We start from the raw sequence: 110,128 nt of genomic DNA, 5'->3' as shown, positions 1-110,128 counted from the left end.
GATCCCCTGGTTGCAAAAAGGTGCTGCCGCTGGGTTCGCCAAGAAGCTGGCCGTCTGCTCCATAAAAAGCTCACAGGGCTTAGGGTGATGAGCTCCCACCCATTGCCACTGCTTGCAAGGGGGGAGACGCACCGAGGCCATGGAGCCAATACAATGGGGAGGAGGAAAAGGGTTGTTGAGCAGGCAGATGCCCGAGTACGTCAAGATCGAGTATCGGATCGACAAAAATGGGCAGGTAACGGAGACCGTGCTAAACGGCAACGGCTCCAGTTGTACGCTAGCGACTGCGGAGCTGGAAGCAGCCCTTGGAACGGTGCAAAAACGAGAGCTGCTGCCTGAGTTTCATCAGCCGGCAGAAACTGAGATAGAATCACGGGTTTCTTTGCAACAAACCTGCTGAGTCCCACCTCTACCTGCTCATTTTCTCTTCTTGCCCCTCTTGCCGGCGTTGGCAGCCCGCGCCGCCTCAACTGCTCCTTGGAACAGCCAAACGGCTAGGGGAGCGGCCACGATCAAGATGATGCTAGTGGGGCCAACGCCAAAGTCCGGCTCACCAGAAGCCAACTCGAAGATTGAGCCCACAGCGGCAATGGCGCTGACGCAGGAAACCGCTAGGAGCAGGTAGCTTTTGACAGGGGTAGTCATGGGGAACCCGTCTGGAGACTACAGTTAGGGGCTAGGGCCTGTCCAGCCTAAGAGCAAGCCGGCTAGACTTCTCTTCGCAAAAAAGCCCCCTCATCCTTGAGAGGGCTAGCTTTTTTTCTATACTACTACGGGTAGGGCTCCGCCCCAGCAGGCCGAAGTCGGGGTTGCTAGCCTACAGCTCGATTTACCCCTTGACAATGATCTTGCCAACCATTCCCGCTCCCCGATGGGGCGTGCAGTAGTAGGTATACTCGCCCGGTGGGACATCGACAAAGGCCGTCTCGACCACTTGGCTGGGAGCAGTGAGCAGGGCCTTGTGGGAGAGCTTGGCTGCCAGGGCCGCATCGCCACCGGGTACTTTGTCGAAAACAATGTTGTGGGGATAGACCTTGTTGTTGACCCACCGAACAGTATCCCCTTGCTGGATAGTGAGGACAGGGGGATCGTAAATGAGCTGGGCCTTATCGGAGCCCATTTTGACCGTGTAGGTTTCAGCAGCAGCAGGGTTGGACAAAAACGCCCCTGCAGCCATCCCGAGCACAAGGGTGAGGAGAACAAGCTGTAGACGCTTTGCCAGGTTAAAAACAAACAACATGGATCCCTCTCAAAACGTAACAGCACCTACTCTTCTGCTGCTTGGCCACCGCTTTCCAAGCTGTGAAGCGTGCCTGGTCATGCAGGAGGAGTGACAGCTCTATCTTAACCCAACTTTAGGCATCTTTAAGCATGGAAAGCATCTTTTTTGCCAGAACCAGAATCAGTTAAACTACGCGGTGGGACATCCCGGGTCTGCTCGCTGACGGCTCTTGCGAAAGCTCCCCGTTAAAGCGAGAAGCCCGTGCTGCACCTACCTACAGGATCAGTGCCGGGAGTATGTCGCGTGTAGGGCGGCCGTGCTTCTTCTCTCAGGTTGCCCCTGCGTTCACGGCCAGCTTCCAAGAGGCTTCTGGCAAAATCTGGACCTGCCCCATTAGCACTGCCCTAAGCTTAGGCAGACTCCTCAGGCTGGAGGTGCGCTACTAGCAGAGGTGAAGGTTCTTCCCAACGGCTTTGTAGCAGCTCTTTGGCTTGAGAGGGATCCGCCGCCTCCCCTAGATACCCACCACCTATACCTAGACTGGTATTGTAGGTTTTTAGGGCCAGAGGTGGGCAATTTCCCGAAGCCTAACCTCGTTCAGGAAAGCAATGCTAAAGTGCCGCTTGCGCAGCAGGCTATTTGAGGTAAATTGGCGGATTCGCAGGACTTCCTCAACAACGGACTGAATAGTGATAGCTTTTGTCAGATTGAGTTGGATCGAATGCTGTTTAACTGATTTCGAGAGTTAAGGCCTATCTCTAGAAGAAAGCCAAAACGGTTTTTTTGGCAGCATACGGACCAGCCGCTGAGATCCCTAGGGCTCTAGAGTAGGCTGGCTGTCCTCAAGGGGCCATTGGGTTAAAAGTTCTTTCCTGGGAAGGTCTTCCCAGCTTGAGCGCTTGAGTAAGCAATCCTTGCTGTAGGTAGGAGGCGCACTAGCCCAAGTTAGCTTAACATGGTTTCAGAGGTGGGCCAGGCGTTACCTTACGTAACCGCAGCTAACTGACCCAGCCTCTAGAGATTGGCTCCTCTTTCCTTGCACTGCAGGCAAAAAGACAATGGTAGGCATCTTCAGGCGCTTTTTCGGCTCTCGTGGTCGAGCAGCTTCCCAAAGCTTATCAGAAACGGTTTCCCAGCCGGCCAAAAAGAAAGACAACACCTTCTTTCTCAACCCGGATGAGGCCAAGACCCTTGGCAACATCGAATACATGCGCACTCCTAGGATTGTGAAGCACACCTTTAAAGACTTTGGCTCTGGCGGCAAGATAGAGGTGGTGGAGGAGGTGTCTTCCTTGAGCAAGGTTAAGTTGACTGAAGAAAAAAGCAAAGCTCCTGAACCTGTTGCCGAACAGGGCTCCCCCACCTCCAACAGCGGCAGCGGAGTGGCCTCACGCCGCGGAGGAGGATCTGACCTAGATAGGTTCCGCGAGATGGCTCGCAGCTTACGGAAAAAGTAGGCTAGCCGCGAGTGGACTAGCGCCCAGATTCAACCCATCAATCAGCACCGAAGGGAAAGACAATGGCAATCAAGCGAGGCACCCTGGTAAGAGCCATCCGTGAGAAGCTGCAGGGCAGCTTGGAAGCCCAAGCCAGTGATCCCATGATCCCCAACTACGTCTTTGACACGGCTGGAGAAGTGGTGGAAATTAAGGGAGACTACATCCAGATTAAGTTTGGAGCTGTTCCCACCCCTCCGATCTGGCTGCGGGTTGATCAGGTCGAGGAAATTGCCGGTTAGGTTGCTCCCTGCCGGAAGAAAGAGGGAGGCAATGGTATCTCTTGCTCCGCCCAGCCGCGAGCAACTTTTGCGACGGCGGCAACTTCTGCGCCAAGAGCGGCGTCGCCGTTTTTGGCAGGGATCCTGGCGCTTGGCCAGTTCCACAGCTCTCCTGCTACTGCTGGTGCAAAGCCTGCAGCAGCCCTACTGGCAAATTCGTCGACCAGAGCAGATTCAGGTCAGCGGTAACCACTGGGTGGATCCCGACTGGATCCGGGGGCAATTGCCTCTGACCTATCCGATAAACATCTGGCAGGTGCAGCCAGCAGCGTTGGAAAAAGCCTTGCTGGGATCCCCGGCTTCCCCTTTCCAGAGCGTCCAGGTGCGGCGGCGGTTGCTGCCAGTGGGAGTTGTTGTCCAGGTGCAGGAACGGCAGCTGATTGCCCGTGCTCGCCGAGGCGACCAAACGGGTTGGGTGGATCGAGAGGGCAACTGGCTGCCCCCGGATCCCTACCGTTTCCTTGAGTCCTTGCCTAAGTTCGAGGTGCTGAGCTGGGAGAGCCACCCACCCGAGCAATGGGCGCCACTGCTCGAAGCCCTGCAACTGTCTGAAGTTCCAATCAGGGCAGTGGATTGGCACGCCGGCGGAGGGATTACCCTACACACTGAGCTGGGCAATGTCTATCTGGGGCCGCTTTCTGACCGCCTGCCCTTGCAAATTCAAATCCTCAACCAAATGCGGGATCTGGGCCGCTACTGCGAGTGTACGCCCGAGGAAATTCTCCAGATTGATCTAAGCAGCCCCAGCGTGCCCACCTTGCAGCTTACCCCCGCCGCCATGCAGAGGCGCCAGAAGGATCTGGAGCAACGCTAGACTATTCCCTTGGCTAAAGCCAACTCCATCCCGCAGGTGTGAAGGTAGCTCTGTCCCTGGCCTTGGCTGCCTGCGCTGGGGGGCTAGCTTGCAGACCAGGGTCAGAGTTTGCTGCATAGTAGTAGTGTAGTCGTCTTACGTTGGAGGGCGGCTAGATCCTGGGGCTGCCGTGCCGCGTTTTTTTCTGATGAAGACAAGGCCAGCGGTGGAGGTTAGCCAGTTGTGGGTCGCCTACCCTGGTTGCCCACTGGTTCTGCAAGGGGTGGATCTCAGAGTTGAAGTTGGCCAGCGGGTGGGGGTTATCGGCCCCAATGGTGCCGGCAAAACTACCCTGTTCCTTGCTCTTGCGGGTCTCTTGCCCCTCCGCGCTGGGCAGATTACGTTGTTTGGGGAGCCGCTGCAACCTGGCCAATTTCGGCCTGAGGTGGGGCTAGTGTTTCAGGATCCCGATGACCAACTGTTTGCCGCCTCTGTGGCGGAGGATGTGGCCTTTGGACCGCGCAATCTCGGTTGGCCTGAAGCGGAGATTATCGCCGCCGTACAGTCAGCCCTGCAGAGGACTGGCACCCTGCATCTAGCCAATCGCCCACCCCACCGCCTCTCCAGTGGCGAAAAGCGTCTGATTGCCATCGCTGGGATCCTGGCGATGCAGCCCCAGTTGGTGCTCTACGACGAGCCGACCGCTAACCTGGATCTGCGGGCGCGACGGCAGCTAATCGCCTTTTTCCAGCAAGTAGGTCACACCTTTCTGCTGGCCTCCCACGATCTGGAGCTGATCCTTGAGGTGTGCGATTGGGTGATCCTTTTGGATCAAGGCCGCGTCTGGGCTCAGGGATCCCCCAGGCAGCTGCTAAGCCAAGCCGGCCTCTTGGAAGCGCATAGTTTGGAGGTGCCCCCTTCGCTGCGCTGTCAGGGAAAGAGTGGCTAAGCTGGTGACTCTGAAGAGAAGGAGTGTCAAGAACTGTTTGTTAACAGTTAACAACAGTCGTGCTTTCTTAATAAAAGCTATCACTCCAATTAAGAATATTGATTTTTATTCGGGATGATTGGGGATATCATTCTGCTTAGGTTGGAGATCCTCGCTCTGAGCTATCTCAGCTGAATTCTCTGTATGATTTCAGCAAGGGATAGGTTGAGCTCAGAGTTGATAGCTTTGCCTTGCTGCGCGATGGCTCCCTTGAAATCCCGATGACTCCTAGTGGCTCGTCCCAACCTAGTCCGAGGTCTGTTGCTAAGCAGGTCTTTCTTGGGCAAAAAGGGGGGAGGAAGCGTCTAGGTCAGTCAGGGTTGGTTTTCCTGAAGGGATCACCAGGTGAGGCAGAGACAGAAGGATCTTCACTTGAGGTCAACGAAGTAGCCAGATCCTAGCAGCCAGCCAATCGGCAAGACAGTAGCTGCTAGGTTGAACTTCACGGTGCTTAGGAACTAGGCGTTCAAAGGGGTGGAGAGTTGATATGCCTATTGCAGTTGGAATGATTGAAACGCGGGGGTTTCCAGCAGTAGTAGAAGCAGCCGACGCCATGGTGAAGGCGGCGCGTGTCACGCTGGTGGGCTACGAAAAAATTGGCAGCGGGCGTGTCACTGTGATCGTGCGGGGTGACGTCTCCGAGGTGCAGGCCTCGGTAGCTGCCGGTTTGGAATCTGCCAAGCGGGTAAGCGGTGGCGAGGTTCTCTCCCACCACATCATTGCTCGGCCGCATGAAAACCTGGAGTACGTGCTGCCCATTCGCTACACCGAAGCGGTGGAGCAGTTTCGCACCTAGCGCAGAAGCTGGTAAACCCATCTCAGCGTAAGGAGTCCCTATGGCCATCGCAGTTGGAATGATTGAAACGCTGGGTTTCCCAGCAGTAGTGGAAGCGGCCGATGCCATGGTGAAGGCAGCGCGCGTCACCTTGGTGGGCTACGAGAAAATTAGCAGTGGGCGCGTCACCGTGATCGTGCGGGGCGATGTCTCTGAGGTGCAGGCCTCGGTAGCTGCCGGCATCGAAGCCGTGAAGCGGGTCAACGGCGGCCAGCTGCTCTCCTGGCACATCATTGCCCGTCCCCACGAAAACCTGGAGTACGTGTTGCCCATTCGCTACACCGAGGACGTGGCCCAGTTCCGCGAAGGGGTCAATGCCATTCGTCCCTTCACGCGTCCCTAGATGCGTATTGCGATTGTACGGGGTACCGTCACCAGCACCCAGAAGGATCCCAGCCTGACGGGCGTGAAGTTCCTGGTGGTGCAGTATGTCGATCTCGAAGGCCGGCCGCAGCCAGACTATGCTGTGGCTGCTGATCCAGTGGGAGCCGGCGCCGAGGAATGGGTGCTGGTCAGCCAAGGTAGCGCGGCTCGCCAACCGCGGGGAAACGAAACCCGCCCTCTGGATGCTGTGGTGATGGCCATTATTGACACCGTTAGCATTGACGGTCGCTCCGTCTACAACAAGCGCGAGCAACGCTAGCTGGGATCCTTCCCTTTCCTCTTTGATTGGGTCTAGAGGCTCACGGTTATGCCTGCTCAAACCTACGCTGCGCCGCCAACGCCCTGGTCACGTCGCTTGGCGGAGCCTACCATTCATCCCTCTGCTTACGTCCACTCCTTTTCCAATCTCATCGGGGATGTGCGCGTCGGCGCTCAGGTGCTCATCGCCCCTGGAACTTCCATCCGCGCCGATGAAGGATCCCCCTTCTACATTGGCGACGGCTCCAATATCCAGGATGGGGTGGTGATCCACGGCCTGGAGCAAGGGCGGGTCATTGGGGAAGATGGCCAGCCCTACTCGGTGTGGATTGGCAAGAACACCTCCATTGCCCACATGGCCTTGATCCACGGGCCAGCCTATATAGGCAACAACTGCTTCATCGGCTTCCGCTCCACCGTGTTCAATGCGCGGGTGGGAGATGGCTGCATCATCATGTTGCACTGCCTCATCCAGGATGTGGAGATCCCGCCGGGCAAATATGTGCGCTCCGGCTCCATCATCACCAACCAAGCTGAGGCTGACCGGCTACCGGATGTCCAAGATAGCGATGCCAAGTTTGCTCAGCACGTTATCGGCATTAACCAAGCCCTGCTGGAGGGCTACCACTGCAGCGAGAACCTCGTCTGTATTGCTCCTATTCGCAACGAGCTGATGCAAGCCCGCGCTTCTGGTTCTTCCTCCTCTCTTGCCAATGGGCACAACGGCAGCGGATCCCTTCTAAGTCCAGAGGTGGTGGAGCAGGTGCGCGCCCTCTTGGCCCAAGGCTACCGGGTGGGCCTGGAATACGCTGATCCCCGCCGCTTCCGCGTCTCCTCTTGGCAGAGCGAAGGCCCAATCCTCGGCACCCACGAGGCCGAGGTGGTGCAATCGCTGGAAGCTCTTCTAGCAGCCCACCGCGGGGAGTATGTGCGCCTGTTGGGGATCGATCCCAAAGCCAAGCGGCGGGTGCTGGAGCAGATTATCCAAACCCCAGAAGGTCCCGCAACCCCCTCGGGATCCTCTGGCCGCCTTTCGGTGGCTATGCCAGGCTCCAGCAGGGGGGAATGGCGTCTGGAGGAGGAGATCCAAAGCCTGGTGGCCCAAGGGTACCGCGTTGGCCTGGAAGTGGCCGATGCTCGCCGCTACCGCACTTCTTCGTGGCAGACCTTGGGTACTTTCAGCGGCTCGGTCCAGGAGATCCTAACGGCTGTGCGGGCAGCCCTAGCCGAGCACGCGGGAGAGTACGTGCGCCTGTTGGGGATCGATCCCAAAGCCAAGCGGCGGGTGCTGGAGAAGGTGATTCAGACCCCCAAAGGTCAGGTGGGCAGCAGTCCGGCGGAGGCGGGCGCGGCGATAAGCACGACTTCTGCTTCCGGGGCAGGGGACAGCAGCAGCCCGGATTTGGAGCTGCAGGAAGAGGTGCACCGGTTACTGGCCCAGGGCTACCGCATCGGCTACGAATATGCCGACGAGCGCCGCTTCAAAACTTCCTCTTGGCAGAGCGGGCCGGTCCTTCGCGCTAGCCGTGGGCCAGAGGTGTTGGCCGAGCTGAGGGCGGCGCTGGCAGAGCACCAGGGCCACTACGTGCGCCTGCTGGGGATCGATCCCAAAGGGAAAAAGCGGGTCTATGAGCGCCTCATCCAGACCCCCAGTGGCAAGCCGCCCACTTCTGCGCCAGCAGCTCAAGGAGCGCCGGTGGCTGCAGTTTCCCCTCCCTCCACCCCTAGGCGACTTAGCAGCGAGGTGGTGTCGCAAGTCCAGCAACTACTTAGCCAGGGCTACCGCATCGGCACTGAACACGCTGACAAGCGCCGCTTTCGCACCTCCTCTTGGCAAAGCTGTAGCCCCATTGAAGCCACGCAATTGGACCAAGTGGTAGCAGCCTTGGAGGCCTGCCTAGAGGAACATCGCGGCGAGTACGTGCGCCTGCTGGGCATTGACCCCAAATCTAAGCGGCGGGTGCTGGAGCAGATTATCCAAACCCCTTGAGGAGTTCCGGGTTGGTTTCCAGCCAGCCCCCTAGCGATGAGAAGCACCTTGGCTTCCACTCTGCCCACCTCCCTCAGGTCCCAAGCCTGGCTCGCGCAGAGCGGTAAAGCCCACTACGTTGTCAGTGGTGAGGTAGACATAGAGGAGGAGGCAAGCATCGGCCCAGGGGTGCTGCTGCGCGCCAATCCCGGCTGCCGTATCCACATCGGGCGGGGCGTCTGTATTGGCGCGGGATCTATCCTGCACGCCTGTGGGGGATCCCTGGTTGTGGAGGCGGGGGCTACTTTGGGAAGGGGGGTGCTGGTGATTGGGCAAGGCACCATCAGCGAAAATGCCTGCATTGGCTCGGAAGCCACGCTGCTCAACTGTTCAATACTCCGCCAGGCAGTCATTCCTCCCGGCTCGCTACTTGGGGATCCCACCTGGCGAAGCGAGGAAGAGGCGACTGGAGTAACCCAGACAGAGCCAGAAGAGGCAGAGAGGGTGCAAGAGTTGCCCGCAGCCCCCGCCCAAGGAGTGTCTGAGGCCAAGACCCCTCCTCCTTCTCCTAAGGCAGAGGTAACCCCTCAGGAGCAAGCAGCGGCGGAGCCAGCGCAAGAACAAAAGGGGGCAGGCAAGCTCAACGGGATCCCAGGCCGTGCCGAGCTGGAGCGGCTGTTGGGCAAGATCTACCCTCACCGTCAGGTTCTCTCCTCGCGGGATGGGCGGTTCTGAGAGCTACCCTGGCATCGAGGAAGTAGAGTGCCATGTCCACCTCTCTGGGCCTTATTCAGACGCGCAGCTTCCCCGTCATTGTCCGCGTTGCCGACGCCATGACCAAGTCGGCCGGCGTGACTCTCATTGGCTTTGAGAAGATCTCCGGCGGCTACTGCACGGCAATTGTGCGGGGGAACATCGCCGATGTGCGCATTGCCATCGAAGAGGGGATTGAAGTGGCTCGCCAGTTTAACCAGGAGGAGATCTCCAGTCTGGTGATCCCAAGGCCCCTGCCCAACCTAGAGGTGGTGCTGCCTATTAGCAGCAAGCTGTCTCAACTGGCCCAAAGTCGGGGCTACAGCCGCCTCAGCAACCTAGCCGTGGGCCTGCTGGAGACCCGCGGCTTCCCCGCCATGGTGGGGGCTGCTGACACAATGCTGAAGACAGCCGATGTGCAGCTAGCCGCCTACGAGACCATTGGCGACGGCTTGTGTACGGTCATCATTCGCGGCACGGTCTCCAACGTGGCCATTGCCATCGATGCGGGCATGTACGAGGCAGAGCGCATTGGCGAGCTAAACGCCGTGGCCGTGATCCCACGCCCCCTCGACGAACTGGAGCAGGCCCTGCCGGTGGCCAGTTGTTTTGTTGCCCAGCCGGTTACCTTGCCCGTGGCGATCCCTCAAGCTCAGAAAGAAGAGGTACAGCGCAGCGAGAGGGCGGGAGAGCGGATCCCAGTCTATTTGGAGCCGCCAGGCACTCCCTAGGCTCACCGCTAGACAGCAAGCCAAGCAGGAAAAAAAATGCTAGGCTACTGGAAGACCTGGGTCCGTGCGGCTCGGACGCCCAAACCGTGTCAGGATCGGAAGATAGCAGCACTACGGGATGCTCTGAGCAGGCGCGTCAACCCAGGTCGCCCTTTTCCCGCAGCTGGGTTCCACGGGCACTAGCAGGGCACACCCTATGGCTGAAAAAGACAATCCCCTTGCCAACTTGGCTCAAAAAGCCTTTTACTTCGGCATGGGTCTGGCGGCGCTAGTTGCCGACAATGTCCCCAAGGTGGCTGGGAATGCCAGAGACCGCCTGCTGGAGCTGCGCAAGCAGGTACAGGTTCTAGTAGATGAATTGGTAGAGCTGGGGGCAATGAGGGCCGAGGAGGCGCGAGCCTACATGGACGCTATTGCCGCCACTGTCAACCGCAAGGAAGAGGGAAAGGCTGCCGGTGGCCCCCGCAGAATCACCATTGAAGATATGGGCGAGGCAGAGGCAGAAGGGAGCACTGCCATTGAGCTGTCAGAGGCAGCTCGACTGCGCCAGCGGATTGCTGAGCTGCAGGCAGAATTGGAGCGGATCAAGAAAGAGGCCGGTAAAGCCTAGCTTGGCAGAGTATACAGGTTGCACTGCAAAGGCCAGCTTGAGCTCTAAGTAACGCGTCCTGGAGGACTCGAACCCCCGACATCCGGTTTTGGAGACCGACGTTCTACCAGCTGAACTAAGGACGCACTAGAGACTAGCTCTCTATCTAGCCTAGCAAGTTTCCCTGTAGCTTTAAAGGGCCTCCTCCTGGAGATCTTCCTTGGCTTTGATGCGCGTGGCTTTGCCTACTCGCTTCCTCAGGTAGAAGAGCTTGGCGCGGCGCACTTTGCCCCGCCGTAGCACCTGAATGGACTCGATGCGCGGCGAGTGAACTGGGAAGACGCGCTCCACGCCAATACCCTGGAAAACCTTGCGCACGGTGATGGTGCGGTTGAGACCCGCATGGCGCATGGCAATGACCGTGCCTTCAAAAGTTTGCACTCGCTCTTTGCCACCTTCTTGAATGCGTACCCCCACCCGCACCTGATCCCCAACGTGGATCTCAGGTAGGTCCGGCTTCAGGTATTCCGCCTCCACAAGGCGGAGGATGGCCTCGGGGTTGATGCGAGCGTTCATGGCTTTCCCGCGCTCTCAGCGGCTAACTATCGTAGCAATCCCCCTGCTTTTTGTACAGGTCTCGAAGGGCCGGACGACCCCGGAGCTCAAGACTGCGTTGGCGCCCCTCTCTTTGCTAGATAGGCTAGATTGTAGGCTCTTGTGAGAGGCGGGAGACGCCGTGAAGCCCCAGACAGGATCCCTGCCCCCTGCCAAATCTGCAGACCAACCCCTGCTCCAGCCCGAACCCCCTAGGAAAGGGTGGCCTACTGGCTGGATTCTCTTGGGTCTGCTGCTGGCCAGCGTGGGAGGGGGTGGTATTTTGGTTCAGCGGTACCTCCAGCAGCAGAGGGTACAGCGCCTACAAAGGTTGACGGTGCCCGTCGAGGTAGTGGATCTAGTCCAACGGCTGCGGGTAAGCGGCCAGGTGCAGCCCATTCGTCAGGTAAATGTCGGTCCTCGAGAGGCGGGCCGTTTGGCGGAGCTATTGGTGGATCAGGGAGATGAGGTGGTGGCAGGGCAGGTGCTAGCCCGGATGGACTACGGCGATCTAACTAGCGGCATTCGCCAAGCCCAAGCCCGCATCCAAGAGCTACAGGCCCGCCTGGCGGAATTGCAAGCCGGCGAGCGACCCCAGGTCATCGCAGCAGCCCAGGCCAGGGTGGATGCGGCGCAGGCGCAGGTGAGTTTGGCCCAAAAGGAGCTGGAACGGATTCAGGCGCTGGTGCAGGAGGGGGCTGTAGCCCGCAGCGAGCTGGATCAACGCCTAGCTCGCTTGGAACAAGCGCAAGCGGACTTGCAAGCTGCCCAACAAGAGCTGGAGCGATTGCAGTCAGGTAGCCGCCCAGAAACGCTGCGGCAGATCCAAGCCCAGATTGCCCAGGCCCAAGCCGAGCTAGCCCAGCGGCAATCTCGCCTAGCTGAGGCCGAGATCCGGGCGCCCTTTTCCGGTGTGGTGGTGCAGCGCTTTGCCGAGGTGGGATCCTTTGTAACTCCCACAACCGCAGCTTCCGACGCCACTGCTGCTTCCTCCAGCTCCATCCTGGCGCTGGCCCAGGGGATCGAGGTGCGAGCGGAGGTGCCGGAGGCACAAATTGCCCAGGTGCGGGTGGGACAGCCGGTGGAGATCCGATCCCTGGCCTATCCGGATCGAGTGGTACGGGGACGGGTGAAGCGGATTGCCCCTGCCACGGTGGTGGTGCGGGAGGTCACCGTCTTTCGGGTCGCGATCGAGCCGGAGCAGGAGGCAGACTTTTTGCGCATTGGCATGAACGTCTCGGTGGATTTTCTCGGGGAGCAGCAACCCCAAGCCCTCACGGTGCCCTCGGTGGCCATCCTGCGGGAGGGGGGCCAAGAGGGGGTAATCCTGTTGGATCCGCAAACCCAGCGGCCTGTCTATCGGCCAGTAGAAACGGGCCTCACCCAGGGAGGGATCACCCAGATCCTCTCCGGCCTGCAGGCGGGGGATCGGGTCTTTACGGCGCTGCCGCCAGGAGTAACCCTGCAGAGTTTGCTTCCACAAGAGCGCCGTCCTAGCCGAAGTGGGAGAGTTAGGCCGCACCCATGAGCTTTCTGGTTGCAGCCAAAATGGCCTGGCAAATGGTGCGACGGCACCGCTTGCGCACAGGCTTGAGCATGCTGGGGATCCTCATCGGCAACGCGGCAGTGGTAGCCATTGCTGGCTTTGGCCATGCTGCCCAGGAGCTGGCTGTGGATCAGTTTCGGGCTTTGGGCACCAATTTGCTCATCGTCTTTTCTTCCAGCTTGGGCCTGGCGGACGCCAGCAACACCCGTCCCATCACCCTCGACGATCTGCGGGCAATTGCTGCGGAAGTGCCCGCCGTATCGGCAGCCGTCCCCAGTCTTGTTGTCAATGTGCGCGCCGTGCGGGGCGGGGTGGATCGCCGCTATGAGGTCATAGGCACCTGGCCGGAGTATTTGTCGGTGCTGAATTTAGAGGTCGAGGAGGGCCGCTTCCTCTTGCCAGCGGACATTGAGGAGCAGCGCCCGGTGGTAGTGCTGGGCAGTGAGGCCGCCCGCGAGCTGTTCGGCTTGGATCCCGCCGCCGCTATTGGAGAGACGCTGCTGCTCAACAACTTGCCCTTTGAGGTAGTCGGCATTTTGCGCCCCAAGCCAACAGTGTTTGGCAACAACGATGCCCGCCTGTTTCTGCCGGTAGACGTGGTGGCCAACCGCTTTGTTGGACGGCGCTCTCCCTATGGCCTGGAGTTGACGGCCATCTTTGTCTCAGCCCGCTCCGAGGCAGATTTGCCGGCTGCTGAGTTCCAGATCCGCAACCTGTTGCGCCAGCGGCACCAACTGATAGGAGAAGATGACTTCGTCATCCGCAACCAGAAAGTGTTGCTGGATGGGGCAGCCAGGATTTTAACTCTACTGCGGGTACTGCTGAGCGGCACAGCGGCGCTCTCGCTGCTGGTGGGTGGGGTGGGGATCATGAACGTGATGTTGATCTCGGTGGCAGAACGCACCCCTGAGATTGGCTTGCGCAAGGCAATTGGGGCCGACAGCCGGCAAATTTTGCAGCAGTTTGCAGCCGAGGCTATCCTGATTGCCGTCAGCGGGGGAGTGGCCGGGATCCTCCTCAGCAGCGGCCTCCTGGTGGCAGTGCGAATGTTTACCCCCTTGGCCACGACTGTCGATCCCGTGGCAGTGGTCATATCTTTTTCCCTCTCGACGGGGGTTGGACTGGTCTTTGGCATTTTCCCCGCCCGCAAAGCGGCGCAACTGGATCCCATTGAGGCCCTGAGAGCCTGAGATCCACCGTCCGTGGGATAGTAGGTGTGAGGTGACCACTGTTCGCTAAGGAGCTTTCCCTTGGTCAAAGAGCGAGTAGAGGTAATTGTCCCAGCCACTACCGCCAACCTGGGGCCAGGGTTTGATTGCATGGGTGCAGCCCTGCAGCTCTACAACCACTTCCAGTTTCGCGAGATCCCTGCTGGACTCAGCATTCACTATCTCAGCATTCACTATCGTGGCAGCGATCCTATCAGCCAGGGCAAGGACAACTTGGTGTATCGCGCCTTCTGCCGGGCCTTTGAGCTGCTGGACAAGCCTGTGCCGGGAGTGGAAATTGAGATTACCCTCAACGTGCCCCTGGCGCGAGGGCTGGGCAGTTCTGCCACTGCTATTGTCGGCGGCCTGCTGGGAGCCAATGCCATCGGATCTCTTAACCTAGCCCCCGAGACCCTCCTCCAGTTGGCCATTGCCCTCGAAGGTCACCCCGACAACGTGGTGCCCGCCCTTCAAGGCGGCTGTCAGCTCTGTGTGCAGGGACAGCAAGGGCAGTGGGTGTTCTGCCCAGTGGAGTGGCACGAGCGCATTGGGATCGTGGCAGCGGTGCCTAGCTTCAAGCTCTCCACTCAGGCAGCCCGCGAGATCCTGCCCAAGTCCGTCAGCTTGGCCGATGCCGTTTTTTCCAGCAGCCATCTGGGGCTGCTCATCCGCAGCTTGCAGTTGGGGCGGGTGGACTGGCTGAGGGTGGCTTTGCAGGATCGGCTGCACCAACCGGCCCGCATGGAGTTGATCCCTGGTTTCAAGGCAGTCCAGGCGGCAGCCCTGGCTGCAGGAGCCTACGGAGTGGTGATCAGCGGGGCTGGGCCTACCCTCCTGGCGTTCTGTGCGCCTGAGGAGCGAGAAGGGGTAGGAGCGGCCATGGTCAGCGCCTGGGCCCAGCTAGGTATCGAGGCAGAAGCGAAACCCCTGAGTTTGGATTGGCAGGGGGGAAGAGTAATCATCCACTCTAGAGATGAGGAGCTATCTGAGAGATAAACGTCGTCCCTGGTGCCCCACACCGCTAGTCCAAGCAGAGCGGGCAAGGGTAGGGCGGACAGCAGAGCTGTCTTCTTGCAAGAGCAAGCTGGAGGCCTTCTTGGGTTAGCAGGACGGAGTCCGTAAGTCGCGCTTCATGTTGGGCTAGGGAGGAGTTAAAGAGGCAAGCGCTCTGTTTGCCCCGATTTTCCAGATTTGCTCTTTGTTGGCTAGGGAGGCAAGCAGCTTGCTCGGCAGGTAGAGAGTCTATCAGCGCCAGCTAGTAGTCATCAGGCAGTTGCTCCAGCAACAAGGGGGAAGCCAGGCTTAGGGTCAAATTCAGTTGAGGATAAGACGGGGCTACAGGTAAGATACATGGGGATAAACCCCAAGGGGAAGCTCTAGACTGACAGAACAAGGAAGGTGGCTGCGCTGAGGATTGGGTAAGTAAGGTAAAACAGAGAAAAAAAGTTGCCAGGGGAGTCATTGTACCAGCTATGGTTTCGTAGCTATTGGAGCTAGCGATCTGGAGGTTTTAGCTTGAAGCCTTCTGAAGCAGGTAGTCGCTGTTTGCTGAGCTTTGTGGGGAAGCGTAACATCTTATCCTAAGTTGTGACGGAGCTGAAATGTCGGTTCTGGGGAGCGCTTGTTTTCCCTAGAATGGGATCGCTAGCCTGGTTCACTCTTGCAGTTTAGCCCTTACCCTAGGCGATGGACGATGCCATGACTCCTGAGATGATACGTCAATTTTGGTCTTTGGTCAGCGAGATCGGCAGACCGGATTGGCTGAATCAGCGTGACGATGACTTGGTCAATCTCCTCCTGAATGCCTGTCAGAAAAGATATGCCCTCAGCACGGTCGATCCCTCAGTTCTCAACCGTTACATTACTCTCCGCCTGCCTCTAATCCGCGAAATTCTTGTGGACTAAAGCAAGGTAGGAAACTTTTTTCTTGTCATGGCGATTGCACGGATTACTTTGCTCGTCTACGGGGTGCTGCTTTTGGTAGGCGGAGTAGTCGGTTATAGAAGAGGCAAAAGTCTCAAGTCTTTAGTTGGAGGTTTGGTGGGAGCGGTTCTCAGCGGAGCTAGCTATGTCCTCCTGGGAGCGGATCCCCGTTGGGGCCTAGGCTTGGGCTTAGGGACGGCGGCGCTGGGATCCCTTCTTTTTGCCTTGCGCTACCGCAAAACTGGCAAATTTCTGCCCGCTGGTCTGATGTTGGCCGTGAGCTTGACGGCTGTTCTTCTCTTGAGCTTAAGTTTCGTTGAGGTTCTCCCCAGTCCTAGGGGGTGAGGATTCTTCCACAGCTTGTAGCTAGAGGAGCTTCCTACCACAAGGCGGTCTATCCCTGTCGCGGCAGCGGCGCGGAGTGTTTGCCAGGGAGCCTGCGCTGCCTTTTTTGGGCAGGTTTGGGCTGCCGGGCGTCCTTGCTCTAAGCTGAGAGCTCAGCGAGGAGCGACGCGATAGAAGCGAGTGGTGGTCGCCCATTCGCGGGCAGGGATCTTCTCGACGAGGATGGCGCGGGCGATGGCGTCGCCTAGTCTGGATCCCTCCACCTGCACACGGGCAAAGGATCCACCCTCTTCAAAAGCGACGATCTCCTGGAAGTTGAGCGGCCGGGGGGAGGCCACCGCCAACACTTGGGCTTGGCCAAAGGGCGGGGCAATGGTCAGGCGGTAGCTGGCGCCAGGGGGTGGGAAGGTGCGCACTTCGCCGGCCCGCAGAAACTCCTCTCCACCTGAGAAGGGATTGGGCAAAATAAGGTGAGTGCGTCCATCGGCTTGGATGCTAAACAGGTAGACGTAGGCGTCACGGTTGGTACTGAGAGTCAGGCGAATCGGCTCGCCAGGCCGGTAGATGGGGTTAGAGCCGCGCCGATCCAGCTCCAAGGTCACCTGCAAGTCGGAAGGCAGAGGGTTGACGAGGATGGAGCGGGCCCCGGTTTCTAGGCGAGTGTCAGCTAGTTGTAGCCTTTGCAGCGAGGGGTAGATGCCCAGCGTTTTGGGAAAAACAGCGGCGGTGGGCGCCACCGACAGCCCCAAAGCCAGCGGCAGGAAGAGCAGTTTGGCGTTCATGGTTCGACCTGACATTCAGTGGCTATGTTCAGCCTAGGAAGGGGCAGAGTTTTACTGGAGCGGGCTTCGCGCAATCTCAGATCTCCTGCTGAGGCAGTTTCCCCTGCTGCAGATGGCAGGCCCAGGGGGAAAAGCGCTGAACCGCTTCTCACATTTGGGTGGGAAAACTGGGAGATCCCAGCTAGAAAGGGCTAAGCTGCAGATCAGGGATCAACCTTGCCTATGGCCAGCGACAGTTACCAAGAAGGCATCGCAGCGGTTCAGGCGGGCGATTTTCCGGCTGCCATTCAAGCATTTCGCCGGGCAGTTGCCGAGGATCCTACCCACACAGAGGCTCGCTACAAGCTGGCCTGGGTGCTGGGTGTGAGTGGCTATCTGGATCCAGCCCTGGCCGAACTGGAGGCGGTGGTGGCGGCGGATCCCGGCCACGCTGCAGCCCACTACAACCGGGGGGCCCTGCTGTTGCAAAAGGCCCAACTGGAAGCAGAGGTCGAGGGCCAGATCGATCTTGAGGTGCTGCGGCGGGCGGAAGAAGCTTTTCAAACGGTGATGCGCTTGGATCCTACAGATCAACGGGCCTACGCCTTTCTCACCTTGGTCAGGCGGGCGATCCGCAACTACCATAGCCGCAGGGATGAGGAGGCCAGGATCCCCTAGCTTGGCTGTCGCCCGCACCCCAGTTGCAGCTTCTCTACCAACTAGCGACGGACGCCAATGTGGAAAACCAGGTCACCGCAGGCCCAAGCCTACGGCTCGAAGGGCGTAAGCGGCTTCGGCCTGGGGGAGACCTAAGAATTAAGTGGAGGAATCTCCAGGTCAGACGAGAATGCGGCCGAGGTACGCAATTGCGGGGCCTCGGAAGCTTGGGAGCTTGATCCCTGGCTAACCTTGGAGATATCCACCATCGAGACCAACCCTTGCAGGGTGGCAGGGATGGAGCGAGGATCCATAAAAATGACCTTCGAGCTGGGGCTGCTGCCCACTTTGAGGCCCATATCGATGTAGCTTTGGGCCATCAGGTATTGCAAGGCGTTGGCTGCCTCGGGGTGTTCTTGCAAGGCAGCGGCAATGGTTTTGATGGCCTCAGCTGTACCCTCGGCCAATAGCAGCCGCTGTCGCTTTTCGGCTTCTGCCCGCAGGAGTTGAGCCTTGGCAGCCCCTGCCGCCTGGTTGATGCTGGCCTGCTGTTCCCCCTCTGACCTGAGGATGGCGGCCCGCTTCTCCCGCTCGGCAGCCATTTGCTTTTCCATCGAGTCCTGCACGGTTTTGGAGGGTTGAATATCCCTGACTTCCACGCGGGTGATCTTGATCCCCCAGGGATCCGTGGCCTCGTCCAGTTCGGCTAGAAGGCGGGCGTTGATCTCAGCGCGCGAGGAAAAGGTCTGATCCAGGTCCATGCGGCCAATCTCAGCCCGCAGCGCCGTCAGCACCAAGTTCACCAAAGCTCGCTGCACATCCTCTACCGCATAGCGAGCCTTGATCATGTCCGTGATGCGCCAGTAAACCACTGCGTCGGCCATTAGTGAAACGTTATCGCTGGTGATGCACTGCTGCGGTGGCACGTCCAGTACCTTCTCGCGGATAGTTTCCTGGAACACAATCCTGTCGATGGGGGGAAAGATGACGTGCAAGCCGGGTGTTAGCTTGCGGTGAAACCTACCCAGACGTTCTACCAGTGCCTCATAGCCCTGGCTAATGATCTTGACAGAGCTGAACAGGTAGCCGATAAAGATGAGGGCAATGGCGGCTGGGATGACCGGCATACGACTCTTCTCCTGACAGAGAGTTCAGCCCCTATTCTAGACGGTTGCTGGAACTGATCCCTTCACCTCGATACGCCTGGAGGCTATCTAGTAGAAAGCCTGCGAGAGGATCCCTTCTTATGAAACTAAACAGCAAGAACCTAGAAGTTGGCTTAAACAAAATTTACGATGTCATTATTGCTGGCGGTGGCGCGGGGGGGTTGTCGGCAGCCATTTACTTGGCCCGCTACGGCTTGAGCTGCTTGGTGGTGGAAAAGGGCAGGGGCCGCTCTTTTTGGATGCAGGACTTGCGCAACTATTTGGGCCTGCCGCCAAACACGCCAGGACGAGAGCTGTTGCGACAAGGAAGGGAGCACGCTCTTAGCTTGGGGGTGGACTATCTAGGGGGCTATGTGGAAGATGTTACAGACGAGGGGGAGCTTTTTGCTGTCAAGGTCAAGGTGGGGAAAGTCAACAGTGTCTACCCTATTTTTCGCAGCAAGTATTTGATTGCGGCAACAGGTATTATTGATTATCTGCCTCAATTGGCTGATATGCAGAATGTTTACGAATATGCAGGCTACTCGCTACATGTCTGCATGATCTGCGACGGTTATGAAATGCGGGATCAGAAAGCAGTATTGATTGTCAATTCAGAAGATCGGATTAATACAGCTTTTGTCCTCAACTGGTTTACGCCTTACATCTCGGTGTTAACCCACGGCTTGTGCTCGGTCGGTCCCGAGATGCGCAAAAAGCTGGCAGATCATGGTTACCCTCTCTACGAAGCTCCCATTCTTCGCTTTCTTGGAGAAAACCACCAGCTGCAAGGAGTAGAGCTGGAGGACGGCACCTACATCGAGGCTACTACTGGCCTGGTAGCCATGGGCGCCAAATACCACAACGACTATTTGAAAGGGATCCCCGGCTTGACATGGCAAGGGGAGAACCTGCTCACCGATGAGTGGTGCCGCACTTCCCACCCGCGCCTGTTTGCGGTAGGAGATTTGAAGCAGGGCCTCAACCAGGTGGCGATTGCCGTGGCTGATGGAGCGCTGGCCGCCACGGCCATCTGGCGGGACATCCGCCGATCCTCACCTCCCCGTAAGTGGGAAGAGCGCCTGCACTCAATTTAGGTTCATCCTACTTGCTGCAGGGAGTGGTGATAGTCTTTTGCTCTGTAGTTGTTGTGAAAACCTTGGCAACTCCATGCATTTTCTGAAGGCGGTGATCTTTTTTTTGGCTTTCCTCTTGGTGGGTCTATATTACTGTGCTGCGGGAGCCCGCCCTCTTTTCAACCTCAACCTCACCTTGACCCTAGGATACAGTCCCGTTCTCCCAATTGAGAGTGTTCGCATTCTGCAAGGCAGCCATCCGCAAGAACTACTCATTTATCTATCGGCTCCCTCTGCTGCTTGGGTCTATCAAGAGCGGCTGAACGGGCATTATCTAATCGACATTCCCTATGCTGTAATCACTCATTCCACAAGGGTTGAGGTTGCCAAGGAACTGCCCTATCAACTCAACTGGGGCAACCAGGACCAGCACACTGGGCGTCTGTTGATTACACCCGCGCCTGCTTATGTACAGGTGTTTCTACAGCATGGCTGGGTTCCAGATCCTAGCTTTCTCGACCCAGCGGAAAATAGCCAGCCCTTGCAACTGCCTTTGGAAGAAGTGCTGGGGCCTTTGTTGGAGGTGCCGGCCCGTTCTGCCTTCCTCACGATTGACGATGGGCCTTGGCCTCAGTCCACCCCTCGCCTTTTAGAGGTTTTGGATCAGCTACAGATTCCGGCCACCTTCTTTCTTATCGGCACCCATGTTTCCCAATTTCCAGAGTTGGCCCAGTCCATTCAAGCTCACCACCACACAATAGCCAACCATACCTTTACCCATGATTATCAACGTCTCTACAGCAGCAACGAGATATTTTATGCCGAGGTGGAGCAGACAACCCAGCTGATGAAGAGGCTGGGCTTGGATCCTCAGCTGATTGTTCGGCCACCGGGGGGCTTTCGCCTAGATCCAGCTTTACGCCATTCTTTGGAACAGGCGAGGTATCGGGTTGTCTACTGGAACATTAGCCCTGAAGATGCCTATGCCGGCCAAACACCAGCCCAGCTAGTGGAGCGGGTTCGCGCTCAGTTGCAGGCGCTCAGGAACTCGGAACAGCCGCTAGTTTTGCTGCTTCATGACCGCTGGCCTCATACCGCCGAGGCCCTGCCAGGTATCGTGGCTGCCGTTGAGGAGGCAGGCTATCGCTTTTTGCCCTGGCCGACTTCTAAGAATGCTGCCTGATATTCTGGATGACGATTGAATCCAAAGGAGCAGTCAGTTTTTGGTGGAGGAGGGGGAAGCATGCGCAAGCTTATAGTAGGGGGAGCGGCCTTGGCTTTGGCCCTGCCAGTCGCCTCAGCTTCCGCCTATTCCCAGCCGCTGCTGCCGCTATTGCCTGCTGCCTCTGCAGGCAGTACTGCTCGCGAGGGAGTTGTAGCCCTGTTTCGTCAGTCCATCTGGTGGGATTTTATCCGCGGCAATCGTGGGGAAAACCTGCGCTTGTTTCCTGCTCAGTTGCTCTCCTCCTCGCAGCAGGGAGTGGTGGCCGTGTTTGAGATCCAGCGGCAGCCGACGGTGGAGCCCGTAGTGCGCGTGCTCAGCTTTGACCATCAAGGAGGGTACGATTTTCGTCTGCTCCACATGGCTGAGCCCATCCCAGGTCGGCTAATCGAGGCTCAGCTGCGCACTGACATCACACCCACTCCCCAGCCCAAGTTGGTGCTCCTCACTGAGCGCGGGGGAATCAGCCTGCTGCGGTCGGTTCTGATCTTAGAACACCGAGCAGAGGGGCTTGTGCCGCTGCTGAGCGTAACAGATTTGAACAACGCCAGCCTGCGGGTCAGTCCCCAGGGGATCCTAATCCTCTCCAGTGCCCCGGGAGCTAGCCGCGACTTGCGGGCTACGCTCTACCAGTGGGAGGGAGATGGCTTTGTCCGCCGCGATCTCTAGCCTCCCCGCCTTTTAAACCGCTCTAGGGCCACAGGTGTCCATGACCAGGGAGCTGTTGAGCCCGCCAACAGGCCCCTAGGCTGGGGGCTTGGCCCACCTGCCAAAGAAACAGGCTCTCTGCTCCCAGGGGATGGATGCTCCAGGGATCCAGGCCAGCCCCAAACCACCCGTAGGGATCGACAGGGGCGGGCTGGCCGGAATTGGCTTGGTCAAAGCGGCGCACCTCAAAGTGGAGATGGGGCCCGCTGGCACAGCCGCTTTCCCCTGACAGGCCAATCACCTCCCCAGCTACCACCCTCTGCCCCTCGTGTACCCGGATTTGGCTGAGGTGGGCGTAGAGGGTTTCTAGGCGGATCCCGCCCGGGGATTCTCCTTCGTGCAGGATGCGCACCCGCAGCCCTCTGACTGGACGGCCTAGGCTGGGGCAGAAAAACTCTGGTTCCGGGCGCGCTACAGTAACTCGTCCAGGGGCGGCGGCCAGGATGGGGGTGCCTACCGGCATGGCCCAGTCGTAGCCGGCGTGGCCATCGCTTTTGCCACAGGGGTGCTGGGGACTGGGAGTCCAAACCTGGCCCTGGCCGCTGACAAATCGGCCATTGCCGTCTCCTTCGCCCAAAGGCAGGTCGTGGTCGAAGAGGTTGGTGACCGGGAAGTCACCGATAAAGGGTTTGTGCAAAAGCGGCCACTGGGGCGGCGGCGGATCCCCTTGGACTTGACGATAGCTCTCTAGTTGCCGCCGGTAGCTCTCCAGCTGCTGAAGCTGAGCGGGGTCCTGCAACTGCTGCCGCAAAAGATCCACCAAGCGCAGGGCCTGAGCCCAGTCCCGGCGCTCCACAGCCCGGCTCAACTGGGCGTAGACTCCCCTCAGGACTTCCTGGGATACGGAGGAAGGGGGCCTCTGGGGAAAGCCAGGCAGAATGTTTACGAATTGATACAATAGGCAGCAAAGTATCAGTAGGCATACCTTGAGCAGACCAGGCGGTTTGGCTCGGGTGCCGCTTTCCTTTTTGCCACCCGCTTTTCTCCTCAGCCCCTGCCCAAGCTGTGGGAAAGCGCAGTGGCTCTGACCAACCACCCCGCGGGAGCTTCTCATGCGTTGGCTGTTATCCTCTGGTGTTCTGGTTAGCTTGCCTTTCCAGTTTTCTAACAGGCGAGGTGTTCTCCTTTGGTCTGGGTCAATCTGGCAGTGGTTGGAAGCTTTGGCGCTAGGCTTGCACATTCTCTCCTTGCTCTTCGGCCTAGTGGGCCTACTTTGGGTAGTACCGCATCCCGAGTGGGTGGCCAGTTTGCCTCCCATTGGCCTACAGGCCTTCTCTTGGAGCATGGGCAACGGCGGCGTTGCCTACATGGTGTTTGGGGCGCTGGCAGCAGTTCTAATGGGATCCCGCCTCCTGGGGGTGCGACGCCTGCTGATGTTCTTGATCCCAGCGGTGGGCATCTCCCTAGCTAGCGAGCTGCTGGGCACCAGCACTGGGATCCCCTTTGGTGACTACGGCTACCTCAGCGGCTTGGGCTACAAGATTGCCGGCTTGGTTCCCTTTACAATCCCTCTGTCCTGGTTCTATGTGGGGTTATCGGCCTACCTGTTGGCGCGGGTGGCTCTGCAAGCGGGGCGCCACTGGCTGATCCACGTTGAAGCCATTCTGTTGGGAGCGCTCTTGCTCACTGCCTGGGACTTTGTGCTGGATCCGGCCATGACCCGCGGCTTGATCCCCTTCTGGACCTGGTTTCAGCCAGGGCCATTCTTTGGCATGCCGCTGCAAAACTTCGGCGGCTGGATGCTGACAGGGACTGCCTTTATGACCGTGGCCAACCTCCTCTGGGGGAAAGATCAGCCTGTCCTTAACCGCCGTCAGTTGCTGGGGCCGCTGCTGCTCTATGGGGCCAATTTTGCCTTTGCCCTACTGGTAAGCCTGGGATCTGGCATTGTCGCGCCGGCAGGGTTGGGCCTACTCCTGGGACTGGGGCCAGCCCTGGGGTTGTGGTGGAGTGCGCCGCCAGCTCTTCCCTCTCCTTCCGAGGGAGCAGCAAGCGGGAGGATTGTCGGTGGGCGGGGGTGAAGTAGGCAGCTTAGTCGAATTTTCGCAGGGATCCCGGCCCCGTCTTCTTCGGGCTGCCCTGCCACAGACCAATCACCAGGCAGACCACCCCCAGGTTGATGGCCACATCGGCCACGTTAAACACGGGGAAGCCAATCCAGACGAAATTGAAAAAATCCACCACGTAGCCGTTGAGAAAGCGGTCGATGCCGTTCCCCACCGCTCCCGCCCAGATGAGGCCATAGCCCACCTGCTCCCAAAGGTTGAGGCTGCTGCTGCGCAGGGCCAGGAGCGCCAGGGCTATTGCCACCCCTAGCGAGACCCACTTGAGAAACTCCGCCGAATCGGCAAACAGACTCCAGGCAGCACCGGTGTTTTCCACGTAGGTGAGGTGGAACACCCCTGGCCATAGCTGGATCTCCGGGACCGGCAGCAGCCGCTCCACCGCCCAGCGCTTGCTCAGCTGATCCAAGGTCGTCCCCAGGATCCCGACCAGCCAAAAGCCTTTGTTCTTCATGCTGCTTGCGCTCCCCGGCGGTTTGCTGGCCCAGATAGGTACCTTTCCCCTCGGCTGAAGAGTTGCAGAGCCTGCTGGGAGATCCAAGCGGCGAAAACAAAAGCGCCTGGCTGGGCCAGCCGGACAGGGATCCCAATGGCTACCGCCCCCGTTGCTCTAGAGATCGGCGCAGTTCGCTAGCCATCTGCAGAAACTCCCGGGGGCTACCCGCCTTGCCGTAGGAGGCGCGATCTTGAACCTTCTTGCCACTGCCCTGGCGGGTGTGGGTGCTGAGCAGAGAGCTGGCCATCTCCAGGAACTTGGCGGGGTTTCCCTCGCTGCTGCCCCGCATCACAAAGGTTTGTCCAGCACGAGTTACTGCCATGGCTACCTTGACTCTCAGAAAAGAAATACTCGTTCACATCTTCCCACAAGGGATCCCCAGTCGGCCAGGCCCGGTGCTCTCTGAGCCTCGTTAGAGATAGCCACGGCTTCTAAGACTTTGCATAACCAGCTCAATGCATTCGGGGATGCTCTGTTCGGCAGTTTTGCAGACCACCTCTGGGCATTCCGGCGGCTCGTAGGGATCGTCAATGCCGGTAAAGTTCCGAATGAGGCCTGCTCGCGCCTGGCGATAGAGACCCTTGACATCGCGCTGTTCGCACACCTCTAGGGGGGCATCCACAAAGACTTCGATAAAGTTGCCGATCTGCTGCCGCACCTCCTGCCGCGTTGCCCGATAGGGAGAAATGGCCGAGACCAGCACGATCACGCCGTGGCGAGTCAGCATCTTAGCCACAAAGCCAATGCGGCGGACGTTCTCGTCCCGGTCTTCTTTGCTGAAGCCCAGCCCTTTGGTGAGGTGTTGCCGCATTAGGTCGCCGTCAAGCACTTCCACCGGCAAACCCAGAGCTTGCAACTGCTGGGCCACGCCGCAGCTAAGGGTGGTTTTGCCCGCCCCACTTAGCCCTGTAAACCAGACTGTTACCCCCCGCCGCCCCATGGGTAGGCATTCCTCGTCCTTGGGCTTCGCTAGAATAGCATCCCCAGGGCAGAGTGATACACTCGAGACGCTGTCTCCATTTTTCCCCTGCCGAGCATGTCCCCGCCAGGCTTTTCTCCCCCTGACACTCTCCCAAGCCCTGCAACCGCTGCCGAGCTGTTTGAGCGGCATGTGATGTCCACCTATGCTCGCTATCCCCTGACCCTAGTGCGCGGGGAAGGCTGCCGGGTCTGGGACGAAGAGGGGCGGGAGTACCTGGATTTTGTAGCGGGCATTGCCACCTGCACGCTGGGCCATGCCCATCCTGCCTGGATCCAGGCGCTGACGCAGCAGGCGCAGCAGTTGCACCACGTCTCCAACCTCTACTACAACCGCCCCCAGGCGCAACTGGCCCAGTGGCTGACCCAGCACTCCTGTGCCGACAAGGTGTTTTTCTGTAACTCGGGGGCAGAGGCCGTTGAAGGTGCCATCAAGTTGGCCCGCAAGTATGCCCACACGGTGCGCGGGATCGAGGATCCCATCCTCCTCACCGCCCATGGCAGTTTCCACGGCCGCACCCTGGCTGCCCTCACGGCCACCGGCCAGCCGAAATACCAAAAAGACTTTGCGCCGCTAGTGCCTGGCTTCGACTACGTCCCCTACAACGATATCGAGGGCACAGCGGCAGTGCTGGAGCGCTGGGGCGAGCGGGTGTGTGCCGTGCTGCTGGAGCCGCTGCAGGGGGAGGGGGGGGTTGTCCCTGGGGATCCCGCCTACTTTCAGTGGCTGCGCCGGGTTTGCAGCGAGCGGGGCATCCTGCTGATGTTGGACGAGGTGCAGGTAGGGATGGGCCGCACCGGCAGGCTCTGGGGCTACTGCAACCTGGGGGTGGAGCCGGACGTGTTTACTCTGGCCAAAGGCCTGGCCGGCGGGATCCCCATTGGTGCCCTGTTGGCAAAGGACTTTTGCGCTGTGTTCCAGCCAGGGGATCACGCCAGCACCTTTGGCGGCAACCCCTTGGCTTGTGCGGTGGGTCTAGCGGTCTGCCACACCCTGATGGCGGAGAGCCTGGTTTGGAATGCTCAGCAGACGGGCAGCTATCTGCGCCAGGGTTTGTCTTGCTTGGCAGAGCAGTTCCCACAGCTTGTTCAAGAGGTACGCGGCTGGGGCCTGATCCAGGGGCTGGTGCTACGGATCCCGGCGGCTGAGGTGGTCAGGGCTGCCATGGAGCAAGGGCTGTTGCTGGTGCCAGCAGGATCCCAGGTGGTGCGCTTTGTGCCCCCTTTGATCGTCACTCCTGCGGAAATTGACGAGGCGCTGGCGCGGTTGGAATCGGCTCTGCAGGAGCTGGCTGGTGGCCAGTCCGTTGGCGATTCCTAAAAAGCCTAGCCTTGCCAGAGCTGCCGCAGAAACCCCTGGAGCCGCTGGCGCGCAGAGGGCTCATGGGGGCCAGGATCTCTAGCCTGCTCCAGCAGGGGCAGGATCTCCTCGGCGTAGGCTGGAACAAAACCGGCAGCAGGCCAGAGCAAGTCCGGCGTGGCCCGCAGCTTCCAAACTTGGGATCCCTCCCTAAGCAGCAGGGGTCGCACCCAGAGCAGGGCTCGAGATCCCGCCTCAAGACGGTGGAGAGAAGCCTGAATCAGCTCCCCATAGAGAGTGGCCTGCGGCCCTGGCAGGGCTAGGATGGGGCGGGGCAAGGTGGGGACACTCCCTTCTTCCCCCCTTCCAGCAGGCAGAGGACGTTCCTCAATGGAGGGATCCCCACCAAAGCTGCAGCGGGCAGGCAAACAGGGCCACAGGGTCATGGGATGGCTGGCTTTTGCCTAATAAGAACAACCACCACCTGATCTTAAGAGATGCCTTCTCAGATCCAGGGATTGCCCACGGTGCTAGCCTTGCAGGCAAGGCATAAACTCCTTGCAACCGGATCCCGCCATGATGCACACCTTTATCCCGCCCCACCGATTTTTCCCCTACCTGACCTGGACAGAGATCCAGGCCATGCCCAACAAAGAGAATGTGGTGATCATCCAGCCAGTAGCCTCGATCGAGCAGCATGGGCCCCATTTGCCCCTGGTGGTGGATGCCTGCATCGGCACGGCAATCATCGGGCGAGCCATGGAAAAACTGGAGCCGGAGATCCCGGCTTACGTTCTGCCCACCCAGTGCTATGGCAAGGCCAACGAGCACTGGCATTTCCCGGGCACCATCACCCTCTCGGCCCAGACCCTGATGGCTTTGCTCACCGAAGTAGCCGAAAGCATTTACCGGGCTGGATTTCGCAAGCTGGTGTTCCTCAACTCCCACGGCGGCCAACCTGAGGTGCTGCAGATTGTGGCCCGCGACCTACACCAGAAGTACGAAGATTTCCTTCTTTTCCCCATCTCCGTCTGGCGCGTTCCCCACCAAGGGCAGGAGCTGATGACAGAAAAAGAACGGGAATTGGGCATCCACGCTGGCGACGGCGAGACCAGCATGCTGATGTACCTGTTGCCCGAGACGGTGCGCACCGACCGCCTAGTCTGCGAGTACCCCCAAGATTTGCCGGAAGACAGTCTGCTCAGCCTGGAAGGGCGAATCTCTTTTGCTTGGACAACTCGCGATCTCAGCCAGAGCGGCGTTCTGGGGGATGCCACCGCTGCCACGCCCGAGAAAGGCAAACTTTTGGTGGAGTCCATGGCCGATGGCTGGGTGCAGCTAATCCGGGATCTGTACAAGTTCCGACAGCCCCAGGCTTGGCGCAAAGCCCCGCTGGCCGGCCCAGACTTCTGAGGCTTCTGGCCGTCCCTAGCCTGCCTCTTCGCGAGGACGGGTGATAGGCTTGAGGGAAAGTTCCCCCACCCCCTGAGGGAAGAGCAATGGTTCTTGCCTCAAAGCCGGCTACCCCTTCCATCCTCGAGCGGCACGACGCCACCTGGCAGGACTACTTGACCATTTGCAACCATCCCACCCTGGACTGGCAGAAGATTTCTTTTTACCAGGGCTGGTTGTGGGTCAGCATGGGCAAGGAAGGGCCAGAGCACGCCTCCGTCAGCGATTTGATGACGGCAATCTTTTTCGCCTGGGCCTTTCTGCACCCGGACGTGCCGCTGCAGTCCTACGGTCGCTGCCTGATTGAGTACCCAGAAACCCACGCCTGCGCCCCCGACCTAGTGCTCTACAAGGGAGAAAACATCCCCAGATACCAAGCCGGCGAGCCGCGGCGGATTGACTTGCGTTTCCAAAGGTCTCCCGACCTGGTGGGCGAAATTGCCGACACCACCCTCAGCCTTGACCTAGACGAGCAAAAGCAGCTCTACGCCAGCCTGGGCATTCCTGAGTACTGGGTCATCGATGTCAAAGGGCGGCGTGTTTTTGCTTTTGCCCTGGCCGAGGATGGACGCTACCGGGCCATTGCCCAGTCGCAGGTGCTAGCGGGCCTGCCGATAGCCCTGCTTGAGCAGACTCTGGAACGCTTGGCCAACGAAACCAACACGGCGGCCGCCAACTGGCTTCTCCAACAGCTCCAACGCCAGGCTTAAAGCCATCAGGGCTCTCCTCTAGTCCTTGATTCACCGTTCGCGTAAGCGGGACGGAGTCCGTACAATCGGCCACTTTGCGGCATAACCAACCTCCTGCCTTGACGTAGATTGGCTGAGCTAGTAGGCTTGCAAGTACATCTTTTCTGGTAGGCACCTAGGCTAAAGTTGGCTCCTTCTTTAGCCTGTGTGCCCTCTAAGGGCAAGGAGCAACTACCGTCAGCTCGAGGGGAAGTGACGCCTGTGGAGATCCCTCTGGCGGGGTAGTAGGTGTTGAGCCTGCTACTAGCTATGGGTCGTGGAAGTAGGAAGAAAGCATCAACCGCGAGCAAAAGTCCGCTTTTGCCCGAGGTTGTATGAGTCTTTCAGAGCGGCGTTTGGCCCAGCTTGATGATGAGATGGTGGCTTTTGTCCACTGTGATCCAGCCCTGCTGGCGGAAACGGTTCAAAAGACGGGTGATGGTGACGCGGGTAGTGCCGATGGCATTGGCCAAGTCTTGGTGCGTAAGGCGCACCTGCAGGCGTACTCCTGTCGCAATGGGGGATCCCAACTCCACTGCCAACAGGGAGAGCAACTGACGCAGCCGATCCTCCACCCGCCGCCGCCCGGCCAGAGCCAGCAGTGCTTCGGTTTGGCGCAGTCGCCGCACCAACTGCTTGAGCAGCCCCTGGCTTAGGGTTTCTGAGGCTTCCACCTCGGCTGCCGACAGCCGCAGCACGTCAACTGCCGTCAACGCCTTAGCTTGGTAGGGATCCAACTTTGTCAGCGGGGATCCCAGCGGCATGGAGGGAACGGCAAAGCCCAAAATGGCCTCACTCCCGTTGGCATGGACAGTACTCAACTGCACTATGCCTCGGCAGACAATCACCCACTCTTCGGGCGGCAGAGGAATGATTTGGCGAGGGCTGTAGGAAGATAGGCTGCGGCCTCGGTAGAGGTCTTCTAGGAGCTGACGCTCCCGTTTGACATACTGGCTGGGCGTCGTTTCAGGCGTCATGAGCTAGCTCTGCTGGGGCAAACTTGGGTTCCAGCGGGCGGCCTTTCCCCTGTTGAGGGGGAACAAGAGTCAGCCTTGGGACCAAGGATTCGTGTTCTCGACTACACCATATCGCTTGCCTTTCCCGCTGAAGTAAAGAGGAGGTTATGCTTGGGTTAAGTCTTGCCCTCGGCTCAGAAGCGGACAAAGCTGGGTGCAACCGCCATCCGGTAGGATAAAAACAGCTAAGCTCAAGCTTCAGGAGACCTGCCGTGGCGCTGATGGTTCGCGTGATTACTCCTGACCGCATTGTTTGGGATGCCCCTGCCGAGGAGGTGATCCTCCCTGCCACCTCAGGCCAGCTGGGTATCCTGACCAATCACGCTCCCCTGTTGACAGCCATCGGCAACGGCGTGATGCGGGTCAAGGCCGGTGGCAAGTGGTCGGCCATTGCCGTGATGGGTGGCTTTGCAGAAGTGGAAAACAACGAGGTAACGGTTCTAGTCAACCGGGCCGAGCGAGGAGAACAAGTCGACAAGGCTGCAGCTCAAGCTCTTTTGGAGAAGGCCAACCAAGTTTTGAACACTAGCAGTGACAAGCAAGAGCGCCTGCAGGCTCAGTTGGATCAGCAACGGGCCAGGGCTTTACTCCAAGCTGCCGAAATGGGTTCCAAAAGCTAGGGGATACCTCTTGGTTAAGGTGAGGCTAGCTACCCGTAGGTTAGCGGAGTAGGATCCTCAAGACTCTTCCGCCCACGTGCATCCCCAGAAGCCTCCTCTGTTTTCTGATCCTCCCGAGGATTCTCACCAGCTTCTCCCGATCTCAGCCATTGGCGAGGCGGGGCTACTGCAGGTGGTGCAACGCTACTGTCCTGAGCAGGTGGTAGGGGATGATGCCGCAGTGTTGGCTGTTCCCCAAGGACAGTTGGTGGTAACCACCGATGTCTTGGTAGAGGGAGTTCACTTTAGCAACTTGACCACCCCGCCCCATGCCGTGGGCTGGCGCGCGGCAACTGCCAATTTGTCGGACTTGGCGGCGATGGGATCCCGTCCCCACTCGTTGCTCGTAGGCCTGGGCCTGCCGCCCTCCACACCAGTGGCCTGGGTGGAGGAGCTCTACCAGGGAATACAGGCTTGCTGCGCCCCCTGGGGATGCCAAGTGGTGGGAGGGGATCTGTGCCGCTCGCCCCAGCGGTTTGTGGCCATTACGGCGCTGGGATCGGTGCAGCCAGGGCGGGCCATTGAGCGCAAGCGGGCGCAGCCGGGCGATTGGCTCATCGTAACTGGGCCCCATGGGGATGCGCGGGCTGGCCTGGAGCTCTTGCTTCACCCTGAGCAGGGATCTACAGCCCCGACAGCCGAGCAGCAGTTAATTAGGGCCCACCAATACCCCCACCCGCGGCTGGATCTGTTACCTCTGTTGGCAGCGATCCCTGACCCTATGCGCCTTGCCGGCATGGACACCAGCGATGGCCTAGCCGATGCCCTGGTGCAGGTGTGTCAGGCTAGCGGGGTGGCAGCGAGGATCGAGGCGGAGCGGATCCCGATTTCAGAGGCTTTGCAGCAGGTCTTTCCGGCCCAGGCCCTAGAGTGGGCCCTCTACGGCGGGGAAGACTTTCAGCTACTCCTTAGCGCCGAGCCTTCCATAGCCCAGTACCTCTTGGAAAAGCTGCCAGGGGCAGCCTGGATTGGCGAAGTCACTGGCTGGGATCCGCAGGGGACGGTGCGGCTAGACAACGGCCAGATCCTCAGCCGACAGCAGGCCTTCCAGCATTTTTGAGCGGCTCAAAAGTGCAAGTGTCGGCTGACGCGCACCAAGGGACCCAGCCCTAGCCGCTTGGGACTGAGGGCCTGCATCTCAAACACGGCCAAAATATGGTGCACCGGCAGCTCTGGCTGGTGGGAATTTGCCCCCATCGCGATTACCAACCCGCAGCAGCCCCCCGTATCGCGGCAACGCCGCTCCCAGCGCCTGCGAGCCCTTGAGTGCACGGGGTCGTCTTTGGGAAATTCGCCAAACAAGTGCAGGTCGCGGTTACCCGTCTGGACAATTTCTAGCTCGTAGCGATGGCCATCGAAGGGATCCACTCCCGTATTGAAACAAACCCCTTGGGGGCCCCCCTCGCCGCGCAGGTTTTCAATCAGTTGCTTGGCCTTGGAGCGAGAGGTGCGCACAATCACCACCGGCAGCCCCTCCCCCTTCTGCACCAGTTTGCTCTGAGGGAGAGGATGCACTTGCCCTGCACGGCGCAACACCTCCACTGTGGCCCAAGGCAGCAGTCCCAGGCCAAGCTGCGCTCCCTCAGGCAACAGATCCTCTCGGAGCAGAGCTTGGGTGGGTTTCTCTTCCTCTAATGCCAGCAGCTCTGCCGCCAACTCAGGCAGGGTGCGCACCTGCACCGACAGGGCTTCCCCTTGGGGATTGGGAACGCAATACTGCCCCTGACAAGGTTGAAAGCCCTTTTCCAGCTTGCGGCGGTACTGCTTCAAGAAGCAATGCAAGGCCTCCAAGGCCACGGCCAAGGTTGCTGCCTCCTCTTCCTGTAAAACACCGCGCAAGCCCTCCAGCGGGTGGATGGTGCCGAAGTTCGGCTCGATTTCTTCGGGATCCAACTCTGCCAAGTCCAAGTTTGGCCAGTCTTCCAGTTCGGGATGGCGGGGTTGAAAAGTCAGGTAGAGACAGTCCTGCCTCAGGAAGACTTCCTCCATCTCAGCAGGGTCCGCTTGCCTAGCCTGCTGGCGAAACTGTTTGAGGGAGGGCAGGGAGCGGTAAAAAATCACCCCATACTCCATTCCTGCCCGTCCCATGATTGAGACGTAGAGAGTTTCGACGTCCCACTGATGCAGCTCGATGGCTAGAATGTGGTGATCCTCAAGGTACTCCCAGGGGGCATCCTGCCAGAGGGTAAAGGCTTTGCTAGCCAAGAGTTCTGCGTAGTTTTCTGGCAAAGGTGGGGGGATCTGCTCCTGAGCCTCGGCAAAGCTTTGTAGGATCTCATCGATGAGCGGTAGCTCCGGCTGGTATTCCACTTTGATGTCCAGCTCGTGCAGAATGCCGTGCAGGAAAAACCGCACCTCCCGGTTGCGCACGACGATTTTCTGGGGACGGGCTGGCAAGCCCGCATTGGGCCGCTCCATGGCCGCGATCAAGGCCCGCACCATTGGCTCCATGCCAGAGCCAGCAGGCACCACCTCCATAGCTCGCACCACACCCTGAACGCCGTCCACCCAGAGAATGCATTCCCCCTCGCCGGGAGAAGGCTGGGAGCCAGCAACTGGCGAGCTTGGCAGGCTGTGGCGATCCCCTTCCCACACGGAAGGAATCTGGGGCAGCTTTTGCAGTCGACGAACCGTAGCGGCTGGCAGACGCGACATAGACATCCCGAGACCACAGAAACCACCCAAAGGCCTAGCAGATGCCTTGGGTAGGGATCCCTCTCTCCTCAGCCAAGTTGAGAGTGGGGATCCCCCTCCAGCCACTCTAACCGAGCCCGGAGAAGCTGGATCCCCGCTAGGGACAATGGCCAAGCAAACCCGAGTGAAGAGCTGATGGTCAGATTCGAACTGACGACCGCTCGATTACAAGTCGAGTGCTCTACCAACTGAGCTACATCAGCCCATTCTACCTGGATTATACTAGCACCTCCCTTGCAAGTTGTCCCCGCCTGCCAGTTTGTTGCTAGGGGGCAGCAGGCAGGGGATTGAGCTGACAGCCGAGAGAGGCAAGGAAGCTACTGCCGATCCTCTGCTGGCTGTGGAATGGGAGCTAGGTAAATAGCCAAAGCTCCGGCCAGAAAGCCCAAGATATTGCGCACCACTGGCAGCCAATCTCGGGTGCGAGCAACCACTGGGCCAAGGCCAAAGGCCCCAAACAAAATGAACCACAAGGGAGAGATGAGCAAAGCCCAGCGCCAGTTAAACACCTCCTCTCCCTGGCGGGGTTTGCCGGCAAACCCAAAGACAATCCCACCCAAGATAGAGGTAATCAACGTCAGGATCCACTGCTCCTGCGGCAGCCCGGGCACTACCCGGCAACCGCCTTGGCGAAAACAGCGATCCAGAACCTCAACGGCCTCTAGAATGGCGCGGTGGGCGCCATGTTCCTGCACATAGAACTGGTTGCCAAAGCGAGACTGCAGCTCGATCCAAAAGGTGCGCGGCAAGATCTCCCGCACCGCATCCCCCACGTTGAAGGCCAGCAGGTTGCCCCCCCGGGGATCCGCCACCATCAAAACGCTGCGCTCGTTTAGGCCCCAGTACTCCTTCACCTGGCGGCCCGGGGTTTGGTCAAACTGGGTCAACACCCGCAGCTTCCAGCCAGTTTCTTCCTCCAGCCGGCTCAGGTGCTCGGCCAGTTCGGCTTCCTCCTTGCTGCTCAACTGATCCGCCAAGTCCAAAACCGGAACAGGCGGCTGAGGCAACTCCATCGGCACTGCTGGCAGGGCAGGCTGCGCCCACAGGGGAGATCCCCCGCCCAGCCAAATCCATAGCCCTAGGCAAAGACTCACTCCAAAGCAAAGTACCCTTTGCCACTGGATGCTCATGCTGCTCCCTCTTTAAAGACCAAATCCTGAAAACTGATGTTAAGAAGTGTTTCAAGTTCTTACAGATCCATCATGCCCTGGAAGCCAACATTTGGCCAGAGGGAGTTCTTTCTGGGTTTTCCAGGTAGCTGCGGGAAGGGTTGGCAGCAGAGTCTTTTCTGGTCAATTGCCCATCGAGAGGGCATACTGGTGGCAACAATTTTGGATGCCGGGGGCGTGCATGATGAAGTTCAGACGCTGGTTGGGTCTCTGCTGGGCCGGCCTGATGGCGCTACTCCTCACGGCCTGCGGCCAGGGATCCACTCCCTACGACAGCATTGTGATCAACTTTGTTAACACGGCTACTCCTAGTGAGATCGCTGCTCTTGCCAAGGAGTACAACTTGACGCTGCGACCCAGCAGCAACAGTGCCTTTGCCCGCCAAGAGGTTATTTACCTAGCCACTGGGGAGGCGACTCATCCCAGGGCCACCCGGCGGCTGCTCCAGCGGCTTCAGCGGGAAGCCCTCGTTGAGTATGCCCACCCCAACTACCAATTCCAGGCCGCTTTCGTGCCCAACGATCCCCTTTACTCCCAGCAGTGGAACCTACGGGCCATCCGCATGCCCGAAGCCTGGGAGATTTCCCAAGGGGAAGGGGTGACGGTGGCAGTCGTGGACACGGGGGTGACGCGGGTGCCGGATCTGGCCCAGACCGAATTTGTGAAGGGCTACGACTTCGTGGATGACGATGAGGATCCCACCGACCTCAACGGCCACGGCACCCATGTGGCTGGCACCCTTGCCCAGTCCACCAACAACGCCCTGGGCGTGGCAGGTGTTGCCTTCAAGGCCAAGATCATGCCCGTGCGGGTGCTGGATGCCAACGGCTTTGGATCCCTGTCGGACGTGGTGGAAGGGATCCGCTATGCCGTCGACCATGGCGCTACCGTCATCAACCTCAGCTTGGGCAGTCGCGCCTCAGCTCGCTTGATGGAAGAGGCGGTAGCTTACGCCCACAGTAAAGGAGTGACCGTCGTTGCAGCTGCTGGCAACGAAAACTCCAGCCAGGTAAGCTACCCAGCCCGCTATCCCCATGTCATCGCCGTCTCAGCCACGGGGCCTGATGGCACCAAAGCTCCCTACTCCAACTATGGGGTGGGCGTGGATATTGCTGCTCCTGGTGGGGCCAAGACGCCCGAGCACCCGGAGTACGGCATCCTGCAGCAGACCATCAACCGCCGCAACCCCGACGAGCCGGTCTTCGCCTACTTCCAAGGCACCAGCATGGCTGCCCCCCACGTGGCTGGCGTGGCGGCGCTGATCCAGGCTCAGGGCATCAAGGATCCGGACAAGGTGGAGGCCATCCTCAAGATGTCAGCTGCCCCAGTACCTGGCGACAAACAGAACTTCTACGGCGCCGGTCTGCTGGACGCAGCCAGAGCCTTGGCCCGAGCCAGGGGTCAGCAGGAGGAAAACCCCTTGGTGCTGTGGCTGAAGGACTTCCTAAAGTACCTAAACGACAACGGCTACCTCAACCCTCGCTTCTGGTTTGATGGGGGCGCAATTGCCCTGGTGCCCAAGCTGCTGATGGTTGTAGGTGGCTACATCCTCCTGGTGCTCATTCGCTGGTGGCTGGCTCCCAAGCCCGTACCGGTGACAGTGCCCCTGTTGGCTGGAATCCTCCTGGGCAGCGCTGGCCTCTTCCCCCTGCAAGGGTTGGCCATTGTGGGTTTCCCCCGCTGGCCCTTGCAACTGCTGGGCAGCTCCCTGCCAGAGCTAGGCACCGCCTTAGCCCAGACCCATGCCCTAGATCCCTTGTTTGCCAGTGTGTTGATCCCTGGCCTGTTGATGGTGCTCCTCCTAGGTCATCGGCGCTGGCGCTGGGCAGTCATCGGCCTCTGCCTGGGGGTGGCTTCCCATCTGCTCCTGTCGGGATCCCTGTTCTATGAGGGGGTACTATGGCTTGGATCCTCTGCTTGGTTGGGGCGCTCCTTCTTGCTCCTCAATGGCTTGCTCTGCCTGGGCCTGGCCTACTTGGGAGCACAAGCCATCTTGGATTTGCAGCCCAGCAGCACCGTCCTAGCTCTGAGGAAGTGATGCAAGAATTTAGGGGTACCATTGAGTTTCTCGACATTGAGGGGGGGGTGTGGGTGCTGACGCTCCCTTCAGGTCAGCACTACGCCCTCTTCCGCGCCCCCAAAGAGCTCCTGCAGGAGGGATTGCAGGTTACCATTCAGGGGCAGGTGAGGGAAGATTGGGTAACAACAGCGCAGGTGGGCCCAGTCTTGGAGGTAAAAAGCTTCCGGAAGCAGCCCTGGCCAACTGAACCTCTGGGAGGACCCTAGTACCCCCTGCCAGCCATCCCCAGGCCGGCAGTTACTCCGAGCTTGGGATTTGACTGAGAACTGCTTGCAGAGAGCGGACATCGCAGCAGTACACCTGGTGCGGGCGGGCATACCCTTTGAGCTCCACCACCTGCTGGGAGAAGCAAGTGGCTGACTGACCTAGTTGTCGGGTCAAGTAGGCGTAGGTGCTCTGGCTGATGGCCAGGTCAGTGTTGAGGGTGCGGGTGGCGCTTTCGAGGCGAAAGGCCAGGTTGACGGTGTCGCCCAGAGCCGTGTACTCCTGGCGAGTGGTGTTGCCTACCTGGCGCACGATGGCTGGGCCAGTGTTGACGCCTGCTCCCAGGCGCAGGGGAGAGGGCAGGGGAAACTCGCTATTCAGTTGTTCGGTCATCTGGAACAGCTTCACCAGGGCCTGCAGAACTGACTTCACGTCAAGCTCGATCTCCGCCTGGTCGGCTGGCAAGGGATCCGCATGGGGTGTATGGAACCAGACGGCCATGATGGCGTCGCCAATGTACTTATCAACGCTGCCTCCCTGTTGCTGGATGATGTCGCCGCCGCGCCGGAACCAGTCGCCCATCACCTGGGAAAGCAGCCGCTCGTCCAGTTGTTGGGTCAGTTGTCCGTAACCGCGTACGTCAACCACGGCCACTGAGATGAGCCAGCGGGTCTGCAGCACCAGGGTGTCCGAGGGCCTGCCGGCAGAGCCGGGCTCTGGGCTAGTCAGGGATCCGCTGTGAAACTCAAGCTGGGATTGGCCAAGAGTAAGGCGATCCCCGTCTTGCAGCAGCGTGGGAATGCTGATGCGGCGATTGTTAACAAACGAGCCGTTGCGGCTGCCCAGATCGATGAGATAGATGCTGTTGTCATCCAAGTACTGCAGCAGGGCGTGCTGGCGGGAGACACTGGGATCGTTGAGGACAATGGCGTTGCCCTCATCGCGGCCCAGTGTCCAAGCTGTGGCTCCAGCAAGAACGTACTTCCTCTGGCTGCCGTCCGGCTCTCTAAGAATCAGGTAGGGAGCAGCGGCAGGTTCGCCTGGGACGCTCATGGTAGGAGAGGAGATAAGGCAACCCCACTCTAATACGATACCCCTCTCCCCTGCATTTGAACCGCAGCTAGGCTGGGCTTGGCGGGCATCAGGCCAACTAATATCATGTTGTGTAGATATGTTAAGGCCCTATGGCGAATCCTTCCCATCCCATTCCTGCTGAGCAGCAGCCTCTGCGGCAATATGCGGAGCTAAGGGAAGCTTTTCTTTTTCGCTGGCCAACACTGGCCTGGCTCCCCTACTTACGGCGGCTCCTGGGCGTGTGGGGAGCGGTTGCGGTGGGAATTTTGCCACTGGTGTGGGGCAGCTTTGTCGGGGATTGGGGCCACTTCACCTTGGCATGGATCCTGGGAGCCAATGCCTTGCTAGGCCTAGTGCTGCTCCACCTCTACTTGGGCTGGGCCCACGTGCGGCGGCGCTTGGTGCAGCCGCGGATCCCTTACGAAGAAAGCGGCTGGTACGACGGGGCAATGTACGTCAAATCGGAAGAGGAGCTGGCTCAGCATCGGCTCATTGTCCGTTATCAGGTTGAGCCGGTGTTGCAGCGCCTGCGACGCAGCTTGTGGGGGGTGGTTGGGCTGAGTGCCCTGACGGCCTTGCTTTGGCCACTCTGGTAGGGAGAACCAAGGGGATCCCAAGCGGTGCACGTAACTTCTGATCTGGCTCAAGCCTTGCGGCCCACTGCCGTTGCCATTGGTAACTTCGATGGCTTGCACCTGGGCCATCAGAAAGTGCTGCAGCCAATTCGAGACTCCCCAGAGGGGGTGCGCACGGTTCTCACGTTTCATCCCCACCCGCAGGAGGTGTTGACGGGGCAAAAGCAATGGCTGCTGACTCCGCCGGAGGAGAAGCTGGCGCTGTTGGCTGAAATGGGCTTTGAACAGGTGGTGCTGCTCCCCTTTACCCCTGCCCTGGCTTGCCAGCCTCCCCAAGACTTCATCCAGACAGTTCTTGAGCAAGGGTTGTGCGTTCGCCACCTCAGCGTTGGCTGGGACTTTTGCTTTGGCCATCGCCGCTCCGGTACTGCCCAAACCCTGAAGGCCTGGGGATCCCAGTGCCGTATTCCAGTAGAGGTCATCCCGGAGGTGCAACTAAACGGGAAGCGAGTCAGCAGCTCCCGCATTCGCGCTGCCCTAGCTACAGGGGAGGTGGCAGCAGCCGCAGAGCTCTTGGGTCGTCCCTATCAGCTCATTGGAGAGGTGGTGCCAGGGGATCGCCGGGGACGGGAGCTGGGCTTTCCCACTGCCAATCTGCGCCTGCCGCCCGAGAAGTTCTTGCCCCGCAACGGAGTGTACAGCGCCTGGGTGGAGGTGCCCGCTGCCGCGGGAGCTCTGCCAGGAGTGATGAACATCGGCTACCGTCCTACGTTTGCTGGGCTGCGGCACACGGTTGAGGTGCATCTGCTGGATTGGACGGGCGATCTCTACGGGCAGGAGGTGCGGGTGGCGTTGCAGGGGTTTATCCGCCCAGAGCGGCGCTTCCCCAAAGTAGCGGACTTGATCCACCAAATCCAGCAGGATTGCCAGAAGGCTCGGCAACAATTGGGCTTGGCGGAGCCGGTTCCTCTCCCAGCGCAAGAGAGACCTCAGGAGAGCTTAATCAGGGATCCCCACAGCAGGGCTATCGCCTCAGACCACTCCACCGTGGCCCCGTAGGTATCCCCCGTGTGTCCTCCCAGTTGGCGGTAGATCCAGTGGCCCACGGCCAAGGCTCCCAGAGCAGCGCCCAGCGTCCAAAGTAGCAGAGGCCGCCAGGCCAGGATCCCGCTTCCCCCCAGACCGGCTGTGGTAACCCCTAGGAGCAGGGTGCCCGGCCACAGGGATCCCGGCAGGGAGGTGGAGTCTTTGAGGAAGCGGGCGGATCCCTGCTCCCGCAAGTAGGGGTAGAGAGCAATGGCCAGCAGTTGGCCCCAGCGACCCCAGGCTGGCACCAAGAGCAGGAGGGGCCAGACTTGTAGGCTACTCAGGGCAGCAAACTTCAACAGCAGCACCAGCCCTAGGGCCAGTACCCCGTAGGCTCCCGTGTGGCTGTCGCTCATCACTTGGAGGCGGTGGGAATTGCTGGCTGACTGCTCTGAGCTGGTGTGGAGATTGGCCGCCAGGCCATCGGCGGTATCGGCCACCCCATCCAGGTGCAGCCCCCCGGTTAACACCACCCACAGCGCTACCAGTAAAGCTGCCCGTACTCCCGCTGGAAAAACCTGAAGCAAGAGGGAGGCCAAAAAGAGGATCCCGCCTAGGCATAGACCCACCGCCGGTAGCCAGGCGGCAATGCCCTCAAACTGCAGATCTGCTGCCCGTCCTAGGGGCAAGGCAGTGTAGAAAGTTAGAGCTGCCCAGAAACGCCGCAATGGTGTCCTCCTCCCTTCGAGGAGCTGGGATCCAGCCTCCCAGGATCTGGGGAGGTAGCAGCCAGGTCTAACTAGGCCCGGCTAGCGGATGTACTCTTTCAACACGCTGTTGCGATTGGGATGGCGCAGCTTGCGCAGCGCTTTGGCCTCGATCTGCCGGATGCGCTCCCGAGTGACGTTAAAGATTTGGCCAATCTCCTCCAAGGTTTTCATGCGGCCATCATCCAGCCCATAGCGCAGCCTCAACACATCCCGCTCGCGAGGGGTGAGGGTTGCCAAAACGCTTTCCAGATCTTCCCGCAATAACATCTTGGCCACCCGCTCCTCGGGAGTTTCTCCCTCCGACTCAATAAAGTCTCCCAGCCGCGAGTCCTCCTCTTTGCCAATAGGCGTCTCCAAGGAAATAGGAAGCTGAGCCGACTTGGCAATGAAGCGCAGCTTCTCGATGGTGATTTCCATGCGGGTGGCGATCTCCTCTTCCGTGGGCTTGCGGCCCAACTCCTGGGAAAGCTGCTTGGTGACTTTCTTAATGCGCGAGATGGTTTCGTAGAGGTGAACCGGCAGGCGAATGGTGCGCGATTGATCGGCAATGGCGCGGGTGATGGCTTGGCGGATCCACCAGGTGGCGTAGGTGGAAAACTTGTAGCCCTTTTCGTGATCAAACTTCTCGGCTGCCCGAATGAGGCCCAGGGAGCCCTCCTGGATCAGATCCTGAAAGGAGAGACCCCTGTTCATGTATTTCTTGGCAATAGAGACTACCAGCCGCAGGTTGGACTGCACCATCTTTTCTTTAGCCCGCCGCCCCTGGTGTAGGCGCCGCCGGAATTCCGGCAAGGGCATTTTGACTTCCTCTGCCCATAGCTCCTCCGGCACCTCCTCCGGGCTGGACCAGAGGCCCATTCGCTCGAAAACGGCCTCACGGGCGCGCTCTAGCTCCAGCAGATCGGCAATTTTTCGCGCTAGCTCAATTTCTTCGTCAGGCCGCAGGAGGCGAATGCGCCCAATTTCTTGCAAATAGACGCGAATAGAGTCGTCGGTGTAGACCTTTTTCTTGCTAGCCGATTTGCGTTTCGCATGCCCTTTGGCAGCAGTAGCCTCATCCTCCTCCTCGAGGAACTCTTCGTCGCCCTCCTCCTCGTCAAAAGCCTCAGGGTCACTGGCATCCAGTTCAAACTCGAGGGGATCCGCTCCATTGTCTGCATCCAGGAGGATGGAAGAGGAGCTTTCCAGATCCGAGTCGAGAAGAGCCGTCTGACCAGATGTCACCAACTCCTTTGCTTGCACCATGCTGATTTCCTCGTGACGCTAATCACAAAACTGGAGGCAACTAAGAGCTTCTAGACGCCAAGGCAAAAGAAGCAAGTCCCAAGTCCACTGCAACCCAGAACGCTAGCTCTAGGGCGCCAAGAGCTGCAGAACTAGACCCCGCTCGCGCTAGGCAAGCTGGCCCGCTTCTAGACAGCCAAGAGCTGGGGTTACTCTCGAAGCAACGGTGGCTCATGGGGCTCAATGAAACTGGTGCAAAACTTGTTGGACAGGCAAGCCCCCTCGAAATTGAGGAGGCCCACCTTTTGCTCTTCCCTGGCGCAGGGCAAGGCGCCTCCTGGAAGGGCTGGCTACCTCGACCCCTCCCCACGCTTGGAGGAAGGGGCAAACCACAGCCGCCGGCAAGGGATCCCTGCAGGCAGCTGTAGCCGTTCACACCAAACGCCTTCCCTAAATTAGCCCGCCCTTGGGGAAACAGCAACGGGGCAGGTAAAGAAAATCTAAACTTTGTCCCGCCGCCTCACAACGCTCCAATCCCGATGTCGGGGATCCCTACGACTTGACGGGGCGCTGGAGGATCCTCCAGGAGCCGATTTTGGTGGGCCGGAGACGGTGGAGCAACTCTACCAAGGCTTTCTAGGTCATCAAGACCCATACCTTGCAGCAGGAACCTGCCCAGTGGAGGATCTGCCTGCCGGTGGTGTCGCTTCAGGGGGCGCTGGCTAGGCCCTCTTTTTCCGCAGAGCGCAGGATTGGCCAGAACCAGTGGGGCCGCATGAGGATCACCGTGTCGATGACATGAATGATGCCGTTGTCGGCTTCAATATCGGCCTGGATAACGGTAGCATTGTTTACCTCAAACACGTCTCCTTCGATAAACAAATCGATGGGGGATCCCTCCACCGAGCCTACACTTCGATACTTGGCCAAATCCGCCTTTTTCAAGCGACCGGGCACCACATGGTAACACAAAATGCGAGTCAGTTGGGGGATGTTTTGCACCAGGGTGGTAATGGTGCCGGGAGGCAACTTGGCGAAAGCGGCATCGGTAGGCGCAAAAACAGTAAAGGGGCCAGGGCCTTTCAGAGTATCCACCAAGTTTGCCGCTTTCACGGCTGTAACTAGGGTGGAGAAACCCTCCGTAGCAACTGCAATATCGACAATATCAGGCATGGCAAAATCCTTATTTTGCTAGCAGTTGGGATGACAGGAAAGTCAAAGTGGTGGGCAGTTTCAGAGCTACCTGGCCTGAATACAACTGAAAATGGGCAGAGTCAATGCCTAGACTTGAAGTCGGCTAGCGATAGTTCTGATCCTGAATGTAGGCCAGGCGAGCTGCTTCTCGAATCCCGTATTCCGGCCGGGTGAAGCGATTGAGTTGCCCCTCAAAGTAACGACGGTTCATCATCAAATGTCGCGGATTGGGATCGTCCAAAGGATAGAGAAAAGCTGCTCTACCTGCCTGGATCACGGCTGAGGTGACGTTGTACATGGAGCGCTGAAAGCTGATCCCAATCTGGATCAGCATGTCATCTTCGCCGCGGCAATGCTTGCGGTAATACTCTACTAAATACTGGGGCAAAAAGTGGTACATATCCTGGTGCAAAAGCGTCGGCGGGATCCCGGCACTGGCCACGGGAAACTTGTCGGCGTAGAGAACCCCGTAGTGAAAGTCCAACTGGTTAACGGGCACTTGGTTGGCCTGGGCGTTATAGGACTTGGTGCCGCGGAAGGGAGAAGAGCGATAAAACACCGCCTCTACGTAGGGGAAAGCCGCCTCGTATAGCCAGGTAAATCCCTTGGATTTGGGCACAATATCGTACCATTCTCCGCGGATGCGCACCCGGTGATAAATGGGCCGTCCGGCAATGGCGAAGATCCCCCTGACCAAGAAGTTCATCGCCTCCGGCACGCTGGTAATTTTGCCCTCGTCGTAGAGATCGCTCATTTCAAAGAAAACCGGCGCCATCGCCTCCCAAAAGAGTCCCAGCACTGAATACATGGTGGCCTGGCGGCATAGCTCTAAAAACATGTCTGGGAAGAGCTTGTATAGCCCCATCAACAGAGGGTTGCCTTGGCAGTAGGCGCGGATGGCGCGGTCGGCATTTTGCTTGTATTCTTCCGAATCCATATAGGGATCCAGCAGGCCCCCCATACCCCGGTGCCAGAGCATGGCCCGCATACACTCTTCCGCAAATTCCATGTTGATGCGATCATGCCAAAGGTGATGCAAGATCCGCGGCAGCTTGCGCTTGAGCTCCCCTTTTTCCATGAACTCCAGGAGCTCTGGGTGGGCTGTGGCGGGGCCACGCCAAATGCGCAGATCCGCATCATCCCCGGCGTAGTGGTTGGCCAGCTTCAGATACTCTTCGGGAATGATGTACTTAAAAAAGGGCAAGGGATCCACAAACACCTGCTCGGCAATGTAGAGCAGATCACGCCAATAAAAGTCCATTGGCACGGCATAGGCCTTGTAGATGCCGATAATTTGCATCAAGTTTTCCGGCGTATCCGGCAGCATCGATCCCCCTGCCTCGAGGCGATGGACTATCTCGGCAAAAGGATGAGTGGAAGGAGGTAGCTTAGGTGCAACTAGGGTTGTTGCCATGGCAAGTCTCCAACGCTTCAATTCCTGGGAGTTTCCCAACTACCTGGTGACCCCGTTTCTAGGGAGAATGATCCGGGTTACCGGCTGAGGCCAAGATAACCGTTTGGGCCTGAGCCACTTGGGTGGAGAGGGTAAAGGCCAAGGGTTGCGGCCATTTCACCAAGTTCATGGGCTGGATCCCAAACCAGACGATCAAGGCAGTTAAAACAAAGCCCGGGATCCGCTCCCAGCCCTGCACCCGTGGGTAGTAGGCAGTGCGGTTGTCCAGTTTGCCAAAGCAGGTGCGGTTGAGCAAAATCACAAAATACACCGCTGTCAAGCCGGTGCCGCAGATGCTGATCAAAGTGGGCAAGGGAAAATCTTGGTAGCTGCCCTGGAAGATCAAAAACTCGGCCACAAAGCCCACCAAGCCCGGGATCCCGGCACTGGCCATGCCGCCTAAAATCAGCAGGGCACTCACCGTGGGCAGGCCGCGCAGGGGATTGAGCAGGCCGTTGAGCACGTTGAGATCCCGCGTTCCTACCTTGCGCTCCACCAGGCCCACCAGATCGAACAGCAGCGCCAAAATCAGGCCGTGGGAGACCATCTGCACCATTGCTCCCGTCAAGCTAATCGGCGTGGCCGCCGCCATGCCCAGCAGGATGTAGCCCATGTGGCCGATGGAACTGTAGGCCACCATGCGCTTGATGTCTTTTTGGGCAATAGCCGCCAAAGCTCCCGAGAGCACGGCAATGGCCCCCCACCAGGCCAGAAGCCCGGCCAGGTCAGCCCAAGCTTGGGGAAACAACTGCAGCCCAAAGCGAAATAGGCCATAGGTGCCCAACTTGGAGAGCACCCCTCCCAGCAGTATCGCCACCGGCGGAGAAGACTCTCCGTAGGCATCAGGCAGCCAGGTGTGGAGGGGCACCAGCGGCATCTTGATGCCAAAGGCCACCATCGACGCCAAGAGCGCCAGAGTTTGGGCAGCAGGGCTCAGAGAGCTGATGCGAATCTCAGCCAGCTCAAAGGTATGGGGATCCCCAAGCCAGTAGATAGCCAAAAAGGCCCCCAGCAGGAAGATGGCGGAGACAGCGGTGTAAATCAAAAACTTGATGGCGGCGTAATCCCGCTTGGGGCTGCCCCAGATGGAAATAAGTAGGTAGATCGGGATCAGCACCAGCTCGTAGAAGAGGAAAAACAAGAGCAGGTTCTGCGCAGCAAAAGCCCCGTTGACCGAGCCGCTCATCAGCAGAATGCAGCCGTAAAAGAGATTGGGACGCTGCACCTCTGGCTCAGCCGTCAGGATGGCGATGAGGGTAAGCAGCCCGTTCAGAGCTACCATCAGCAGGGACAAGCCGTCCAAGCCCAGGGAGTAGCTCAAGCCAATCTCTGGGATCCAATCCCACCGCTGCTCCCACTGAAAGCCAGTTGCCTGCACGTCAAAGCGGGTAAATAGAAACAGCGAGATGGCCAACGGGATCCCGGCCAGGACCACCGCCAGCTTTCGCCCTCCCAAGCCCAGGAACAGGAGCAGGGATCCCAAAATCGGCAACACAATCAAGGCACTCAGCATGGTCTTTACCCCCTCGACCTACCCAAGCCTAGAGAACCACCAACCCAGCAGGGCCACCCCCACCACAATTGTCAGCACATAGGCCTGCAACTGGCCGGAGGTGGTGTACTTCAGGACTTGGCCGCCTGCCAGCACCGCCAAACTGGTCAAATTCACCAGGCCATCCACCACGTAGCGGTCAAAGAGCGCCGTGACCTCAGAGATGATGCGCACCACAAACACCACACTGGCTCGGTAGAGCTTGGGAGTGTAGAAGTCGTTGGCCAGTAGGTCCTGCCAGTCGGCCAAGAAAGCCCAGTCCACCGGCCGCCGCTCCCGCGGCAGGTAGAGCACTGCCCCCAAACCCATGCCTACAAGGCTGGATGCGGCCATCAGGGCAACAGGGATCCCTTCCAGCGTGGGCGTCAAACCCAGCGCCGCCAGGATCATGGTTATGTGCAGAACCACCCCCATCATGACCGTGCTGGGCAGCATCATCGGCCAATGCACTTCTGGCGAGCGCTCGCTCATCTGCTGTGGCTTACCCCCCCAAACAAGGCCGCATACCCGGGTTAGGCCCAGTGCCGTCACCGCGTTGGTAACCAGCACAACTGTTGCCGCCAGCCCCTGCCCTGACTGCACCAACTGCTGCCACAGATCCGTCAGCACCCAGAAGGAGCCAAAGGGAGGCAAAGCAAAGATTCCGGCCATCCCCGTCAAAAAGCACAGACCTGAGATGGGTCGCCGCGACCACAAGCCCCCTAGATAACGCAGATCCTGGGTAATGCTGTTCCAGATCACCATGCCCAGCGCCATCACCAGCAAAGCCATCGCCGGCGCATAGGTAAGCAGCAACTGATACGCTTGCTGGACATGGCCGGTGCCCACTGCTACAAAGATCAAGCCCATGTAGGCGCTCACCAGGTAGGACAAGGCCCGCTTGGCGTCAATTTGAGCCAGGGCCACAAAGGCTCCCCCCACTGCCGTCAGCCCCCCAATTACCAGCATCACCCGCAACACCGTTGGGGAAAGAGCATAGAGCGGCTGCAGGCGGATCAACACCCAGGCCCCTGTGCCCACCACCACGGCGTTGCGCAAGATTGTGGCAGGGATCGGCCCCTCCATCGCCTCATCCAGCCACAGGTGCAGGGGGAACTGAGCACACTTGCCCGCAGGTCCAGCCAGCAAGCCCAGCCCTGCCAGCGCGAGCAAAGTTGGGTCCACAGAGATGGCTCCTGCCTGCACCGCCTTTGCCCAGGCCGCCAAGTCCTCAAACTCCCAAGATCCCGTCAGGGGATAAATGGCAATAACCCCCATCAAGAGCAAGAGGTCGCCGATGCGCTTGGTTAAGAAAGCATCTCGCGCCCCGGTGACCACCAGCGGCTGGTTATACCAAAAGCCCACCAATAGGTAGGTGCCCAGGGTCAAAATCTCCAAGATGACGTAGCTAAAAAACAGAGAGCCACACATGGCCAAGGCGCACGTTCCCCCCTCAAACAGGCCCAGCAGGGAGAAGAAGCGCGCCCAGCCCCAGTCCATTTCCATGTAGCCAAAGCCGTAGATCTGGGCCACCAGGTTCAGCCCCGTCACCACAGCGCAGGCCCCCAGCGTTACCGAAGAGACCTCTAGCGGCAGCTCCACCACCAGATCCCCCACCTGCAGCCAGGGCAGCCGAATCACCTGCGCCGGCTGATCCCAAATCGCCACCAGCGCCCCCACACTGTGCAGAAACGCTACCAAAGTCAGCAGCGCATTTAGGTAGCCCGCCGGTCGAGGGCCAGTGCGGCGGGTGATTCCTGGGGACCAGATCAGCGCTCCCCCCCACCCCACCAGCGCATAGAGGGGAATTAACCATGCGGTTGTAACCAGCCCGTTCAAGCTCATAATCCTCCTTCCGACCCGGGATCTCGCCTGACCCTATCGCTGGCTGAGATTCTGTAAAAAATCTTAAGAGGCATCCTAGTGGCCAACTAGGATAGACAAAAGTCAAGTTTTCCGATGAAGACCGTAGACTTAGGTCTATCCGCCAAAAAAACGCTGGGAAGTCAGGAAGGCCCACCTAAGGGATCCCGCCTGCAGGCCACTTCAGCCGCAGCTGCATGCTGTTGCAAAAAGCAAAGAGCCCCCTGTAGAAGTCCCTGCCGAGTTTTGGGGGCTACTGCCAGTTAGGTTTCCGCCAGCCCTACTAGGGCCTTTGCCTGCCCTGAGCAACCAGAGCTTGCTCGACTAGCTTTCCGACTTGCTAGAAGTCTGCACGTATAGGATTACTAGAAAGATGGAAGGTACCAAGATAAGCAAAAGAGTGGCCAAGATGCCCAGGTAGTTTGTCTCCATCGCTCCGCACGCCGCAAATCCAACTGGCAGCTAGCATACCATTCTCAGGTGCACCTTGCCCAAACGACCCAGCCAGCCCTAGGGCTTGGTTCTCACCGCAACATCCCCCAGCACCTTAGTCTGGCAGGCGAGGCGATAGGTCTCAGGCTTGCGCCTGAGTTTGCGGTTTTCTGCCTCTGTGCGTGGCGAGAGGTTTTCAGCCCCCTCGACAATCTCCACCACACAGGTGCCACACTGGCCGTTGCCGCCGCAGTTTAGCAGCTTGGCCACCATCTTATAGAGGTCAACCTGGTTCTCCAGCGCCTTCAGGCGCAGGTTCGACCCCTCTGCGACGACGACCTCCCGGTTCTCGTTCACAAACCGAATCGTTGCCATAGCTCTGCCAAAGAACCTCGCTCGAACTGAGCCAAGAAAGAGCGATGTTGCTAAGTATTGTTACATTTTAAGTCATGTTTTTAATCTTTGGCCAGGGATCGGGGAAGATGGTGCCAAATATGAGGGGCATCCCGCCTGAAGCCACTCAGGTCGGTTGCGCTTCGTTATACTGTCTGATCTCTGGGAGGGAAATTCTGCCGGCAATACTCTCAGTGGGTGTGCCCTTAGGTTAGGTAGGCATGGCACCCCTCAAACCAGAAGGGACTGCTCAGGTCAGAACCTAGGGGGGTGTCGACTTCGCTTTTTGACTGGATATTGCCCAAGTGTTGAAAACGTGGAGGATCGAGCTTTATGGGACTACCGTGGTATCGGGTCCACACTGTTGTACTCAACGATCCAGGCCGCCTCATTGCGGTACACCTAATGCACACTGCCCTGGTGGCGGGTTGGGCCGGATCGATGGCCCTGTACGAAGCAGCCATCTTCGACCCATCGGATCCGGTCTTGAATCCAATGTGGCGCCAGGGCATGTTTGTCATGCCGTTTATGGTGCGCCTGGGAGTGGTCAACTCATGGGGTGGATGGAACATCTATGGCGAGAGCGTTGCCAACCCAGGCTTCTGGACGTTTGAGGGGGTAGCCGCTGCCCACATCGTTCTATCAGGGTTGCTCTTTTTGGCTGCCTGCTGGCACTGGGTGTACTGGGATCTGGAGCTGTTCCGGGATCCCCGTACCGGTGAGCCAGCCTTGGACTTGCCGAAAATCTTTGGGATCCACCTGCTCCTGGCGGGGATTCTCTGCTTTGGCTTTGGCGCGTTTCACCTGACGGGCGTCTTTGGCCCAGGGATGTGGGTGAGCGATCCCTATGCCACGACAGGGCATGTGCAGCCGGTGGCGCCGGAGTGGGGGCCAGCCGGGTTTAACCCCTACAATGCTGGCGGGGTGGTGGCCCACCACATTGCCGCGGGCATCGTCGGCATCATTGCCGGCTTGTTCCACATTACGGTTCGTCCACCCCAACGCCTCTACAAGGCTCTGCGCATGGGGAATATAGAGAGCGTGCTCTCCAGCTCGCTGGCAGCAGTATTCTTTGCTGGCTTTGTGGTAGCTGGAACAATGTGGTATGGCAGCGCCACCACACCTGTCGAGCTGTTTGGCCCCACCCGCTACCAATGGGATTCCGGCTACTTCAACCAGGAAATTAACCGGCGCGTCAATGCTGCCGTGGAAGCTGGGATGACCCTCAGCGAAGCCTACAACTCTCTGCCTAAGTCCTTACTCTTCTACGATTACGTGGGCAACAACCCAGCCAAGGGTGGCCTATTCCGGGCTGGCCCCATGAACAAAGGGGATGGCATTGCCATCGAATGGTTGGGCCACCCAGTGTTCCGGGATCGCGAGGGGCGGGAGCTGACGGTGCAGCGCATGCCCACCTTCTTTGAGACGTTTCCCGTCATCCTGCGAGATGCCGATGGCGTAGTGCGGGCTGACATTCCCTTCCGCCAGGCCGAGTCGCGCTACAGCTTTGAGCAAGTGGGCGTGACGGTGGAGTTTTACGGCGGCAAGTTGGACGGGCAGGTGTTTACGGACCCGCCAACGGTTAAGAAGTATGCCCGCATGGCCCAGTTGGGTCGGCTCTTCGAGTTTGACCGTGAAACGCCCAAGGCCGATGGCACCTTCCACACCAGCCCCCGCGGGTGGTTTACCTTTGCCCACGCTGTCTTTGCCCTGCTATTTTTCTTCGGCCACATTTGGCACGGCGCCCGTACCCTCTTCCGCGACGTGTTTGCTGGCATTGACCCGAACATGAGTGAGGAGATGGTGGAATTCGGCGTCTTCCAAAAAGTGGGGGATCCCACCACCCGCAAGGTGCAAGAAGCCTAGAGCTTTCTTGGTTCCTAGCCGTCAGCACTCGGTTCTCTTTGGGAATGGGGTGCTGGCGGCTCTAGAGAGTCCATGGGAGGTTGCTATGGAAACCATCACCTACACCTTTATCCTGTTTTTGACGTTGGGCCTTCTGTTTTTTGCTGTTGCTTTTCGCGAAACTCCCAAGATCCCTAAGAAGTAAGCCCCACCAATTGGGTCCGCCACGCTAGTAGGGTCTGAGGCTAGGAGGCCGCGCAAACAATTGCCTGGATCCCTGGGCAAGGGCAGTTGCCCCGAGACTAGCCTGGGGATCGCCACAATTGCCTTGGGTTGGTGCTAGCTGGGCTCTAGAGCCCAGGGGAACGATGGCAAAGGTGCTACTGGTAGAGGATGATCCGGCCAATGCCCGCGTATTCGAGAAGGTGCTGCAGCGACGGGGTGGGTTTGAGGTTCTTCACAGCCAGGATGTGGAGCAGATTCTGCAGCTGGCCCAAGCCCGTGAAGTAGACGTCATTTTGCTAGATGTCTCCCTCGCCCAGAGCACCTTTCGCGGCGAGGCAGTGGACGGGATCCGCATTGCCCAGCTGCTTAAGGGGGATCCCCGCACCAGCTCCATTCCTATCCTCTTGGTAACGGCCCACGCCATGCGGGGCGACCGGGAGACTTTTTTGGCCCAGAGTGGGGCCGATGGCTACATTGCCAAGCCAGTCGTGGATCACGAGGAGATGGTGAACCAAGTGCGCCAGGTATTGGCTCAGGCTCAGCAGGGCTAGCTGGACAGGCTTTGCACAATCGACTGCCAAAAAGGGATCCCATCCTGGCCTGGCAAATCGGGGTCGGCAGCGCGTTCTGGGTGAGGCATCAAGCCGAGGATGCGACCGCTGGGATCGCAAATGCCGGCGATGTTATCCACCGAGCCGTTGGGGGCAACGGGATCGTAGCGGAAGACAATCTGACCCCCATCTTGCAGCTGCTTCAGGGTGTCGGCCTCGCAGACGTAGCGTCCTTCTCCATGGGCAATCGGCAGGGTTACAAGGGCGGACGGGGGGTAGGCGCTTGTCCAGGGCAGATCTGGCCGCTCCACGCGGATCCTCACTCGGTCGCAGATAAAGTGCAGATTAGCGTTGCGCAGCAGCGCCCCTGGCAGCAAGCCCGCCTCTGTCAGGATCTGGAAGCCATTGCAAATGCCCAAGACATAGCCCCCCCGGGCTACGTGCTCGGCTAGAGACCCCATTACCGGCGCAAAACGGGCCAACGCGCCCGCCCGCAGGTAATCTCCGTAGCTGAATCCCCCCGGCAGCACCACCACATCCAGCCCTGACAAATCGGTTTCCCGGTGCCAGATGAGTCGCGTCGGACAGCCTAAGAGGCCGCGGGTTACCCAGGCTACGTCGCGGTCACAATTGGAGCCAGGAAAAACAACAATGCCAAACCTTACCTTGGCCATGGGGATCCCTTGGGGCGAAGGCAAAAGCAGTGAGGGCTGGAGCGAGAGAGCTTCTTGGTGAGAGATCAGCCCTCTAGAGGCTCCACTTGGATTTGATAGGTCTCGATTACTGGATTGGCCAGCAGTTGCTCGCACAGCTTGCTCACCTGCTCTCGGGCAGTTTCGGCGTCAGGGGCCTCTAGCTGCAGCTGGATGTGTTTGCCAATGCGCACTCCCTGCACCTGGGTATGCCCTAGCTGATGCAAGCTAGCCTGGAGAGCAGCCCCGGCAGGATCCAGTACCGAGGGGCGCAGGTGGATCTGAATCTGAGCCTGGAACTGCATAGAATGAAGCTGGGCTGCTACAAGTGTATAGCCGGTTGTCGCTCGCTTGAGGCCAGCCTATGGATGCAGGGCGCGTCGTGGCCATTGCCCAGAATGTTTTTCGGGAAACCATTCGGGATCGCGTTCTTTATCTGGTGATGGTGTTTGCGGTGGCCATGCTGGGGGCCATCGTTTTGATTCCCCAGGTAGCCAACCAGGCCCACAACAAGATCATTGCCGATTTGGGTCTGGCCGCCATCCACTTCCTGTTGCTGGTGGTGGCCATTTTCGTCGGCACGGGGCTGGTAAATAAAGAGATCGAGAGGCGCACGGTCTACGTGCTGATTGCCAAACCCATGAGCCGGGCGGAGTTTATTGTCGGCAAGCATCTGGGCCTGTCGGCTTTGCTGTCGGTGCTGCTAGCAATGATGACGGCTGTCTTTTTGCTCAGCCTGCGGGTGGTGCAGGCTCCCATTTCCCCCTGGGCCGTTCTCTGGGCAACAGTTTTTACCTTTTTGGAACTGGTGCTGATTGTGGCAGCAGCGCTGCTGTTTGGGGTTTTTACCTCCCCGATTTTGGCTACCCTCTACACCATTGCCCTGTTCATTGTGGGCCACACGAGCCGTGCCCTGCTGCAGTTAAGCAGGCTAGTGGAAGATACAGGCTTCGGCAAGGTGTTCGAGGTAATCTACTTAGTCCTGCCAGATCTGGAGCGCTTTAACCTAAGAGATGCTGCCGTTTACGGACAAATTCCCCCGCCCACCCAGCTTCTTGGCGATGCGCTTTACGGCCTGATCTACACCGTTTTGCTGCTCATTTTGACGGCGCTGGTGTTTGCCCGGCGCGAGTTCTAATAAGCTCTCGGTGGATCCTTCTCTCATGCGATTTTTCCACTTCCACACCCCTGAGCAAGTCCCCTCGTCAGGGATCCCGGCCTGCGCGGTGGCCATTGATGTGCTGCGGGCCACCACCACCATTGCCACAGCCCTGGCCGCAGGGGCAGAGGCCGTGCAGGTGTTTGCCGATTTACAGCCCTTGCAAGCGACCAGCCAGAGCTGGCCGGCCTCCAAACGGCTCTTGGCCGGCGAGCGAGGCGGCAAAACGGTGGCGGGCTTTGACCTAGGCAACTCCCCCCGCGAGTATACGCCGGAGCGTGTGCGGGACAAGCGCATCTTCATGAGCACCACCAACGGCACCCGCACCCTTCAGCGCTTAGAAGGGATCCCGGTGTTGATCACAGCAGCCCTGGTGAACTTGGGAGCAGTGGTGGAGTTTCTCAGGCAAGGAGCTTTTGCCGAGGTGTGGCTGGTGGGAGCTGGCTGGGAGGGGGCTTTTGCTTTGGAAGACACCGCCTGTGCCGGAGCCATTCTGCATCGCCTGGGCTGTTCGGAGGAGCAGTTGGGCAACGACGAGGCGGTGGCCGCCCTGGCCCTCTACCAAACTTGGCAAGACAATCTCCTGGGCCTGTTGCGGCGCTCCAGCCATGGGCAGCGGCTACTGGCCATTAGCCCTGAAAGCGACAGGGACCTGGCCTATTGTGCGGAGTTGGATCGGCTCTCAGTGGTGCCACGGCAGGTTCAGCCCGGCGTTTTGGCCCTCGCCGGCTAGCTGGCCTTGGGTGTCTCGGCGGCAACAGCCAAAGCCTTCTGGTGCAGCCACTCCTGCCATTCTCCCGGGATCAACTTGCTGTGAAACGCATCTCCGGAGACAAACACCTCCTGCTGGTTTTGGGCCAAAACAAAAATGGAGCGGCGGTCGAAATGGGAGGTGAGCTTGTAGAGGGTGTAGGGGCCTTCGGAGTAGAGGGTCAACGTTTCCTGATCCAGGCCGTGACAGCTGCTTTGGCCGCGGGCTCGCAGGATCATGTTGATCAATTGTTCGTAGTACATATAACCCTTCCCGACGAGGTAGGGAACATCCCTGGGCAAGACCTCAACAGCCAAGGCGGCTGCCGAGGCTTGGGCGGCTCGCGTGAGCCCAGTATAACTTCCCGGCTCAGGCAACACTGAGCCCAACAGAGCAGGTGAGTTCAACCAAGGCAGCGGCAAATGCGATAAATAGTAAGGCAAACCGTCAGTTTTGCAATTCTGCACAGGCAGCCCCCATGGCCACTACGGCGCCTCACTCTCTTCCTCCCACCAATCCTGTCCGCGTCGCCATCGTCGGGGCCTCCGGCTATGGAGGGGTGCAGTTGGTGCGGCTGCTCAGCGAGCATCCCGGCGTGCAGATCACCTACCTGGCCGGTCAAGACAGCGCCGGCAAACGCTACGGGGATCTCTACCCTCACCTGGCCCAAGCGGTGGATTTGACCATCCAGCCGGTAGATGTGGAGGCCATTGCCGCCAGCAGCGACGTTGTCTTCCTCTCTCTGCCCAATGGCCTGGCAGCAGACTTGGCGCCGCCTTTGCTAGCCAAAGGGTGCAAAGTTCTAGATCTCTCGGCAGACTATCGCTTTCGCAACCTGGCCACCTACCAATCCTGGTATCGCCTGCGGCAGACGGATCCCAACTGGCCCAGCCCTGCCTATCGCCAGGCCAACGAGCAAGCGGTCTACGGGCTGCCAGAACTCTACCGGGAGGCCATTGCCCAAGCCCAACTGGTAGCCTGCCCCGGCTGCTACCCCACCGCCTCCCTGTTGGCGGTTGCCCCCCTGCTGCGGCAGGGGTTGGTGGAGCTGGACAGCCTTATTTTCGATGCCAAGTCCGGCGTCTCTGGCGCGGGCCGCACCCCCAAGCTGGGATCCCTATTTGCCGAGGTAGATGGCTCTCTGGGGGCCTATGGCGTGGCCCAACACCGGCACACGCCCGAGATCGAGCAGGCCTGCAGTGACCTCACCCACACCCCCATCACTGTACAATTTACGCCCCACCTCGTGCCGATGGTGCGGGGTATCCACGTCACCTTGTACGCCAACCTGCGGGATCCCGGCCTCGTGGGCGAAGATCTCATCACCATTTACAACGCCTTCTATCGCCAATCCCCCTGGGTCAAGGTGCTGCCCCGCGGCGTTTACCCGCAAACCAAGTGGGTTGCCGGCACCAACACCTGCATGATCGGGGTGGAAGTGGATACCCGCACCAACCGAGTCATTGTCCTGTCGGTAATCGACAACCTCATGAAGGGACAGGCCGGGCAGGCGGTGCAATGCCTCAACCTAATGATGGGGTGGCCGGAAACCTTGGGCTTACCGCAGCTTGCCTTTTACCCCTAGCTATAATGCCGGTAATTCCCCTGCGGCCCAGTTTGCCCATGCCTAACCTCTTCTCCCCCAATCTTGATCCCAACAGGCCCGCCGCGCCGGCGAACTCTCCACCTTCATCCGGTAGGGCGGGGGACCTGAACTGGGAGGGGCTGTGGCGGCAACTGGAAGCGGGCTGGCAGGAGCTGCCCCGGCGCTCTGAAGAAACCCTGCAGCAAACCCTAGCTCGTTTGCAACTGGAGTGGGGCGGCCTGTGCCGCGAGGCGAGGGATCGGCTGCAGGCAACCTTAGACAAAGCGAGAGCCACCAGCTCTCCAGAGCCGCTCCAGCAAGACCTGCAAGCGCTTTTGCCTCTGCTCAGCCCCCGCCAATGGGAGGTGGTCATTGGCTCTCTGGAACGGGCCGCCGACCGCGCCTGGGTGGCCAGCCTGCTGTATCACAGCCTGCAGGACCAGGCCTATTCTGGGGCAGAAACCAACGGCATCCCTTCTTGGGCAGGGGCCTTAACCGCTGAGCAACGCTCCACCTTGGAGGCGATGAGCCTGCGGGCCTATGGCAATAGCCGCCTACCTCTGGTGGTGGACAAAAGCGGCGAGATCCAGGTGAAAGCCTCAGCCGCCCTCTTGGCCGCCCTCATTGCCGTCGAGATCGGCAGCGTGGGATCGGCAGGGGCCCTCTCTCTGCTGGGCACGCCGGAGCTGCGCAAGCTCTTGAATGCCGAGGGCAAGCTGCGGCGCAGCGTCTTAAAGCAGGGGCGAACTGCCCTCACCGAAGAGGAGTGGCAAACCCTTCGCCAGTGGCTCGATCCCAAAGGATCCCCCCCCGACTGGTACCTCTCCCTCACCCAACTGGGGATCCAAACCACGCAGGTGGGGGACTATCTGGCGCGACGGCTGCGGGAGTTTTTCCAAAGCGAATGGATCAAGCTGGTGATCCCTCCCCTGTATCACCTGGTTATCGACGCTGTGCGGCTGTTGACGGGGGAAGTGTTTCTCAGTGTGGGCACAACCCTAGAAGCGGCTTTAGAGTCGGCAGAAGCTGAACGACGCCTGGAGCTGCTGCTGCAAGCTTTGCCCCAGGCCCGGCACATTCCCAGTCCCGAGCGCATCCAAGCCGCCCTTCCCGCCGTTGTGGAGGCTGCTGAGACAACCCTCAGGCCACTACTGGGGCGCCAGTTGATGACGGTGGCCGACATCTTCGACCCGCCCCTTCGCAACGAAAGCCTCAACGAGTTGGGGCGGCAGCTCAACCTCTGGAATCCCCTGCAGTTTTTGCTCACCTGGGGTACGTCTGGCTGGCTAGAGGCTCTGCTGGATCAGATCAAGGAATTGCAGCAGACCTACCCGGAAATGCCCCTGTGGGAGAGCTATCGGCAAGGGGTTGAGGCGGCAGTGCAAGCGCCACGGGTGATGGAGCAGGCAGAGGCCCTGCGCCTTACCGCCAAGAGCTTGGATCCCGAGATAGAACCCTTGGACGACTGAGCCATTCAAGGGTACCCCCCCTTCTGGGCAGGGCCTTCTTGAATGGTGGCGGATATCAAGAGATGCTCTTGTGCTACAATGAGTAAGCCACGTTTAGGGATGTCCATCAGTAGATGACAGCCAGATAGTCTAGTCTACCCCTCTTGCGCCTGTAGCTCAGTGGACTAGAGCACGTGGCTACGGACCACGCGGTCGGGAGTTCAAATCTCTCCAGGCGCGTTCCAATCCCAGATGATTTTTCGTCTGGGGTGTTCGCTGTCCCTTAGCTGGCCTGAATCCTGTGTTAGGATCAGGCCTATCAGGTCCGCCTTGATGCAGGCGTAGGGAGCTCGAGGATCATGTTTGAACGCTTTACAGAAAAGGCCATCAAGGTGATCATGCTGGCCCAGGAGGAGGCCAGGCGGTTAGGTCACAATTTCGTTGGCACTGAGCAAATTTTGCTGGGGCTCATTGGCGAGGGCACGGGGATCGCCGCCAAAGTCCTCAAATCTATGGGGGTCAACTTAAAAGACGCCAGAATTGAGGTTGAGAAAATTATCGGTCGGGGATCCGGCTTTGTGGCGGTTGAGATCCCCTTTACTCCTCGCGCCAAGCGAGTGCTGGAGCTCTCCTTAGAAGAGGCGCGCCAGCTTGGCCACAACTACATTGGCACGGAGCACCTACTCCTGGGCCTGATCCGAGAAGGGGAGGGAGTAGCCGCCCGCGTTCTGGAAAACCTGGGGGTGGATTTGTCCAAGGTGCGCACCCAAGTCATCCGCATGCTGGGCGAAACCGCCGAAGTAACGGCAGGCGGTGGCTCCTCTAGCCGTACTAAGACACCTACCCTGGATGAATTTGGCACCAACCTGACTCAACTGGCTCAGGAAGGCAAGCTGGATCCAGTGGTAGGCCGGACGCGGGAGATCGAGCGGGTGATCCAGATCTTGGGCCGCCGCACCAAGAACAACCCCGTCCTCATCGGCGAGCCGGGGGTTGGCAAAACCGCCATTGCCGAAGGTTTGGCCCAGCGCATTGTGCAAGGCGATGTGCCCGACATCTTGGCCGACAAGCGGGTGATCAGCTTGGACATCGGCCTGTTGGTGGCTGGCACCAAGTACCGCGGCGAGTTTGAAGAGCGCCTCAAGAAGATCATGGATGAGATCCGCAACGCCGGCAACATCATCCTGGTCATCGACGAGGTGCATACCCTGATTGGGGCGGGGGCGGCGGAGGGTGCTATCGATGCTGCCAACATCCTCAAGCCGGCTTTGGCTCGCGGCGAGCTACAGTGCATCGGGGCCACCACTCTGGATGAGTACCGCAAGCACATTGAGCGAGATCCGGCTCTGGAGCGCCGCTTCCAGCCCATCATGGTGGGCGAGCCGAGCGTGGCTGAGACCATTGAGATTCTCTATGGCCTGCGGGAGCGCTATGAGCAGCACCACAAGCTGAGGATCTCCGATGCGGCTCTGGAGGCGGCAGCCAAGCTGGCCGACCAGTACATCTCCGACCGCTTCTTGCCCGACAAGGCCATTGACCTCATCGACGAAGCGGCTTCGCGAGTGCGCTTGATCAACTCCCAACTGCCGCCAGCGGCGCGGGAGCTGGATCAGGAGCTGCGGCGGGTTCTCAGGGAGAAGGATGCCGCAGTGCGAGCCCAGGACTTCGACAGGGCTGGTGAGCTGCGGGACCGGGAGATGGAGATTAGGCAGCAGATCCGCGCCATTGCAGCGGCCAAGAAAGCCGAGGACAGCAGCCGCACGGAGCTGCCAGAGGTAACGGAGGAAGATGTGGCCCAGGTGGTGAGCGCTTGGACAGGGGTGCCGGTGGCCAAGCTCACCGAAAGTGAGTCGGAGAAGCTGCTCCACATGGAGGAGACCCTGCACCAGCGCATTGTCGGCCAAGATGAGGCTGTGCGGGCTATCTCTCGCGCCATTCGTCGCGCGCGCGTGGGATTGAAAAATCCCAATCGCCCCATCGCCAGCTTCATCTTCTGCGGCCCAACTGGGGTGGGCAAAACGGAGCTGACCAAGGCCTTAGCCGCCTACTTCTTCGGCTCCGAGTCAGCCATGATCCGACTTGACATGTCGGAGTACATGGAGCGGCACACGGTCAGCAAGCTTATTGGATCCCCGCCCGGCTACGTCGGCTACAACGAGGGGGGTCAGCTGACCGAAGCGGTGCGGCGCCGCCCCTACACGGTGGTACTTTTTGACGAGGTTGAGAAAGCCCACCCGGATGTGTTTAACCTGCTGCTGCAGATTCTCGAAGATGGCCGCCTGACAGATGCCAAAGGTCGCACGGTGGACTTCAAGAACACGTTGATCGTGATGACCTCTAACATTGGCTCCAAGGTCATCGAGAAGGGCGGCGGCAGCCTTGGCTTTGAGTTCAACACCAATGAGGAAGAGGCCAACTACAACCGCATCCGCAACCTGGTGCACGAAGAGCTGAAGCAGTATTTCCGGCCCGAGTTCCTCAACCGGGTGGACGAGATCATCGTCTTCCGGCAACTGACCAAGGACGAGGTGAAGCAGATCGCCGACATCCTGCTCAAGGAAGTCTTCGACCGCATGAAGGAGAAGAAAATTCACCTCACGGTCAGCGATCGCTTCAAAGACCTGCTGGTGGAGGAGGGCTACAACCCCAGCTACGGGGCACGTCCCCTGCGCCGGGCCATCCAGCGCCTGTTGGAAGACCTGCTGGCAGAGGAGATCTTGACTGGCCGCGTCAAAGAGGGATCTGAAGTGCTCATCGACGTGGACGAGGAGCGCAAGCCCAAAGTCCTAGTCACGCAGTCAGATCGGGTGCTCTTGCCGCAGGGAGCTGAGTAAGGTCGCCAGGACGCTCTTCTGTTGCTGGTTACTGGACAAGGGATCCGCTGCTATTTCCGGATCCCTTGTTCTTAGCTAAGTCAAGGGATTGGCTGTAGGAGAACTCTGGCATGGTGCAATCTACCTATTACTACTACGGTGGTGCTCCGGTTCGGACGCCTCCCCCGGATTTAGCTTCCCTGCTGCTCCAGGAGCGCATTGTTTACCTGGGTTTACCTCTGGCGGAAGAGTCAAATGCCAACGTCACCAAGCTAATCATTGAGCAGCTGCTGTACTTGCAGTACGAGGATCGGGAAAAGCCGATCAAGATGTACATCAACTCAACGGGCACCTATAACTACGACACGGCAGCCTTTGCCATTCTGGACACCATGAACTACATCAAGCCGCCAGTGCACACTATCTGCATTGGCAGTGCCATCGGCATGGCGGCCATGCTGTTGGCAGCGGGTGCTAAGGGGTTTCGGGCTAGCTTGCCCAATGCCACGATTGTGCTGCACCAGCCCTATGGGGGTGCCCGTGGACAGGCCAGCGACATTGAAATTCGCACCCGCGAGATCCTGACCTTGCGCAACATGATGCTGGAGGAACTCTCCCGCAGCACGGGTCAGCCCGTGGAGCGCATTAAAAAGGACACGGAGCGGCTGTTTTTCATGACCCCGGAAGAGGCTAAGGCCTATGGCCTCATTGACCAGGTGCTGACCAGCTCCAAAGGCTTGCCAAAGTTGGCAGCAGCCAAAACCTAAGGGTCAACCTTGAAATACCCGCACTGGGCTGTGGCGGGTTTTGCCTTGGCTGAGCCTGAGCGCGGGAGCAATTTGGCAAGCGCCCTATTCTGGTTCAAACTTTGCCAGGAGACATCTATGCCAATTGGAGTGCCTCGCGTTCCCTACCGTTTGCCCGGCGATCCTTACACCCAATGGATTAGCCTCGATGACCGCCTCTACCAAGAGCGGATTTTGTTTATCGGCGAGCCGATTGACGACAACTTGGCCAATACCATTGTGGGGGTAATGCTCTACCTCAATTCCCAGGACCCCCAAAAAGATATCGTGATGTACATCAATTCCCCCGGCGGCTCTGTGACGGCAGGGATGGCCATTTATGACACCATGAACCACGTCAAGCCGGACATCGTTACGGTTTGCGTGGGCCAAGCGGCCTCAATGGCAGCCTTTTTGCTGGCTGCCGGCACTAAGGGAAAACGCTTTGCCCTGCCCCACGCTCGCATCATGCTGCACCAACCTTCGCTGGGAATGATCCAAGGCCAAGCCAGCGACATTGAAATTCGAGCCCGCGAAACGCTGCGGGTCAAACGGCGCATGAACGAGCTGCTGTCGCAAATGACCGGCCAGCCGCTGGAGAAAATTGAGCGGGACGTGGAGCGAGACTTTTACCTCTCGGCTACAGAAGCCCAGGCCTATGGAATTGTCGACCGGGTAATCCAGGAGCGCTCGGAAGCCATGGCCAGCTAAACGCGAGGGGAAGCGGTCGGATGGGCCGACAGCTCTGGAGGCTGGGACTGGGCGGTTGCAGCGGCTTGTTGCTGCTTTGGGGTAGCCAAGCCTGGTCATTGCCGCCAGCTTCCGAGATTCCCGAGGAGGTGTTGCGGGCTCAACCTGACCTGCGTGCCCGTTCGCCGGTTGATAACCAGCCCCTCACTGCTAGCGAAGCGCAGAAGCTGCAGGCAGAGCTAGCAACCCGTCCCGCCATGGGATCAGTTTCGCCAAAGGTGGAACGGCTGATCTTTCTACTCAAGCTGCGCAAAGGGGTTCGCGACCTGTTTCCCTTCTTGCTCCCCTAATCCAGCCTACCCTCTATCTATTTCTAAGGGCGGGGAGGGATCCCTTTCTGGTAGCGGTAGGGGCCAGCACGGGATCCCCAAGTTTGCTGACCAGTGGTGGCGTCGAAGCCGCGATCCCAGCTGATGAATTCCCGAGCTGTGAGGTCGAACTCAATGTGGATATAGGTACTGTCGCCGGGGTTGAGGCGGCAAGCTCCCCCTGGCAGCATCTCGCCGTGAAAACAGCCTGGGCGTTTCTCGACCAAAATACGGCAGCCCGGCAAATGCTCGAGGTCTGAGAGTGACAGCTGCGCTAAACGCTGCGGATCCTGGGAGGCGCCTGCCCAAGCCGCTTGATCTCGCAACTTGTAGTTTTCTATCCGCAAGGGATCCGCCAGCAGCTGTAGCACTCGGCTGCGGTAGAATCGGCCCGGTGTGTGTTCGTTAAACTGCTCGGTAAAAAAGCCAATTCCCTCGGGAAACAGGTGAGGCAGACGCACGTACCAAAGGCTTACCGGCACAAACCACACCGGCTCCGCCATTGCCTGAGCGCGGTTGCTGTAGTAGCCTTCCAACCAATTGGCTAAGGTGTTGAGGTCGGGATCGAAAGTTGTCAAGGCTAACGCGAAAGAGTCTCTTGCGCTTCTCAATTCTACTCCCCCGTGGGTGCTGCGGCGGGGGTAGCCTCTTGACTCTGCTAAGGGCAGTTTGACTATGACCCAGCTTACCCCCAGCGCCAGCTACAGTATTGCCCTACGCCTACGTCTGCCCAACCGGCCCGGAGCCCTGGCCCGCGTCACTCAAGCCATTGCCGAGGTGGGCGGCAGCCTCAGCCGGATCGACCTCATCCACCAATCGGCTGCTGAAACCGTGCGGGAGATCTGTGTCGATGCCGTTAGCAGCGAGCACGCCCAGCAAATTCAGGCCGCCGTTGCCTCTTTGCCGAATGTGAAGGTGGAACGGGTGGTGGATCGCACCTTTGAGCTGCACAGGGGAGGAAAGTTGCAGGTGGTGGCCAAAAGCCCCCTGGAGAGCACCGCTGACCTGGCCATGGCCTATACCCCGGGCGTGGGCCGGGTGGCGCTGGAGATTGCCGCCGATCCCAGCGCTGTCTATGAGTACACCATCAAGGGGAACTGTGTGGGCATCGTTACCGACGGCAGTGCCGTGCTGGGCCTGGGAAACATCGGCCCGGAGGCCGCTTTGCCCGTGATGGAGGGGAAAGCAGCCCTGTTTAAGCGCTTTGCCGATATCGATGCTTTCCCGCTCTGCCTGGCCACGCAGGAGGTGGCAGAAATCGTGGAGACAGTGGTGCGCCTGGCGCCGGGGTTTGGCGGCTTCAACCTGGAAGACATCAGCGCCCCCCGCTGCTTTGCTATTGAATCCCAGCTCAAAGCCCGCCTCAACCTGCCCGTGTTTCACGACGATCAGCACGGCACGGCAATTGTGGTGCTAGCAGCTCTGCTGAATGCCTTGAAGGTGGTCAAAAAAAACCTGGGCCAGGTGCGTATTGTCATCAACGGTGCAGGGGCAGCTGGAATTGCCGTGACGCACCTGCTGCAGCGGGCGGGAGCTACCCATGTTGTTGTCTGCGACCGCCAAGGGATCCTCAGCCGCTCCCGCTCCGACCTCACCCCGGAAAAGGCAGCCATCGCCGTTGAGGAGAGCGGATCCCTGGCAGAGGCTTTGGTGGGAGCGGATGTGTTCATTGGGGTAAGCGTGGCCAATGCCCTGACGCCGGAGATGGTGGAGACAATGGCGCCAGATCCCATCGTCTTTGCCCTGGCCAACCCAGTGCCCGAGATCCAGCCCGAGCTAGTGGCGGATCGAGTCGCCGTGATGGCTACGGGTCGGAGCGACTACCCCAACCAGATCAACAACGTGCTGGCCTTTCCGGGGGTATTTCGCGGCGCTCTTGACTGCCGCGCCAAGCAGATCAACACCGAGATGTGCCTGGCTGCCGCCCACGCCATCGCCAATTTGATTTCACCTGAAGACTTGGATCCCCAGTGGATCATCCCCTCAGTCTTCGATGGGCGAGTGGTTCCTCAGGTAGCTGCCGCCGTGATCCAAGCGGCCCGCCAAACGGGAGTGGCCGGGATCCCATAACTTGTTCAATAAACAGGCTAATTCAGCACACGAGCATCACGGCTTGCAAGTCCTCGGGGAAAGGCAGCAGCGGGCCTCTTTTTCGTAATTTTTCGTAATTTAACAATTCTTCAGAGCGCCTCTTCTGGAAGTGGAGTTCTCTATATCTTGAGCTCTAGCTTCCTGCCTAGCTGGGGTTCTCAATGGACTTACGCAAGCCCTTCTATGTTCACCTCGTTACTGCCCTCGCCGCTGCTGGTATAGCTGCCGCGCCCCTGGATCGACTCAGTAAGGCCGGGGGAGTGGGTCTAGTCGCTGGAATTGGGAGTGCGGTAGCCGCGGAAGTTGCCCAACGTCACGGCAGTCGGGCTCGAGCTTTGAGAAGCCAGATTGAGGGGCTCTCTCGGCAGATTGAGGAGCTCTCCCGGCAAATAGAAGAAAAGGAGCAGCAGCTACGTAGCTATGAAAATCAACTGAATGAGCTCCGAACCCAGCTCCAACAGCGGGAAGAGAAGCTCCAGAGACTTGAGACTGATCTAGCAGAGTATCAGAAGCTCCTAGAACAGCTCGAAACTGAGCGGCAAGAATGGCGGCAGAATGCCATGAACTTGTCTGAGCAAGTTCAGAAACAAGAGCAGCAGCTACAAGGTCAGCAAGCGGAACTGGATCATCTGCGGGCACAGCTTCGGCGGAGAATTGAGGATCTCGCGCAAGCCGACACTAATACTATAGTCTTAGCAAGAAGCGAAAGAGATTTTTATCGAGAAGAAGCCAAGAGTTTTATCTTAGAGATCTTGAGTAGAGCAGCCGATCAGGTGCACAAGGGAAGTAGAGTCCAGCATATACTCCAAGACCTAATTCAGAATAACCATGCAAACGAAGGTAAGAGTTATCGTCAAAGGCTTAGGGAAGATATAAATCATTTATTCAGAGACTACCGCAAATGGTGCGATAATAGTTATGAAGCAGAGTTGCATAAGCTTGGTTTTGAGGTTGTTTCAGAGAAAAATTATGTTGTGATTAGATTTCACGGGGATAACCGCTATCAAATTTCCCTAGCTAAGACTCCCAGCGATCAGCGTGCTGGTTACGAGATTACTCAAAATATTCGCAATAAAATCTTCGGTCTAACAGAACCTACTTGAGGCTTACTTGTGAAAGGTGGGGATCTTTTTTTCTGGCCAAGGTTGGGGAAGTCAGCTTGGGCCCTGATAGGATAGGGGAAAGGGAATCTCCGCCATGTTCTACCTGCCAGTCTCACTGTTGTTGTTTTTAATGCTTCTACTGCTATTGCCCTTCCTCTGGCTGGGGCTAGCAGTGGATGTGGTAGCGCTGGCGGCAGGGAAGTTGGGCTTTTCCCGAGATGGGGCACTGTTGCTGCTGCTGGCTATCCTGGTGGGCAGCTCGGTCAATATTCCCCTCTACCGCGTCAGGTGCGAGGTAACTCTGGTGGAAGACCTGGCCAGCCTGTGGATGCGGCAATTTTGGGGGATCCCGTTGGCCAAGATCTCTCAGGAGACGGTGGTTGCCCTAAACGTGGGCGGGGGCCTGATCCCGCTGCTCTTGGCCCTGTATCAATTTGGCCGGGCCAGTGGGCTGTTGATCCTAGCCGTAACGGCGCTGGTAACTTTGGTCAGCTACTACGCTTCCCACGTAGTGCCCGGGATCGGCATTCAGATGAATCCCCTGGTGGCTCCGGCTACAGCGGCTTTGGCCGCTCTGTTCTGGGCTGGAGATCAGGCGCCGGCAGTGGCTTTTGCCGGAGGGGTTTTGGGCACGGTGATTGGAGCAGATATGCTGCACCTACCAGAGGTGTTGCGGCGCAGTTGCTCAGGCATCCTCAGCATTGGCGGGGCTGGGGTTTTCGATGGTATTGCTCTCTGTGGCCTATTTGCTCTACTGCTGAGCTAAACCAAGAGATAAGTAAGGGAAAGCGTGACCGATTGAGCCGGATCCAGCCAACGCAAGTCAGGGGCTCCCTCCTCAGCGCGGTAAGTCAACTCCTCGAAAAGGATTTGCGTCCACTCCAGCGGCTTGCTCAGCAACATCGGCGAACGGGTTACCCCCTGCTGGCGGGCCATGGCCTTGAGGGCCTCCAGGCTAGCAGAGAGGGGACGGGTGCTGGCCACAAACAGTAACTCGGTCAGTCCTTGGGCGTGGCAGGTAAGCAAATCGGGGTTGAGGACGGAGCGCGGCTCACGGACGGCCATCTCAGGCGGGGGTGGTATGGTCAGGCTGCCCCTAGCCTCTAGGCGCAGCGGCAGGGCAAGGTTGTCCTGGGGCACCGGAGCCAGCAGCTGCAGTTGCCCGCTGGAATCAACCATCAACAGATAGCCGAACAGATCCTGCTCGCCCTCGTTGCGCAGCGTGAGATAGAGAGGATCCCCGCGCAGGAAGCGGGGCATGCCCAGCTCAGCAGGAGCAGAGGCCCCTTGAGGAGGCCGCACTGCCCACGAGGGGGTTTTACCTCGGGTGGACAGTTCCCCCACCACCCCCAGCGACGAGACGGCAGCGTTGAGGGTGGTCCGCAGGCGCTTGGCCGCCAGCAGATGGGCCAGACGGGAGGCCAGCCGCTGCACTGCCGTAGTTGCCGCTTCGCCCGCTGGGCCACAGGAATTGAGAAGCAGCTCTCGCCCCGGCCAAAAGAGGCTGTAGCTGCCGACTTCCAGGCGCTTGGGCAGAGCGTCCCCTTGAAAGGCGGCAGCCATCTCTGGGGTGATGCGGCCCAGCAGGCAATCCACCTGGCGCTCGCGCGGGTTGGCCGTCTCCATCCAGCTATAGCCGGCGATGGCGTTGGTCAGATCCACTCTTTCAACGCGGCCCAGGCTGTCTTCTAACCCCACCAAGAGCTTGAGGCTGCTCGAGAGAGCGCGCAACTGCTCTCGCACCAGCGTGCCTACGGGGGGAAACTGATCTTCCCCGCCGACCGCTTGGACCTGCGCCAACAGCCCACTGCGGGAACGAATCAGAAGCGGCGTCGTTGGAGCAGCAGGATCAGCAACAAGGGGAGCCAGAAGGGTGCCCGGCTGGAGACCACACAGGGCTGCCGCTGGGATCCCCCCTAGCCACACCTGAGCACGGCTCCCCCTCACCTCCTGGATGACCCCGCTAGCCGCTGTCTGGGAGGGAATGAGGAAGTAGGGGGGGACTTGTCGAGCTATTTCTTTGCCCTCCAGGGTAGGGTGCTGACAAGAAAAGAGGCCCAGCTCCCGCCGACTGACCACCTGGTTGAAAGCAACTAGCAGGCGGGCAGGGGGCGTGGTCTCCCACAGGTACTGGGTCAGCAGGTAGGTGAGCACTCCTGCATGAAATCCCGGCCAAGCAGCTTCCGCTGCCAAGTCTTGGGGAGTGGTGGCAGCAATCAACAAGCCTTTGGGCCGAGGGGGCCAAACTTGCTGCCCTTCTGCAGAGGATGGCTGACCGGGATCCAGCACCTTGGAGGCTGCTGGCGGGACAGGTGGGCGGGAGCGCAGTTGGAGGTTGCCTCGTAGGGCAGGTGGGATGTGGGTAAAGCCGCAATCGAGTATGGTTGTGACTTGGGCCGTGCCCAAGTTTTGCACAAGCTGGAAAAAGCGCTCCAGCTCCATGGCCGCCAGGCTTTCGGAGCCCGACAACAGCAAAGCCGGCTGCCACTGATCCGGGGCCGATCCCGCCCGCCACTGGCCGTAGCCACTAAACTGCACGACCACTATTTTTTCCGCCGCCTGAGTTGGGCCCCCCAAGTGCTCGGCAAAGGCCGCTTGGACTGCGCTTGGCGTAGCCGCTCCATCGGTGAGGGCGAGAATGCCTGCCGGTTCAAAGCCAAAGCGGTACAGCAGCAGCTCCCGTTGCAGCTCTACGTCGGTTACACAGCCCTGCAGCGGGGATCCCTCGCCAGGGTAGCGGTTAATGCCAATGAGAAGAGCCAACTTGCGGGAGGTGGCTGCTAGAGCCTGTCGATAGCGCCTAGCCTGCCTGGTTAGCCAGCCGGGAGACAAACCAAGGCCAGCAGCAGCTAGGAGTAGTTTTTGGAGAAAAGACCGCCTTTCCATGCTGACCTGGTGGGCTGCCCCGCGGGCTTAGCGGCTAACCCATCGGCTTAAACTTTGTGCTCAGTCTGTGCCTATTTCAGGATATCTTTGTCCGCCCCAGATCAACCCCCCAGCCCACAAGCCGCTTGCCAACCCAGCAAGTTAAGATGTGTTACGAGATCCGTCGGGACTTCTATGGGCGCAACACTGTCGACAGCGGCCGCAGCCCAGCCAGCGGTGGCAGAGCAGCCTTTGCCTGGATCGGGGCAGCAGCCCTTGCAGCCGGCTCTGCGTTATGACCCAGAGGAGTTGGCTAGGCAGTATCGGGGGCGCTGGGATCTGGTGCTGGGGCGTCTTTTTCAGTTGATTGCCCCCTTTTTGGGGCTGTTGATCTGGGTCTTGTGGGATCGCTGGCGGGGGGTAGAGCTGAAGAACCGACGCAAGCATGCGGCGCGGCTGCGGGAGATCCTCACGGAATTGGGGCCGACAGCCATCAAAATTGGCCAAGCTCTCTCCACCCGTCCCGACCTGGTCTCGCCCCTTTTTCTGGAAGAGCTGGCCAAGCTGCAGGATGAGCTGCCCCCCTTCGACAATGCCACTGCCTTTGCCCTCATCGAGGCGCAAATCGGCCAGCCAATAGAGCAGATCTTTCGCGAGATCGGCCCGGAACCGGTTGCCGCGGCCAGCCTGGGGCAGGTTTACCAGGCGTATCTGCACACGGGAGAGAAAGTTGCCGTCAAGGTGCAGCGGCCCGATTTGATCGGGCGCATTTCCCTGGACATGTACATCATCCGCAGCCTAGCCGCCTGGGCCAAGCGCACCTTCCGCCGCATCCGCAGCGACCTGGTGGGCATTGTCGATGAGTTTGCTGGGCGGCTGTACGAAGAGATGGACTACACCCAGGAAGGCCGCAACGCCGAGCGCTTCCTAGAGCTGTACCGCCACCCCTCCATCTACGCTCCCAAAATCTATTGGGAGTACACCCGCACCAAGGTGCTGACAATGGAGTGGATCGACGGCATCAAGCTGACCCAGCTTGACAAAATCGCCGCTGCCGGGCTAAACGGGCAGCACCTCATCGAGATCGGGGTCAACTGCTCTCTGAAGCAGCTCTTGGAGCACGGCTTTTTCCATGCCGATCCCCATCCGGGCAACCTCTTGGCTATGTACGACGGGCGGCTGGCCTACATCGACTTTGGGATGATGAGCACCATCCAGCCGCACCAGCGCTACGGCCTCATCAAGGCAATTGTCCACTTGGTAAACCGGGATTTTGCCGCCTTGGCCCAGGACTACGTGGATCTGGAGTTCCTAGATCCCGACACCGATCTCACCCCCATCATCCCCGCCTTGGAGGACGTCTTCGCCGAGGCCCTAGGCAAGCCCGTGGCCGAGCTGAATTTCAAAAGCATTACCGATCGCCTCTCGGGGGTGATGTACAACTTTCCCTTTCGCGTACCTGCCTACTACGCTCTGATCATCCGCTCACTGCTCACCCTCGAGGGGATTGCCATCGGTCTGGATCCCAACTTCAAGGTCTTGAGCGTAGCCTATCCCTATGTGGCCCAGCGGCTCCTAACTGATCCCGCTCCAGAGCTGCGGGAAGCTCTGCGGGAGCTGCTGTTTAACCAGGGACAATTTCGCTGGAACCGCTTGGAAAATCTGCTGCGCAATGCCGTCAACAGCGAAGATTTTGACTTGCAGGGATCCCTAGAAAAAGCCGTTGATTTCCTCTTTTCGGAGCGGGGAGCCTTCCTGCGAGAGCAGCTGGTGGATATCCTCTTTTCCAGCTCAGGCAACGGATCTGCAGATGGCCTAACCCATCTGCAACGTCTGTGGTCAATTCTCAGCAGCAACCCCGCCTTTCAGCCGCTGCAGCTTTTGCCTCTAGTGGCCAAGGTAGCCGCCAAACCAGAAGCTCAACAGCTGGGGCGGCAGTTGGCCTCCCGCTGGCTGCAACGCCTGGCAGCCCGTCTGATCCGGGAGCTGCTGCTTGCAGAGGAGGGGAAGGAGCCTAGGTCACCCGCTTCCCTCAATGGGCGCCCCGGGAATAGCGGGCAAGCTGGGAAAATTCAAACCGCCCAGGCTTCCCCAGCCCAACCCGCTAGCGCAGTCTAGGTTTGCTGCCTCAGCTTCTTCTACTAGGCGTTCTCGTTTTTGGAACTGGGGGTGTTGAGAGCCAGCATCATCCACTCGGAGAATTCATCGCGGCGGAAGACCTGGGGGCAGGAACGCGGGCCAAAACGCAGTAGGCTAGGCATGCCGTGCTCTTTGAGGCGGGCTCGCAGCCAGGTGCCAACGCCTGTCTTGCCATCGTTGGGCATTTCGGTTTGAAAGTCACTGTACATCAGCAACAATTGACTGCGCGACTGGAGCACCGCATTCTCTTGAATCAACTTAGGCAGGGAGAGGTTAGCGTCCAAATTGCTGGCTTTGGTTGACTCTCGACGACGGCTGCGGGAACGGGATTTAGCGCTTTCGCGGTTCTTACGAGCTTTCGGTTCAATGGCCATAGAATCTCCTAGACGACTAAGGAACTCCCAAAAGGGACAAAAACCAGAACTCGCAGGCTGAGGAGAGAGCCCGCTGAGGAAGGTGGCTCGAGGGGTACAGTTCTGGGGCACTCACTGAGAAGGAGGGAAACACGCTCTCAGTCCAGCCAAAGAAAAGCTGCGCCAGCCTGCCGCCAAAGCTCAAGATCCCTTGCCTGCCACGGCAATCTCCAGCGCCTTGAGTTCCGGGCCACACATTCAAGACTTGTCTTCGTCTTGCCGGAGGAAGCTTGGCTTGGCTACCCCGGTTTGTAGGGTAGGGAAGTCCGGATGCTACTCTTAACTTAATATGACTTAAAACCCGGGCAGGTGAACACTCCCCATTGACCCAGAGGCTGCATAGCGCCTGCGGCTTATAACTTCCCAGGAAGCTGAGCCCTCACGGCAGCGCCGCCTGGCCTAAAGCTGGGGCTTGCGCCGCCTTTTGCTAGTCAGGAGCGGGCTCAGGTTTGCAGGCTTTGTCGGCCGTTGCGGATCACCCGCAGCGACTCCAGTAGCCGCATCTCTAGATCCTGCAAAACCTGATCCACGTAGCGGTGGGCCTCCCGCTGGAGACGCTCTGACTCCTGGAGGGTCTGTCGCCACACCTCCTCGCTCTGTTGGTAGGTTTGCCGCAACAACTGTTCCGCCTGAGCTTGAGCCTGGCGGAGGATGGTGGATTCGCTCACAAGCTGCTCGGCTCGGCGCTGGGCCATGGCCACGATCTCTTGGGCGTAGCGATGGGCCTCAGCCAAGATTTGATCCCGCTGGCGCAGCACTTCCTCAGCTTCCTCTAGAGCGGTGGGCAGGTTAAGGCGGATGAAGTCCAACTGCTCCAGGATCTTCTCTTCGTCGATGAGAGTGCGCGACCAGAACAAACGGGGACTGCTGAGAATCGCTGCCTCCAGTTGATCCAGGGCCTCCTGAACGCGCATCAACGCCAGAGTCTGATCCCTGGGCAGATCACTGGCGCGATTGAAGGCATCAGAGGGCAATTCTTGCATCAGTCTGGAAGGGGGGTGGCTGTGCTGGGCAAAGCAGGCAGGATAACGCCTACCATATTAGGTTCTCGCAGTCTTGAACCTGGGTGTTCCCACCCTTCCAGAGGCGGGGGACAGAGACCGCTATCTGTGGCAGACTGAGGGAAAGTTGTTGGGTTGCCCTCTGCTTATGCCCCAGCCGCAGCCTCCTCGCCGACTGGAAGATCAATTTGTGGAGAACGTCTCCCGCTACCCCACCTACTTCGTTACCGTCTTGCTGGGGGGAATTTGGGCTGGCCTACAGCCGTTTGTAAACCTGTACCGCAAAAGCGCGACGGCAGCAGCTCTAGTAACTGTGGGATCCCTAGCTCTGCTGTTGTTTATCTATTTCACCCTGCGGGCGATGACAGGGCACACGCTTCTGCCAGCGTGGATGTGGCGTTGAGAGTAAGAGAGCAGCTTACGAGCAAGCCAAGAGAAGTTTAGCTCCTGAGGGATCGCTGCTGCCGGCTCTAGCAAGCCGATCGGGTTTGCCGCTAGCTTGGTAAAGGTGTTTTCCTGTTGAGCTCATGGCAGATTGGATCCTGTTGGCACTGGTGGGCTCGACAACCTACCTGCTGCTACAAAAAAGCGTGGCCCGCCTCTCAAAGGTGCCCTGGCGGATCCTGTGGCTAGTGATGATGATCCCCCCCCTGCTTTGGGTGCTGGGGCGGCAGGTGTTTCAGTATGAAATGCCCCCTTTGCTAATGTTGGGGCTGTTTTTGGCCTCCTATTTTACCAGCATGACTTTGGCGCGTCGGGGGCGCCTCCAACCTCCACCAGCAGGCTCTCAGGCTGGAGTGGAAAACACCCCGGCCGAGCGGGATCCGGAGACAGAGGAAGGCGAGGAGGAAGGTGCTGCAGCTGCTCCCATCTCCATCTCGGAGGTGTCGCGGGAAAAGCTCAACCGCTGCTTTCCTTGGAACGTTTTCTATCTGCAAAGCGTGGAATACCGTCCTCAGGCCATCATCTGCCGCGGCAATTTGCGGGCGGATCCCACGGAAGCCTACGAGCAGGTACAGCGGAATGTGGAAACCACGTTTGGCAAACGCTTTCTGGTGGTGCTGCAGGAGGGGTTTGCCGGCAAGCCTTTTTTTGCCCTGGTGCCCAACCCGGCGGCGCGGCGCTCCCTAACCCGTCAGAAGGAGTGGCCTCTGCTGGCGTTGGGGCTGCTGCTGTTTACCTTTTGGACGACCCTAACTGCCGGCGCCCAAGCTTCTGGAGTCAGCCCTGACCGGTTGCTGCATCTACCCTCTCTGCTCAAAGGGTTACCTTATGCAGTGGGGATCTTGGCCATTCTGGGATCCCATGAAGGGATCCGCTACTGGGTGGCCCGCCGCCACGGCATCAAAACCTCGCTCCCCTATTTCATCCCGGTGCCTTTTGTGTTGGGAACCTTCGGGGCTTTCATCGAGCTGAAAGAGCCGGTGCCCAACCGCAAGGTGCTGTTTGACATCGCCGTTGCCGGGCCGCTGGCGGGCAGCCTGGTGGCGTTGACCATGTTGCTGGTGGGGCTGGTCTTTTCGACACCTGGGGAGCCTCCGGCAGAGCCAGAGGGGCAGCCGACCCCGATTAGCTTCCATCGCATTGACCCGCGCCTCTCGGTGCTGCTGGCCATTCTGGCGCGCCTGGTGCTGGGGGATCAGTTGCAGCCGGGGCAGGTGATCGATCTGCACCCCCTGGCCTTTGCCGGCTGGCTGGGTCTAGTGGTGGTTGCCTTTAACCTGGTGCCGGTGGGCCAACTGGATGGGGGCCACATTGTCCACGCCATCTATGGCCAGCAGATGGGGGCCAATGTGGGGCGAGTGACTCGCTGGCTGGTGCTGCTGCTGGCTTTGACGGTGCAGCCCTGGCTGTTATTGTGGGCGCTGCTTTTGTTTGTGATCACCAGTGCCGACGAGCCAGCCCTCAACGATGTCACCGAGCTGGATGAGGGGCGGGAGCTGCTGGGGCTGGCAATGTTGAGCTGGCTTGTGCTGATCCTGCTGCCGGTGCCACCCTTTTTGCAAAGCTGGCTTGGCCTGGCCTAGTTCGGGATAGGATCCAAACCACGTCAACCAGCTCAGCCCTGGCTATGCAAGCGGGTTTAATTGTCCAAAAGTACGGCGGCACCTCCGTCGGCTCCATCGAGCGCATCCAGGCCGTAGCCCAGCGGGTAGCCCACACGGTGGAGCAGGGGAAGCGGGTGGTGGTGGTGGTCTCGGCAATGGGAGAAGAAACGGATCGCCTGGTGGAACTGGGGGAACAGATCCTCCAGGGATCCCCGACCACGCCGGCCCAGTGGCGGGAGTGGGACATGCTCCTGTCTACGGGTGAGCAGGTCAGCATTGCCCTGCTGGCGTTGGCGCTGCAGCGCTTGGGCTACCCTGCCCTCTCCTTGACGGCGGCCCAGGTGGGCATCGTCACCACCCGGGATCACGGGCGGGCCCGCATTCTGCACATCCACACCGACCGCCTCTGGCAACACCTAGAGCGGGGAGAGGTGGTGGTGGTGGCCGGCTTTCAGGGCATCACCAGCCTAACTGAGCTGGAGATCACCACCCTGGGGCGGGGGGGATCGGACACCACGGCGGTGGCTTTGGCAGTGGCCCTGGGAGCCGAGCTGTGTGAGATCTACACCGATGTGCCCGGGATCTTTACTGCCGATCCGCGCAAGGTGCCCGAGGCCAGGTTGTTGCCAGAGATTACCGCCGACGAGATGCTGGAGCTAGCCAGCCTAGGAGCGCAGGTACTGCACCCCCGCTCGGTAGAAATTGCTCGCAACTACGGCGTCAAGCTGCGGGTGCGCTCTAGCCTGGAGCCGCTGCAAGCCGGATCAGAAGGCACCCTCATTGTCTCTCCCCCTGCTCGCGTCCGCTCCCCTGATAGCAGCATTGAGCTAGGGCGGGCGGTCGATACCGTGGAGCTGGATGGGGAGCAGGCCAAGTTGGTGTTGGTGGGAGTGCCGGATCGCCCGGGCATTGCCGCGCAACTGTTCCAGGAGATTGCTGCAGCGGGGATCAATGTCGACTTAATTCTGCAGTCGCTCCACCTTAGTGCGGCGGAGGGATCCCCTACCAACGACATTGCCTTCACCGTCAGCCGTGCCCAGGCGGCTCAGGCAGCAGCCGTGGCCCGCAAGGTTGGCCAGGAGCTGGGGTGTAGGGAAGTCCTTGTCGATGAGGCGGTAGCCAAGGTCAGCATTGCCGGGGTGGGGATGATGGGTCGCCCGGGCATTGCCGCCGAGATGTTTCGCGTGCTGGCGGAAGCGGGGATCAACTTGCAGATGATCTCCATGTCGGAGATCAAGGTCAGCTGCGTGGTGGCAGCCGAGCGGGCTGGGGAGGCCGCCCTGGCGCTGGGGGAAGCGTTTCAGGTGATTCCCCAGTTGCATCGAGTCAAGGCAGCGCCTTGCGGGGATCCCCTTCTGCGCAACCACCCGGTGCGGGGCGTTGCCCTGGATCTGAAGCAATCGCGGCTAGGCCTGCGCAAGGTGCCGGATCGGCCGGGGACGGCTGCCCATCTGTTTGGGCGCTTGGCGGATGCTGGCGTTATCGTCGACACCATCATCCAGAGCCAGCGGAGCTACCACAACGGCCTTCCCAGTAACGACATTGCCTTTACCGTGCCTCAGGATCAGGCCAGGGCGGCTGAGGCCGTGTGCTGTCAGGTGGCCGAGGAGCTGCAGGCAGCTGGGGTTGAAACCGACCACGACATTGCCAAAGTCAGCATCGTCGGCGCCGGCATGGAAACGTATCCCGGCGTGGCGGCGCGCTTTTTTGCTGCCTTGGCCGACGCCGGGATCAACATTGAGATGATCGGCACCTCGGAGATTAAGGTAAGCTGCGTGGTGCGACGGGAGCAGGGGATCCGGGCTCTCCAAGCTGTCCACCGTGCCTTTGAACTCGACCGTCCGCTCTGAAAGACTCATACAACGCTGGACAAAAGCAGACTTTTGCTCCAGGTTGACGCTTTCTTCCTGCTTCCACGACCCGTGGCTAGTGGCAGAGTTTGCCCCTACCACACCGCCAGAGGGATCTCCACAGGCGTGACTTCCCCGCAAGCTGCAGGTAGTTGCTCCTTGCTATACCGGGCACACCGGCTAAAGACGGAGCCAACCTTAGCCTAGGCAAAATGCCTACCAGAAAAGATGTACTCGCAAGCCTACTAGCTCAGCCCATCTACGTCAAGGCAGGAGGTTGGTCATGCCACAAAGTGGCTGATTGTCCAGTGAATCAAGGACTAGAGGAGAGCCCTAGTCTGTTTTGGCCGCCAGCAACAGGGGGAAGTGGTGGGCATTGGGGGCGTGCATGGCCTGGATCCCCAAGTTGGCGCGGTTGAGGAGATCGGCGTAGGTGGGGATGAACCGGCCCTGGCTGTCCAGGATGGACTGGTTGAAGTTAAAGCCATTGAGGTTAAAGGCCATTAGGCCGATGCCGATTGCCGCCGCCCAGATCCCCAAGGTAGGCAGGGCCGCCATCCAGAAGTGGACGGAGCGGCTGTTGCGCCAGCCAAGGCTGGAGATCCCCAGCCTCCCCAAGAAGGCATAGTGGCCGGCCAGGAAGTTGTAGGTGACCTCCTGCTGGCCAAAGCGGTAGCCGGCATTGGCTGACTCCTCTTCTGAAGTCTCCCGGATCAGGCTAGAGGTTACCAGGGAGCCGTGGAGAGAAGCCAGCAGGGCGCCGCCAAACACCCCCGCCACTGCCAGTTGGTGCAGCGGGTGCATGAGGATGTTGTGTTCCGCCTGGAAGGCGAGCATGAAGTGGAAGGTGCCGGCAATCCCTAGCGGCAGCCCCTCTGAGAAGCTGCCCTGGCCGATGGGATAGACCAGGAGCACCGCTGTAGCGGCAGCCGCCGGCGCAGAAAAGGCCACTGCAGTCCAGGGGCGCATGCCCAGCCGGTAGCTCAGCTCCCACTGCCGGCCCAGGTAGCACCACACCCCGATGAGGAAGTGAAACACGATGAGCTGGTAGGGGCCGCCGTTGTAGAGCCACTCCTCCAAAGAGGCAGCTTCCCAGATGGGATAGAAGTGTAAGGCGATGGCGGCTGAGGTGGGCACCACCGCCGCAGAAATGAGGTTGTTGCCCCCCAGTAGGGAGCCAATCACCGGCTCGCGGATCCCGTCCACGTCCACCGGCGGCGCAGCGATGAAGGCAATCACAAAACAAAAGGTTGCCGCCAACAAGGTCGGGATCATCAATACGCCAAACCAGCCGATGTAAAGCCGATTTTCGGTGCTAGTGATCCATTGACAAAAACTTTCCCAGCTCCAGAGCCGTCGTGCGGCAGCGGAGCGCCGAACAACCACACTCATAGGCCAACTCCTAGAAAATTTGAAGAGAGCTTTCTTCCACTTGCGCTTGGCAGAGTGACCTCAGGAAATGACTCAGCCTTGTCCTGGGGATCCTTCTCCTTCCACGCTAGACAGTCTCAAGAAAACTGCCAAGGATACCTAACGTTTGCAGCCAAAATGTGAAATAAATTGATTTATCGATACAAAAAGGTAGCTTAGTATTGCAGTTTATATTCCACCCCTTTTCCCAGGCCTCAAGAGCCAGTTTTTGCAGTCGAGAACTTCAGGATTTCTTAAGGTGGAGGTCTTAAGGATTTCTTCAGAAAAGCAACCCCAGCAGGCTCCTATCGCCCAATTTCGGCGTGAAACTCCTGCAGGGACTTCACCCCTAGGGATCCCGACTGCAGAGCGCGGATGGCAGCAGCAGTAGCCTTGGCTCCAGCCAGAGTAGTGACCAAAGGGATCTTGTAGGCCAGGGCGGTGCGGCGGATCTTCCGTGCATCCTGTTGGGCTTCACCGCCAGAAGGGGTGTTGACGATAAGCTGAATCTGGCCGTTCTTGATGGCGTCGATGACGTGGGGCCGGCCCTCGTGCAGCTTGAGCACCTTCTCGACGGGGATCCCGTGCTCGGCCAAAACTTTCTGGGTTCCGGCAGTGGCCAGCAGGCGAAAGCCTAGCTTGACCAACTCCTGGGCCACTGGGATCACCGCCTGCTTGTCGCGGTCGCTAACGCTGATGAACACGGTGCCCCCTAGGGGCAGGTTTTGGCCGGCAGCCAGTTGCGCTTTGGCAAAGGCGCGGCCAAAGTCGGTGTCAATGCCCATCACCTCCCCAGTAGAGCGCATCTCCGGCCCCAGCAGCGTGTCGGTGCCGGGGAACTTGTGAAACGGCAGCACCACTTCCTTAACAGCCACGTAGGGCGGGATCACCTCCTGGGTAAAGCCTAGCTCTGCCAGGGTTTTGCCGCTCATCACCTGGGCAGCGTAGGCGGCCAGGGGGTGGCCAATGGCTTTGCTGACAAACGGCACGGTGCGGGAAGCGCGCGGGTTGGCTTCCAGAACGTAAACCTGCTCCTTCTGGACGGCGTATTGGACGTTAATGAGCCCCACCACCTTGAGAGCTTGGGCCAACTTCACCGTCCAGTCGCGGATCACCTGCAGCACAGCAGGGCTGAGAGTGCGGCTGGGCAAGACACAGGCGGAGTCGCCCGAGTGGATCCCGGCCTGCTCAATGTGCTCCAGGATGCCGCCGATGGTTACAGCCCCGGTGTGGTCGGCGATGGCGTCCACATCTACCTCCACGGCATCCTCCAAGAACTGATCCACCAGCACGGGACGGTTGGGATCCACCGCCACCGCTAGCTGCATGTAGCGCCGCAGATCTTGATCCGAATAGACAATCTCCATGGCCCGCCCCCCCAGCACATAGCTGGGCCGTACCACCACGGGGTAGCCAATGCGCCGGGCAATCTCCAGGCTCTCCTCCACGCTGCGGGCAAGGCCGTGGGCTGGCTGGCGGATCCCCAATTCCTCGAGCAGGCGCCCAAACTGGCCGCGATCTTCGGCTATGTCGATGGAGTCAGGAGCAGTACCCCAGATAGGCGCTTGGGCTGCGGCTAGCCCCTGGGCCAGCTTCAGGGGGGTCTGGCCGCCAAACTGCAGGATTAGACCTAGCGGCTGCTCGGCCTCGACGAGGTTCATCACCTCTTCGTAGGTCAGGGGCTCAAAGTAGAGGCGATCAGCGGTGTCGTAGTCGGTGGAAACGGTCTCGGGGTTGGAGTTGACCATGATGGTCTCATACCCAAGGCGTCTGAGGGCAAAGACGGCATGACAGCAGCAGTAGTCGAACTCAATCCCCTGGCCGATGCGGTTGGGACCGCCCCCCAGGATCATCACCTTTGGCTTGGCGGTGGGGAAGGTCTCAGATTCGCTCTCGTAGGTGGAGTACTGGTAAGGGGTGGCCGCCTCGAACTCGGCAGCGCAGGTGTCCACGGTTTTGTAGGTGGGGATCACCCCCAGGGCCTTGCGGCGATCCCGCACCTGGGCTTCCGCGGAGCCGGTCAGGTGGGCAATTTGTCGGTCGCTAAAGCCCATTTGCTTGAGATGGCGCAGGTCTTCGGCCGTTAGGGATCCCAACTCCCGCCCTTTAAGGGCTTGCTCCACCTCCACCAACTCCTGCAGCTTGTCGATAAACCAGGGATCGATGTGGGTAAGCTGGGCAATTTCCTGGACCGAGAAACCCATGAGCAGGGCCGTGCGAATGGTCAACAGGCGGAAGGGGTTGGGGGTGCGCAGGTTGGCCCGCACTTCCTCTGGCGTTGGGAAGACTTCCGGCCTGTCGCTGCCAAAGCCAGGGCGGTCGATCTCCAAAGACCGCAATGCCTTCTGGATGGACTCCTGGAAGGTGCGGCCAATGGCCATCACCTCCCCCACCGACTTCATCTGGGTTGTCAAAACGGGCTCCGCCCCAGGAAACTTTTCAAAGGCAAAGCGGGGGATTTTGGTGACGACATAGTCAATGGTGGGCTCAAAGCTGGCAGGGGTTTTGCGGGTAATGTCATTGGGAAGCTCCGGCAGCGTGTAGCCCACAGCCAGCTTGGCGGCAATCTTGGCAATGGGAAAGCCGGTGGCCTTGCTGGCCAAAGCAGAAGAGCGGGAGACCCGCGGGTTCATCTCGATAACCCGCACTTCGCCATTGGCGGGGTTGACGGCAAACTGCACGTTGGATCCCCCCGTTTCCACCCCAATCTCGCGCATGATGGCGATGGCGTAGTCGCGCAGCCGCTGGTACTCCTTGTCGGTGAGGGTCTGCGCCGGGGCCACGGTGATGGAGTCGCCGGTGTGGACCCCCATGGGGTCGATGTTTTCAATCGAGCAGATGATGACCACGTTGTCCGCCAGATCCCGCATCACCTCCAGCTCGAACTCCTTCCAGCCGATGATCGACTCCTCCACCAGGATCTGGGAGATTGGGCTGGCCTCTAGGCCGGCGGTGCAGATTTCCTCCAACTCCTCCTGGTTGTAGGCCACGCCGCCACCTGTACCTCCCAAGGTGTAGGCGGGACGGATGATGAGGGGGTAGCCAATTTCTTGAGCAATCTGTTTGGCTTCTTCTAGGCTGCGGGCCAACCCTGAGCGGGGGACGGCCAGGCCAATTCGCTGCATCGCCTGCTTAAACAGCTCCCGGTCTTCGGCTTTTTCAATGGCCTCGCGCTTGGCCCCAATTAGCTCCACCCCGTACTGATCCAGGATCCCGCGCCGGGCTAGCTCCATCGCTACATTGAGAGCTGTCTGTCCCCCCATGGTGGGAAGGAGGGCATCAGGGCGCTCCCGCTCGATGATCTGGGCCACAAAGTCTGCCGTCACCGGCTCGATGTAGACGCGATCCGCCATAGTGGGATCCGTCATGATGGTGGCCGGGTTGGAGTTGACCAGGATGACCTCGTAGCCCTCCTCTCGCAGGGCCTTGCAGGCTTGGGTGCCCGAGTAGTCGAACTCGCAGGCTTGGCCAATGACAATAGGCCCTGCTCCGATGAGCAAGATCTTGTGAATGTCGGTACGACGCGGCATGGAATCCCTAGGGTGGCAAGGTCAGCCTTCTATTTTAAGAGGCGGGTTTAAGAGGCGGGCCCAGCTTGGGCGGTAAGATGGTGTACCTTGGGCAAGGGGCCTCAGAAAGGGTTGCTGTTGGAAAGCCTTGAGATGAACTTGCCTAGCCTCCTCTGGCCCGATCCTGGTGAGATCCCAGCTCCTCCTCGGCCCGGGATCCTGGGTGTTTTGGCTTCCGGCAACGGCAGCAATTTTGAGGCCATTGCCCAGGCCATCGAGGCCGGCGAGCTGCCAGCCCACATCGCTGTTGTGATCACCAACAATCCTGAGGCCTATGTGCGGCAGCGGGCGGAGCGCCGAGGGATCCCCTGTGTCCTCCTTAACCACCGCGACTATCCCAGCCGGGAGGCGCTAGATGCCGCCATCGTGGAGGTGCTGCAACAGCATCAGGTGGAGTGGGTGATCATGGCCGGCTGGATGCGCTTGGTGACTCAGGTGTTGCTGTCTGCCTATCCGGAGCGGGTTTTAAACCTTCACCCCAGTCTCTTGCCCAGCTTCAAGGGCCTACGGGCTGTGGAGCAGGCGCTGGCGTGCGGCGTAAAAATCGCCGGCTGCACCGTCCACCGGGTTACGTTGGAAATGGACAGCGGCCCCATCGTGGCCCAGGCGGCGGTGCCGGTCCTGCCGGAAGATACCGTGGAGTCGCTCTACCGGCGCATCCAGGCCCAGGAACATCGCCTCTATCCTCTGGCCATCCGCCTCTGCTTGGCCGAGGGATCCCTCTCCCAGAAGCCTCCCTCCTAGGAGGCGCACCCCATGGCCGAGATCTCACCCCTTCTTGTTTTCGATAGCTCCGCAATTCTGGCTGGGCGACCGGCTCGGTGGCAGGAATGGGCCCGCTTCGGGGTGTGTGTGCTGCCCCAGGCGGCGCTGGCTGAGCTGGAGCGCCTGGCTCGAGAAGCCATTGAGCCTTAGGAAGAGTCGACAGCGCGCGCCTTTTTGCGCCACCAGCCCAGCTTGGGGTTTGCCGTCTCAGCAGCCCGCGCCTGGGTCGAGGAGGTCAACGCCAGCGGCCACTCCCTAAAAGCTCGCCTGGAGCAGGCCATTGCCGAGTGCGCCTACGCCCTGGCCCAGCAGCAGCCAGGATCCCTAGTGGTGGTGGTGAGCAACGATCGGCCCTTGGTAGGGCGGATCCAGGAACTGAGGGTCTCCAACCTCTGCGCCATCTCTCTAGCCGAGCTCAACCGCTGGGTACACCTCAGGCAGTGGCCAGGGCTTTGGGACGGCTGCCGCGGCCTCCCCTTCCCGCCACGCCGCTCTCTTCTCGTCCTTCGGCCCGACCGCCTTCTCCAGTCAGCCAGGGATCCCGGGGATCTCCGCTTGGCTTGACCCCAGCAGGGGTACAAAAGGCCCTGGCGCTGGTGTGGGTCTTGGCCTTTTTCTCGGCAGCGGGCTTGTTGGCCTGGCGCTGGTTAGATCCCAAGGGGAGCGAAGGGATCTGGCGGCAGCTGCCTCTGTCCCGGATCCCTTGGCTGCGGGATCGCAGCAGCCCAAACAGGGCATACTAGGGTGAAGGCTTTCTCGAGACTCGTCCCTAGTAGCCATGACGGCAACGGCTGACCTTTGGCCCCAGCTTCTAGGCCAACTGCTGGAGCGGCAATCCCTCAGCGAGGCCCAGGCAGAAGAGTTGATGAATGGCTGGCTCAACAACCAAGTGCCGGAGGTGGTGTCGGGGGCAATCCTAGCAGCTCTCCAAGCCAAGGGGGTGAGCGCCAGCGAGCTGGCCGGCATGGCGCGGGTGCTGCAACGGGCTTCTCTGGGATCGCCGCTGGACCTGCCCCTCTTGGTGGATACCTGCGGCACCGGCGGGGACGGGGCTAGCACTTTCAACATTTCCACCGCCGTGGCCTTTGTGGTCAGCGCTGCCGGGATCCCGGTGGCAAAACACGGCAACCGTTCGGCCTCTGGCAAGGTGGGCTCGGCAGACGTGCTGGAGGCCCTGGGGGTGAACCTCAACGCCAAGCCAGAGCAGGTACGAGCCGCGGTTACCGAAGTGGGCATCACCTTTCTCTTTGCCCCCCACTGGCATCCAGCTATGCGGGCGGTAGCTCCCTACCGACGGGCTCTCAAGGTGCGCACCGTTTTCAACCTGCTGGGGCCCCTGGTCAATCCTTTCTACCCCAACCGGCAGGTTATCGGGGTTTACGCGCCGGAGCTGGTGCCGGTGGTGGCCGAGGCCCTGCGCCTGCTGGGGCGGGAAGAAGCCATCGTACTCCACAGCCGGGAAGGCCTTGACGAAGCTGGCCTCGCTCAGCCCACGGATCTGGGCGTTCTCTCCCAGGGATCCCTACACCTAGAGGTCTTGAACCCGCGGGATTACGATCTCACGCCCGCACCCGTCCAGGCTCTCCAGGGAGGGGACTTGACAGAAAATGCTGCCATCCTCACCCGCGTCCTCCAGGGAGGCGGCGAGCTTGCCCAGCGGGATGTGGTGGCCCTCAATGCAGCGCTGGCGCTTCAGGTGGCGGGAGCTGTGGCTGACTTGAGAGCTGGAATTGACCGAGCGCGGGAGATCCTTGCCAGCGGCGCCGCCTGGGATCGCCTGCAAAAGTTGGTCAACTTTCTGGCTTCCTAAAACTCCCGCCCTCGCCCAAAAGCCAGCACCTCGTCTACCCCTAGGCGGGGCTTGCGCGGCAGGTTGCCCGGTGCAGGGTAGCCCACCGCCAGCAGCATCACCGGCACGTAGCGGTCGGCAATGCCGAACTCCCGCTTTACCCCTTCTGGGTCAAAGCCAATCATCGGCCCGCTTGCCAAGCCCTTTGCCTGCGCCGCCAGCATCAAAGCCATGGCTGCCAGGGCCCCGGAGCGAATCGCCTCATCCCGCGCCAAAGTGGGGTTGTTGGCGTAGGTGGCTTGGGCCATGTTCACCCAGCTTTCCGCCCCTTCCGGGGAGAGGAGGCCCGCAGCGACGGCTCTTTGGACAATTTCAGGCAGCTTCTCATACCCCCGCAGATCCCCCAGGACGATGAACACCACTGCCGCGTCCGCCACCTTCTGTTGGTTGTAGGCCAGGGCTTTGAGGCGCTCTTTGTCTGCAGGATCGGTGACGGCTACGAACCGCCAGTGCTGGATGTTAAAGGAGGAGGGAGCTTCCGTAGCATAGGCAACCAGCTCCTGGATCTCCGCCTCCGACAGGCGGCGGCTGGGATCAAACTTGTCGGCGGAGATCCGCTCTTTGAGGGCAGCTAGGACGTCCATGGGGATCCTCGAGAAGAGCTGCTACCAGAAAACCGAGGACAAAATTGCCTTCTCTCATCCAGCTTATCCAGCCTAGGGCCTCAGCAAGATCCCTCTCCCGAAGGCAGGTATGATAAAGGGATGATTGGAGCTGGATGCCCCCAGCCCCTTTGGGGAACCTCGAAGTAGCCAATAGCAAGCGGTGTGGTTGAGGGGGAAAGGCAAGCGGTGGACTTCGGGCGCGTGCTGACGGCAATGGTGACTCCCTTTACGCCTGAGGGGGAGATCAACTACGAAGAAGCCGCTCGCTTGGCCGATTACTTGGTAACCCACGGCAGCGATGGCTTGGTGGTCTGCGGCACCACTGGCGAGTCTCCCACCCTGAGCTGGCAAGAAGAGTACGAGCTGTTTCGGGTGGTGCGAGATGCCGTGGCTGGCCGAGCCAAGGTTATCGCCGGCACGGGCTCCAACTCCACCCGCGAGGCCATCGAAGCCACCAAAAAAGCGGCTCAGTTGGGCCTGGATGGCTCTCTCCAAGTGGTGCCCTACTACAACAAGCCCACCCAGGCGGGGCTCTACGAGCACTTCAAGGCCATTGCCCAAGCCAGCGACTTGCCCATCATGCTCTACAACATCCCCAGCCGCACGGGGGTAAGCCTACAGCCGGAAACGGTGGCGCAATTGGCGGAGATGGAGACGATTGTCGCCATCAAGGAAGCTAGTGGTATCATGGACGTAGTTTCTGAAATTCGGCGGCTTACCCCCTCCCGCTTTAGCATCTACTCAGGAGATGACTCGCTGACCTTGCCGATTTTGTCTTTGGGGGGGAGAGGAGTAGTCAGCGTAGCTAGCCATTTGGTTGGGCTACAGCTTCAGGAGTTGATCCAGAGCTACCACAGAGGACAGCCCGAACAAGCCCTGGCTCACCATCTCCGCCTGCTTCCGCTGTTTAAGGTTTTGTTCATCGAGACCAACCCCGTTCCTATCAAGGCGGCGCTAGAGATGCAGGGTTGGCAAGTAGGTCGGGTGCGCCCTCCGCTAGCGCCTCTGCAGGCCAGCTCTCTACAGGTTTTGCGACAAGTGCTGCAAGGGATGGGACTACTGGATGAGGCGCAGGGATCTGAACAAAAAGCAGCAAAAGCTTCATGACTCTGTCTAACTAGGGGGCTTTCGGAGGGGTCTTTCGTGGCATTTTCCCGACTGGAAAATGGACAGGTCCTAGTAGCCAAATTCAGCTAGCACCGCTGACTTGGCTAGCGGGGTTTGTCTGGAGGGGTTTTTGGTTGGCTTAATTGTTACAAACCGCTACATCTAGAGGATCCACAGCGTCTATGCGAACACCACGGACTTCAGTTGCCTCTCGGTCAGCAGCTGCTCCAGCCCGGCCCACTTCCTCTTTGCAGATGATCCCGTTAGGCGGGGAGCGGGAGATCGGCAAAAACACCTGGGTCTTCCGCTACGAAGACGACATCATCCTGGTGGATGCTGGCCTGGCTTTCCCCGATGAGACGATGCATGGGGTCAACATCGTGCTGCCAGACATGACCTATATCAAGCAAAACCGGGACAAGCTGCGGGCACTGGTGGTTACCCATGGCCACGAAGATCACATCGGCGGGATCCCTTACCACCTACGGGAATTTGACATCCCGGTCATCTATGGTCCGCGCTTAGCACTGGCCCTGCTGGAGGAAAAACTGCGCGATGTGGGCCTTTTGAATCGGACGGAATTGCGCCCAGTTGGGCCGCGGGATATTGTGCCCCTGTGCAAGAACTTCTTTGCCGAATTCATTCGCAATACCCACTCTTCCGCCGACAGCTTTACGATAGCCTTGCACACGCCGGTGGGCGTTGTCATTCAAACGGGCGACTTCAAGATCGACCACACGCCGGTGGATGGCGAACGCTTTGACCTCCATCGGCTGGCCGAGCATGGGGAAAAGGGCGTGCTTTGTCTAATTAGCGACTCCACCAACGCTGAGGTACCCGGCTTTACTCCCTCTGAAGTCGCAGTAGTGCCGGGCCTTACCAAAGCCATTGCGGAAGCCAAAGGACGGGTGATTATCACCACCTTTGCTTCTTCGGTGCATCGCCTCAATTTGGTGTTGCAGATTGCCGAGCAGCAAGGCCGGGTGGTGTCTCTGCTGGGTCGCTCGATGTTAAACGTAGTGGCCCATGCGCGGCGTCTAGGTTACATCCGCTGCAAAGACGAAACGCTGCAGCCCATGCATGTCATCAACAGCCTGCCGGATGACAAGGTCATCATCCTCACCACTGGCTCCCAAGGCGAGCCTCTAGCCGCGCTGACCCGCATTGCCAATGGTGAGCACCCGCAGTTGCAGATCAAGCCAGGAGATACCGTGATTTGGTCGGCCAACCCCATTCCCGGCAACACGCTGGCGGTAACGCGAGTCATCGACAAGCTGATGGAGCTGGGGGCCAATGTTATCTACGGCAAAGACAAGGGGCTGCATGTCTCTGGCCACGGCTGCCAGGAAGACCAGAAACTGATGATTGCCCTCACGCGCCCCAAGTTCTTCGTCCCTACCCACGGGGAATACCGCATGCTGGTCAAGCACGCCGAAACAGCAATGAGCATGGGGATCCCGCGGGAAAACATCGTGATCATCAACAACGGCGATGTGGTGGAGGTTAACCAGGAGCGCATCGCTGTTGTCGGCAGGGTGCCGGCGGGGGTGCAGATGATCACCGCTTCCCACGATGGGGTGCTGATGGACGAGATCCTGCAAGAACGGCAGCAAATGGCCAGAGATGGGGTAGTGACGGTGGTCATCAGCCTAGATGGCAGGGGCAGGCTGCTCTGTACGCCTCAGGTGCAGCACTTGGGCTTGGCGGGAGAGGGCAACTTTAAGGGATCCGACCTAAAACCCCTGGTAGAGGACACCCTCCAGCAAGCTTGGCCGCGCTTTGCCCGATCGCTGGAGCGGGGGAGCCTTGAGGTTGACTGGGCCGGCCTTAAGGCGGAGGTGGAGCAAGTGGTGCGCCGCTTTGTGCGGGAACAACTGCCCGGCAAGCCGACAGTGTTGGTCTTTGTGCAGTCGCCCGAAGAGGAGTCTGTGCCAGTAACCTCCCTGCCGGTTGGGGAAGACCAGCTCGACCAGGAACGGCTGGCCCTAGGACGGCGGCGGCGCTCCTCAGCGGCGGTGGCGGCTTCGTAAGACTGGGTGGCTGGCTCTTCAGAGCTTCTCTCCTGGACTGGGCCGCAGCAAGCCTCTAGGGGAGAGCTCTGCCTTGCTAAAGGGCGGGCAGCGGTTTTGGGGCGGGACGGGCTGCTTTAGGATCCTCAAGAAGGCCTCCGCCAGATCGGCATATCCCCGGTCGTTGGGGTGAAAGCCGTCGGCCAGCGGGCCGGGGAAGAAAGACTCGCGGCGGTAGGAGCGGGGATCGCAGAGCAAGTCCACTACGGGGATCCCCTGTTGGCTCAGGGGGTTGATGGCCCGTTGGCTAAGGCTGACGGAGACTAGAGCCAAAAGTTGCCGCAGGCCGCTGGGCTGCTGCTGGCCTAGGGGAATCAGGGCAAAGTTGGGCAGGTTGGCCACTGCCAGGCGAGCTTGGGGGGCGCGAGCCCGCACCGCCTGGAGCAGAGTTTGGTAGTCTGCAGCAAACTGTTGGATCTGGCGTTCAATAAAGGCTAAGGGATCCTCGCCCTGCAGGGCGCGTTGGGCTGCTGCCAAGACAATAGCGTTGGTGTCGTTGCCGCCTACCCAGATAGTAATCAAAGTGGCGTCGGGGGGGATGCGCGGCACTTGATCCTGGAGCACGTTGGCGGGGATCCCCGCCCTTAGAGCTTGCATGGCCGGGCTGAGCACTGCTCCCGAGCGGCCCAAGTTGATGAGCTCCACCTGCCCCGGCAGGAGGCGGGCTAGGCGCGGGACATACCCCGTCCCGTTGGGACAATCCAGGGGCTCCGAGCGCTGCGGGCGGGTGCCGGCGGCGTTGGCCGGGCCATCGCAGGAGATGGAGGCGTTAAAGCCAACGGCATCGCTGGCTCCCAAAGCCACATAGCGGGTGAGGGGGGTCGAGCTGGGCACGACAACAGCAGGGGGAGAACAGGCGGTCAGCCCCCAACCCAGCGTCCAGATGGCCATAGAAAGCAGCAACCCACCGGTTCTGGGGTCTGGGGGCGAGGGCGCTTGCGTAGCCAGTTGCAAAGAGGAGTCCATAGGGTAGCTTTGCTGCAGAGGTGGGGAAGCCCCCCAGCCAAGCTAACCAAAGATCCGCCAGCCAGCGAGTATGGTGGGAGTATGGCGCTGCGTTTTTGCAAGTCCCGCACCTACCACGATCCCCTACACGGCGCCATTAGCCTGGATGGCGGGGATCCGGTCGAGGCCTTGCTGATTCGTCTTATCGACACGCCGGCCTTCCAGCGCCTACGTCGCATCCGCCAGTTGGACACGGCTTTTTTTACCTTTCACGGCGCCGAGGGATCTCGCTTTACCCACTCGGTGGGAGTGCTGCAGGTTACGCGGCGGCTGTTTGACAGGTTGGCCCGCCGCCACCCAGAGCTGCGCCCCTACCGCGCCGTCACCCTGGTTGCCGCTCTGCTGCACGACATTGGCCACGCCCCCTTTAGCCATGCGGGCGAGGAGATCTTCGGCTGCCGCCACGAGATCTGGACGGCGCGCATCGTGCGGGAGGATCCCCAGATAGCCACCCTGGTGGCGGAGTTCGACCCGCAGCTGCCGGCCCAACTGGAGCAGGTGTGGCAGAAACAATTCCCCCTGCCGCTGGTGGGGCAGCTTATTGCCAGCCAACTGGACTGTGACCGCTTCGACTACTTGATGCGGGACAGCCTGCTTACGGGCGCCCAATACGGCCACCTGGATCTGGATCGCATCCTCACGGTGTTGGACTACGACCCGGAGACGGGATCCCTTTGCATTCCTGCTCGCAAAGGCCTAGGAGCCATCGAGCACTATCTGGTGGTGCGCTATTTCATGTACACCCAGGTGTACCAGCACCCCAAGAGCCTGTGTGCCCGCTTTATTTTGGATCGCCTCTTCAAGCGGGCGCAGGTGCTCTTGCAAAAGGGGGAGATCGAGTTGGATCCCATCTTGAGCGCCTGGTGCTGGGCCGCGCTGGCGACGCAAAAGGGAGATCCCTTCGAGTTGCCTCTGCCCCTCTATTTGGCCGCTGACGATGTGATGTTCAGCTACCCTTTTCGCTTTTGGGCCATGTCGGGGAGGGATCCCATCTTGGCCGATTTGGCGCGGCGCTACCTGGAGCGGGATCTGTTCAAAGCCCGCAACATCACCCGCTTGCCAGAAGAGCGACGCCAAGAGCTGGTGGCAACTCTGAGCCAGAAGATGCAGCGAGATGGCTTGGATCCAGAAAGCTACTTGGGAATTCGCTCCGCCCACGTCCAGGGCTACAGCTTCTACGACCAAGGGATCCAACTCAAAACCGAGGACGGCTACGTAGAAATTGCCCAGCTCTCGCCGCTGGTGCGCGCCTTAGTGGAAACCCAAGGCCAGGTTTGGCTCATCTTCCCTCGCCCCTACAGCGATCTTGTAGAAGGGGCGCTGTCTGCTTAAAGGGTTATGTTAGCCCTGAGGGCCCTGGCCATTGTCCTGCTGGCGCTGCGGCTGTAAGGACTACGTCCCGCTGACGCGAAAGGGCATGCACCTGGGATCCGCTGCCGTTGAATAAGGACTACGTCCCGCTTACGCGAACGGAAGAGCTACGGGAACATGGTCTAATGGGGAATGTAAGGACTACGTCCCGCTGACGCGATCGGGGAAACCCCCAAACAGTGGGATAGCGCCATGCAAGTCTTGGTCATTGGCTCTGGGGGACGGGAGCACGCTTTGGTCTGGAAGCTATTGCAGTCCCCTCAGGTGACTCGAGTCTACTGGGCTCCTGGCAACGGCGGCGCCCAGCAGATGGATCGCTGTCAACCGGTGGCTTTGGCCGCCACAGACATCGAGGGACTGGTGCGGTTTGCTACCGTGCAAGGGATCCGCCTGACGGTGGTGGGGCCGGAGCTGCCCTTGGTGGAGGGAATTGTGGACGCCTTTCAGGCAGCGGGGCTCCCCATTTTTGGCCCCAGTCGCGCCGCCGCCCAACTGGAGGGAAGCAAGCTCTGGGCTAAGCAACTGATGCAGGAAGCAGGGATCCCTACGGCTCCGGCTGTGGGCTTTGCCGACTTGTCCGAGGCGCTGGCCTACCTGGATTCCAGGACTCCGGCAGGCGAACATAGCTATCCTGTCGTGATCAAAAAAGATGGGCTGGCCGCCGGCAAGGGAGTGACCGTTGCCCACAGTCGAGAAGAAGCCGTGCAGGCCCTAGAGGCGGCCCTGGCCAAGCCCGGCGAGCGGGTGCTCATCGAGGAGTTCCTCGTCGGCCAAGAGGTGTCGGTGCTGGCCCTGACGGATGGCCAGATCTGCCTGCCGCTGCTGCCTGCACAAGACTACAAGCGCCTTGGCGATGGCGATACTGGACCCAACACCGGCGGCATGGGGGCCCACGCCCCGGCAGATCACCTGGTCACCCCCAAGCTGCTGGCCCGCATCCAGGCGCAAGTGCTGGATCCTACCCTGCAGGCGCTGCAACAGCGGGGCATTCGCTACCAAGGGGTGATCTACGCTGGCCTGATGATTACGCCCAATGGGGATCCCTACGTCTTGGAGTACAACTGCCGCTTTGGGGATCCCGAAGCCCAGGTTATCCTGCCTCTGTTGGAAAACCCTCTGGACGAGGTGCTGCTGGCCTGCATCGAGGGGCGACTGGCCAATCTTCAGCTGCGGTGGAAGCCCGGCTATGCCGCCTGTGTGGTCATGGCCGCCCCCGGTTACCCCGACAGCTACGAGCGAGGGATCCCCCTTGCCGGCCTAGAGGCTGCCGCCGCCACCGGGGCCCTGGTGTTCCATGCCGGCACTCGCCAGGTGGGCAAGCAGCTTCTCAGCGAGGGTGGGCGTGTCCTCTGTCTTACCGGCCAAGGGGCAACGCTGGCAGAAGCGCTGCGCCAAGCCTATGCCGCTGTGGAGCAGGTGCAGTTCCCCAAAGCCCACTACCGCTCCGACATTGGCAGCCGCGCCCTCGGGCCGAAGGTCCGCCTAGGTGTGGTGCCCGATCCGTAGGCAGATCATGGCCCCAGAGAGGTCGCTTCTCCAGGGCCCCTAAAGCAGTTTTTAAAAAAGCTTTGATACCTAAACCTTAGCTTCTCTGATGACGAGGCAGCAACGATAGTATCGAAATCTCAACTTTCCGTTGATTTTCTCAACAGTAGAGCTGCTCTGTCCCTTCCCGCTGGCCGGCTTGCCTCTCGGGCTCCCACCACGGGGCCAACAAGGAAGGGGCCTGATGGGGTTTCTCCCAGCGAAGGCGAGATTCCTGAGACCCCAACCCAGGACCACAAGTTAAGGCTCAGCTACGGAGAGAACCAGCGGAAGTTCAAGGGATCCTCCCGCCAAAGCCAGCGAGGTGGGATCCCTAGCCCTTCCGTCAAGGCAGCGGGCCTTGGCCCGGCTTGAGGGTCGCAGTCGTAGAGGGTGGTGGTGTAGCGATAGGTGCGCGGCGGCCCACCCTTGAGCCGGATGCCGCTGATTTCAAAGAGGTAGGGTCGATTGGGCTGAATGGATCCCACCGAGTAGGTGAGGGTTTCTAGGCCAAAGGCGGGATCCCCAACCCGGATATCCCAAACCGGCACTGCCTCGCCGGTAAGGGTATCGGTGATGCGGATCTGGGCCTGGCTGAGGTCAGACAAGCCGCCACGGCTAGGCACCGAGAAAGACCAGCGGTAGGCGGACAAAGGCTGGCCGGAAAACCCCTCGAGGCGGTACAGGTAGCCGTCTCTTTCTGGGAAAGCAATAAACTCAGGATCCGGTACCGACTCGTCAAAGCCGAAGATCCAATTGGCATTGGCCTGAGTTACCCGTCCGGCCCGCGGGTCGAAGACGATGCCGTAGGCTCCTTGGGCATACTGGGGATAGAGGTTCCAGCGGCGGTGACCCACATCTACAAAGTTCTCTCGGCCCGGCTCGGCAAAGTAGATATCTACCTGGCGGGCCAGCACCTGCCCTGGGTCAGGGCCGTTCAGCTCCAGAATTGGGCCAATGGCCAGGTTGCTGAAGCGGGCTCCTGCTTCTCCAGCAGGAGTAAAGCAGCGCCAAGAGGGAGGGGGCTGGTGGCTGAGGGCGCCATTGGCCACCTGCAGCAGGGCCGCCTGCTGAGCGGCCTCCAAGAATTCGGGATTGAGCTTCACCGGCGGCAACTTGTGCAACAGCCGCAGAAAGTTCAACCGATCCATCATCTTCTGGGCTGCTGCTGGGGTGAGGCGACCGGGATTGCAGGTGGCAGCCTGAGGCTGCTCAGCATAGAGGGGGCCAGCGAAGGTGCGGGTCTGGCGATCCAACTGGCAAAGAAAGCTAGCAACTGGCAGCTCCCCTGCCCGGGGAGGCTCTGGAGCCGTGGGGGATCCCTCCCCGTTGCAGGCCGTCAAGAGACCAAGGCAGAGCAGAATGACCAGCCCTACTCCCCACCGCTGCTTTAAGCCAAGCAGCCGCTGCCAGCGCATGCAAAACTATCGGCCAGCGGGAGTGGGGGTGGGAGTGAGGCTAGGGGGGCTAACCGTGCTGCCGCTGCCCCCGTCGCAGGCAGACAACAGCCCTAGGCATAGGAACAGAGCCAGGGTGCTCAAGAGCTTGCCGGTTTCTGGGGTAGGTTGGAGTGTAGCCATAGTAACAAATCTCCAAGACGCCGCTGGGTTTGACCCCGTTTTATCCCATAGGGGGGAGTGCCAAGGCTCCTGTCGTAGTGCTGCCACGGATCCCCCCACCTATTTGTCTTGGCTGCCGAATCTGGCTGCTCAAGGGATGATCTGAAACTCCAGGTTGTGGGTCTGGAGCAGGTCGATTGTCTCGTGGTCGGTGATGTTGGTGTCAGCCAGCTCCAGGTTGTAGAAGTCGATAAACTCCTCGCCGTCGAAGTAGGGGCCAGCGTGCCAGGTGCCCAGCTCCAGTTTGATGAAGCAGTCGCCAGCCACTCGAAAAGCTTGAATCCCGTCCACCTGCAGCTCGTCGGCAGGCGGCGCGACGGCGATGAACCACTCCTTGCCGTGCAGGGATCCCAGGCACTGGGTGCAACGGGTGTGGCGGGTTATTTGGCTGAACTTGAGGCCAGGACGGAGCAAGCGCATGAGGTAAAAGCGGGGCTGGCCCTGATTCAAAACCAACTGGGCATCTTGGCTGTCGAAAGGCTTATCGTCGGGAGCGGGGTAGATCACCTGCCCGTAGGGGGCAAAGTTTTCCGCTTCAACCAGAGGTGCCTTCAGTTGGCGTAGTTGGCTACTCACCCTGCTTGTCTCCTCTTTGGCCAGCTTTTACCCCTGAGAAGGGATCTCAGCAGGATCTTAAGATGCCGGCAGTAGAATTGGGTGGAAAACTTAGCCCTTGGCAGAGTCCATGGCCATGCGGCGGGATTTACAAGAGCTGGTCATTTCCCCTTTTCTGGTGGAAAACCTTTCTGGGGTACCCATAGCCTGGCTGTACCGACCTCGGCCTATCCGTCGCTGGAAAGACTGGCTGCGCCAGTTCTCCGCCTTTTGGGATCTGCTGGGCCTGCTGTTGGTGCTGGATTTGTTCTGCCGTTTCTTGACCTTTTGGTCAGGGGGATCCCTGCTGACCTTGGTGGGGCGAATTTTGATCCCTGGCCTGCGCAGCAGTTGGGAAAGTTGGCTGGTGGAATGGGGAATCCTGACAGCCATTGCCGCTTTGGGCCAAGCCTATTGGATTTTCCGCAGCCGCCGCATGCCGCTCTTGCTGAACTTGCTAGAAGAAGTAGATCGCTACAATCGGCTCATTCAAGCCATTCACATCAACGATGAATTGGTAGAGGCGGGCAATCCTGAGGCCAAGCTGCCCCAGCGGGATCAGATCATCGAGACTCTGAAGCTGACTCGCAGCGACCTAATCCGCGCCTTGAAAACTGAACGGATCTTGCGGCAGAACAAAGACTTTATTGAGCAGCAAAGGGAGTTCTTCGGCGACGAGCTGGCAGCTCTGACTGCGCTCCAGCTAAGAGAACAGGCCAGCGAACAGTCGCAGCTTTTGGATGCTGCTTTGCAAATTGCCTTGCAGGTGCGCTCCCAACTAAGCCAACTGCAGAACCGGGGAGCAAATTGTTCCCAAGACAAAGATCAAGCTTCAGACAAAGCTCGAGACAAAAAAGATTAAAGCGAAGACACAAGTTACAGCTATTTCGACCAGGATACTGCACTGATATTGAAGTAACCAAAGCCTTGGACTACGGGAAAATCGTTGTGAGGCTCTTTGTCGCCTTGATCTCCACTTTGGGAGAGGGTTCAGATCTGCCTGGAAAAGCGCTGGAGACTGTCGCGAAGCCCAGGGATCTTCCTTCTCGGCAACGCCCTAAAAAATGTCCTGACTCAGCAGCTTAGCCAAGCGCTCCAGGCCCTTTTTGACCCGTCGGGAAACGGTAACGGCACTGATTCCCAGCCGCTCTGCTGTTTCTTTTTGGGTGAGGTCGTAGAAGAAAACAAATTCCAAAATCTGTCGGGTGCGCTCCTCCAGCTTGGCCAAGGCATTTTGCAGGCGGATGCGATCTTCTTCGGCCAGTTGAAAACTGCGGTAGCGCTGATCGGGAATGGTATCCCCTAGAGCAACGCTGTCTTCTTCAACCTGTACGGGAGCATCTAGGCTGAGCAAAAGGCTGTTTTGTTGGGCCAGCTGCAGCTCTCGCCATTCCTGCTCTGTTAGGTTGAGGGCTTCCCTCACCTCCGCCTCAGAGGGAGGACGGCCCAACTCTTGTCTCAGGCGCGCAATTACCTTCTTGGCCTGTCGCTGCAGGGTGGTCCAGCGGCGAGGGAGCCGCACTGCCGGGCTTTTGTCTCGCAGGTAGTGCTGAATTTCTCCGCGAATGTAGGGCATGGCAAAGGAGCTGAAGGCCAGGCCGCGGCTGACGTCGAAGCGCTCGATGGCCTGAATGAGGCCTAGGCAGCCGACTTGTACTAGGTCGTCGTATCCCTCATTGCATTGGTTCCGCCAGTAGTGGGCCTCTTTGCGCACCAATCCTAGGTTTAGCTCCACCAGTCGATTGCGCAGGGCCGGATCCCGAGTTTGCTGGTACAGCCGCAACAGCTCGAAGGTTTGGGTTTTAACATCTCCAGGTCTAGATGCCCTAGGCGCGCGCCCAGTCGGGGATCCAGAACTGCCCATGCTGGATTTGGCCGAAGAGGGGGAAGCCGGGCTTGTCGGCGGCCTTGGGAGGTCAGAATCCTCGAGAGGAGGCTGTTGCGGAGCCATTACTATAGAAACTGCTTTTCTTTGACCAATTGAGCTAGAGCCCCTCAAGGCTGGATCGGCGGCCAAGCAGCTCAAAAGCAGGGGGTGCAAAGCGATACCGATTTTCTGCCGTTGGGCTCAACTGCGATCTACAAGCAGGTCGAGTTAAGTTGTAGCCATAAGAATGCTACCAGGTGTTAGCAGAAACACAATTTTGAGATTTGCTAGGATACTGAAGCGCCCTCAGTTTGACCAGCTTTTCCGCGGCAGTCAACACCCTTCTCCCGGAAACCCTCCGTCTTCGGTGGAAGGTCGGATTGCTATTGCCGGTGTGTCCTCTGGGGTACTCTGGAACTCAGGAAGCAGACGGTGGAGCTGTTCGCGTCAGGGGCGTTGGGCTTTCCTCTAGTCCTCATTCGCGACAGGGGTGCGCTCTCAGGAAGGCTGCAAAACTCGGTTCACCGCGAATGGGATCGAAATAGGGTTCAGAGGCAAGCAGGGGGCGGTAGCGTTCCGGCTGCAGCCGCAGAGCTTGCTCTAGGGCTTGGAGGGCCTGGGGCAGTTGGCCTTCCCAGGCGCAGCAGCAGGCTTTAGCATAGTAGGCCTCTGCATTGTCAGGATCCAGCTCCACGGCCCGGTCAAAGCTCTGGAGGGCGAGCCTGTAGAGGTTCAAGTCCATCAGCACCAAGCCGCGCTGCAGCCAGAGCTGGGAGCGCTGGGGATCCTGGGCGAGAGCGCGGTCGTAGCTGTTGAGAGCTTCCATGCAGTTGCCCAGGCGGTGATGGGCAAAGGCGTGGCCGGCCCAGAGAGAGACCGACTCCAATCCCAGTTGCAAGGCTTGCTCGTAGCTGGCCAGAGCCTCGGCGTAGCGCTCCAGATGCACCAGAGCCAGCCCGCGACTTTGCCAAACCCGGGGATCCTTGGGGTTGAGGTCCAGGGCCTTGTCGTAGCTGTTCACTGCTTCCTGCCATCGCTCTAGAGAGGCCAAGGTCAGCCCGCGCAGATGCCACGCTTCCGCACTGTCGGGGCGGAGGGTGAGAGCCTGCTCGTAGGCGCGCAGCGCCTCTTGGTAACGGCCCAGTTGCCGCAGCGTGTTGGCCTGGTTAAAGCGGGCCTCAAAAAAATCCGGCTTTAGGTGCAAAGCCCGCTCGTAGCTGGCCAGCGCTTCCTGATGACGGCCAAGATCGTCCAGAAGAGAACCTCGGTTGTTCCAAGCTTCGGGAAAGTCCGGCTTCAGCTCTAGGGCGCGGTCGTAGCTGGCCAGGGCGGCTTGCGCCTGTCCCAGTTGGTCGAGGGCGGTGGCGCGGTTGTACCAGGCAATGGGATCCCGTGGCCGGTCTGCCACTGCCTGCTCGAAGGGCTGCAGTTGGGCTGCCTGTTCCGCCGTAAGGGCAGAGAGGTCAACCGCCGTTGCCGGCAAAACAGCTTCTGGAGGAGCAGCCCGCCGCTGCCGCCGCAGCCCCCAGGCCCAGCCTCCCACTAGGAGCAGCAGACCCACCCCCAGTACCAGCGCGCCCAGGTCAGTTGAGGCGGTTGCAAACGGCATGACCCTACATCATCACCAGAAAGGGCAGGGGATCGCTAGGTCCTGCTGGCGAGATCAGCTCAATGCGCTTTTCGCCGGGGTAGGTGCTGGGATCGATCTCAAAGGTAACCGTCAGCGCCTCGGCACTAGCTTGCACCGGCTCTTGGGAGCGCCCCAAGGGATCCCCAAAGCTAACCCGGATCCCCTTGCCCGCCGGGCTGACCCGGATCTCGGTTACCTGATCCAGATGAGATCCCTCCAGGGTACAGACGATGATATCTCCCACAAAGGCCTCCCGCGGCCAACCACGCCGCACGATGGGTCTAGGCATAGTGTTGCTCCCACGGTCTACTTCACCCCAAAACGGCTTTGATGACACAGGGGTTCCGCCATCACCGGCTGCCACCCCTCCGGAGAAGAGGCGGTTTGGGGAAGAGGAACAGCAGGTGCTCGCAGCAACACCTGGCCGTCTGAACCTACACTAACCAAGCGGGGCATTTCTCCAAGGCTGTCAGCGACGGCAAACAGCACCCGTCCTCTTGCCTCGGGATCCCAGCCTAGCAGCTCCGCATAGGCCAAGGCCGGTGGCGGATCCCAGATTTGCACTGGCGGGATCTCGGTTGAGTCTGCCGGCAAAGGCCAGATCACCGCCCGATCCCAGCTTAAGTCTGTCTGGAGCCAGCCCGAGTACTCCTTCACCAGCAAAGTCTTCTCCTGCCAAGCCATGGGCAGGAGCACAGCAAAATCCAGCGGATCCTCAGGATTACCCCCGACTACCGAGGTTTGGTAGAGAACCTGCAGAGCGCGGCTACGGGTGTTTTCGGCAAACAGCACGCTGGTCAACTGGCCTCCGGAGGGGGTGACAACCCAATTTAGCCGCGTGTACACCTGCCAGTGGGAATCCGGAGCCACGAGGGGCTGGCTGCGCAGCAGGCCCACCAGCGTACACTGCCGCTCCTGTGCCTTTTCCTGCAAGTCGTACACCCACTCCCAGGGAATGGGTAAAGGCGAGGGGGAGAAGCTTTCTGGGGCAGCCGTCGCTATAGCCCTCGGCCAGACAGCGCTCCCCCCTGCCCCGATCCAAGCCGCTACCAGAGCCCTCCCCAGTTGCCCCAGCCAGCTTCCCCTGAGCCAGCCCCCCATTTGCCCAACCCTCCGCCTTAGCTGCTGGCTAGGACTTCGCTGACAGCCGCACCTGGACTGACCGGCTGTGGGCGGGTAACCCCTCAGCTTGCGCCAGGGCTTGAATGGCGCCGGCCACCTCTTGCAAAGCCGCTGAGCCGTACTGGATTAGGCTGGAGTGCTTCAGGAAGGTTTCTACCCCCAGCGCCGAGGCGTAGCGGGCTGCCCCTGCCGTGGGCAAGGTGTGGCTGGGCCCAGCTAGGTAATCCCCCACCGCCTCTGGGGTGAAATGTCCCAAGAAGATGGCCCCCGCATGGCGAATTGCGTCCAACAGGGCCCAGGGATCCGCCACCTGAAGCTCCAGGTGCTCCGGCGCAAACTGGTTGGACAAGTTGACCGCCGTGGCCAGATCGGGCACCACCCCAATCAGCCCGTAGTTGGCCACTGCCTTTTCCACCAGGAGGCGATGGGGATGCTCCTCGAGCTGCCTGGCCACCGCCTGCTGCACCTGTTGGGCCAGCCGGAGGTCGGGAGTGAGCAGGATAGCCGCCGCTAGGGGATCATGCTCGGCCTGGGCCAGGAGATCGGCGGCAACGTAGAGGGGGTTGGCGCTCTCATCGGCAATGATCAACACCTCCGAGGGCCCGGCCAGGGAGTCGATGCCTACCGTGCCATACACCAGCTTTTTGGCCAGGGTTACGTAGATGTTGCCGGGGCCGGCGATCACGTCCACCTTGGGGATGGTCTCGGTTCCGTAGGCCAGCGCTGCAATGGCCTGGGCCCCGCCGACGCGATAGATGGTGTGGATGCCCACTTCTTGGGCAGCGACCAGAATGACTGGGTTAATTCCCTTGCCCCCTAGGCCGTCCGATCCCGGCGGGGTCACCATGACAATTTCCGGCACCCCTGCCACCTTGGCAGGAATGGCGTTCATCAACACCGTACTGGGATAGGCGGCGCGACCCCCCGGAATGTAGAGGCCAGCGCGATCCACCGGGCGGTACTGCTTGCCCAAAACAATCTCGGGGCCAGGAAAGCTTACCCAACTGCTGGGCACCCGCTGCCGGTGGAAGGCTTCGATGCGCTGTTTGGCTAGGCGCAGGGCCGAGAGCAGTTGCGGCGATACCGCCTGGTAGGCCGCCTCCAGCTCCGCCCCCGAGACCTTTAGGTCGGCAACGCTCAGCTCCACCTGGTCAAACTCTGCCGTGTAGGCCAGCAAGGCCCGATCCCCTTGGCGGCGTACTGTCTGCAGGATCTCCCGCACAGTTGCCTCGCGATGCAGGTTTTGGTCTGCCTGGGTGCGCTCCGAGATCCGTCTGAGCTCGGCTTCGGCCTCGGCTAGCTGGGTAACAATTCTCAGCATGGCAACTCCTTTGCCTGGCGTACCGTAGGCAGAGAGCGAGAGAGCCGGCGGCAGAGGGGGCTTTTCCTGCCCTGGCCTCCCGGGCTCCCAGAGAGGGATCCCGTCTGCGCCTAGGGCGCTCCACAGGGGCTATGGTCATAGCTTAGCCTGGATCTTCCGCTCCAAAGAACCCCGCTCCTGCTCCAGCCCTATTCAAAGGAATGAGGCATCTCCCATTAGCAGCCAGAACCTCCAAAGCTGGGAACTGTTCCAGGGAGTATTAATTTGTGTTAGGACTATATCACAGTGAGCTATGGCAAAGCTAAAACAGTTGTTGACAAGTCAGTCGCCTGCAGCGATTGCTAACCATGCCCACATCTACTCAGCTTCCCGAAGAGCAAGCCCTCCAGCCTTCGGTGGCCCAGGAGCCCTTCTTGGGGCTGCTGTGGGATCTGGCGCGGGCCTACCAAGCTTTTGAGAACTACGCCGCCGCTCACATCCGCCAGACGGGGCTAACTCCTCCCCAATTTGAGGTCTTGGTAACCCTCGGCAACACCCCTGGCCTGACGATGAACGTCCTGGCTGAGAAAACGCTAGTTACCAAAGGAACGCTGACCGGGATCGTGGATCGCCTGGAACAAAAGGGCCTGGTGCGCCGCGAGGTGCCGCCGGAAAACCGCCGCTGCTTCAGGATTGTGCTCACCGAAGCGGGGGAAAAACTGTTTGCGCAAGTCTTCCCAGCCCACGTGGCTTACCTAAGGGAGCGCTTTCAGAAGCTGGATCCGGAAGAGATAGCCCAGATCCAGGCCTGCCTAAAAAAGCTGCAGTCTATTTTCAATCTCCCTCAGGGGCAGACCGAGAGTTGTTGAGAAGGCCTTCTGCCTACCCTAAAACCCAGAGCACAAAGACGATACCTAGAGTAACGGCGGCAAAGAGGGTGTAGCTAATCCGGCGCAGTGGCTGCAGTTGCATAGCATGCAGCTCCTTGAGCCAACTCAACCCCAGGGACTCCACGAAGCGATCCAGCACCGCCTGCATGGGGTAGGCGTAAACGGATCCCTGCTCTTTGAAGTTCACCAGCACAACTAGCAGCGTGGCGTAGCCCCAGAGGAGACCCCAGAGCGCAGCACTTAACCCAATTAAGATGGGCTCAAGCATTGCAAGCATTACACTTCTTTGTCTTTGTGTGGGTGTACCTGCTGCTTGTGTCAAGGGGACGGAGTTTTTTGGGGTGAGGGAATTGATCCCCCTTGAGGCTACCTTCCTCAGGCAGCAGCCTAGAGAGGAACTCCCGACGGCTCCTAAGGGTCGGCTTTGCTAGCTCTCTTCTGCCCCTTTAAACTGGGAGTACCTGCTCAAAGCTACCCTGTTAACCTCCATGAGTTCTCGCTACCTGCTGCCCCCCGCTGAGTCCAAATCTGTCGGCACCGCCTATCTTCTCTGGGCGTTGGGCATCTTCGGCATCTGTGGTGTCCATCGCCTTTACTTAGGCAAGATGGGCACAGGCATTCTCTGGCTTTTCACCTTTGGCCTGTTGGGAATTGGCCAGTTGATTGACCTGTTTTTGATCCCGGGCATGGTGGACAACTACAACCTCAAGCTGGCCGTCCTGCAGGGATCCCGGCCTTCCTCGTCTCCGGCAAAAACTGTCTCAGCACCCCCGCAGCCCCTCAAGGGTCAGGCTTTGATGCGGGAAATCCTACGGCTAGCCCAGCGTCGCCAGGGGATCCTCACCCTCTCGGAGATTGCCATCGAACTGCCTGCTGACTTTGACGAGATTGAAAAGGCGCTGCGAGAGCTGAGCCGACGGGGCATTGCCTCCCCTGAGAACAACCTAACCACCGGCGCAGTGGAATATCACTTCCCTCACCTGTTGCGCTCCCCTGGCGAACCCCGCTCCCTTTGACCACGCCCTACTGGGATCCCAGGAGGCCGCGCTGTTTGGCCAGCCGCATCGCCCGGCGAAAGGCTAGCAACCCCAGGCCAAAGTAGAAAATGCCGCTGGCTAGAGCTACGAGCAGCCGCAGGGGATCCAGACCTGCATCCCGTACCATTACGTCTCGCAGCAGGCCGGCCCCTGCCGTCATGGGCAGCATCTGTCCCAGCCACTTCCGAGCTCCCGACCACTCTTCCGTGGGGGTAGCTAGGAGAAAGAGGAGGCCAAACTGGCTCAGGATCAGCAGTTGTTGAATGCGCTTCCAGATTAAGGCGGCGGATCCCAGTAAAAACGAGAAGCCATAGGCCCCCAGCACCACGCTCAAAAGCGGCAGCACCAAGCTGGGGGGAAAGCGCAGCCGGCTGCCCGTGAGCAACAAAATGATCCCCAAAATGACGACGACGATGGCAAGGCGCAACACCAAGCTGGCACAAGCCCGGGCCAAAAAAAGCGTGGCTGCGGAAAACGGCGAGAGCAACACCTGCTCTAGCGTCCCCGTTTGGGCTTCCACCTGCAGGTTGAGAGCAATGTCGTTCACCACAAAAATGACCAGCGTCCAGAGCACATAGCCAATCACCACCGCATCCAGCCGTTCGCCAAACTGGGAAGCTGGCCCTGCCACATACTGAGCGCCAGCAAAAAGGGCATAGAAGAAAAAGGTGGTGATGAGGATCCCGCCCAGGGCTTCTGCCGGATAGCGGATGTACTGGATCCAGGTGCGCTTTAGCTCCGCCCAAAACAGGTACAGCAGTGGCCTCATCCCTGCTTCTTTCCCCTTTTCAGCAGCTTGAGAAAAATGTGGGTGAGATCGGCTTCCTCTCGCTTGACGCTGAGCAGGGGCAAGGGCTTGAGGATCTCTAGCACTTGATACAGAGCCTCCGAGAAGCCCCTAAACCGCAACTGATGAGAGCTGAGAATCTCCACCCCTTGCTGGGCTAGGCGTTCCGCCCGGCTGGGATCCAGCTCCTGTTCCAACTCAATCCGATAAGTACCGGCTGCGCTGGCAAACTGCCGGATCAACTCCTGCGTGGGGGCCTGGACGAGAATCGTTCCTCGCTCGATTACAGCCACTTGGTTCGAGAGCGCCTCAGCTACGTCCAGTTGGTGGGTGGTGAGGAGAATGGCCCGACCCGAAGCAGCAATTTGGCGGATGAGGGATCTCACCGCTTGCGCCGCCTCCACGTCCAACCCCAAGGTGGGCTCATCCAACAACAGCAGAGCTGGCTGGTGCAGGAGGGCAACGGCAATGGCCACCTTCTGCTGCATGCCGCGGGAAAGGGTTTGCACAGCAACCTCCCCTTTCTCCCCCAGGCCCAAGGTCTCCAACAGCTCTAGCCCCCGTTGCCGAGCAGCTTTAGGGGACAGCCCCCGCAGCACGCCAAAGTACTCCAAGTTTTGCAAGGGGGTCAGCCGCCAGTAGAGGTTGCGGTTGCCTTCCAGCACTGCCCCCACCTGGGCCAGCGCTCCAGGCTCAGCGTGGGGATCCCGCCCTAGGATGCGCACGCTGCCGGCATCAGGCCGGATCAGACCAGCGATGATCTTGATGGTGGTGGTCTTGCCTGCCCCGTTGGGCCCCAGAAAAGCCAGGATCTCCCCTGCTGCTAGCGTTAGGGAGACATCCACCACCGCCTGCACTTGCTTGCCTCCCTGCCGGTAGGTCTTCTGGAGGTGATACACTTCGAGAACCTTCATGAGACAGGGTCTAGGGAGGCGTTGGGAGCCCGGCTTCCGTCTGGGTCAAGGCCAGGCTCATCTTGTCTAGCCACTGCAAAAGGTTTTCCAGTTGCTGCGCTGGCGCCAGCATTCCCAGCCCCCGCACCGTAACCTTGCCCGGCTGGTAAACCAAGCGAGACTGCACATGAGCTGGCAGGGCTTCCTTGAGACGGTTCCAAGCCGGCTCCTCCATGGGGGTTTCCAAAATAACATGCTCTTTGGCGGGCCTGATGCGGGAAAAGCCCAGGGTGCGGGCCAAAATCTTCAGCTCCATCACCCGCAGCAGTTCCTGGGCAGGCTTGGGCAGGGGGCCAAAGCGGTCTTGCCATTCCTGCGCTATTTGGGAAAGCTCCAGGCGCGATCCGGCAGCCGCCACTTGGCGATAAGCCTGCATTTTTTGCTCCTCGTCAGGGATATAGCTCTGGGGAATCATAGCCGTAACGTTGAGGTCGATCTGGGTGTCCTCCACCTGCGGGATCTTCTGGCCGCGAATTTCTTGGATGACCTCCTGCAGCATTTCTAGATAGAGATCAAGGCCCACCGCATTGACTTGTCCCGATTGCTCCGTTCCCAGCAAATTGCCAATGCCGCGGATTTCCATATCCCGCAGAGCCAACTGGTAGCCAGATCCCAGTTGGGTAAATTCTTGAATGGCCTGCAGGCGTTTGCGGGCCTCCTCGGTGAGGATCCCATCCTCTCGGTAGAACAGCCAAGCATAGGCTTGGATCCCAGCCCGGCCCACCCGCCCTCGCAATTGGTAGAGCTGGGCCAACCCAAACTCCTGGGCATTTTCGATCAAAATGGTGTTGACACGAGGAATGTCCAAGCCGGATTCAATAATGGTGGTGCAGACCAGGATATCGATTTCGCCATTGTTAAAAGCCAGCATGGTCGCTTCCAGCTCCCCTTCCGGCATCTGCCCATGAGCAATGGCAATGCGAGTGCCGGGCACCCATTCCCGCAATTTGGCAGTGGTTTCTTCGATCCTTTCAATGCGGTTGACTACGTAAAAGACTTGCCCGCCGCGATCCAACTCCTGGCGGATGGCTGTGCGAATGACCTCAGGGTTGTAGGGAGAAAGGTGAGTTTTAATCGGGCGCCGCGACGGAGGCGGAGTTTGGATCAAGCTCATTTCCCTCAACCCTGACAAGGCCATATACAGCGTGCGGGGGATAGGGGTAGCCGTAAGGGTGAGCACATCCACCTGGGTTTTGAGGAGCTTGATCTTCTCTTTTTGGTTGACGCCAAAGCGATGCTCCTCGTCAATCACCAAGAGGCCCAAATCGCGAAATTGCACGTCTTTGCCCAAAAGTTGGTGGGTGCCTACAATTACGTCCAGCTCGCCGCTTTTAAGCCGGGCCAGGATCTCTTTTTTCTCCTCGGGAGTGCGGAAGCGGTTGAGCAGGCCCACTTGAATGGGGTAGGGGGCAAAGCGCTCTTTGAGAGTGTGGTAGTGCTGCTGGGTGAGAATGGTGGTTGGCGCTAGAAGAGCTACCTGCTTGCCGGCGGTTACGGCCTTAAAGATGGCGCGGATGGCCACCTCCGTTTTGCCAAAGCCCACATCGCCACACAGCAGTCTATCCATGGGGCGAGGGGACTCCATATCCCGCTTGATCTCCTGGACAGCGCGAATTTGGTCCGGCGTCAGGGGGTAGGGAAAAGACTCCTCAAACTCCTGCTGCCAAGGGGAATCCGGGGGGAAGGCGTAGCCCTCCTGCTCAGCCCGTTTAGCGTAGAGCTGCAGGAGATCAAAGGCCACTTTTTTCAGACTCTTTTTGACTTTTTGTTTGGTCTTTTCCCAGGTGCTGCCGGACATTTTGTGCAGGGCAGGTGGCCCATCGCTGCTAGCCCGGTAGCGCGAGAGGGAGTTGACTTGGTCGGCAGCCACCCGCAGCAGGCCGTCGCTGTATTGAATAACGAGGTACTCCCGGGTTTCGCCGCCGATGGTGAGGCTTTCCAAGCGCAGGAACTGGCCAATGCCATGGGCCCTGTGAACGACAAAATCCCCCGGCTTGAGCAGGTTGGGATCCACCTGGCGAGAGCTGGCCTGGCGGCGCTTGCGCACATAGGTGGGAGTGGCGAGGCTGTGCTGGCCGAAAAACTCCCGGTCGGTGAGCACTACCCACCCCAGCGTGGGCAGCAGGAACCCCTCCAGCTCAGCCAAGCCGGAGTACTTCAGGGCCACCGGCGTGTAGGACTGGAGCTGGCGTTCAATGGCTGGAAAATCTTTGGGGTTGGGCACGTACTGGGCCGGGCAGTCGTGTTCTTGCAGCAAGGCCACCGTGCGGGAGGGCTGGGCGGAGAGAATCCACACCCGCAACTGCTGCTTGCGGTACTCGCGCAGGGTTTTGGCCAGGGATCCAAACTGGTGGGGAGCGGCAGGGACAGGCCGGCTTTTGAGGTCAAGGGCAGCTTCAGCCTCGCCGGCAGGGGCAAAAGCCCGGGCCAACAGGCGGGGGAAGGGATCCCAGTCGGGAGCCGCAAGATCAAAGAGACGGTGGAAGGGCACTAGAGCCGGCTCAGCAGCTTGGGCCAACTGCCACTGCTCCTGGGCGTGGTCTAGCCACTGCCGGCTGTGGGCCTGGCACTGCTCTGGCTCGTCGATCAGGATCAAGGTATTGGGATCCAAATAGCTCAGCAGGCTAGCCGGCGGATCGTAAAGTAGGCCCAGAAAGCGGCGCAAGCCCTCTGGGGGAGGGGACGACTGCTCCAACTGCTGCCGCAGACCCTGGGAAAGCTGATCGGCTTTTTCCTGTAGAGCCGGCCAGAGGATAGGCCCGTAGCCAGTGGGAGTTAGCCAGACATGGGGGATCCCGTCTTGAGAGCGCTGGCTCACCGGGTCAAACTCCCGCAGCCGCTCCAGTTCATTGCCAAACCACTCCAGGCGCACCGGCCATTCGCAGGCCACCGGAAAAACGTCGAGAATATCGCCCCTCTGGCTCCACTGTCCCTCGCTTTCCACCAGGCTTACCCGCTGATAACCTAGACGACTCAACTGCTGCCCCAACTGCTGCGGCGACAGCTCCGCGCCGGGCTCCAGCTTGAGGCAGAAAGACTGAAACACCTCTGGTGGGGGAAGGTGGGGTTGTATGGCCCGCTCCGTGGCCACAATGGCCATGCCCTTTCTGCCCTGGAGACAGTCGGCCAGCACCTGGAATTGTCCCCACACCAACTCCGGCTCCAGGTCAAACGGCTCATAGGGGGAAGCCTCGGAGGTGGGATAAAGCTGCACGCTCTCCCAGCCCATGCCCTCCAGTTGGGCTGTCCAGCGGCCCGCCTCTTCCAGCGTGGCGGTAACCACCAATAGGGATCTCCCTTCCTGCTGGGCCAAAGCCGAGGCGATCAACCCCTTGGCAATCCGCCCCCCTCCCTGCAAAGCAGCCCGTCGCTGGGATCTCAGCCGGACGGCCAACTCTTGCACCAAGCCCGATTGGGCAAGAAAGTGCACCAGTGGGATAAACGACATCTTTCCACCCCAGACTGCAAACTCAAGCCGGGATCCCAATTCTGGCATTTGTAGCCGCTGGAAACCTCAACAAGCCCTTTCCGGAGTGGGAAAGTTAGTTGGCTACCAGCCTTGAGGCTGCCAGGCCGATGCTCCAGGGCTGAGATTTTTTGTATCCCATGTTACAGGAAAAAGCTGGCACTCCCAGGATTCTAAAGTTAACCCTTAGACTTGAACAGCCTGCGCGTTGTCTTGCCCAAGATGTAACCCTAGGAGCAGCGGAAAATAGATCTCCTAAAGTTGTAAAGCTGTACTCATTACAACCCTCCAAGCTTAGGGAAAATTATGTTTCTAGACACCGTCACCCTTTCTCGACTACAGTTTGCCCTCACGGCCATGTTTCATATGCTATGGCCGGTTTTAACAACAGGAATGTCCATCTATCTTGTTGTCATTGAGGGACTTTGGCTGAAAACTCGCAATCTAGATTACTATCGCCACGCTCGCTTCTGGTCAAAGATCTATGTGTTAAACTTTGGCCTTGGCGTGGCCTCAGGCTTGCCGATGGCCTTTCAGTTTGGCATGAACTGGGCCCCTTTTTCTGAGGCGGTGGGCGACTTCTTTGGAACCATCCTAGGATTTGAGGGCACGATGGCCTTTATGCTGGAGGCCAGCTTCCTGGGGATCATGCTGTTTGGCTGGGAGCGGGTGCCGCCAGTAATTCACTGGATCTCGACAATCTTAGTGGCCTTCGGTGCCAACCTCTCCACCTTTTGGATCCTGACGGCCAACTCTTGGCTGCAGACGCCGGCAGGTGGCGTGTTCGTCGATGGGAAATTTGTGGTGCGGGACTACCTGCAAGCTATTGTAAACCCCTTCATGGTCAATAGCTTTCTGCACATGTTTTTTGCCACTTTGGAAACCTCTTTGTTTGTCATCGGTGGCATCAGCGCCTGGTACATTCTCAAGCGGCGGCACAGTGAGTTTTTTTCCCGCTCCTTCAAAGTGGTCCTGGTGATGGCGCTGGTGGTGGCCCCTCTGCAGGTGTTTATTGGCCACTTGAGCGCGGAGCAAGTGTATCGCTATCAACCGGCCAAGCTGGCGGCTATGGAGGCCCAGTGGGAGACGCTCCCCGCCGGCGAGAGGGCGGACTGGAGCCTGTTTGCCTTGCCCAATGAGCGTGAGGAGCGCAACGAGTGGGAGGTGAGGATCCCCGGCGCGCTGGGCTACCTGCTCGAGTTCAAGCCCAGGCTGGATCGACCGGTGCAGGGCCTGAAAGCTTGGGATCCCCAAAATCGTCCTCACATGATTGGCCTCATCTACTACTCCTTTAGGACGATGGTGGCCATTGGCTTCTTTATGGCCGGGCTCGTGGGGGCTACCTTGATCCAGTGGTTGAGGGGCAAACTGTCGGCGGAGGCCCTTTCCCAGCAGAAGTGGCTGATGTGGGCTTGGGTCTTCGCGGGCCCGTTGGGCTACATTGCCGTCGAGGCTGGTTGGATTGTCCGCTGTGTTGGCCGGCAGCCCTGGATTGTGTACGGGCAACTGCGCACCGCAGAAGCGGCTTCCCCGCTGCCACCGGGAGAGGTGCTGTTTTCCTTGGTCGGCCTAACTGCTTTGTACACCGTGTTTTTCGTGGCCGCTCTTTACTTCGGCAGCCGCATCATCCGCAAAGGGCCTAACCTGGAGCTGCCTGCCCCCGTTCCAGCAACCCAGCCGGTGATCGCGATCGAGCCTGCTCGCCACGAGCCGGATCGCCGTCCGGCAGAAGCTCGGTAGTGCCAGTGCTCAGGCGACATCGCAGTTGGAACTGTCTCGAACTGGCCTGGCTAGGAATACCTAAAGCGGAGGGAAGGGCCATGGAATCTTTCGAGCCTTTACAGCAGTTTCTGCCTCAAGTCTGGTTTTTTATCCTCGGTCTATTCTTCTTTCTCTATGTTCTGCTCGATGGATTTGACTTGGGGGTTGGCATCCTTTCCCTGACGGCTTCCAGCGAGACGCGCCGCAGCATTCTCATGACCAGCTTGGGCAATGTTTGGGATGCCAACGAGACGTGGCTGGTACTCATGGGGGGATCCCTATTTGGAGCCTTTCCCCTCGCCTACGCCACCATCCTCAATGCCCTCTACATTCCGCTAGTGATCATGGTGGTGGGCCTGATCTTGCGGGCTGTCTCTTTCGAGTTTCGGGAGAACGCCAACAACAAGCTGGTCTGGAACCTCGCCTTCGGAGTGGGCAGCTTTTTGGCAGCCTTGGGCCAGGGGTTTGCCTTGGGCAGCGTCTTCGAAGGGATCCGGGTGGACGAAGCCGGCCACTTTGCCGGCAGCCCCTGGGACTGGCTGACCTGGCGCACGGTGCTGGTGGCTCTTACCCTGATCCAGGGGTATGTTTTGATCGGCTCTGCTTACTTGATTGTGAAAACCACGGGGGAAATCCAGAAAACCTATTACAGGACGGCCACCATCGCCACGTGGACAACTTTGCTGGGGGCAGTGTTTATTACCATCAGCATCCCCATTATGTCGGAGCAGGCGCGCTCCCAGCTTTTCTCGCCGCCTCTTTTTATGTCTTTGCTGCAATCCCCCTTTTGGGGCTTTTGTTGGTGGCTCTGTTGCTGCGCAGCTTGCGCCGCCGAGAAGAAAATAGCCCTTTGGTTTACACCTTTCTCATTTTTGCCCTTTCTTTTATCGGCTTGGGGTTCATGATTTTCCCCAACATCATTCCTCCCAGCGTCACCATCTACGAGGCGGCAGCTTCTCCCAGTTCGCTGGTGTTTATGCTCACCTTTATTGGCTTTTTGATTCCGGTGATCTTGTCCTACAACATCTACAACTACGTGGTGTTCCGGGGCAAGATTGTAGTGCAAGAAACAGCGGCAGAAGAGGCCAAAGTTCCAGAGCCAGTTTAGGTTGGCCCAGAGTCGAAGGAATAACCCCGCCCATATGCCAGGCGGGGCAATTTTATTAGAGGCTCACCCAGCGAGGCTCTCACTCCCGCTTGAGCCACTGCCGGATCTGCTCGGCAGCCACGTCGCGACCTCCCAAGCCAAAAGCCAAAGCCACAGCCACAGCAATGGCGCCCAGCACCAGGCCAAAGGCCAGCACCACAATATCGGTGGCTACGCCCATCTGCTGCAAGGCCATGGCGCCAACGAAAACCAAAATGGCCACCCGCGCCGCCTGGGCCAGCACTCCTGAGGAGGGGTTGCCGAGGCTCTTAATCATGGAATGGGCCAAATTGGATAGGTAAAGACCGATCCCAAACACTAAGGCGCCGATGAGCACCCGCCCGGAAATGACCAACAGCCCCTCCACGATGTCGGTCAAAGCAGCAAACTGCAGCAGCTCCGCGGCTGGCACTGCCCCGAACAAGACCACGCCCACCCAGACCACCAAGCCGGCAATCTCAGAGGGAGTGCGCCGCTTCACCAAGGTTGAGGGATCCCCTTCGGCGGCGGGAGCTTCAGGAGCAGGGGCCGAGGGCAAACCAAGGCCGGCAGCCAAGCGGTCGAAACCGATTGCCTGCAGCAACTGGGTCACCAAGCCAGCCAAAAACTGCCCCAGCCAGTAGAACACGGCCAGGATGAGAGCAGATCCTGCAATCCGGGGGATGGCCCGCAACACCTGCTCCAGCATCGCCACCGCTGGATCGGAGATGGCCCGGATTTCCAGGGCCTTGAGGGCGGCAATCACTGCCGGGATCAACACCAAGACGTAGGCCACTGTGCCCACCGTTTGGTCCAGCTGGGGAATGCCAAAGCGTGCCCCCAAGCGGTTAGCTCCCGCTGCCACCAACAAATTGGAAACGATCCCACGCACGATGCGAGCTAGCAACCAGCCCAACACACCGATGATGAGCGCTCCCAAAATGCGGAGTACCATCGACAGGATTTGATCCAGCAGGTTTTGCACTGGCTGCAGCGGCCCCCGCAGGTTCAGCGTGTCCAGGATGAGCGATAAGAAGAACAAGAAGATCAGCCAGTAGAGGGCGTCGCCTAGAGCTTCATTCAAGAGAAAGGGAGCGACCTCAGCGCCTCCCTCCGGCTTGGCAGCAGTTCCTTCCGCAGCCGCCTCTGGTTGGAGGGCTTGAGCCAGCCGCTCATCCAAGTTAAAGCGCCGCAGCCCTTGGATAACTGCCAGCCGGGCAACGGTGGCCACCGCCCAGCCCACCCCTAGCAGCACCAGCGCCCCGCCCAGCCGCGGCAGATAGGCGAAAATCTCTCCCAAAAACTTGTTGAGCGGATCGGAGACAGCCTGAAGCTGGAGAGCATTCAGCACCGCTACCAACACAAAAGCGAGGATAATCCAGTAAACAGCAGCAGCCACCCAGCGCTCAGTTTGCGGCGGCCTCTCGCCGGGCCTCTGGCCCATAATCCAGGTGGCCAAGCGGCTATCAAGCTGCGTCCGTTTGAGCAGCCCCCGAACGCCGAAAGCCACCACCGTGGCCACGATCCAACCCAGAACTAGAATGGCAATCGCCGCCAGTAGATTGGGCATGAAATCAATGACTCTAGCCCGAAGATTGACAACAAAAGAGACGGCTTCATTGCGAAGGTCGTTTGCAGGGGTTTCCATGATTACCCTCACAGCATGAGATGTTCAAAAGAGTAGGTTAGCCTGAAGCCCTTCTTTGGGCAAGCTGGCCTGGGAGAAAGCCTCAAGCGTCAAGCAGAAACGCTGAGTCTTGCAACAAAGCTTTACATCCATTCCCAGGATGCCGATGGTTAACCAAAGCTCCAGGGCAAAAGTTCAAGGTTCAGGCGTATAGAGGAAAACTTTTGCTTTAGAACCCTTTGCTTCTCCTCACTTAAATTGGTTTTTTCCAATACACCAGCCCATCCTCTCCGTTGTAATAGCCCCTGCGGCGTCCCAGCAATTGAAACCCTGCCGATTCATAGAGGCGGATGGCGGCCTGGTTAGAAGCCCTCACCTCCAACGTGGCCCAGCGACAGCCTGCTGCCCTGGCTTGGCTCAACAGCTCCTCCAGGATCCTTCGACCCAAACCACGCCGCCGATGGGCAGGATCCACCGCCAACGAGATGATGTGGGCTTCTTCTTCGATGCGCCAGAGGATGCCAAAGCCCACCAGCGTCCCTGGCGAGGAAAGCAGGGATCCGCAAGCGCCTTCAGGTTCTGCCACAGCCCCAATCACCAGGCTGGTGGGTCGTTCCAGCTCGGCCCGGTAGCCCTGTTCTCCCCAGTGCCCGCCATAACAGCGGCGATCCAGCTCTAGCAACTGGGGCAGGGCGGCAATGTCAAGCACCTGCAGCCGGTAGCCCATGGAGCTTAGTCTCGCCCTTTGCAGAACTCAGCCAGCCACAACTGCCCAAAGAGCTGGAGCTTGCAGTC

109 protein-coding genes, 3 tRNA genes, 1 other RNA gene and 1 pseudogene are annotated in these 110,128 nt (G+C 59.6%); 65 read left to right on the top strand and 49 right to left on the bottom strand.

The genetic code is table 11. The features are described 5' to 3' along the window. Positions 1-139: 139 nt before the first annotated feature. Positions 140-400: a DUF2997 domain-containing protein gene (locus NW808_RS07625; protein ID WP_414420804.1), complete on the top strand. Its 261-nt coding sequence runs from the start codon at positions 140-142 to the stop codon at positions 398-400. 17 nt (positions 401-417) lie between these two features. Here the strand turns inward: NW808_RS07625 and NW808_RS07620 are convergent, their stop codons facing one another. Both NW808_RS07620 and petE read right to left on the bottom strand, forming a co-directional pair. Further along, on the bottom strand, positions 418-645 hold the full coding sequence (locus NW808_RS07620) for a hypothetical protein (RefSeq protein WP_414405254.1): 228 nt from the start codon (positions 643-645) through the stop codon (positions 418-420). Between the two features lie 184 nt (positions 646-829). Next, on the bottom strand, positions 830-1,240 hold the full coding sequence (petE, locus tag NW808_RS07615) for a plastocyanin (RefSeq protein ID WP_414394956.1): 411 nt from the start codon (positions 1,238-1,240) through the stop codon (positions 830-832). A 1,040-nt stretch (positions 1,241-2,280) separates the two neighbouring features. On the opposite strand from petE, the gene NW808_RS07610 reads away from it, so the two are divergent. The 12 genes from NW808_RS07610 to NW808_RS07555 all read left to right on the top strand — a co-directional run bounded on the left by NW808_RS07610 (position 2,281) and on the right by NW808_RS07555 (position 10,320). Beyond that, the gene (locus tag NW808_RS07610; RefSeq protein ID WP_414420803.1) at positions 2,281-2,679 is read left to right on the top strand and encodes a hypothetical protein; all 399 of its coding nucleotides are present in this window, start codon (positions 2,281-2,283) and stop codon (positions 2,677-2,679) included. A gap of 62 nt (positions 2,680-2,741) precedes the next feature. Then, complete coding sequence (gene ndhO / locus NW808_RS07605; RefSeq protein ID WP_414394954.1) at positions 2,742-2,960, top strand: NAD(P)H-quinone oxidoreductase subunit O; 219 nt, start codon at positions 2,742-2,744, stop codon at positions 2,958-2,960. Between the two features lie 31 nt (positions 2,961-2,991). Beyond that, positions 2,992-3,813 (top strand): cell division protein FtsQ/DivIB, encoded by an 822-nt coding sequence (locus NW808_RS07600; protein WP_414420802.1) that lies wholly within the window; start codon positions 2,992-2,994, stop codon positions 3,811-3,813. Positions 3,814-3,982: 169 nt separating this feature from the next. Then, on the top strand, positions 3,983-4,741 hold the full coding sequence (locus NW808_RS07595) for an energy-coupling factor ABC transporter ATP-binding protein (RefSeq protein WP_414420801.1): 759 nt from the start codon (positions 3,983-3,985) through the stop codon (positions 4,739-4,741). 526 nt (positions 4,742-5,267) lie between these two features. After that, positions 5,268-5,576, top strand: coding sequence for a carbon dioxide-concentrating mechanism protein CcmK (locus tag NW808_RS07590; protein ID WP_414361187.1), 309 nt, complete (start codon positions 5,268-5,270; stop codon positions 5,574-5,576). A gap of 40 nt (positions 5,577-5,616) precedes the next feature. Further along, on the top strand, positions 5,617-5,958 hold the full coding sequence (locus NW808_RS07585) for a carbon dioxide-concentrating mechanism protein CcmK (protein ID WP_414361188.1): 342 nt from the start codon (positions 5,617-5,619) through the stop codon (positions 5,956-5,958). After that, on the top strand, positions 5,959-6,258 hold the full coding sequence (locus NW808_RS07580) for a EutN/CcmL family microcompartment protein (RefSeq protein ID WP_414394949.1): 300 nt from the start codon (positions 5,959-5,961) through the stop codon (positions 6,256-6,258). Between the two features lie 48 nt (positions 6,259-6,306). Next, positions 6,307-8,247: a ribulose bisphosphate carboxylase small subunit gene (locus tag NW808_RS07575; RefSeq protein ID WP_414420800.1), complete on the top strand. Its 1,941-nt coding sequence runs from the start codon at positions 6,307-6,309 to the stop codon at positions 8,245-8,247. Positions 8,248-8,295: 48 nt separating this feature from the next. Then, a complete protein-coding gene (locus NW808_RS07570; RefSeq protein WP_414420799.1) occupies positions 8,296-8,961 on the top strand; it encodes a hypothetical protein in 666 nt (221 codons plus the stop codon). Positions 8,962-8,993: 32 nt separating this feature from the next. Then, positions 8,994-9,710 carry a carbon dioxide-concentrating mechanism protein CcmK gene (locus tag NW808_RS07565; protein WP_414394944.1) on the top strand — a complete coding sequence of 239 codons (717 nt, stop codon included), beginning with the start codon at positions 8,994-8,996 and terminating at the stop codon, positions 9,708-9,710. A gap of 53 nt (positions 9,711-9,763) precedes the next feature. Further along, positions 9,764-9,861: signal recognition particle sRNA small type (gene ffs, locus NW808_RS07560), an RNA gene on the top strand. Between the two features lie 45 nt (positions 9,862-9,906). Beyond that, positions 9,907-10,320, top strand: a complete 414-nt coding sequence (locus tag NW808_RS07555) for a hypothetical protein (protein ID WP_414420798.1) — start codon at positions 9,907-9,909, stop codon at positions 10,318-10,320. Positions 10,321-10,372: 52 nt separating this feature from the next. On the opposite strand, the gene NW808_RS07550 is transcribed toward NW808_RS07555, so the two are convergent. Further along, positions 10,373-10,445, bottom strand: a tRNA-Trp gene (locus tag NW808_RS07550). 46 nt (positions 10,446-10,491) lie between these two features. Then, positions 10,492-10,875 carry a 50S ribosomal protein L19 gene (gene rplS, locus NW808_RS07545; protein ID WP_414394941.1) on the bottom strand — a complete coding sequence of 128 codons (384 nt, stop codon included), beginning with the start codon at positions 10,873-10,875 and terminating at the stop codon, positions 10,492-10,494. A gap of 160 nt (positions 10,876-11,035) precedes the next feature. On the opposite strand from rplS, the gene NW808_RS07540 reads away from it, so the two are divergent. The 5 genes from NW808_RS07540 to NW808_RS07520 all read left to right on the top strand — a co-directional run bounded on the left by NW808_RS07540 (position 11,036) and on the right by NW808_RS07520 (position 15,915). Next, complete coding sequence (locus NW808_RS07540) at positions 11,036-12,421, top strand: efflux RND transporter periplasmic adaptor subunit (protein WP_414420797.1); 1,386 nt, start codon at positions 11,036-11,038, stop codon at positions 12,419-12,421. Then, on the top strand, positions 12,418-13,629 hold the full coding sequence (locus tag NW808_RS07535; RefSeq protein ID WP_414420796.1) for an ABC transporter permease: 1,212 nt from the start codon (positions 12,418-12,420) through the stop codon (positions 13,627-13,629). Before NW808_RS07540 ends, NW808_RS07535 begins: the two co-directional genes overlap by 4 nt. A gap of 60 nt (positions 13,630-13,689) precedes the next feature. Beyond that, positions 13,690-14,643, top strand: coding sequence for a homoserine kinase (thrB, locus tag NW808_RS07530; protein ID WP_414420795.1), 954 nt, complete (start codon positions 13,690-13,692; stop codon positions 14,641-14,643). 690 nt (positions 14,644-15,333) lie between these two features. Continuing rightward, a complete protein-coding gene (locus NW808_RS07525; protein ID WP_414420794.1) occupies positions 15,334-15,552 on the top strand; it encodes a hypothetical protein in 219 nt (72 codons plus the stop codon). Between the two features lie 27 nt (positions 15,553-15,579). Further along, positions 15,580-15,915, top strand: coding sequence for a TMEM14 family protein (locus NW808_RS07520; protein ID WP_414420793.1), 336 nt, complete (start codon positions 15,580-15,582; stop codon positions 15,913-15,915). A 152-nt stretch (positions 15,916-16,067) separates the two neighbouring features. Here the strand turns inward: NW808_RS07520 and NW808_RS07515 are convergent, their stop codons facing one another. Continuing rightward, a complete protein-coding gene (locus tag NW808_RS07515) occupies positions 16,068-16,697 on the bottom strand; it encodes a DUF4384 domain-containing protein (protein ID WP_414420792.1) in 630 nt (209 codons plus the stop codon). A 222-nt stretch (positions 16,698-16,919) separates the two neighbouring features. On the opposite strand from NW808_RS07515, the gene NW808_RS07510 reads away from it, so the two are divergent. Continuing rightward, the gene (locus NW808_RS07510) at positions 16,920-17,354 is read left to right on the top strand and encodes a tetratricopeptide repeat protein (RefSeq protein ID WP_414420791.1); all 435 of its coding nucleotides are present in this window, start codon (positions 16,920-16,922) and stop codon (positions 17,352-17,354) included. Positions 17,355-17,485: 131 nt separating this feature from the next. Here the strand turns inward: NW808_RS07510 and NW808_RS07505 are convergent, their stop codons facing one another. Next, positions 17,486-18,460: an SPFH domain-containing protein gene (locus tag NW808_RS07505; protein ID WP_414409758.1), complete on the bottom strand. Its 975-nt coding sequence runs from the start codon at positions 18,458-18,460 to the stop codon at positions 17,486-17,488. A gap of 119 nt (positions 18,461-18,579) precedes the next feature. Between NW808_RS07505 and NW808_RS07500 the strand changes: the two genes are divergently transcribed. The 3 genes from NW808_RS07500 to NW808_RS07490 all read left to right on the top strand — a co-directional run bounded on the left by NW808_RS07500 (position 18,580) and on the right by NW808_RS07490 (position 21,445). Next, positions 18,580-19,575 carry an NAD(P)/FAD-dependent oxidoreductase gene (locus NW808_RS07500; protein WP_414420790.1) on the top strand — a complete coding sequence of 332 codons (996 nt, stop codon included), beginning with the start codon at positions 18,580-18,582 and terminating at the stop codon, positions 19,573-19,575. Positions 19,576-19,648: 73 nt separating this feature from the next. Further along, positions 19,649-20,737, top strand: a complete 1,089-nt coding sequence (locus NW808_RS07495) for a polysaccharide deacetylase family protein (RefSeq protein ID WP_414420789.1) — start codon at positions 19,649-19,651, stop codon at positions 20,735-20,737. 60 nt (positions 20,738-20,797) lie between these two features. Beyond that, the gene (locus tag NW808_RS07490) at positions 20,798-21,445 is read left to right on the top strand and encodes a hypothetical protein (RefSeq protein WP_414394924.1); all 648 of its coding nucleotides are present in this window, start codon (positions 20,798-20,800) and stop codon (positions 21,443-21,445) included. Between the two features lie 22 nt (positions 21,446-21,467). Here NW808_RS07490 and NW808_RS07485 read toward each other — a convergent pair whose 3' ends face one another. Continuing rightward, complete coding sequence (locus NW808_RS07485) at positions 21,468-22,292, bottom strand: M23 family metallopeptidase (protein ID WP_414420788.1); 825 nt, start codon at positions 22,290-22,292, stop codon at positions 21,468-21,470. Positions 22,293-22,644: 352 nt separating this feature from the next. On the opposite strand from NW808_RS07485, the gene NW808_RS07480 reads away from it, so the two are divergent. Continuing rightward, positions 22,645-23,505 carry a carotenoid biosynthesis protein gene (locus NW808_RS07480; protein ID WP_414420787.1) on the top strand — a complete coding sequence of 287 codons (861 nt, stop codon included), beginning with the start codon at positions 22,645-22,647 and terminating at the stop codon, positions 23,503-23,505. Positions 23,506-23,515: 10 nt separating this feature from the next. Here NW808_RS07480 and lspA read toward each other — a convergent pair whose 3' ends face one another. The 3 genes from lspA to cysC form a co-directional block, all read right to left on the bottom strand. Further along, a complete protein-coding gene (gene lspA, locus NW808_RS07475) occupies positions 23,516-24,001 on the bottom strand; it encodes a signal peptidase II (RefSeq protein ID WP_414420786.1) in 486 nt (161 codons plus the stop codon). 139 nt (positions 24,002-24,140) lie between these two features. Continuing rightward, positions 24,141-24,365: a hypothetical protein gene (locus tag NW808_RS07470; RefSeq protein WP_414405271.1), complete on the bottom strand. Its 225-nt coding sequence runs from the start codon at positions 24,363-24,365 to the stop codon at positions 24,141-24,143. A 90-nt stretch (positions 24,366-24,455) separates the two neighbouring features. Further along, positions 24,456-24,983, bottom strand: coding sequence for an adenylyl-sulfate kinase (gene cysC, locus NW808_RS07465; RefSeq protein ID WP_414394914.1), 528 nt, complete (start codon positions 24,981-24,983; stop codon positions 24,456-24,458). Between the two features lie 96 nt (positions 24,984-25,079). On the opposite strand from cysC, the gene NW808_RS07460 reads away from it, so the two are divergent. Next, entirely contained in the window at positions 25,080-26,342 is a 1,263-nt protein-coding gene (locus NW808_RS07460) for an aspartate aminotransferase family protein (RefSeq protein ID WP_414420785.1), read from the top strand. Positions 26,343-26,347: 5 nt separating this feature from the next. Here NW808_RS07460 and NW808_RS07455 read toward each other — a convergent pair whose 3' ends face one another. Continuing rightward, positions 26,348-26,767, bottom strand: a complete 420-nt coding sequence (locus NW808_RS07455; RefSeq protein ID WP_414420784.1) for a hypothetical protein — start codon at positions 26,765-26,767, stop codon at positions 26,348-26,350. A 133-nt stretch (positions 26,768-26,900) separates the two neighbouring features. Between NW808_RS07455 and NW808_RS07450 the strand changes: the two genes are divergently transcribed. Together NW808_RS07450 and NW808_RS07445 are read left to right on the top strand one after the other, a co-directional pair. After that, positions 26,901-27,734 (top strand): creatininase family protein, encoded by an 834-nt coding sequence (locus NW808_RS07450; RefSeq protein ID WP_414420836.1) that lies wholly within the window; start codon positions 26,901-26,903, stop codon positions 27,732-27,734. Between the two features lie 86 nt (positions 27,735-27,820). Beyond that, entirely contained in the window at positions 27,821-28,483 is a 663-nt protein-coding gene (locus NW808_RS07445) for a Uma2 family endonuclease (protein ID WP_414420783.1), read from the top strand. Between the two features lie 362 nt (positions 28,484-28,845). Here NW808_RS07445 and NW808_RS07440 read toward each other — a convergent pair whose 3' ends face one another. Then, the gene (locus NW808_RS07440; RefSeq protein WP_414420782.1) at positions 28,846-29,478 is read right to left on the bottom strand and encodes a Crp/Fnr family transcriptional regulator; all 633 of its coding nucleotides are present in this window, start codon (positions 29,476-29,478) and stop codon (positions 28,846-28,848) included. A 251-nt stretch (positions 29,479-29,729) separates the two neighbouring features. Here NW808_RS07440 and atpC point away from each other — a divergent pair, with 251 nt between their 5' ends. Both atpC and thiL read left to right on the top strand, forming a co-directional pair. Beyond that, the gene (atpC, locus tag NW808_RS07435) at positions 29,730-30,137 is read left to right on the top strand and encodes an ATP synthase F1 subunit epsilon (protein ID WP_414420781.1); all 408 of its coding nucleotides are present in this window, start codon (positions 29,730-29,732) and stop codon (positions 30,135-30,137) included. 139 nt (positions 30,138-30,276) lie between these two features. Then, positions 30,277-31,236, top strand: coding sequence for a thiamine-phosphate kinase (gene thiL, locus NW808_RS07430; RefSeq protein ID WP_414420835.1), 960 nt, complete (start codon positions 30,277-30,279; stop codon positions 31,234-31,236). A 5-nt stretch (positions 31,237-31,241) separates the two neighbouring features. On the opposite strand, the gene NW808_RS07425 is transcribed toward thiL, so the two are convergent. The 3 genes from NW808_RS07425 to NW808_RS07415 all read right to left on the bottom strand — a co-directional run bounded on the left by NW808_RS07425 (position 31,242) and on the right by NW808_RS07415 (position 33,883). Beyond that, the gene (locus NW808_RS07425) at positions 31,242-32,831 is read right to left on the bottom strand and encodes a DUF6930 domain-containing protein (RefSeq protein ID WP_414420780.1); all 1,590 of its coding nucleotides are present in this window, start codon (positions 32,829-32,831) and stop codon (positions 31,242-31,244) included. Positions 32,832-33,000: 169 nt separating this feature from the next. Next, positions 33,001-33,073: transfer RNA gene (locus NW808_RS07420), tRNA-Thr, on the bottom strand. Between the two features lie 114 nt (positions 33,074-33,187). Beyond that, positions 33,188-33,883 carry a TPM domain-containing protein gene (locus NW808_RS07415; RefSeq protein ID WP_414395147.1) on the bottom strand — a complete coding sequence of 232 codons (696 nt, stop codon included), beginning with the start codon at positions 33,881-33,883 and terminating at the stop codon, positions 33,188-33,190. A gap of 337 nt (positions 33,884-34,220) precedes the next feature. Here NW808_RS07415 and NW808_RS07410 point away from each other — a divergent pair, with 337 nt between their 5' ends. After that, entirely contained in the window at positions 34,221-36,077 is a 1,857-nt protein-coding gene (locus tag NW808_RS07410; protein WP_414420779.1) for a S8 family serine peptidase, read from the top strand. Further along, a complete protein-coding gene (locus tag NW808_RS07405) occupies positions 36,077-36,325 on the top strand; it encodes a hypothetical protein (RefSeq protein ID WP_414409770.1) in 249 nt (82 codons plus the stop codon). The genes NW808_RS07410 and NW808_RS07405 overlap by 1 nt, the downstream gene beginning before the upstream one ends. Positions 36,326-36,356: 31 nt before the next feature. On the opposite strand, the gene NW808_RS07400 is transcribed toward NW808_RS07405, so the two are convergent. Then, positions 36,357-37,376, bottom strand: coding sequence for an FHA domain-containing protein (locus NW808_RS07400; RefSeq protein WP_414394900.1), 1,020 nt, complete (start codon positions 37,374-37,376; stop codon positions 36,357-36,359). Positions 37,377-37,507: 131 nt separating this feature from the next. On the opposite strand from NW808_RS07400, the gene NW808_RS07395 reads away from it, so the two are divergent. Together NW808_RS07395 and NW808_RS07390 are read left to right on the top strand one after the other, a co-directional pair. After that, a complete protein-coding gene (locus NW808_RS07395) occupies positions 37,508-37,993 on the top strand; it encodes a CGLD27 family protein (RefSeq protein ID WP_414394899.1) in 486 nt (161 codons plus the stop codon). Positions 37,994-38,017: 24 nt separating this feature from the next. Continuing rightward, positions 38,018-39,031: a bifunctional riboflavin kinase/FAD synthetase gene (locus tag NW808_RS07390; RefSeq protein ID WP_414420778.1), complete on the top strand. Its 1,014-nt coding sequence runs from the start codon at positions 38,018-38,020 to the stop codon at positions 39,029-39,031. Here the strand turns inward: NW808_RS07390 and cobS are convergent. The 8 genes from cobS to NW808_RS07350 all read right to left on the bottom strand — a co-directional run bounded on the left by cobS (position 38,962) and on the right by NW808_RS07350 (position 47,840). After that, entirely contained in the window at positions 38,962-39,726 is a 765-nt protein-coding gene (gene cobS / locus NW808_RS07385; protein WP_414420777.1) for an adenosylcobinamide-GDP ribazoletransferase, read from the bottom strand. The two genes, NW808_RS07390 and cobS, sit on opposite strands and share 70 nt — an antisense overlap. Positions 39,727-39,807: 81 nt before the next feature. Beyond that, entirely contained in the window at positions 39,808-41,013 is a 1,206-nt protein-coding gene (rpoD, locus tag NW808_RS07380) for an RNA polymerase sigma factor RpoD (protein WP_414420776.1), read from the bottom strand. A gap of 687 nt (positions 41,014-41,700) precedes the next feature. After that, a complete protein-coding gene (locus tag NW808_RS07375) occupies positions 41,701-42,165 on the bottom strand; it encodes a fasciclin domain-containing protein (RefSeq protein WP_414405283.1) in 465 nt (154 codons plus the stop codon). Positions 42,166-42,289: 124 nt separating this feature from the next. Continuing rightward, complete coding sequence (locus NW808_RS07370; protein WP_414409775.1) at positions 42,290-43,600, bottom strand: CO2 hydration protein; 1,311 nt, start codon at positions 43,598-43,600, stop codon at positions 42,290-42,292. A gap of 58 nt (positions 43,601-43,658) precedes the next feature. Beyond that, a complete protein-coding gene (locus NW808_RS07365; RefSeq protein ID WP_414420775.1) occupies positions 43,659-45,152 on the bottom strand; it encodes an NADH-quinone oxidoreductase subunit M in 1,494 nt (497 codons plus the stop codon). A gap of 18 nt (positions 45,153-45,170) precedes the next feature. Next, positions 45,171-47,015 (bottom strand): NAD(P)H-quinone oxidoreductase subunit F, encoded by a 1,845-nt coding sequence (locus NW808_RS07360; RefSeq protein ID WP_414420774.1) that lies wholly within the window; start codon positions 47,013-47,015, stop codon positions 45,171-45,173. Between the two features lie 342 nt (positions 47,016-47,357). After that, positions 47,358-47,465, bottom strand: a complete 108-nt coding sequence (gene psbM / locus NW808_RS07355; protein WP_414394884.1) for a photosystem II reaction center protein PsbM — start codon at positions 47,463-47,465, stop codon at positions 47,358-47,360. Between the two features lie 78 nt (positions 47,466-47,543). Next, positions 47,544-47,840, bottom strand: coding sequence for a 2Fe-2S iron-sulfur cluster-binding protein (locus tag NW808_RS07350; RefSeq protein ID WP_414394882.1), 297 nt, complete (start codon positions 47,838-47,840; stop codon positions 47,544-47,546). 351 nt (positions 47,841-48,191) lie between these two features. Here NW808_RS07350 and psbB point away from each other — a divergent pair, with 351 nt between their 5' ends. The 3 genes from psbB to NW808_RS07335 all read left to right on the top strand — a co-directional run bounded on the left by psbB (position 48,192) and on the right by NW808_RS07335 (position 50,479). Then, positions 48,192-49,724, top strand: a complete 1,533-nt coding sequence (psbB, locus tag NW808_RS07345) for a photosystem II chlorophyll-binding protein CP47 (RefSeq protein WP_414409778.1) — start codon at positions 48,192-48,194, stop codon at positions 49,722-49,724. 85 nt (positions 49,725-49,809) lie between these two features. After that, complete coding sequence (locus NW808_RS07340; RefSeq protein ID WP_414405288.1) at positions 49,810-49,908, top strand: photosystem II reaction center protein T; 99 nt, start codon at positions 49,810-49,812, stop codon at positions 49,906-49,908. A 163-nt stretch (positions 49,909-50,071) separates the two neighbouring features. Then, on the top strand, positions 50,072-50,479 hold the full coding sequence (locus NW808_RS07335) for a response regulator (protein WP_414420773.1): 408 nt from the start codon (positions 50,072-50,074) through the stop codon (positions 50,477-50,479). Here the strand turns inward: NW808_RS07335 and purQ are convergent. Both purQ and purS read right to left on the bottom strand, forming a co-directional pair. Beyond that, the gene (gene purQ / locus NW808_RS07330; protein ID WP_414405290.1) at positions 50,476-51,153 is read right to left on the bottom strand and encodes a phosphoribosylformylglycinamidine synthase subunit PurQ; all 678 of its coding nucleotides are present in this window, start codon (positions 51,151-51,153) and stop codon (positions 50,476-50,478) included. The genes NW808_RS07335 and purQ overlap by 4 nt on opposite strands. A 65-nt stretch (positions 51,154-51,218) precedes the next feature. After that, entirely contained in the window at positions 51,219-51,476 is a 258-nt protein-coding gene (purS, locus tag NW808_RS07325) for a phosphoribosylformylglycinamidine synthase subunit PurS (RefSeq protein ID WP_414409780.1), read from the bottom strand. A gap of 59 nt (positions 51,477-51,535) precedes the next feature. On the opposite strand from purS, the gene NW808_RS07320 reads away from it, so the two are divergent. Next, a complete protein-coding gene (locus NW808_RS07320) occupies positions 51,536-52,309 on the top strand; it encodes an ABC transporter permease (RefSeq protein ID WP_414420772.1) in 774 nt (257 codons plus the stop codon). 25 nt (positions 52,310-52,334) lie between these two features. Beyond that, positions 52,335-53,063: a 2-phosphosulfolactate phosphatase family protein gene (locus NW808_RS07315; RefSeq protein ID WP_414420771.1), complete on the top strand. Its 729-nt coding sequence runs from the start codon at positions 52,335-52,337 to the stop codon at positions 53,061-53,063. On the opposite strand, the gene NW808_RS07310 is transcribed toward NW808_RS07315, so the two are convergent. After that, positions 53,060-53,344, bottom strand: coding sequence for a hypothetical protein (locus tag NW808_RS07310; RefSeq protein WP_414420770.1), 285 nt, complete (start codon positions 53,342-53,344; stop codon positions 53,060-53,062). The two genes, NW808_RS07315 and NW808_RS07310, sit on opposite strands and share 4 nt — an antisense overlap. 215 nt (positions 53,345-53,559) lie before the next feature. Between NW808_RS07310 and argC the strand changes: the two genes are divergently transcribed. The 7 genes from argC to NW808_RS07275 all read left to right on the top strand — a co-directional run bounded on the left by argC (position 53,560) and on the right by NW808_RS07275 (position 60,752). Further along, entirely contained in the window at positions 53,560-54,666 is a 1,107-nt protein-coding gene (argC, locus tag NW808_RS07305) for an N-acetyl-gamma-glutamyl-phosphate reductase (RefSeq protein ID WP_414420769.1), read from the top strand. Positions 54,667-54,671: 5 nt separating this feature from the next. Then, positions 54,672-56,135: a hypothetical protein gene (locus NW808_RS07300; RefSeq protein WP_414420768.1), complete on the top strand. Its 1,464-nt coding sequence runs from the start codon at positions 54,672-54,674 to the stop codon at positions 56,133-56,135. Positions 56,136-56,280: 145 nt separating this feature from the next. After that, positions 56,281-56,354 (top strand) — tRNA-Arg (locus tag NW808_RS07295). Positions 56,355-56,473: 119 nt separating this feature from the next. Continuing rightward, positions 56,474-58,948, top strand: coding sequence for an ATP-dependent Clp protease ATP-binding subunit (locus NW808_RS07290; RefSeq protein ID WP_414394865.1), 2,475 nt, complete (start codon positions 56,474-56,476; stop codon positions 58,946-58,948). A 110-nt stretch (positions 58,949-59,058) separates the two neighbouring features. Further along, a complete protein-coding gene (locus NW808_RS07285; protein ID WP_414405295.1) occupies positions 59,059-59,694 on the top strand; it encodes an ATP-dependent Clp protease proteolytic subunit in 636 nt (211 codons plus the stop codon). Positions 59,695-59,811: 117 nt separating this feature from the next. Beyond that, positions 59,812-60,423 carry an ATP-dependent Clp protease proteolytic subunit gene (locus NW808_RS07280; RefSeq protein ID WP_414394862.1) on the top strand — a complete coding sequence of 204 codons (612 nt, stop codon included), beginning with the start codon at positions 59,812-59,814 and terminating at the stop codon, positions 60,421-60,423. A 20-nt stretch (positions 60,424-60,443) separates the two neighbouring features. Then, positions 60,444-60,752, top strand: coding sequence for a hypothetical protein (locus NW808_RS07275; RefSeq protein ID WP_414420767.1), 309 nt, complete (start codon positions 60,444-60,446; stop codon positions 60,750-60,752). A gap of 23 nt (positions 60,753-60,775) precedes the next feature. Here NW808_RS07275 and NW808_RS07270 read toward each other — a convergent pair whose 3' ends face one another. Beyond that, positions 60,776-61,348 carry a chromophore lyase CpcT/CpeT gene (locus NW808_RS07270; protein ID WP_414420766.1) on the bottom strand — a complete coding sequence of 191 codons (573 nt, stop codon included), beginning with the start codon at positions 61,346-61,348 and terminating at the stop codon, positions 60,776-60,778. 97 nt (positions 61,349-61,445) lie between these two features. On the opposite strand from NW808_RS07270, the gene NW808_RS07265 reads away from it, so the two are divergent. The 3 genes from NW808_RS07265 to NW808_RS07255 all read left to right on the top strand — a co-directional run bounded on the left by NW808_RS07265 (position 61,446) and on the right by NW808_RS07255 (position 64,730). Then, positions 61,446-62,840 carry a malic enzyme-like NAD(P)-binding protein gene (locus tag NW808_RS07265; RefSeq protein ID WP_414420765.1) on the top strand — a complete coding sequence of 465 codons (1,395 nt, stop codon included), beginning with the start codon at positions 61,446-61,448 and terminating at the stop codon, positions 62,838-62,840. Between the two features lie 182 nt (positions 62,841-63,022). Next, on the top strand, positions 63,023-63,964 hold the full coding sequence (locus NW808_RS07260; protein ID WP_414420764.1) for a hypothetical protein: 942 nt from the start codon (positions 63,023-63,025) through the stop codon (positions 63,962-63,964). A 94-nt stretch (positions 63,965-64,058) separates the two neighbouring features. Beyond that, positions 64,059-64,730 carry a DUF1614 domain-containing protein gene (locus tag NW808_RS07255; RefSeq protein WP_414420763.1) on the top strand — a complete coding sequence of 224 codons (672 nt, stop codon included), beginning with the start codon at positions 64,059-64,061 and terminating at the stop codon, positions 64,728-64,730. On the opposite strand, the gene NW808_RS07250 is transcribed toward NW808_RS07255, so the two are convergent. Further along, the gene (locus NW808_RS07250; protein ID WP_414420762.1) at positions 64,727-66,850 is read right to left on the bottom strand and encodes a caspase family protein; all 2,124 of its coding nucleotides are present in this window, start codon (positions 66,848-66,850) and stop codon (positions 64,727-64,729) included. The two genes, NW808_RS07255 and NW808_RS07250, sit on opposite strands and share 4 nt — an antisense overlap. A 174-nt stretch (positions 66,851-67,024) precedes the next feature. Between NW808_RS07250 and NW808_RS07245 the strand changes: the two genes are divergently transcribed. Next, positions 67,025-68,947 (top strand): ABC1 kinase family protein, encoded by a 1,923-nt coding sequence (locus NW808_RS07245; RefSeq protein ID WP_414420761.1) that lies wholly within the window; start codon positions 67,025-67,027, stop codon positions 68,945-68,947. 23 nt (positions 68,948-68,970) lie between these two features. On the opposite strand, the gene NW808_RS07240 is transcribed toward NW808_RS07245, so the two are convergent. Together NW808_RS07240 and NW808_RS07235 are read right to left on the bottom strand one after the other, a co-directional pair. Continuing rightward, the gene (locus NW808_RS07240) at positions 68,971-69,342 is read right to left on the bottom strand and encodes a hypothetical protein (RefSeq protein WP_414409793.1); all 372 of its coding nucleotides are present in this window, start codon (positions 69,340-69,342) and stop codon (positions 68,971-68,973) included. 482 nt (positions 69,343-69,824) lie between these two features. After that, on the bottom strand, positions 69,825-70,295 hold the full coding sequence (locus tag NW808_RS07235; RefSeq protein ID WP_414420760.1) for a hypothetical protein: 471 nt from the start codon (positions 70,293-70,295) through the stop codon (positions 69,825-69,827). Between the two features lie 235 nt (positions 70,296-70,530). Here NW808_RS07235 and NW808_RS07230 point away from each other — a divergent pair, with 235 nt between their 5' ends. The 3 genes from NW808_RS07230 (at position 70,531) to NW808_RS07220 (ending at position 74,280) form a co-directional block, all read left to right on the top strand. Then, positions 70,531-70,785 (top strand): DUF751 family protein, encoded by a 255-nt coding sequence (locus tag NW808_RS07230; RefSeq protein WP_414409795.1) that lies wholly within the window; start codon positions 70,531-70,533, stop codon positions 70,783-70,785. Positions 70,786-70,909: 124 nt separating this feature from the next. Then, positions 70,910-72,409: a site-2 protease family protein gene (locus NW808_RS07225; protein ID WP_414409796.1), complete on the top strand. Its 1,500-nt coding sequence runs from the start codon at positions 70,910-70,912 to the stop codon at positions 72,407-72,409. Between the two features lie 44 nt (positions 72,410-72,453). Continuing rightward, positions 72,454-74,280: an aspartate kinase gene (locus NW808_RS07220; RefSeq protein WP_414405305.1), complete on the top strand. Its 1,827-nt coding sequence runs from the start codon at positions 72,454-72,456 to the stop codon at positions 74,278-74,280. 333 nt (positions 74,281-74,613) lie between these two features. Here the strand turns inward: NW808_RS07220 and psbA are convergent, their stop codons facing one another. Together psbA and carB are read right to left on the bottom strand one after the other, a co-directional pair. Next, entirely contained in the window at positions 74,614-75,672 is a 1,059-nt protein-coding gene (gene psbA, locus NW808_RS07215; RefSeq protein WP_414409798.1) for a photosystem II q(b) protein, read from the bottom strand. A 323-nt stretch (positions 75,673-75,995) separates the two neighbouring features. Next, complete coding sequence (gene carB / locus NW808_RS07210) at positions 75,996-79,220, bottom strand: carbamoyl-phosphate synthase large subunit (protein WP_414420759.1); 3,225 nt, start codon at positions 79,218-79,220, stop codon at positions 75,996-75,998. A 132-nt stretch (positions 79,221-79,352) separates the two neighbouring features. On the opposite strand from carB, the gene purN reads away from it, so the two are divergent. Genes purN through trpD form a run of 5 tightly spaced genes read left to right on the top strand, consistent with a single transcriptional unit; the run spans position 79,353 to position 81,834 of the window. Next, positions 79,353-80,003: a phosphoribosylglycinamide formyltransferase gene (purN, locus tag NW808_RS07205; protein ID WP_414409800.1), complete on the top strand. Its 651-nt coding sequence runs from the start codon at positions 79,353-79,355 to the stop codon at positions 80,001-80,003. 12 nt (positions 80,004-80,015) lie between these two features. Beyond that, positions 80,016-80,174, top strand: coding sequence for a hypothetical protein (locus NW808_RS07200; RefSeq protein WP_414409801.1), 159 nt, complete (start codon positions 80,016-80,018; stop codon positions 80,172-80,174). A 24-nt stretch (positions 80,175-80,198) separates the two neighbouring features. Next, positions 80,199-80,588, top strand: a complete 390-nt coding sequence (locus tag NW808_RS07195) for a hypothetical protein (protein WP_414420758.1) — start codon at positions 80,199-80,201, stop codon at positions 80,586-80,588. Further along, the gene (locus tag NW808_RS07190; protein ID WP_414420757.1) at positions 80,585-80,767 is read left to right on the top strand and encodes a hypothetical protein; all 183 of its coding nucleotides are present in this window, start codon (positions 80,585-80,587) and stop codon (positions 80,765-80,767) included. The genes NW808_RS07195 and NW808_RS07190 overlap by 4 nt, the downstream gene beginning before the upstream one ends. Positions 80,768-80,802: 35 nt before the next feature. Next, the gene (gene trpD, locus NW808_RS07185; RefSeq protein WP_414420756.1) at positions 80,803-81,834 is read left to right on the top strand and encodes an anthranilate phosphoribosyltransferase; all 1,032 of its coding nucleotides are present in this window, start codon (positions 80,803-80,805) and stop codon (positions 81,832-81,834) included. Here trpD and NW808_RS07180 read toward each other — a convergent pair. Next, positions 81,831-82,457 (bottom strand): nitroreductase family protein, encoded by a 627-nt coding sequence (locus tag NW808_RS07180; RefSeq protein ID WP_414394834.1) that lies wholly within the window; start codon positions 82,455-82,457, stop codon positions 81,831-81,833. The genes trpD and NW808_RS07180 overlap by 4 nt on opposite strands. 207 nt (positions 82,458-82,664) lie before the next feature. Between NW808_RS07180 and dapA the strand changes: the two genes are divergently transcribed. After that, the gene (gene dapA / locus NW808_RS07175) at positions 82,665-83,585 is read left to right on the top strand and encodes a 4-hydroxy-tetrahydrodipicolinate synthase (protein ID WP_414420834.1); all 921 of its coding nucleotides are present in this window, start codon (positions 82,665-82,667) and stop codon (positions 83,583-83,585) included. 182 nt (positions 83,586-83,767) lie between these two features. Next, positions 83,768-85,615 (top strand): ribonuclease J, encoded by a 1,848-nt coding sequence (locus NW808_RS07170; protein WP_414409803.1) that lies wholly within the window; start codon positions 83,768-83,770, stop codon positions 85,613-85,615. A gap of 18 nt (positions 85,616-85,633) precedes the next feature. Here NW808_RS07170 and NW808_RS07165 read toward each other — a convergent pair whose 3' ends face one another. Continuing rightward, on the bottom strand, positions 85,634-86,620 hold the full coding sequence (locus NW808_RS07165) for an SGNH/GDSL hydrolase family protein (protein ID WP_414420755.1): 987 nt from the start codon (positions 86,618-86,620) through the stop codon (positions 85,634-85,636). Positions 86,621-86,701: 81 nt separating this feature from the next. On the opposite strand from NW808_RS07165, the gene NW808_RS07160 reads away from it, so the two are divergent. Both NW808_RS07160 and purD read left to right on the top strand, forming a co-directional pair. Next, a complete protein-coding gene (locus NW808_RS07160) occupies positions 86,702-87,991 on the top strand; it encodes an HD domain-containing protein (protein ID WP_414405891.1) in 1,290 nt (429 codons plus the stop codon). Positions 87,992-88,222: 231 nt separating this feature from the next. Further along, positions 88,223-89,536, top strand: a complete 1,314-nt coding sequence (gene purD, locus NW808_RS07155; RefSeq protein ID WP_414420754.1) for a phosphoribosylamine--glycine ligase — start codon at positions 88,223-88,225, stop codon at positions 89,534-89,536. A gap of 290 nt (positions 89,537-89,826) precedes the next feature. Here purD and NW808_RS07150 read toward each other — a convergent pair whose 3' ends face one another. From NW808_RS07150 to NW808_RS07140, 3 genes are all read right to left on the bottom strand, one after another. Beyond that, positions 89,827-90,972 carry a CAP domain-containing protein gene (locus NW808_RS07150; RefSeq protein ID WP_414420753.1) on the bottom strand — a complete coding sequence of 382 codons (1,146 nt, stop codon included), beginning with the start codon at positions 90,970-90,972 and terminating at the stop codon, positions 89,827-89,829. Positions 90,973-90,978: 6 nt separating this feature from the next. Beyond that, on the bottom strand, positions 90,979-91,134 hold the full coding sequence (locus tag NW808_RS07145; RefSeq protein ID WP_414409808.1) for a hypothetical protein: 156 nt from the start codon (positions 91,132-91,134) through the stop codon (positions 90,979-90,981). A gap of 129 nt (positions 91,135-91,263) precedes the next feature. Continuing rightward, complete coding sequence (locus tag NW808_RS07140; protein WP_414420752.1) at positions 91,264-91,749, bottom strand: ureidoglycolate lyase; 486 nt, start codon at positions 91,747-91,749, stop codon at positions 91,264-91,266. Positions 91,750-91,846: 97 nt separating this feature from the next. On the opposite strand from NW808_RS07140, the gene NW808_RS07135 reads away from it, so the two are divergent. Then, the gene (locus NW808_RS07135) at positions 91,847-92,629 is read left to right on the top strand and encodes a hypothetical protein (RefSeq protein WP_414420751.1); all 783 of its coding nucleotides are present in this window, start codon (positions 91,847-91,849) and stop codon (positions 92,627-92,629) included. 195 nt (positions 92,630-92,824) lie between these two features. Here NW808_RS07135 and NW808_RS07130 read toward each other — a convergent pair whose 3' ends face one another. The 5 genes from NW808_RS07130 to hisD all read right to left on the bottom strand — a co-directional run bounded on the left by NW808_RS07130 (position 92,825) and on the right by hisD (position 97,707). Beyond that, a complete protein-coding gene (locus NW808_RS07130) occupies positions 92,825-93,631 on the bottom strand; it encodes an RNA polymerase sigma factor SigF (RefSeq protein ID WP_414420750.1) in 807 nt (268 codons plus the stop codon). A gap of 478 nt (positions 93,632-94,109) precedes the next feature. Then, positions 94,110-95,243 carry a tetratricopeptide repeat protein gene (locus tag NW808_RS07125; protein ID WP_414420749.1) on the bottom strand — a complete coding sequence of 378 codons (1,134 nt, stop codon included), beginning with the start codon at positions 95,241-95,243 and terminating at the stop codon, positions 94,110-94,112. A gap of 4 nt (positions 95,244-95,247) precedes the next feature. After that, positions 95,248-95,553: a hypothetical protein gene (locus NW808_RS07120; RefSeq protein ID WP_414396446.1), complete on the bottom strand. Its 306-nt coding sequence runs from the start codon at positions 95,551-95,553 to the stop codon at positions 95,248-95,250. 17 nt (positions 95,554-95,570) lie between these two features. Beyond that, on the bottom strand, positions 95,571-96,206 hold the full coding sequence (locus NW808_RS07115; RefSeq protein ID WP_414420748.1) for a hypothetical protein: 636 nt from the start codon (positions 96,204-96,206) through the stop codon (positions 95,571-95,573). A gap of 187 nt (positions 96,207-96,393) precedes the next feature. Next, positions 96,394-97,707, bottom strand: a complete 1,314-nt coding sequence (gene hisD / locus NW808_RS07110) for a histidinol dehydrogenase (protein ID WP_414420747.1) — start codon at positions 97,705-97,707, stop codon at positions 96,394-96,396. A 347-nt stretch (positions 97,708-98,054) separates the two neighbouring features. Between hisD and NW808_RS07105 the strand changes: the two genes are divergently transcribed. Next, positions 98,055-98,555, top strand: coding sequence for a MarR family winged helix-turn-helix transcriptional regulator (locus tag NW808_RS07105; protein ID WP_414396453.1), 501 nt, complete (start codon positions 98,055-98,057; stop codon positions 98,553-98,555). A gap of 13 nt (positions 98,556-98,568) precedes the next feature. Here the strand turns inward: NW808_RS07105 and NW808_RS07100 are convergent, their stop codons facing one another. Beyond that, positions 98,569-98,853, bottom strand: coding sequence for a hypothetical protein (locus NW808_RS07100; RefSeq protein ID WP_414405881.1), 285 nt, complete (start codon positions 98,851-98,853; stop codon positions 98,569-98,571). Between the two features lie 211 nt (positions 98,854-99,064). Here NW808_RS07100 and NW808_RS07095 point away from each other — a divergent pair, with 211 nt between their 5' ends. Continuing rightward, complete coding sequence (locus NW808_RS07095) at positions 99,065-99,592, top strand: TM2 domain-containing protein (RefSeq protein WP_414420746.1); 528 nt, start codon at positions 99,065-99,067, stop codon at positions 99,590-99,592. 7 nt (positions 99,593-99,599) lie between these two features. On the opposite strand, the gene NW808_RS07090 is transcribed toward NW808_RS07095, so the two are convergent. Genes NW808_RS07090 through mfd form a run of 3 tightly spaced genes read right to left on the bottom strand, consistent with a single transcriptional unit; the run spans position 99,600 to position 104,801 of the window. Further along, positions 99,600-100,382 carry an ABC transporter permease gene (locus NW808_RS07090; protein ID WP_414420745.1) on the bottom strand — a complete coding sequence of 261 codons (783 nt, stop codon included), beginning with the start codon at positions 100,380-100,382 and terminating at the stop codon, positions 99,600-99,602. Continuing rightward, complete coding sequence (locus tag NW808_RS07085; RefSeq protein WP_414420744.1) at positions 100,379-101,314, bottom strand: ABC transporter ATP-binding protein; 936 nt, start codon at positions 101,312-101,314, stop codon at positions 100,379-100,381. The genes NW808_RS07090 and NW808_RS07085 overlap by 4 nt, the downstream gene beginning before the upstream one ends. Positions 101,315-101,324: 10 nt before the next feature. Then, the gene (gene mfd / locus NW808_RS07080; protein WP_414409818.1) at positions 101,325-104,801 is read right to left on the bottom strand and encodes a transcription-repair coupling factor; all 3,477 of its coding nucleotides are present in this window, start codon (positions 104,799-104,801) and stop codon (positions 101,325-101,327) included. A gap of 324 nt (positions 104,802-105,125) precedes the next feature. On the opposite strand from mfd, the gene NW808_RS07075 reads away from it, so the two are divergent. Further along, entirely contained in the window at positions 105,126-106,559 is a 1,434-nt protein-coding gene (locus NW808_RS07075; protein ID WP_414420743.1) for a cytochrome ubiquinol oxidase subunit I, read from the top strand. 80 nt (positions 106,560-106,639) lie between these two features. Further along, positions 106,640-107,688: pseudogene (gene cydB, locus NW808_RS07070) on the top strand (cytochrome d ubiquinol oxidase subunit II). A gap of 79 nt (positions 107,689-107,767) precedes the next feature. Here cydB and NW808_RS07065 read toward each other — a convergent pair. After that, positions 107,768-109,354 carry a mechanosensitive ion channel gene (locus NW808_RS07065; protein ID WP_414420742.1) on the bottom strand — a complete coding sequence of 529 codons (1,587 nt, stop codon included), beginning with the start codon at positions 109,352-109,354 and terminating at the stop codon, positions 107,768-107,770. Positions 109,355-109,586: 232 nt separating this feature from the next. Next, positions 109,587-110,084 (bottom strand): ribosomal protein S18-alanine N-acetyltransferase, encoded by a 498-nt coding sequence (rimI, locus tag NW808_RS07060; RefSeq protein WP_414409863.1) that lies wholly within the window; start codon positions 110,082-110,084, stop codon positions 109,587-109,589. Positions 110,085-110,128 lie beyond the last annotated feature (44 nt).

This window comes from Synechococcus sp. W70.1 (assembly GCF_047461515.1).
In the GTDB taxonomy this organism is placed as follows: Bacteria; Cyanobacteriota; Cyanobacteriia; order Thermostichales; family Thermostichaceae; genus Thermostichus.
This window is presented reverse-complemented; position numbering and strand designations above follow the sequence as displayed.

What these genes read in the sequence shown, in the direction of transcription:
- NW808_RS07625 (WP_414420804.1), top strand. Translation starts at nt 140, where the DNA reads ATGGAGCCAATACAATGGGGAGGAGGAAAAGGGTTGTTGAGCAGGCAG.
- NW808_RS07620 (WP_414405254.1), bottom strand. Translation starts at nt 645, where the DNA reads ATGACTACCCCTGTCAAAAGCTACCTGCTCCTAGCGGTTTCCTGCGTC.
- petE (WP_414394956.1), bottom strand. Translation starts at nt 1,240, where the DNA reads ATGTTGTTTGTTTTTAACCTGGCAAAGCGTCTACAGCTTGTTCTCCTC.
- NW808_RS07610 (WP_414420803.1), top strand. Translation starts at nt 2,281, where the DNA reads ATGGTAGGCATCTTCAGGCGCTTTTTCGGCTCTCGTGGTCGAGCAGCT.
- ndhO (WP_414394954.1), top strand. Translation starts at nt 2,742, where the DNA reads ATGGCAATCAAGCGAGGCACCCTGGTAAGAGCCATCCGTGAGAAGCTG.
- NW808_RS07600 (WP_414420802.1), top strand. Translation starts at nt 2,992, where the DNA reads ATGGTATCTCTTGCTCCGCCCAGCCGCGAGCAACTTTTGCGACGGCGG.
- NW808_RS07590 (WP_414361187.1), top strand. Translation starts at nt 5,268, where the DNA reads ATGCCTATTGCAGTTGGAATGATTGAAACGCGGGGGTTTCCAGCAGTA.
- NW808_RS07585 (WP_414361188.1), top strand. Translation starts at nt 5,617, where the DNA reads ATGGCCATCGCAGTTGGAATGATTGAAACGCTGGGTTTCCCAGCAGTA.
- NW808_RS07580 (WP_414394949.1), top strand. Translation starts at nt 5,959, where the DNA reads ATGCGTATTGCGATTGTACGGGGTACCGTCACCAGCACCCAGAAGGAT.
- NW808_RS07575 (WP_414420800.1), top strand. Translation starts at nt 6,307, where the DNA reads ATGCCTGCTCAAACCTACGCTGCGCCGCCAACGCCCTGGTCACGTCGC.
- NW808_RS07565 (WP_414394944.1), top strand. Translation starts at nt 8,994, where the DNA reads ATGTCCACCTCTCTGGGCCTTATTCAGACGCGCAGCTTCCCCGTCATT.
- NW808_RS07555 (WP_414420798.1), top strand. Translation starts at nt 9,907, where the DNA reads ATGGCTGAAAAAGACAATCCCCTTGCCAACTTGGCTCAAAAAGCCTTT.
- rplS (WP_414394941.1), bottom strand. Translation starts at nt 10,875, where the DNA reads ATGAACGCTCGCATCAACCCCGAGGCCATCCTCCGCCTTGTGGAGGCG.
- NW808_RS07535 (WP_414420796.1), top strand. Translation starts at nt 12,418, where the DNA reads ATGAGCTTTCTGGTTGCAGCCAAAATGGCCTGGCAAATGGTGCGACGG.
- NW808_RS07525 (WP_414420794.1), top strand. Translation starts at nt 15,334, where the DNA reads ATGGACGATGCCATGACTCCTGAGATGATACGTCAATTTTGGTCTTTG.
- NW808_RS07520 (WP_414420793.1), top strand. Translation starts at nt 15,580, where the DNA reads ATGGCGATTGCACGGATTACTTTGCTCGTCTACGGGGTGCTGCTTTTG.
- NW808_RS07515 (WP_414420792.1), bottom strand. Translation starts at nt 16,697, where the DNA reads ATGAACGCCAAACTGCTCTTCCTGCCGCTGGCTTTGGGGCTGTCGGTG.
- NW808_RS07510 (WP_414420791.1), top strand. Translation starts at nt 16,920, where the DNA reads ATGGCCAGCGACAGTTACCAAGAAGGCATCGCAGCGGTTCAGGCGGGC.
- NW808_RS07505 (WP_414409758.1), bottom strand. Translation starts at nt 18,460, where the DNA reads ATGCCGGTCATCCCAGCCGCCATTGCCCTCATCTTTATCGGCTACCTG.
- NW808_RS07500 (WP_414420790.1), top strand. Translation starts at nt 18,580, where the DNA reads ATGAAACTAAACAGCAAGAACCTAGAAGTTGGCTTAAACAAAATTTAC.
- NW808_RS07495 (WP_414420789.1), top strand. Translation starts at nt 19,649, where the DNA reads ATGCATTTTCTGAAGGCGGTGATCTTTTTTTTGGCTTTCCTCTTGGTG.
- NW808_RS07490 (WP_414394924.1), top strand. Translation starts at nt 20,798, where the DNA reads ATGCGCAAGCTTATAGTAGGGGGAGCGGCCTTGGCTTTGGCCCTGCCA.
- lspA (WP_414420786.1), bottom strand. Translation starts at nt 24,001, where the DNA reads ATGAAGAACAAAGGCTTTTGGCTGGTCGGGATCCTGGGGACGACCTTG.
- NW808_RS07470 (WP_414405271.1), bottom strand. Translation starts at nt 24,365, where the DNA reads ATGGCAGTAACTCGTGCTGGACAAACCTTTGTGATGCGGGGCAGCAGC.
- cysC (WP_414394914.1), bottom strand. Translation starts at nt 24,983, where the DNA reads ATGGGGCGGCGGGGGGTAACAGTCTGGTTTACAGGGCTAAGTGGGGCG.
- NW808_RS07460 (WP_414420785.1), top strand. Translation starts at nt 25,080, where the DNA reads ATGTCCCCGCCAGGCTTTTCTCCCCCTGACACTCTCCCAAGCCCTGCA.
- NW808_RS07455 (WP_414420784.1), bottom strand. Translation starts at nt 26,767, where the DNA reads ATGACCCTGTGGCCCTGTTTGCCTGCCCGCTGCAGCTTTGGTGGGGAT.
- NW808_RS07450 (WP_414420836.1), top strand. Translation starts at nt 26,901, where the DNA reads ATGCACACCTTTATCCCGCCCCACCGATTTTTCCCCTACCTGACCTGG.
- NW808_RS07445 (WP_414420783.1), top strand. Translation starts at nt 27,821, where the DNA reads ATGGTTCTTGCCTCAAAGCCGGCTACCCCTTCCATCCTCGAGCGGCAC.
- NW808_RS07440 (WP_414420782.1), bottom strand. Translation starts at nt 29,478, where the DNA reads ATGACGCCTGAAACGACGCCCAGCCAGTATGTCAAACGGGAGCGTCAG.
- NW808_RS07425 (WP_414420780.1), bottom strand. Translation starts at nt 32,831, where the DNA reads ATGTCGCGTCTGCCAGCCGCTACGGTTCGTCGACTGCAAAAGCTGCCC.
- NW808_RS07415 (WP_414395147.1), bottom strand. Translation starts at nt 33,883, where the DNA reads ATGGAGTTGCCTCAGCCGCCTGTTCCGGTTTTGGACTTGGCGGATCAG.
- NW808_RS07410 (WP_414420779.1), top strand. Translation starts at nt 34,221, where the DNA reads ATGATGAAGTTCAGACGCTGGTTGGGTCTCTGCTGGGCCGGCCTGATG.
- NW808_RS07405 (WP_414409770.1), top strand. Translation starts at nt 36,077, where the DNA reads ATGCAAGAATTTAGGGGTACCATTGAGTTTCTCGACATTGAGGGGGGG.
- NW808_RS07400 (WP_414394900.1), bottom strand. Translation starts at nt 37,376, where the DNA reads ATGAGCGTCCCAGGCGAACCTGCCGCTGCTCCCTACCTGATTCTTAGA.
- NW808_RS07395 (WP_414394899.1), top strand. Translation starts at nt 37,508, where the DNA reads ATGGCGAATCCTTCCCATCCCATTCCTGCTGAGCAGCAGCCTCTGCGG.
- rpoD (WP_414420776.1), bottom strand. Translation starts at nt 41,013, where the DNA reads ATGGTGCAAGCAAAGGAGTTGGTGACATCTGGTCAGACGGCTCTTCTC.
- NW808_RS07375 (WP_414405283.1), bottom strand. Translation starts at nt 42,165, where the DNA reads ATGCCTGATATTGTCGATATTGCAGTTGCTACGGAGGGTTTCTCCACC.
- NW808_RS07370 (WP_414409775.1), bottom strand. Translation starts at nt 43,600, where the DNA reads ATGGCAACAACCCTAGTTGCACCTAAGCTACCTCCTTCCACTCATCCT.
- NW808_RS07365 (WP_414420775.1), bottom strand. Translation starts at nt 45,152, where the DNA reads ATGCTGAGTGCCTTGATTGTGTTGCCGATTTTGGGATCCCTGCTCCTG.
- NW808_RS07360 (WP_414420774.1), bottom strand. Translation starts at nt 47,015, where the DNA reads ATGAGCTTGAACGGGCTGGTTACAACCGCATGGTTAATTCCCCTCTAT.
- psbM (WP_414394884.1), bottom strand. Translation starts at nt 47,465, where the DNA reads ATGGAGACAAACTACCTGGGCATCTTGGCCACTCTTTTGCTTATCTTG.
- NW808_RS07350 (WP_414394882.1), bottom strand. Translation starts at nt 47,840, where the DNA reads ATGGCAACGATTCGGTTTGTGAACGAGAACCGGGAGGTCGTCGTCGCA.
- psbB (WP_414409778.1), top strand. Translation starts at nt 48,192, where the DNA reads ATGGGACTACCGTGGTATCGGGTCCACACTGTTGTACTCAACGATCCA.
- NW808_RS07340 (WP_414405288.1), top strand. Translation starts at nt 49,810, where the DNA reads ATGGAAACCATCACCTACACCTTTATCCTGTTTTTGACGTTGGGCCTT.
- NW808_RS07335 (WP_414420773.1), top strand. Translation starts at nt 50,072, where the DNA reads ATGGCAAAGGTGCTACTGGTAGAGGATGATCCGGCCAATGCCCGCGTA.
- purQ (WP_414405290.1), bottom strand. Translation starts at nt 51,153, where the DNA reads ATGGCCAAGGTAAGGTTTGGCATTGTTGTTTTTCCTGGCTCCAATTGT.
- purS (WP_414409780.1), bottom strand. Translation starts at nt 51,476, where the DNA reads ATGCAGTTCCAGGCTCAGATTCAGATCCACCTGCGCCCCTCGGTACTG.
- NW808_RS07320 (WP_414420772.1), top strand. Translation starts at nt 51,536, where the DNA reads ATGGATGCAGGGCGCGTCGTGGCCATTGCCCAGAATGTTTTTCGGGAA.
- NW808_RS07315 (WP_414420771.1), top strand. Translation starts at nt 52,335, where the DNA reads ATGCGATTTTTCCACTTCCACACCCCTGAGCAAGTCCCCTCGTCAGGG.
- NW808_RS07310 (WP_414420770.1), bottom strand. Translation starts at nt 53,344, where the DNA reads ATGTACTACGAACAATTGATCAACATGATCCTGCGAGCCCGCGGCCAA.
- argC (WP_414420769.1), top strand. Translation starts at nt 53,560, where the DNA reads ATGGCCACTACGGCGCCTCACTCTCTTCCTCCCACCAATCCTGTCCGC.
- NW808_RS07300 (WP_414420768.1), top strand. Translation starts at nt 54,672, where the DNA reads ATGCCGGTAATTCCCCTGCGGCCCAGTTTGCCCATGCCTAACCTCTTC.
- NW808_RS07290 (WP_414394865.1), top strand. Translation starts at nt 56,474, where the DNA reads ATGTTTGAACGCTTTACAGAAAAGGCCATCAAGGTGATCATGCTGGCC.
- NW808_RS07285 (WP_414405295.1), top strand. Translation starts at nt 59,059, where the DNA reads ATGGTGCAATCTACCTATTACTACTACGGTGGTGCTCCGGTTCGGACG.
- NW808_RS07280 (WP_414394862.1), top strand. Translation starts at nt 59,812, where the DNA reads ATGCCAATTGGAGTGCCTCGCGTTCCCTACCGTTTGCCCGGCGATCCT.
- NW808_RS07275 (WP_414420767.1), top strand. Translation starts at nt 60,444, where the DNA reads ATGGGCCGACAGCTCTGGAGGCTGGGACTGGGCGGTTGCAGCGGCTTG.
- NW808_RS07265 (WP_414420765.1), top strand. Translation starts at nt 61,446, where the DNA reads ATGACCCAGCTTACCCCCAGCGCCAGCTACAGTATTGCCCTACGCCTA.
- NW808_RS07260 (WP_414420764.1), top strand. Translation starts at nt 63,023, where the DNA reads ATGGACTTACGCAAGCCCTTCTATGTTCACCTCGTTACTGCCCTCGCC.
- NW808_RS07255 (WP_414420763.1), top strand. Translation starts at nt 64,059, where the DNA reads ATGTTCTACCTGCCAGTCTCACTGTTGTTGTTTTTAATGCTTCTACTG.
- NW808_RS07250 (WP_414420762.1), bottom strand. Translation starts at nt 66,850, where the DNA reads ATGGAAAGGCGGTCTTTTCTCCAAAAACTACTCCTAGCTGCTGCTGGC.
- NW808_RS07245 (WP_414420761.1), top strand. Translation starts at nt 67,025, where the DNA reads ATGGGCGCAACACTGTCGACAGCGGCCGCAGCCCAGCCAGCGGTGGCA.
- NW808_RS07240 (WP_414409793.1), bottom strand. Translation starts at nt 69,342, where the DNA reads ATGGCCATTGAACCGAAAGCTCGTAAGAACCGCGAAAGCGCTAAATCC.
- NW808_RS07235 (WP_414420760.1), bottom strand. Translation starts at nt 70,295, where the DNA reads ATGCGCGTTCAGGAGGCCCTGGATCAACTGGAGGCAGCGATTCTCAGC.
- NW808_RS07230 (WP_414409795.1), top strand. Translation starts at nt 70,531, where the DNA reads ATGCCCCAGCCGCAGCCTCCTCGCCGACTGGAAGATCAATTTGTGGAG.
- NW808_RS07225 (WP_414409796.1), top strand. Translation starts at nt 70,910, where the DNA reads ATGGCAGATTGGATCCTGTTGGCACTGGTGGGCTCGACAACCTACCTG.
- NW808_RS07220 (WP_414405305.1), top strand. Translation starts at nt 72,454, where the DNA reads ATGCAAGCGGGTTTAATTGTCCAAAAGTACGGCGGCACCTCCGTCGGC.
- psbA (WP_414409798.1), bottom strand. Translation starts at nt 75,672, where the DNA reads ATGAGTGTGGTTGTTCGGCGCTCCGCTGCCGCACGACGGCTCTGGAGC.
- carB (WP_414420759.1), bottom strand. Translation starts at nt 79,220, where the DNA reads ATGCCGCGTCGTACCGACATTCACAAGATCTTGCTCATCGGAGCAGGG.
- purN (WP_414409800.1), top strand. Translation starts at nt 79,353, where the DNA reads ATGAACTTGCCTAGCCTCCTCTGGCCCGATCCTGGTGAGATCCCAGCT.
- NW808_RS07200 (WP_414409801.1), top strand. Translation starts at nt 80,016, where the DNA reads ATGGCCGAGATCTCACCCCTTCTTGTTTTCGATAGCTCCGCAATTCTG.
- trpD (WP_414420756.1), top strand. Translation starts at nt 80,803, where the DNA reads ATGACGGCAACGGCTGACCTTTGGCCCCAGCTTCTAGGCCAACTGCTG.
- NW808_RS07180 (WP_414394834.1), bottom strand. Translation starts at nt 82,457, where the DNA reads ATGGACGTCCTAGCTGCCCTCAAAGAGCGGATCTCCGCCGACAAGTTT.
- NW808_RS07170 (WP_414409803.1), top strand. Translation starts at nt 83,768, where the DNA reads ATGCGAACACCACGGACTTCAGTTGCCTCTCGGTCAGCAGCTGCTCCA.
- NW808_RS07165 (WP_414420755.1), bottom strand. Translation starts at nt 86,620, where the DNA reads ATGGACTCCTCTTTGCAACTGGCTACGCAAGCGCCCTCGCCCCCAGAC.
- NW808_RS07160 (WP_414405891.1), top strand. Translation starts at nt 86,702, where the DNA reads ATGGCGCTGCGTTTTTGCAAGTCCCGCACCTACCACGATCCCCTACAC.
- purD (WP_414420754.1), top strand. Translation starts at nt 88,223, where the DNA reads ATGCAAGTCTTGGTCATTGGCTCTGGGGGACGGGAGCACGCTTTGGTC.
- NW808_RS07150 (WP_414420753.1), bottom strand. Translation starts at nt 90,972, where the DNA reads ATGCGCTGGCAGCGGCTGCTTGGCTTAAAGCAGCGGTGGGGAGTAGGG.
- NW808_RS07145 (WP_414409808.1), bottom strand. Translation starts at nt 91,134, where the DNA reads ATGGCTACACTCCAACCTACCCCAGAAACCGGCAAGCTCTTGAGCACC.
- NW808_RS07130 (WP_414420750.1), bottom strand. Translation starts at nt 93,631, where the DNA reads ATGGGCAGTTCTGGATCCCCGACTGGGCGCGCGCCTAGGGCATCTAGA.
- NW808_RS07125 (WP_414420749.1), bottom strand. Translation starts at nt 95,243, where the DNA reads ATGCCGTTTGCAACCGCCTCAACTGACCTGGGCGCGCTGGTACTGGGG.
- NW808_RS07120 (WP_414396446.1), bottom strand. Translation starts at nt 95,553, where the DNA reads ATGCCTAGACCCATCGTGCGGCGTGGTTGGCCGCGGGAGGCCTTTGTG.
- hisD (WP_414420747.1), bottom strand. Translation starts at nt 97,707, where the DNA reads ATGCTGAGAATTGTTACCCAGCTAGCCGAGGCCGAAGCCGAGCTCAGA.
- NW808_RS07105 (WP_414396453.1), top strand. Translation starts at nt 98,055, where the DNA reads ATGCCCACATCTACTCAGCTTCCCGAAGAGCAAGCCCTCCAGCCTTCG.
- NW808_RS07100 (WP_414405881.1), bottom strand. Translation starts at nt 98,853, where the DNA reads ATGCTTGCAATGCTTGAGCCCATCTTAATTGGGTTAAGTGCTGCGCTC.
- NW808_RS07095 (WP_414420746.1), top strand. Translation starts at nt 99,065, where the DNA reads ATGAGTTCTCGCTACCTGCTGCCCCCCGCTGAGTCCAAATCTGTCGGC.
- NW808_RS07090 (WP_414420745.1), bottom strand. Translation starts at nt 100,382, where the DNA reads ATGAGGCCACTGCTGTACCTGTTTTGGGCGGAGCTAAAGCGCACCTGG.
- NW808_RS07085 (WP_414420744.1), bottom strand. Translation starts at nt 101,314, where the DNA reads ATGAAGGTTCTCGAAGTGTATCACCTCCAGAAGACCTACCGGCAGGGA.
- mfd (WP_414409818.1), bottom strand. Translation starts at nt 104,801, where the DNA reads ATGTCGTTTATCCCACTGGTGCACTTTCTTGCCCAATCGGGCTTGGTG.
- NW808_RS07075 (WP_414420743.1), top strand. Translation starts at nt 105,126, where the DNA reads ATGTTTCTAGACACCGTCACCCTTTCTCGACTACAGTTTGCCCTCACG.
- NW808_RS07065 (WP_414420742.1), bottom strand. Translation starts at nt 109,354, where the DNA reads ATGGAAACCCCTGCAAACGACCTTCGCAATGAAGCCGTCTCTTTTGTT.